Source organism: Limnohabitans sp. JirII-29 (genome assembly GCF_003063395.1).
Lineage (GTDB): Bacteria > Pseudomonadota > Gammaproteobacteria > Burkholderiales > Burkholderiaceae_C > Limnohabitans.
On the sequence record NZ_NESB01000003.1, the window covers coordinates 112,945 to 228,287 of the forward strand.

Below are 115,343 nucleotides of genomic sequence, written 5' to 3' on the forward strand. Positions count from 1 at the left end.
GGGTACTGCGCCATGCTGACTTCTGGACCGTTGAGAATTTGTTGGCAAGCGTTGGCATCGGTGCCTTGATCGTTGCCATGTGGTGGGTGAGTGGGCATTTCGGCTTTTTACCTGAACACCCTGAAACGCTGGAACCTGTTTATTTGGGCACCAACTCGGGCCGCATTGAAGCCATGAGCTTTGTTGCTCCCTTGGCACACAGCCTCGACTGGTTGATGTTCTTCAGCGACAAGTCCAAAGTGTTGACAGTGGGTGTGATGTCGGTGGTGGGCGTCGTCGTCGGCTCTGCTGCGTCAGCATTGCAGCAAAAAACATTCCGTTGGGAAGGCTTCGCCAACGTGGAGGACTTGTCACAACACCTTTTGGGTGGTGTCTTGATGGGTGTGGGGGGTGTCACCGCAATGGGATGCACCTTCGGTCAAGGGCTTAGCGGCATATCGACCCTGAGCCTCAACTCTTTCGTGGCTGTAGCCGCCATCGTGACCGGTGCGGTTTTGTCCATTCGTCACCAAGTGGCGCGCTTGGAGCGCAGCCTCGCGTGACTGAGGGCGCTGACCTACAGCGCCGCTTTGGCGGCCTTGAGCGTCTCTATGGCGTTGCAGGGGCCCAACGCATTCGTGATGCGCACGTTGCCATCATCGGCATCGGAGGTGTCGGGTCCTGGGCTGCTGAGGCCTTGGCTCGCAGTGGAGTAGGGCGCTTGACCCTGGTCGATCTGGACCACGTCGCCGAGTCCAACATCAACCGTCAAATTCAGGCGCTTGATACCACGGTGGGACAAGCCAAAGTGTTGGCCATGCGCGACCGAATTGCGCATATCAATCCGAGTTGCCAAGTTCAATGTGTGGAAGAGTTTGTCGATCCTCACAACTGGCCCGCGATCTTGGGTGGACCCATCGACGCGGTGATTGATGCATGCGACCAGGTCAAAGCCAAAACAAGCATGGCAGCCTGGGCACTCAAACACAAAGCCTTGTTCATCAGTGTGGGCGCCGCAGGTGGCAAACGCTTGGCGCACAAAGTCGATATCGACGACTTGTCACTCACCACCCATGACCCCTTATTGGCACAACTGAGATATCGTTTGCGTCGTGAGCATGGCGCCGCGCGAGACGGAAAAAAGATAGGCGTGCCGTGCGTCTTTAGCCGCGAATCTGTTGCACCTCCAGATGCCAGTTGCGCACTAGAGGGGGATGGCAGCTTGAACTGTCACGGTTACGGATCTGTGGTCAGTGTGACGGCGACATTTGGTCAATGTGCTGCGGGTTGGGTGATTGATCAAATTTCTTTGGGCGCTCTGGAAAAGTCAAAAAAATAGCGCTATAATTTGAGTCTTCGCGATGCAGTGAACATCACCTGCAAAGCGTGATGGGACCATAGCTCAGTTGGTAGAGCAGCGGACTTTTAATCCGTTTGTCGTGGGTTCGACCCCCGCTGGTCCCACCAAGTTTTAAAGCACTTTGTACGCAAGTACAAAGTGCTTTTTTACTTTAGGCATGCCGCTTGAAATTCAAAGAACCTCTCAATAACGCGCAGGTCAAGCTACCCATGCATGCCAATCATTTCTTCAGTCATTAGAGACGCGTTGAAAGTAGCCATGCCTTCGTCGGTACTTGTCATCATTGACAGAATAAAAAATTAGAGCCTGAGGCACAATAGCTTCAAGCCCATCTTCTGAATCACATCTGTTCAAAGCCACCTTGTTTTCACGCGCAACGTGGCTTTGTGCTTTTGAATTCATACCTCATCCAGGACGCTGCACCATGCTTACAACAAGCCCCGTATCCCTTGTCTCTCATACCTTGGCTCGCAGCTCTCAGTTTGTTGCCTTAGCTGCTGTCATGGCCTTGGTCGCCTGTGGTGCAAAAGAAGGTGCGCCTGCTGGCGCCAACGCAGGGCCACCGCCTGCTGCGGTCGGCGTGGTCACCGTGAATCAACAAGTGGTGGCGCTGCAAACCGAATTGCCAGGGCGTGTCAGCCCCATCCGCGTGGCGCAGGTGCGTGCACGCGTCAATGGTGTGGTGTTGCAACGTTTATTCAAAGAAGGCAGTCAAGTCAAGGCAGGCCAAGTGCTGTTTCAAATCGATCCAGCGCCTTATCGAGCCGCACACGACAGCGCGCAAGCCAGCCTGGTCAAGGCACAAGCCAATTTATTGCAATCCAACGCACAGGTGGTGCGCTACAAACCATTGGTCGAAGCCAATGCGGTGAGCCAACAAGAGTTCACCTCTGTGGTGACGGCACAAAAGCAGGCAGAGGCAGATGTGGCAGCCGCCACAGCAGCACTCCAAAGTGCGCGCATCAACCTCGATTACGCCAGCGTGACCGCCCCCATCTCGGGTCGCATTGGTCAAGCCTTGGTCACTGAGGGCGCATTGGTGAGTCAAACCGAAGCCACCCAACTGGCCTTGATTCAACAAACCGACACGGTCTATGTGAACTTCACCCAATCGACCACCGACGTGTTGAACTTGCGCAAAGCAATTGCAGCCAAGCAGGTGCGCAGCGCCGCCGATGGCTCCGTGGCTGTGCGTGTGGTGTTGGAAGATGGCAGCGAATTACCGCGCAAAGGCAAGCTGTTGTTCACTGACTTGACCGTGGACCCGACCTCTGGCCAAGTCACTTTGCGGGCTGAAGTGCCCAATGGCGATGGGCTGTTACTGCCTGGCCAATATGTGCGGGTGCGTTTGTCACAAGCCGAGTTGCCATCAGGCATTTTGTTGCCTCAACAAGCCGTGACGCGCACGGGGCAAGGCGACACCGTGTTGGTGGTGGGGCCAGATAGCAAGCCTGTGCCGCGCTCGGTCAAAGTGGGTGCTGCACAAAACAACCAATGGCTGATCCTGGAGGGATTGCAAGCAGGTGAACAAGTCATCGTTGACGGCTTTCAGAAAATGATGGTACCCGGTGCACCTGTCAAACCTGTGCCTTGGGATGCAAAGGTTATGTCGCCTGCGACAGCGCCAGTCTCGGCCACCGCATCGGCCGCAGCTTCTGCGGCTAGCAAGTAAAGGGCCGCAGCCATGGCGCAGTTCTTCATCAACCGTCCCATCTTTGCATGGGTAATTTCGCTCTTCATCCTCGGCCTCGGTGGCTTGGCCATCACCCAGTTGCCTGTTTCACAGTACCCACCTGTGGCACCTCCATCGATCTTGATCACCGCAGGCTACCCAGGCGCATCGGCACAAACACTGGAAGACAGCGTGTTCAGCGTGATCGAGCGCGAGATGAACGGCTCACCCGGCATGATTTACATGGAATCGGTCGCACAAGCCAACGGCACCGGCACCATCACCATCAGCTTTGAGCCTGGCACCAACCCAGACTTGGCACAGGTTGATGTGCAAAACCGCCTGTCGCGTGCCGCACCCCGCTTGCCTGCGGCGGTCACACAGCAAGGCGTTCGGGTTGAAAAATCACGCACCAACTTTTTGGTCTTCATCATGCTGTCGTCGGACTCACCCGACTTCGACATCGTGGCGTTGGGCGACTTTGGCTCACGCAATGTCTTGCCCGAAATTCAGCGCTTACCTGGTGTGGGCCAGGCACAGCTGTTTGGCACCGAACGCGCCATGCGCATCTGGATCGACCCAGCCAAGCTGACCGGCTTTAACCTGTCGGCTGCCGATGTCAACAACGCCATCCGTGCACAAAACGCGCAAGTGTCGTCGGGGACCATGGGCGACTTGCCCAACCTCAACACCCAATCCATGTCGGCCACCGTGATCGTGGACGGGCAGCTCAACAGCGTCGAGCAGTTCGCCAACATCATCTTGCGCGCCAACACCGACGGTTCTGCCGTGCGCTTGAAAGATGTGGCCCGCATTGAGCTGGGAGCCCAAACCTATGCCACCTCCGCGCGCTTGAACGGCAAGCCTGCTGCAGGCATTGGCGTGCAACTTTCACCCACCGGCAACGCCATGGCTGCCGCACAAGCGGTGCGCGAGCGCATGGCCGAGCTGGAAGCCTATTTCCCCAAAGGCGTGCACTGGACCATTCCTTATGACAGCTCACGCTTTGTGAAGATCTCCATTGCACAAGTGGCAGAAACCTTGGTCGAGGCCATCGTGCTGGTGTTCTTGGTGATGTACCTGTTCTTGCAGAACTTTCGCTACACCATCATCCCCACCATCGTGGTGCCCGTGGCCTTGATGGGCAGCTTTGCCACCTTGATGGCCTTGGGCTTCTCAATCAACGTGCTGACCATGTTCGGCATGGTGCTGGTCATCGGCATCGTGGTGGACGACGCCATCGTGGTGGTCGAAAACGTTGAACGCATCATGAGCGAGGAGGGGCTGTCACCGCTGGTGGCGACCCGCAAAGCCATGGGGCAAATCTCGGGCGCCATCATCGGCGTGACCGTGGTGTTGATTGCGGTGTTTGTGCCCTTGGCTTTTTTCAAAGGTTCGGTCGGCAATATTTACCGCCAGTTTTCGGCTGTGATGGTCAGCGCCATCGCTTTCTCGGCGTTCATGGCTTTGTCACTCACGCCAGCCTTGTGTGCCACCTTGCTCAAGCCGGTCCAAGCAGGGCACCACCACGCCAAGACAGGCTTCTTTGGCTGGTTCAACCGAGGCTTCACGCGCACTGCCAAAAATTACGAAAGCTGGGTCGGGCGCATGCTGCAACGTGCTGCGCGTTATTTGTGGATTTATCTGGCCATCATCGTCGCTGTGGGCGTGATGTACCTGCGTTTGCCCACCTCGTTCTTGCCCGGTGAAGACCAGGGCAACATCTTGGTCAACGTGCAGTTGCCACCCGGTGCCACCCAACAACGCACCCAGGCGGTGATGGAGCAGGTTGAAGGCTTTGTCTTGAAGCAACCCGAAGTGCAAAGCATGGTCGGCATTTTGGGGTTCAGCTTTTCTGGCCAAGGCCAAAACGCAGGTCTGGCCTTTGTCACACTCAAAGACTGGGCCGAACGCTCAGGCCCTATGCAGTCGGCACAAGCACTCGCAGGGCGTGCGTTTGGTGCGCTCATGGGCGTGCGTGATGCCTTCATCTTCCCCTTGAGTCCGCCGCCCATTCCCGAGTTGGGCACGGCCTCGGGTTTTACCTTCCGCTTGCAAGATCGCGCTGGCAAAGGCCACGAGGCTTTGGTGGCGGCGCGCAACCAACTGCTGGGCTTGGCCGCCAAGAGCCCAGTGTTGACACAAATCCGCCCCGATGGTTTGGAAGATGCCCCTCAGCTGCAAATCGACATTGACCGTGACAAAGCCAACGCCTTGGGCGTGAGTTTTGACGCCATCAACACCACCATCTCCACGGCCTTGGGTTCGGCCTACATCAACGACTTTCCCAATCAGGGCCGCTTGCAGCGTGTGGTGGTTCAGGCCGATACCTCGGCGCGCATGCAGCCGCATGAGTTGCTGCGTCTGAGTGCCCCTAATGCGCAAGGCAAACCGGTACCCCTGTCGGCCTTTGCCAGCACGCGCTGGGTGAAAGGGGCCATGCAAACCGTGCGCTACAACGGCTACCCCGCCATGCGCATTGGCGGTGCCGCAGCGCCAGGTTACAGCTCGGGCGCTGCCATGGAAGAAATGGAACGCCTCATGACCGAACTGCCCGAAGGCTTTGCTTTTGAATGGACCGGGCAATCACGCGAAGAAAAATTGGCTGGCTCGCAAGCCGTCATCTTGTATGGGTTTGCTGTGCTGGCTGTGTTTTTGTGTCTGGCCGCTTTGTATGAAAGTTGGTCCATCCCGCTGTCTGTGATTTTGGTGGTGCCGTTGGGCGTACTCGGCGTGGTGCTGGCCACGTGGATGCGCGGCTATGCCAACGATGTGTACTTCCAAGTGGGCTTGATCACCATCATCGGTTTGTCGGCTAAGAACGCGATTTTGATCATCGAATTCGCCAAAGACTTGCATGCTCAAGGCCACAGCTTGGTGGAGTCAGCATTGGCGGCCGCGCACATGCGTTTTCGCCCCATCTTGATGACCTCCATGGCCTTCATGCTGGGCGTGCTGCCCTTGGCCATTGCCAATGGCGCAGGCTCTGCCAGCCAACGTGCCATTGGTACCGGCGTGATCGGTGGCAGTTTGCTCGGCACAGTATTGGCTGTGTTTTTCGTGCCGGTCTTTTTTGTGGTGGTGCGCAGCGTCTTCAAAGGCAGCGAACGCCAGCATCGGTTCGATGTGGAACATGGTCACCAACTGGGAGTCGACACGCATGAGTAAGGCCAAACCGTTGAGCGGGCACAAACCCGTGCGTTGGATCGCGACACTGGCGGTGATGGGCTTGGCGGGCTGCAGCCTGATTCCCACTTACGAGCGCCCTGTGGCTCCGGTACCCGCCCATTTTTCGTCTGCCAACGACACCGCCCAAGCGGGGTCACAACAGCCTGCCGCCGCTGACATCGCCTGGCAAGACTTTTTCAAAGACACACGCCTGCAACGCTTGATTGAACTGGCGTTACAAAACAACCGCGACCTGCGTGTGGCAGTGCTCAACATCGAGCAAACGCGTGCCTTGCTCCAAGTCAAACGTGCCGATGAGCTGCCTACCGTCAATGCTGGTGTCACCGGTTCACGCGTCCCAAATTCATCGGCCAGCATCACCAGCACGTTCACGGCTGGCTTGAGTGTGACCTCTTACGAGGTGGACTTGTTTGGTCGCGTGCGCGCCTTGAGTCAGGCTGCACAAGCACAGTTGTTGGCCAGCGAAGAAGCGCGCAAAACCGTGCACATCGCCCTGGTCGCCTCAGTGGCCAATGCCTACTTGAATGTGCGTGCCGATGAGGCCTTGCTGCAGATTGCCCGTGACACCGTGGCGTCACGCGAAGCGTCGCTGCGACTCACGCAGCTCAAGTTCAACAACGAAGCTGCGTCGCAGCTTGAGCTGAGCTTGGCCCAATCCTTGTTGGAAGGTGCCAAAGCCAGCTTGGCGCAATTCACCCGTCAGCGCGCGCAAGACGACAACGCACTGGTCTTGTTGCTCGGCCAAAGCCTGCCCGCCGATTTGCCTGAGGGCTTGCCACTGACACAACAAGCTTTGCTGCCCGACTTGCCCGCAGGCACACCCGCAGAGTTGCTGTTGCGCCGCCCCGATGTGCGTCAAGCCGAACAACTGCTTCTGGCCAACAACGCCAACATAGGTGCTGCACGCGCCGCGTTTTTTCCGCGCATCAGCTTGACGGGCAGCGCTGGTTTGGTCAGCGGCGAAATGAACAGCTTGTTCAACAATGGCAGCGCTGCGTGGTCGTTCACGCCACAGGTATTGGTGCCCATCTTTGATGCCGGTCGTAACCAAGCAAACCTGGACACTGCCAAATTGGGCCGAGACATCGCCGTGGCGCAGTATGAAAAAGCCATTCAGGTGGGGTTCCGCGAGGTCTCAGACGCCTTGGTTGCACGTGACACCTACAACGAACAAGTGCGTGCCCAAAGCGCACAACTTGCAGCTGAAGAAACACGCTTGCAACTCACCGACCTGCGCTACACCCATGGTGCCTCCAACGCCCTGGAGTTGCTAGATGCCAAACGTTCGCTGTTTGCCACGCAACAAGCCACTGTGCTGGCGCAAGTCCAACAGGTACAAAGTTTGGTGAACCTTTACAAGGTTCTGGGAGGTGGTTGGACGGCAAAATAGGCCCATGACCGAAGTCTTGTTTGTCGCTTATTTCGTCGTCTTGCTGGCGACGCTGGTATTTAAAACCCCGATCGTCAAAGGCCCGTGGCTGTTTTTGCTACGGGCGTTCTTTCCGAACTGGAAGTTCTTTCACGCTGTCGGGCATGTGCCCCAGCTGTTTGCGCGCGCGGCGGTGCGCACCCAGACAGGCGATACCGTGTGGTCAGAGTGGGGGTTGATTTATCCGCGCCGTACCCGGCGCTGGCACCACCTGCTGCACAACCCCGACACCAACCTGGGGCTCGCACAACAAAATCTGGTCGATCACTTTTGGGCCGATTTGTATGACTTGCCTGAAGGGGCTGACCCACGAGGCTTGGTGACTTACGCCATGGTGTCGCGCCTGGCGCAGCAGGTCCTGCGTGCGCAGCACCCCGACATGCGCCAATACCAGTTCGAGTTGCGCATGGTGTTGTCTGACCGCACCCACGTGGTCGACACCCAAGTGATGATGACCGCACCGGTGGCCACATGCTGATCGACACGCCCATGGCGCTGGCCATTCGGGCCCTGGAAATCTTGTTTGCCTGGAGCCTGGCCATTCAGACACTGGAGTTTTTGCGCATGGGTACAGCCACTGCCAGCGACGGCCTGTGGTCATGGACGCTGCAACGTGCCGACATTCCACAGGGGTGGATGCGGCGGGTACTTGACGGTGTGTTTGCACCTGCGGTGCATCGCGTGCATCTGTGTTTGCGCTTGGCTGCTGCGCTGTGGCTGGCGCTGTCTGGCAGCTCGCTGGGCTTGGTGGCGGGCCTGTTTGCCAGCAACGTCTTGGTGTTGATCCGCTGGCGAGGGGCCTTCAACGGCGGCAGCGACTTTTTGACGGTGGTGGTGTTGACGGGTTTGCTGATCGCGCAGGTGGTCGGTGCTTGGGGCGATGTGGTGTTGGGATGGCAAGCCGGGCTGTGGTACATCACCATCCAAGCCATCACGTCGTACTTCATGTCGGGATGGGTCAAGATGCTGCGGCGCGAATGGCGCAGTGGGGCAGCCATGACCATTTTTTTGAACGCCGCCATTTACGGACCTTTGTCACCTCGCCATCCGCTGCGCAACCGTGGCATGGCCCTGTTGGGGTCGTGGGCCTTCATCGTCTGGGAGTGTTGCGCGCCCTTGGCCTTGCTCAACCTCAAGCTCGCCACGCTGTTTTGTGGCGTGGCTGCGGTGTTTCACTTCTTGGTGTTTTGGTTCTTTGGCTTGAACCGCTTTTTCTGGGCCTGGTTGGCGTCATTTCCCGCCATCCTCTGGTGTGCCACCCAGTTTCAGTGAACCGCGCTCTCGAGTTGCTCCATCGCCTCGGTCAGCTCTAGCCAACGCAATTCCAGTGCGGCCAATTCGTCTTCGACGGTCTTGAGGCGTTTGCCTGCTTCGGCAATCTCAGCGGGTGCCAGCGTACTGGCCAGCTTGTCGTGCAGGCTTTGCTTTTCAGCTTCCAGAGTGGCCATGGTTTTTTCAATGCCGTCCTGCTCTTTTTTCAGCGGACGTTTTTTCTCATTGATCTCTTTGCGCTGTTGGGCATCGTCTTTGCGTTGGTCGCGCGAAACGATCGGTGCTTTGGCCTGCGGCGGGGCCACTGCTGCCACCACAGGGGCAGACACGGCCACAGAGACAGGCGCTTTTGCTGCCAAGTTGGCAGCGGCCGTGGCCTCGGCGCGCAAGCGCTTGGCTTCGTCCAACAAATAGCGCTGGTAGTCGTCCAAGTCGCCATCAAAGGGGGCTACGCCACCGCGTGACACCATCCAGAACTCGTCGCACACAGCACGCAGCAAAGCGCGGTCGTGGCTGACCAACATCACCGTGCCTTCAAACTCGTTGAGCGCCATGCTCAAGGCTTCGCGGGTGGCCAAGTCCAAGTGGTTGGTTGGCTCGTCCATCAACAGCAGGTTGGGGCGTTGCCACACCAGCATGCACAACACCAAGCGGGCTTTCTCGCCACCGCTCATGCTGCCCACGGCTTGTTTGACCATGTCGCCGCTGAAATTGAATTGACCTAAAAAGCTGCGCAGGTCTTGCTCGCGGGTGGCTTGGCCCGCAATCTTGCCTTCGCTGGTGAGCTTCTTGACCAAGTCGATCATGTGTTGCAGCGGCGTGTCCGCCGGGCGCAGCACATCGAGTTCCTGTTGCGCGAAGTAACCAATGTTGAGGCCCTTGCCCTCGGTGACTTCACCGCCTAGGGCCGCCAAGTCACGCGCAATGGTTTTCACCAAGGTCGATTTGCCCTGACCGTTGGCGCCCAAGATGCCAATGCGTTGACCTGCCAGCACCGAGCGGCTGACGTTTTGCACAATCACCGTCGGCGGTGTGCCCGCTGGCGCATCGTCGGGCGCTGGGTAGCCAAAGCTCACGCCCTGCATGGACAGCATGGGGTTGGGCAGGTTGGCTGGCTCTTTGAATTCGAAGTTGAAGTCGGCATCGGCCAACAGCGGCGCAATTTTCTCCATGCGGTCAAGTGCTTTGACCCGGCTTTGCGCCTGCTTGGCTTTGCTGGCCTTGGCTTTGAAGCGCGCGATGAACTTTTGCAAATGGGCAATCTTGTCTTGCTGTTTGGCAAATGCGTTTTGTTGCAGCTCCATTTGCTCGGCGCGCATGTCTTCGAACTTGCTGTAGTTGCCACCGTAGCGCACCAGCTTGGCCGCGTCGATGTGCAAGGTCACATTGGTCACCGCATCCAAGAACTCACGGTCGTGGCTGATCACCACCATCGTGCCTTCGTAGCGCTTGAGCCAAGCCTCCAGCCACACCAAAGCATCCAAGTCCAAGTGGTTGGTGGGTTCGTCCAGCAACAGCAAATCGCTGGGGCACATCAACGCGCGCGCCAGTTGCAAGCGCATGCGCCAACCACCCGAAAAGCTGTTGACGGGGTTGTTCAACTCAGTGGTTTTGAAACCCAACCCCAAGATCAAGGCTTGCGCGCGCGAGGCGGCGTCGTGTTCGCCCGCGTCGTACAGCGCCATGTAGGCGTGCCCCATGCGGTCACCGTCGCCGGAGGCTTCGGCAGCGGCCACTTCGATGCGCGCGTCGGTGAGCACGGTGTCGCCTTCAATCACAAACTCGGTGGCGCTTTGGTCGGTCTCAGGCATGTCTTGGGCCACTTGGCCCATACGCCATTGGGCGGGGATGTAGTATTCGCCCGCATCTTCGTGCAAGCCGCCATTGAGCAAAGCAAACAGCGACGACTTGCCCGCACCGTTGCGGCCGACCAAGCCTACTTTTTCTCCGGGATTGAGGGTGACCGAGGCACTGTCGAGCAACACCTTGGCGCTGCGGCGCAAGGTGACATTTTTCAAAGTAATCATTGGGGAAGGGCGCCTTGCGTTAACGCGGTGTGTGTGAGGAGTAAGACCTGGTCGTCACCAGCACTGGTCGATAGCCACACGACATCTAAATGGGGAAAGGCTGCTTCAAAGTAATCGCGTTCGTGGCCAATTTCAAGCACCAAGACCGCGTGTTCACTCATGTGTGCGGGCGCGTCGCGCAGCAATTGTCGGATGAAATCCATGCCGTCGTCGCCACCGGCCAGCGCGAGGGCGGGCTCAGCCTTGAACTCAGCGGGCAGGGTGGCCATGCTTTGGCTGTTCACATAGGGTGGGTTGCACAAAATCAAATCAAACAGTCCCTCGGCCTGACGCAGTCCATCGGACTGGGCCAGTGTCATGCGCGCTTGCAAGCCATGGCGTTCGATGTTGATGCGTGCCACCTCCAGCGCGTCTTGTGACAAGTCCAAACCCATCACGGTGATGTCCGGAAACGCCAAGGCGGCCAAAATGCCCAGGCTGCCATTGCCCGTGCACAGGTCAAGCACGCGCGTTGTGTGCGGATCAAGCCAGGGGTCGATGCTGCCCTCAGCCAGGACCTCGGCAATGAGTGAGCGCGGCACGATGGCGCGCTCGTCAATGTAGAACGACACGCCCTGCAACCATGCTTCTTGTGTGAGGTAAGCCGCAGGTTGGCGCGAATCAATGCGTTGTTGAATCAAGGCTTGCACATCGGCGACTTGCTGAGGCGACAGCGCCACGTCGTAAGCTGGGTCCGCCCAATCGATGTCCAGTGGCAACCCGAGTCGCCACAACACCAGCCATGCGGCCTCATCGTCGGCGTTGGTGGTGCCCTGACCGAACGCGACATGGGCGTCAGCAAGCCGCTGCGCGATAGCTTGTATGAGTTCAGACAGTGTGATGAGGGTCATGGTCACGAGGGTTCAAGGGCAAATCAATTTGATCTTGGGAAAGTAAGTTTTGTAGCGCCCCGCGTCGCGCGTGAGCAGCTTGAAACCTTCTGCTTGTGCATGGGCACCGATGAAAAAATCAGGCAGCACCCCGGTTTTGTTGCCGCCTCGCTGGCGATAGGTACGAAATGCAGAGGCAGCCAGTTGTGCAGCGGGCCGCGTCAAGTCTTGTAGGTCAATCTCCAGCTTGTTCAAAAAAGCGTCAATGTGAGGACCTGCGGTGTTGTGTGTGTGCAGCTCGGCATAGACCACGAAGTTGGTGACCAGTTGATTTTTTTGTTTGGCTTTGCTGAGCTCCCGCAAGGACCAATTGAGCCAGATGGGATCGTGATGGATCACATCTACAAAGACGTTGGTGTCCACCAAGATCATGGTTTGTTCCAGTCTTCACCACGCGTCATTCGCATCAACTCGTCAGTGCTCATGCCGTCTTTGGCAATGCCAATGAATGCACGAATCGGGTCATCCGGTGACAAAAATGACAAGTCATCAGCAGCGGGGGGAACTTGGGTTTTGGCCGTGTTGAGCCATTTCTCAACAGCTTCTTGCACCACCTGCGATTTGGTCATGTGCATGTGTTTGCAATAAGCGTTGAGGTTTTTTTCAATGTTGGGGGAAAGGCGAACCGAGAGCATGGCGACTCCTTGTCATACAAAACATCTTGATTGTATGACAAGGTTGAATTTCCCAGCGTCAAGGTTTATAGCTGGTGCAGCTGCTCCAGCACGCGGCGGTAAATGTTTTTCAGGGGCTCGATGTCGGCCACGGCCACGCATTCGTCGATTTTGTGGATGGTGGCGTTGCAAGGGCCCAACTCAATCACCTGCGGGCACACCTGAGCGATGAAGCGACCGTCGCTGGTGCCGCCGGTGGTGGAGAGTTCGGTCTCAATGCCGGTTTCATCTCGGATGGCGGTTTGCACCGCGCCCACCAAGTCGCCACGCGGGGTGAGAAAGGGCAGGCCACTGATTGTCCAGCTCAGGTCGTACTGCAAGCCATGCTGATCCAGCACGGCTTTGAAGCGTTGCTGCAAGTGCTCGGGGGTGGACTCGGTGCAAAAGCGAAAGTTGAAGTCAACCACGCAAGTGCCTGGAATCACGTTGCTCGCGCCCGTGCCTGCGTGGATGTTGCTGACCTGCCAACTGGTGGGCGGGAAAAATTCGTTGCCCCGGTCCCATTCGATCGCCACCAACTCAGCCAAAGCCGGTGCCAACACATGGATCGGATTTTTGGCCAGTTGCGGGTAGGCGATGTGACCTTGCACACCTTGCACCGTGAGCTTGCCGCTCATGCTGCCACGGCGCCCGTTTTTGATCATGTCGCCCGTGCGTTGCACCGAGGTGGGTTCGCCCACAATGCACCAGTCCAAACGTTCACCCCGGGCTTTCAACGCCTCGCACACCTTGACCGTGCCGTCCAACGCAGGGCCTTCTTCATCGCTGGTGAGCAAGAAGGCGATGTTGATCAAAGGCGCTGGCTGCGCGGCCACAAACTCTTCAGACGCCACCACCATGGCGGCCAGCGACGCTTTCATGTCGCTGCTGCCACGGCCATACAACATGCCATTGCGGTGGGTGGGCGTGAACGGGTCGTGGGTCCACTTTTCAATTGGCCCGGTGGGCACCACATCGGTGTGACCGGCAAACACCAGGGTTTTGGCGTTCGGCTGTGTGCTGCGTCGAATCGCCCACAGGTTGCTCACCCGAAAGCTCTCGGGCCCGCTGTCGATGCGCTCAAGGGCAAAGCCCAACGGACTCAGCCGTGCTGCGATCAGCTCCAAACACCCGGCATCCTCGGGGGTGACCGAGGGACGGGAGATCAGGTGTTCGGTGAGTTGCAGCGTGCGGGACATGGGAGCGCTTTGTCAGAACAGTCGATCAGTCGCGCAACAAGTCGTTGATGCTGGTCTTGGAACGGGTTTGTGCATCCACGCGCTTGACCACGATGGCGGCATACATGCTGTAAGGCGCACCGTTGGCCGCTGTTTTAGGCAGGTTGCCGCTGACCACCACGGAACCGCTGGCGACACGCCCATAGCTGATCTCGCCGGTGGCGCGGTCAAAGATAGGCGTGCTTTGGCCGATGAACACGCCCATGCCCAGCACAGAGTTTTCTTCGATGATGACGCCTTCCACCACTTCAGAGCGCGCGCCGATGAAGCAGTTGTCTTCGATGATGGTGGGGTTGGCTTGCAGGGGTTCGAGCACGCCGCCAATGCCCACGCCGCCCGACAGGTGCACGTTCTTGCCAATTTGTGCGCAAGAACCCACGGTGGCCCAGGTGTCAACCATGGTGCCGGAGTCCACATAAGCGCCGATGTTCACGTAAGAGGGCATCAAAATCGCGCCTGAGGCAATGAAGCTGCCACGACGCGCCACAGCAGGTGGCACCACGCGCACGCCAGCGGCTTTCATGTCGTCGTCGCTGAGGTGAGAAAACTTGGTTTTCACTTTGTCGTAAAAGCCCAGCTCGCCCGCCTTGATGATTTCGTTGTCGTTCAAACGAAAGCTCAACAACACAGCCTTCTTGAGCCATTGGTGTGTGGTCCATTGGCCCACGCCATCACGGGTGGCCACGCGCAGGCGACCGGCATTGAGTTCGGCAATCACATGCTCCACGGCGTCGCGCACTTCGGCGGTGGCGTTGGCACCGTTGATGTTGGCACGGTTGTCCCAGGCGTTGTCGATGATGTGTTGGAGTTGGTGTTGAGCCATGGTTGTCTTCTCTTGGATGGATTAAGGATTGGAATTTCGGATGAACGCCACAATGCGTTGCGCAGCTTCCAGGCATTCGGCGGTTTCGGCCACCAGGGCCATGCGAATTCGGCCTGCACCAGGGTTGAAGCCCTTGGCATCGCCAATGAAGTGACCTTCGCGCGCCAAGTAGCTGCCCGGCAAAACGGTCACATTGTATTGAGCCAGCAAATCCCGTGCGAACGCCACGTCATCGCCACCCGGCACTGCGGCCCACAGATAAAAGCCTGCATCGGGCAAACGCACGTCCATCACCTGCGCCAACAAGGGCGTGACGGCGGCAAATTTGTCACGGTACATGGCCCGGTTGGCCACCACATGGGCCTCGTCGTTCCAGGCGGCCACGCTGGCGGCTTGCACCATGCCGCTCATGGCGCTGCCGTGGTAGGTCCGGTAGAGCAAGAACTGTTTCAGGATGTTGGCGTCACCCGCCACAAAACCGCTGCGCATGCCCGGCACATTGCTGCGCTTGGACAAGCTGGTGAAAGCCACCAGGTTCTTGAAGTCAGAGCGCCCCAACTTGACGGCTGCTTCCAAACCGCCCAAAGGTGGCTCGTCGCGGAAATAAATTTCGCTGTAGCACTCGTCACTGGCAATGACAAAACCGTAGCGGTCGCTCAGCGCAAAGAGTTTTTCCCAGTCGGCCATGGGCACGACTGAGCCAGTGGGGTTGCCCGGTGAGCAGACAAACAGCAACTGGGTATTGGCCCAGACCGCTTCTGGCACGCTGTCCCAGTTGACGTTGAAGTTCAGGGCCGGGTCGCTCGGTGCGTAATAAGGTGTCGCTCCGGCTAACAAGGCAGCACCTTCGTAGATTTGATAGAACGGGTTCGGGCACACCACGGTGGCCTGCGCACGGGTCGGGTCAATCACGGTCTGAGCAAAGGCAAACAGGGCTTCACGCGAGCCATTCACCGGCAACACTTGGGTGGCGGCGTTCAAGACCACACCGTAGCGGCGTTGCATCCAGCCGGCACAGGCATCACGCAAGGCCGGCAAGCCAGCCGTGGCGGGGTAAGCGGCCAAGGCTTGGGTGGCATGGGCCAGCGCATCCAGCACCAACGCAGGCGTGGCATGGCGCGGCTCACCGATTCCCAAGCTGATGGGAGGGTAAGTCGGGTTCGGTGTGACAGGGGCAAACAGCTGTTTCAGCCGCTCAAAAGGATAGGGCTGGAGACGAGAAAGCAAGGGATTCATGGCTGCTATTATCTCTGGGCCAGCCTATGAATACCCACATCACACCTCCTTCTTCCTTCCTTGACTTGAGCGGGGCCAAAGAGTTCGCGATGGACGATGTCCAAATGCGCGAACTCATGGCCACTTTCCTAGAAAGTTTGACCCAAGAAATCGCCACGATTCAAACCGGCTTGGGACAGAACGAAGCGGTGAAGGTGGAGCATTCTCTGCACGCGCTCAAAGGTTTCATGCCTTTGTTCGCACATCCCATGTTGGCTCAGGCAGTCACCGAGCTGTACCAAAACAGCCGCCACCAGCCTTTGGACACCACGCGTGGCATTTTTGAGTCGATCTTGCCCCATCTAGAGGCCTTGCTGGCCGAGGTCCGCGCCTGGTCCAGCCGTTTATGATCCCCCCTCTGTTTCAAGAGGCTTTTCGGTGCGTCTGAATTCCATCAAGTTATCGGGTTTCAAGTCCTTCGCGGAACCCACCAATTTCCTGTTGCCTGGCCAGTTGGTCGGTGTGGTGGGCCCCAACGGTTGCGGCAAATCCAACATCATGGACGCCGTGCGCTGGGTGCTGGGCGAAAGCCGAGCCAGCGAGCTGCGCGGCGAGTCCATGCAAGACGTCATCTTCAACGGCACCACCACCCGCAAAGCGGCCAGCCGCTCCAGTGTGGAACTGGTGTTTGACAACGCCGACCACCGCGCCGGCGGCCAGTGGAGCCAGTTTGCAGAGATCGCGGTCAAGCGCGTGCTGACCCGCGACGGCACCAGCAGCTACTACATCAACAACCAGCCAGTGCGTCGTCGCGACGTGCAAGACGTGTTCTTGGGCACCGGTTTGGGCCCACGCGCCTACGCCATCATTGGCCAAGGCACCATCAGCCGCATCATTGAATCCAAGCCAGAAGAACTGCGCTTGTTTTTGGAAGAAGCCGCTGGCGTGTCCAAATACAAAGAGCGCCGCCGCGAGACCGAAAACCGCCTGAGCGACACGCGGGAAAACCTGACCCGGGTGGAAGACATCCTGCGCGAACTCAACGCCAATTTAGAGAAGCTGGAAAAGCAAGCCGAGGTGGCCAACCGTTACCACGCGCTGCAAGCCGATGTGACCTTGAAGCAGCAACAGCTGTGGTTCTTGCGCCGTGCCGAGGCCGAGGCTGACCAAGTGGGCCTGAAAACCCAAGCCGACAAAGCCGTCAACGACTTGGAGTCGCGCATTGCCGATTTGCGCCACATCGAGGCTGACTTGGAAACCGTGCGCCAAGCGCACTACGCCGCTGGCGACCAAGTCAACCAAGCCCAAGGTGCGTTGTACGAAGCCAGTGCCGAAGTCGGGCGCTTGGAGGCTGAGATCCGCTTTGTGGTGGAAGGACGCCAGCGCGCCGAAGCGCGTTTGGTGCAAATCAAAGAACAAACTGCCCACTGGGCCCAGCAAAGCGAGCAGGCACAGCAAGAAATCGAAACCTTGGCCGAGCACGCCTTGAACGGTGAAGAGCAAGCCATGCTGCTGGCCGCGCAGGTGGAAGAGCAGGCCATGCAACTGCCCGAGCTGGAAGAGGCCCTGCGCACCGCCCAACAACGCAGCAACGAGCAGCGTGGCAGTGTGGTGCAAGTCCAGCAGCAAATCCAGGTGCTGGCCGCTGACCAGCGCAACATCGAAGAGCAATCGCGCGCACTCAACGCCCGTCATGAGCGTCTCAGCGCCGACCGCAACGCCTTGGCGGCTCCCGACGACGCCCGTCTGAGCAACTTGCAAGCGCAGCTGCAAGAAGCACAAACCCAAGCCGATGTGACCGCCGCACAACTCGAAGAGTTGCAGTTGAGCGTGCCTCTGTTGGACGACGCACGTCGCCAAGCACAGCAAGCCGTCAACGCCGAGCAAGCCAAGCAAGCCGATATTTCGGCCCGCCTGGAAGCTCTCAAGGCGCTGCAAGAAAAAGTACAAACCGACGACAAGCTCAAACCCTGGTTGGCCAAACATGGCCTGGACGGCTTGCAAGCCTTGTGGAGCCGCATCCACATCGACACCGGTTGGGAAAACGCCCTAGAGGCCGCTTTGCGCGAACGCATGGCCTCGCTGGAAGTCAGCCGTCTGGACATGGTGCGGTCTTTCAGCAACGACGCGCCACCCGCCAAACTGGCGTTCTACACGCCCCCGCTGGCCGCAGTGCCCGAAGCCGCCTCGTCTTTGCCGCGTTTGTCTGACCTGCTGCGCCTCAACGACGCCGGTCAAAAAGCGCTGTTGACCGATTGGCTCAGTGGTTGCTTCACCGCCCCCACTCTGGACGAAGCACTGGCCAAGCGCAGCAGCTTGCAACCTGGCCAAGTGATTTATGTGCCCACGGGCCACGCCATCAGCGCCCATAGCGTGAGCTTTTACGCGCAAGACAGCGAGCAATCGGGCTTGTTGGCACGTGCGCAAGAAATTGAAAACCTCGACAAGAGCACCAAGGCCCAGGCCTTGATCAGCGATGAAGCCCGCCACGCCTTGGTGCGTGCCGAAGCCGCTTACAGCGACGCCTCGCAACGGCTGGTAAGCATCCGCAACGAAGCCTCGGCCGCACAAACCAACGCCCATGCCTTGCAGGTCGAGACCTTGCGTTTGTCGCAACTGGCCGAACAAACCCGCGCCCGCAGCGAACAAATCAGCGGGGACTTGGGCGAAGTCGAAGCGCAACTGGCCGACCTGCAAGAGCGCCGCGTGGATGCCGAAGCGCGCTTTGAAGAACTCGACATGCAGTTGGCCGACAGCCAAGAGCGGCATGCCCAGTTGGACGAAGCCGTCATCAATGCCGAGCGCCGTTTGAACGACAGCCGCGAACAACAACGCAGCTTAGAACGCCAGGCCCAAGAAGCCCAGTTCACACAACGCAGTTTGGCCACGCGTGAGGCCGAACTCAAACGCATCATCGACACCGCCACCCAACAAGCTGCCAATGTGGCGGTGGAAGAGCAGCGCGTGCAAGAAGACTTGACGCGCTTGACCGACGCTGCGGCACAAGCGGGCTTGCAAAACGCCTTGAACATCAAACTCGAACGCGAAGCCAACCTGGGCGCCAAACGCAGCGAGTACGACGACTTGACCACCAAGCTGCGTGCCAGCGATGAACGCCGCTTGCAGCTGGAGCGTGAGCTTGAGCCTTTGCGCCAACGCATCACCGACTTCCAGCTCAAAGAGCAAGCGGCGCGTTTGGGGCTGGAGCAATACACCCAGCTGCTGGCCGACGCGCAAGCCGACCTCGAGGCCGTGGCCGCGTCGATCCAACTCCACAACGTGCGCCTGGGCGGCTTGCAAGGCGAGATTGACCGCCTGCACCGCGAAGTGGCCGCCTTGGGCGCAGTCAACCTGGCTGCGCTGGACGAATTGGCCTCGGCCACCGAGCGCAAGACGTTCTTGGACTCCCAATCTGCGGACTTGAACGAGGCCATGAACACGCTGGAAGACGCGATCCGCAAGATCGACGGCGAAACCCGCGAACTGCTGGGCGGCACCTTCAAAATCGTCAACGAACACTTTGGCAAGATGTTCCCCGAGCTGTTTGGCGGGGGCAATGCGCGTTTGGTGATGACCGGCGAAGAAATTTTGGATTCCGGCGTGCAAGTCATGGCCCAGCCACCGGGCAAAAAGAACCAAACCATCCATTTGCTGTCGGGTGGTGAAAAAGCACTCACCGCCATCGCGCTGGTGTTTGCGATTTTTCAACTCAACCCGGCCCCGTTTTGCTTGCTCGACGAGGTGGACGCGCCGCTGGACGACGCCAACACCGAACGCTATGCCAAGCTGGTGTCGAGCATGTCCAAAGAGACCCAGTTCCTGTTTATTTCACACAACAAGATCGCCATGGAAATGGCAGAACAACTCATCGGCGTGACCATGCAAGAACAAGGTGTTTCTCGCATCGTGGCCGTCGATATGGAGTCGGCCGTGTCCATGGTCGAAGCCGCTTGACATCAAAGTAAGCCATGAGCAGTCTTCAAATAGGTTTAGCCATCGCCGGGGGCGTGGTGTTGGCAGGTGTGGTGGCCCACAGCACCTGGACCTCGCGCAAAAACAAACCACGTCAAGCCGAGCCGCTGGTCGATGCGAGCCCCTCGCTGAGCGACCATGCCGGCCCCGCCGAACGTGGCCATCCCCAAGAGCCCACGTTTGACGACCATCACCACGCAGGCCACGACGAGCCCGTAGCCCAGCCACACAGCGACGATCCCGTGTCTGACATGGCCCGCGTGATGATGCAGCAAGCCACCCAGCACGCCCAGCGTGTGCCGGATGAAGCTGAGTTGCAACGCCTGGCCGCAGAAAAAGCCGCTGACCGCGCGGCCGACGCACGCGTGAATGCGCAGCGTGCCATGCAGCACACCGCCGACACCCACGACCAAGGCCTAGCCCCCATGATTGCCAAAGTCATGGATGACGCCTCGTCCATGGCATTGCCCACTGACAAGCGCCTCAGTCTGGACGCGCTGATCGACGTGCTGGCACCGGTTGAAATTGACAGCCCTGTGTCGGGTGAGGCCACACTGGCTGCATTGCCTCCCAGCCGTCGCGTGGGCAACAAGCTGTTCACCGTGGAAGGTTTGAATGCCGAGACAGGTTTGTGGGAGCACCCCCGCAATGGTCAACGCTACAGCGCTTTCCAGGCCGGTGTGCAATTGGCCAACCGCATGGGCCCGCTCAATGAAATTGAGTTCTCAGAGTTCGTGGTCAAAACCCAAAGTTTTGCCGACGCCATCAACGGCGCACCTGAGTTTCCCGACATGCTCGAAGAGGTGGCGCGTGCACGCGAACTCGACAGCTTTGCCAGCGCCCATGATGCGCAACTGAGCTTCACCCTCAAGGCCACCAAGGCGGCGTGGAGTCCGGGCTATGTGCAACAAAACGCCGCGCGCTTGGGCTTTGTGGCGGGCGTCATTCCTGGCCGCATGGTGGTACCCGCACCTGCGGTGGGATTGCCCCCTGTGCTGGGCTTGATGTTTGACACCCAAGCAGCGATGGCCGAAGACCCAGCGCAGTCGGCCATTCGTGAGCTCACCTTGTCTTTGGATGTGCCTCAGGTCGACCGGCAAGAAGAGCCGTTTGCCCGCATGGTGCAAACCGCCCACGAGTTGGCCCGCGTGATGGATGGCACGGTGACCGACGACAACGGCCAGCGTTTGTCAGAAGCCGCCATTGGGGGCATTGCCCGCGATTTGCAGGCCTTGTACGACACGCTGGATGCGCGCGACTTGTCGGCGGGATCGCCGCAGGCGCGACGCTTGTTCAGTTAAGCCCGCTGCGGGCCTATGACAACCACTCCCCCCGCTGCCCGAGCTGCGCAACTGCGAGCGCAGTTGCACCACCACGGCCATCTGTACTACGTGCTGGATGCACCTACGATTCCTGACGCTGAATACGACCGCCTCTTCAAAGAGTTGCAAGCCCTTGAAGCGGCTCACCCAGAGCTAATCACCCCCGACTCCCCCACACAACGCGTGGGCGGCAAGCCTTTGGATGCGTTTGTCAGCGTGCGTCATGCCATGCCCATGCTGAGCATTCGCACCGAGACCGACACCGAAGCCTCTGGGGCCGAAGCATTTGATGCCCGCATTCGCAAAGAGCTGTCCCTCACCGAGTCAGACCCCTTGGTGGACTATGTGGCGGAACTGAAGTTTGACGGCCTGGCCATGAGCCTGCGTTACGAACAGGGCGTGCTGGTGCAGGCGGCCACGCGCGGCGACGGCGAGATGGGCGAGGACGTGACGCAAAACATCCGCACCATTGGGCAAATTCCGCTCAAGTTGCACACCCCGCCGCCCAGTGATTCGTTGTTTGACGATGTGGATTTGCGAGTCCCTGATGTGCTGGAAGTACGCGGTGAGGTCTACATGGCCCGGGCCGACTTTGAGGCCCTGAACGAGCGCCAACGCGCACGCATTGCCCAAGGCATGAAAGGTGAAAAAACCTTTGTCAACCCACGCAATGCGGCGGCAGGTGCGGTACGTCAGTTGGACCCGGCCATTGCCGCTGAGCGTCCTTTGAGCTTTTTCGCCTATGGGCTGGGCGAAGTGACACCCGAATCCCAAGGCGGCCCAGACTTTGACACCCACTACGAGTTGCTGATGGCCTTGCGTCAATGGGGCTTTCCGGTGGCCGAACAAACCAGCACGGTACAAGGTGCGGCAGGCTTGGTGGCATTTCACCAGCGCATGGGGCAAGCACGCGATGCGCTGCCGTTCGACATCGATGGGGTGGTCTACAAAGTCAACCGCCTCGACTGGCAGCGTCAACTGGGCTTTGTCACGCGCGAACCGCGTTGGGCTGTGGCGCACAAATACCCGGCGCAAGAACAACTCACCACCGTGCAAGCCATTGAGGTACAGGTAGGGCGTACCGGCAAACTCACCCCCGTGGCCAAGTTGGCGCCCGTGTTTGTAGGCGGGGTCACCGTGACCAATGCCACCTTGCACAACGAGACCGAAGCCCGCCGCAAAGACGTGCGGGTGGGCGACACCGTGGTGGTGCGCCGTGCCGGCGACGTGATTCCAGAGGTGGTGTCCGTCATTGCCGAAAAGCGCTTGCACGAAGCCCAGATCTTCACCATGCCCCACACCTGCCCAGTGTGTGGCAGTGCCGCCGTGCGTGAAGAGGGCGAAGCCGATCACCGCTGCACGGGAGGTTTGTTTTGCAGCGCACAGCGCAAGCAAGCCATCCTGCATTTCGCCCACCGGCGCGCGGTAGAAATTGAAGATCTGGGTGACAAGCTGGTGGAGCAACTGGTGGATGCCGGTGTGGTCAACACCTTGCCCGACCTCTACCGTTTGGGGTTCACCGCGTTGGCAAGCTTGGACCGCATGGCCGAAAAATCGGCCAACAACGTGCTGGCCAGCATCGAGAAATCCAAGCAGACCACATTGCCGCGCTTTCTGTTTGGCTTGGGCATTCGCCACGTGGGTGAAGCCACAGCCAAAGAATTGGCCCGTCACTTTGGCAAGCTCGATGCCATCATGGACGCCACCTTGGAGCAACTGCTGCAAGTCGCTGATGTGGGCCCGGTGGTGGCGCAAAGCTTGCGCACCTTCTTTGACCAAGCGCACAACCGTGAAGTGGTGGAACAACTGCGCGCCTGTGGCGTGCACTGGGAGGAGGGTGAGGCCACGGCGGGTGCCAGTTTGCCGCTGGCAGGCCAGACCTTTGTGCTGACCGGTACCTTGCCCACACTGAGCCGCGATCAGGCCAAGGACATGCTGGAAGCCGCAGGCGCCAAAGTGGCTGGCAGCGTGAGCAAAAAAACCCATGGCGTGGTGGCCGGTGCAGAAGCCGGCAGCAAACTCGACAAAGCGCAAGCACTGGGCATTCCTGTGCTCGATGAAGCAGGCTTGCTGGCGTTGCTGGCATCGCATGCCCCCGCTGCCAGCGACCACGACACACCGAATTGAAAGACACCGCCATGGCCGTGCAAGAGATCTTGAAAATGGGCGACCCGCGCTTGCTGCGCGTGGCCCAGCCCGTGACGCACTTCAACACGCCTGAACTGCAAGGCTTGCTACAAGACTTGAGCGACACCATGCTCGCGGCCAACGGTGCCGGCCTGGCCGCCCCGCAAATTGGGGTGGACTTACAGGTGGTGATCTTTGGCTCGGGCGAATTCAACCCGCGCTACCCTGAGGCCCCCGTGGTGCCGCGCACGGTGTTGATCAACCCCGTACTCACCCCGTTGGGGGACGAGCAAGAAGACGGTTGGGAGGGCTGTTTGTCTGTGCCCGGTCTGCGCGGTGTGGTGCCCCGCTTCAAACGTTTGCGCTACCAAGGCTTTGACCCGCAAGGCCAGCCGATTGACCGCACCGTAGAGGGCTTTCACGCCCGTGTGGTGCAACATGAGTGCGACCACCTGATGGGCGTGCTCTATCCCATGCGCGTGCGCGATTTTTCGCGCTTTGGCTTCACTGAGGTGCTGTTTCCAGGCCTAGACGCAACCGACGATTGAGCCCCAACGCAGCGAGACGATTGCTTCGCTGCGTCGTCGCACTCAAGCCTGTTGCAAGGCGTTCAACAACTCGGTTTCAATTTCCAGTTGCGCCCTGTTTTGTTGCAAGGCGGCACCGTCAATCAGGAAGGTGTCTTCCACCCGCTCGCCCAAGGTGCTGATCTTGGCCAGAAACAAGTTGACCTTGTGGTTGGCCAGCACCCGCGCCACGCTGTAGAGCAAGCCGACGCGGTCGCTGGCCGAGATGCTGAGCAGCCATTTTTGCGCCCGCTCGTCAGGTTGCAACGAAACACGCGGGGCAATCGGAAAGCTTTTCACACGACGTGACACACGGCCACGCCCTGGTGCTGGCAAGGGGCCCGCAGCTTCGATGGTTTGCGACAAACCCGACTCCACCATGTTGATGAGTTCGCGGTAATGGTCTTGCAGGCGTGAGGCCACCACTTGGAAAGTGTCAATCGCATAGCCGTTGCTGGCCGTGTGGATCTTGGCATCCAAGATGTTGAAACCGGCTTGGTCAAAGTAGCCACAAATGCGGGCAAACAAATCGGCTTGGTCAGGTGCGTAGACCATCACCTGCAAGCCTTCGCCCACGGGTGACATGCGCGCACGCACCATCACCCCCACAGATTTTTCTTGGGCTTTTGCCTGCGACAGACTGCGCGACAGCTGGCGTGTGTGCCAAGCGATGTCGGACGCGTCATGGCGCATGAAATAGCCCACATCCAAGGTGTCCCACAGGTCTTTGTGCGCGCCAAACGGCAGGGCATACAAGGCCAGCATGGTCAAAGCTTCGCGCTTGCGGGCTTCCACTTCGGCATCCGGGTCGGGCGCGCGGCCACCCAAGGCACGCAAGGTGTAGCGGTACAGGTCTTCCAGCAGCTTGCCTTTCCAGGCATTCCAGACTTTGGGACTGGTGCCACGGATGTCAGCCACTGTGAGCAAGTACAGGGCGGTCAGATTGCGCTCGTTACCCACTCGCTTGGCAAAGCCTTGAATCACATCGGGGTCGCTCAGGTCTTGCTTTTGTGCAATGTGGCTCATGGTCAGGTGTTCGGCCACCAAGAACTCGATCAAGTCGGCATCGTCTTTGCCGATGCTGTGGTCTTTGCAAAAGCGCCGCACTTCAGCGCGCCCGAGTTGCGAATGGTCTCCGCCTCGGCCTTTGGCGATGTCGTGAAACAGCGCACCCGCGTACAAAATCCACGGCTTGTCCCAGCCTGCGGCGAGTTGGGAGCAAAACGGGTACTCGTGGGCATGCTCGGCCATGAAAAAGCGCCGCGCATTGCGCAGCACCATCAGGATGTGTTGGTCTACGGTGTAGACGTGAAACAAGTCATGCTGCATCTGACCCACGATGCGACGAAACACCCACAAATAGCGCCCCAGCACCGACGTTTGGTTCATCAAACGAATGGCATGGGTGATGCCCTCTGGCGCTTGCAAAATCCGCAAAAAGGTGGCGCGGTTGACCGGGTCAGCGCGAAACGCGCCGTTCATCACCTTGCGTGCGTTGTACAACGCGCGCAAGGTGCGTGCTGACAGGCCATTGATGCCCACGGTGGACTCGTACAGCCAGAAGGTCTCCAAAATGGCGTGCGGCTCGCGCAGGTACAAGTCATCGCTGGTGACCTCCAACATGCCCGCTTTGTCGGCAAAGCGTTCGTTGATGGGACGCAAAGTCTGGGTGTCGCCATTGAGCCGCTCTTCGATGTTGAGCAACAAAATTTGGTTCAACTGGGTCACGGCCTTGGCGGCCCAGTAGTAGCGCTTCATGAGCGCTTCGCTGGCAGCACGCGCGTCCAGCGTGCCATCTTCTTGAAATCCCAGGCCAATGCTTTGTGCCACCGCGTGTTGCAGGTCAAACACCAGCCGGTCTTCTCGCCGTTTGGCAGCAATGTGCAGGCGCGTGCGAATGAGCGCCAGAGTGTCTTCGTTGCGCTGAATTTGGCGCGCCTCAAACGAGGTGGCCAAACCTTTGCGCGCCAGCTCATGCCAGCTGTTGCCAAAACCAGCCGCTTTGGCCACCCACAAGATCACTTGCAGATCGCGCAAGCCACCGGGCGACTCTTTGCAGTTGGGCTCCAGCGAATAAGGTGTGTTTTCAAACTTGGTGTGGCGCTGACGCAGCTCCAATGTCTTGGCAACAAAGAAGGCCTTGGGGTCTATCGCCGCATCGAAGCGGTGCTGAAAATGGTGAAACAACGCGGCACTGCCAACCACCAGACGGGCTTCCAGCAAAGAGGTTTGCACGGTGATATCGGCACTCGACTCTTGGATGCACTCGTCCACACTGCGCACGCTGGAGCCAATTTCTAGGCCGGTGTCCCAGCAACTGCCGATGAAGGTTTCAATTTGACTCTTGAGTTGGGCATCGCTGTCCGCCGATCGCCCCTCAGGCAGCAACAGCAACACATCCACATCAGAGTAGGGGTAGAGCTCGCCACGTCCGAACCCACCCACGGCAACCAGGGCCAAGTCGTCGTCAAAGCCAGCGTTGCGCCATAACTCGACCAACATGTGGTCGGTCAAATGGCTCAGATTTTTCAACACGCCGCGCACACCCCGGGTGGCAGCTGGACGGTCAGACATGGCCTGCAGCAGGGCGGCCTTGTCCGAGCGATAGCGTTGGGCCAAGGCATTCATGGCAGAGCCTTCAGCAACAGGTGGTGGTCACAAACTCGGGCAGGGCGGGGCTGCCTGCTGACAGGGTCAACACTTCGTAACCGGTTTCAGTGACCAAAATGGTGTGCTCCCATTGCGCCGACAGCGAGTGGTCGCGCGTGACGATGGTCCAGCCGTCGCCCAGTTCTTTGATGTCTTTGCGGCCTGCGTTGATCATGGGCTCAATGGTGAAGGTCATGCCCGTTTTGAGCTCTTCCCCCGTGCCGGGTTTGCCGTAGTGCAGCACTTGCGGCTCTTCGTGGAACACCTGGCCAATGCCGTGACCACAAAACTCACGCACCACCGAAAAGCCATGACCCTCGGCAAAACGCTGAATGGCAAAGCCAATGTCGCCCAAACGTGCGCCAGGCTTGACTTTGACAATGCCGTGCCACATGGCTTCATACGTCAATTTGCACAAACGTTTGGCGGCAATGGACGACTCGCCCACCAAGAACATGCGGCTGGTGTCACCGTGCCAGCCGTCTTTGATGACCGTGATGTCGATGTTGACGATGTCGGCTTTTTTCAGCGCTTTGTCGTTGGGGATACCGTGGCAAACCTGGTGGTTGATCGAGGTGCAGATCGACTTGGGGTAAGGATTGTCGCCGCTGGGGTTGTAGTTCAGCGGGGCAGGAATGGCACCTTGCACCTGGGTGATGTAGTCGTAGGCCAGCTTGTCCAACTGGTTGGTGGTGACCCCGGCCACCACGTGCGGGGTGAGGAAATCCAGAACTTCGGAGGCCAGCTTGCCTGCGACACGCATGCCCTCAATACCTTGGGTGTCTTTGTAAGTGATCGTCATCTTGCGATTATCCCATTGGGGCTCATGCCCTCGTCGATCGCAGTTTTTCTTTGTAATGCTCACATGCGGTTTGGCTCAAACACCTAAGCTCAAAGTTTCGACAAAACTCATACTTTTCGTATGTACAATAAGTTAAGAATTGTTTTTGATCCAGAAAAAGACAAACAGAATCAAATCAAACATCAAGGCGTGTCGTTGATTGAAGCCGTTGACTTTGATTGGGGTGAAGCGGTTTACATCAAAGATGAACGTCGTGACTATGGTGAGCATCGAGTCATTGCTTTTGGCATTTTGAACAACCGTTTGTTTGTTGTCGTTTTTGTAGACCGTGAAAATGAGCGAAGGGTCATCAGCCTACGCAAAGCTAACTTCAGAGAGGTAAAACGTTATGCCCAAACTTAAACTTGGCCATATCAGCCCCACACCCAAAGAAGATGCCCAGATTCAAGAAGGGATCGATGTAGACCCTGACACGTGGTTTTTAACGGATGAAGAGTGGGAGAAAGTCAAACCCACTGCGCGCATAGGGCGTCCGCCAGCTGAAGTCACCAAAGAGCGCATCACGATTCGCTTGTCGCGAGACGTTGTCACTCAATTTCGTGCCACTGGAGAAGGTTGGCAAACACGCATAGATGCAGCGCTGAAGCAATACATTCTTGAACATCCGATTGGATCCCCTGGTCAGTGAAAACGGACGCTCATCACGTGGGGCGATTGTGTACAACCTGTGGCCAGTGCCCACGTAAAATCCAACCAGTGCCGACCAGCCCCAGTCAGCGGCCCGGCGTAACGATTTCCCCGTCTTTTTCTCAAGGCCATCCGTGTCCCTGCACCTCTGCATTTTCGAAGGCGGCAACGCCCTCAGCGATTTCCGTGTTCAACAACTCTTGCCCCGACTCGCCGCCATCGCGCCACAGATCAAAGGCTTGAACGCACGCTTTGTACATTTGGCCGCCAGCGAAGAAGCATGGGATGCCACCCAGCAGCGCACCCTGGCCGCACTGCTGACTTACGGTGAGCCGGCACACCCTGGGACAGATGGTGTCGCGCTGGTGGTCACCCCACGTTTTGGCACAGTATCGCCCTGGGCTTCCAAAGCCACAGACATTGCGCACAACTGTGGCTTGGGGCTGAAGCGCATCGAGCGCATCACCGAATTTCGCATCTTGCTCAAAGACGGCTTGCTGAGCAAAGGCAGCCTGAGCCCTGAGCAATTGGCGGCGGTGGCCGATGTGCTGCATGACCGCATGACCGAGTCGGTGATGCGTACCCGCGATGAAGCGCTCAACCTGTTCACCGAGTTGCACCCAGCCCCCATGGAGCATGTCGATGTGCTGACCGGAGGACGCGCCGCGCTGGAAGACGCCAACACGCGTTGGGGCCTGGCTTTGGCCGATGACGAGATGGACTATCTGGTGACCGCGTTTGCCCAGTTGCAACGCAACCCCACCGATGTGGAGTTGATGATGTTTGCGCAGGCCAACAGCGAGCACTGCCGCCACAAAATCTTCAACGCCGAATTCACCATCGACGGCGTAGCGCAGCCGCACAGCTTGTTCGGCATGATTCGCCACACCCACAAGACCTACCCGCAGTACACCGTGGTCGCGTACTCGGACAACGCCTCCATCATGGAAGGCCATGCGGTGGAACGCTTTGTTGCCACGAACAACGGCACCAACTTGCCCCACTACGACAAAGTGGCCGCAACCCACCATGTGTTGATGAAGGTCGAAACCCACAACCACCCCACCGCCATTTCGCCGTATCCCGGCGCGTCCACCGGCAATGGTGGCGAAATTCGCGACGAAGGCGCCACCGGACGTGGCTCCAAGCCCAAAGCGGGCATGTCGGGCTTCACCGTGTCTAAGTTGTGGGACAGCAGCTTGGGTCGTCCCTCGCACATGGCCAGCCCGCTGCAAATCATGACCGAGGGCCCACTGGGTGGCGCGGCCTTCAACAACGAGTTTGGCCGTCCCAACCTGTTGGGCTATTTCCGCGAGTACGAACAAGAGGTGGCGGGCGTGACCCGTGGCTACCACAAGCCCATCATGATCGCCGGTGGTTTGGGCGTGATTGACAGCACGCAAACCCACAAGATCGAATTTCCTGCGGGCACCTTGCTGATTCAACTGGGTGGCCCTGGCATGCGCATTGGCATGGGCGGCGGTGCCGCCAGCTCCATGGCCAGTGGCACCAACGCGGCGGAGCTGGACTTTGACTCGGTGCAACGCGGCAACCCCGAGATCGAGCGCCGGGCGCAAGAGGTGATCAACCATTGCTGGACCCAAGGAGCGAACAACCCCATCTTGGCCATCCACGACGTGGGGGCAGGCGGCTTGTCCAACGCGTTTCCAGAGTTGACCAACGACGCCGGACGCGGTGCCCGCTTTGATTTGCGTGCCGTGCCCCTAGAAGAATCAGGCCTGGCCCCAAAAGAGATTTGGTCCAACGAAAGCCAGGAACGCTATGTGCTGGCCATTGCGCCCGAGTCGCTGGCGCAATTCAAAGCCTTTTGTGAGCGTGAGCGCTGTCCGTTTGCCGTGGTCGGGGTGGCCACCGAAGAACGCCATCTCATCGTGGCCAACGAAGACGCTGCGGTCACCGCACAGACCCCTCCCGCCAGCGCCGATCGCGCTGTGGACATGCCCATGAACGTGCTGTTGGGCAAGCCGCCCAAGATGCACCGCGACGTGCAACGCGTGCAACGCGTCAGCCCCGCAATGGACTTGACCGGTGTGCGCCTGCAAGACGCAGTGATTCAGGTGCTCAGCCACCCGACTGTGGCGAGCAAACGCTTTTTGGTCACCATCGGAGACCGCGCTGTGGGTGGCCTGACCCACCGTGACCAAATGGTCGGTCCTTGGCAAGTGCCGGTGGCCGACTGCGCGGTGACTCTGGCCGATTACCAAGGCTTCAAAGGCGAAGCCATGAGCATGGGTGAACGCACGCCACTGGCTGCCTTGCAGGGCCCGGCGTCGGGCCGCATGGCCGTGGCGGAGGCCATCACCAACTTGCTGGCCGCCCCCATCGAGTTGCCCCGTGTCAAGCTCAGTGCCAACTGGATGGCGGCCTGTGGCGAGCCCGGCGAAGATGCTGCGCTTTACGACACGGTGCAAGCTGTGGGGCTGGAACTGTGCCCCGCTTTGGGCATCTCTATCCCGGTGGGCAAAGACAGTTTGTCCATGCGCACCCAGTGGCGCGAGGGTGACGCCACGAAAAAGGTCACCTCACCGGTGAGCTTGATCGTCAGTGCGTTTGCCTCCATCGCCGACGTGCGTGGCACGCTCACCCCCCAACTCAACGCCACCGAAGAAGACACCACCTTGGTGTTGGTCGACCTGGGCCGCGGCCAGCACCGTATGGCCGGCAGCATCTTGGGCCAAGTGCTGGGCCAAGCAGGCGACACCGTGCCTGACCTGGACCACGCCCAAGATTTGGTGCAACTGGTCCACGCGGTCAACGACTTGCGTGCGCAAGGAAAAATCTTGGCCTACCACGACCGCAGCGATGGCGGCTTGATGGCCACCGCCTGTGAAATGGCCTTTGCGGGCCAAGTGGGCGTGGCGCTGAATGTGGACATGTTGATCACCGAGGGCGACGGCATCAGCGACAGCCGCGCTGAATACGGGGACACCAAGAACTGGACCGCTCAGGTGAGCGCACGGCGCGAAGAGTTGACGCTCAAGGCACTGTTCAACGAAGAGTTGGGTGTGCTGTTGCAAGTGCGCACGTCCGAGCGCAACGAGGTCATGCAAACGCTGCGTGCGCATGGGCTTTCCAAGCACAGCCACTTTGTGGGCAAGACGCGTCCTGCGTCGTCTGCCATCGCCAAGGGCCAAGGCGAGGTCAGTGTCTGGCGCGATGCCAAAGAGGTGTTCAGCGCCAAGCTGGCCGACCTGCACCAGGTGTGGGACAGCGTGAGTTGGAAGATTTGCCAGCAACGCGACAACCCCGTCTGTGCCGATGCCGAGCACGCGAGTGCGGGCGACCCGCTCAACCCCGGCCTGCATGTGCATCTGCCTGCGGGCGTGTGCGACAACGTGGCAGCCCCGTTCATCCACAGCGCCAAACCCAAAGTGGCCGTGCTGCGTGAGCAGGGCGTCAACTCGCACGTGGAGATGGCCTATGCCTTCACCGAAGCGGGCTTTGAGGCCTACGACGTGCACATGACCGACCTGCAAACCGGGCGTGCCAAGCTGCAAGATTTCCAAGGCTTGGTGGCCTGCGGCGGCTTCAGCTACGGGGACACCTTGGGCGCTGGCATCGGCTGGGCACGCTCCATCACCTTCAACCCCGTGTTGTCTGAACAGTTCCAGCAGTTCTTTGGCCACCCAGACACCTTTGGTTTGGGCGTGTGCAATGGTTGCCAAATGTTTGCCGAGTTGGCCGACATCATTCCGGGCACTGCGGCTTGGCCGCGCTTCACCACCAACCAGAGTGAGCGCTTTGAAGCACGCTTGTCGATGGTGGAGGTGTTGCCGTCACCCAGCTTGTTCTTGCAAGGCATGGCAGGCAGCCGTTTGCCCATTGCCGTGGCACACGGCGAGGGCTATGCCAACTTCAGCCAACGCGGTGACGCCGCCCAGGTGGTGGCCGCGATGCGCTTTGTCGACAACTTCGGCGTGGCGACACAAACCTACCCTTTCAACCCCAACGGCAGCGCGGGCGGTCTGACCGCCGTGACCACCGCCGATGGCCGCTTCACGGCCATGATGCCGCATCCTGAACGCGTGTTCCGCAACATTCAAATGAGCTGGACTGACTTGGGTGCCACAGGCGGCATTGACGCGTTCAGCCCCTGGATGCGCATGTGGCGCAATGCGCGCAAGTGGGTGGGTTGATAGCCAGCAAGTGAGTTGCTAAGCTTGACGTCCATCAACAAGTCTTCGGACTGAGGAGATCACCATGCGATCAGTTCTTCAATTGCTGTGCGTGCTGACATTGCTTTTGGTGGGATGCACAAGCTTTGCGCCGGACCGCAGTTTGCTCGGGCGAGATCGAGCCGCCGTGATTGCAGACATGGGCCCGCCTTCGCGTGAAAGACAATTACCCGGCGGGTCACGCCTGGAGTACCCTCGTGGCCCATTTGGCAAGAGCACCTATTTCGTCTTCTTGGACGCGAGTGGCAAAGTCACAGCTTGGGAGAATGTGCTCAAGACCGAGAATTTCGACAAAATCAAGCCCGGCATGCCCGCCAGCGAGGTTGAGTTTTTGATTGGCGAATCCAAATCCGCTTTTGGTGTCGGCTCTCAAAACCACCGGGTATGGAACTACCCATTCAACAACTCAATTTGCCGCGTCTTCCAGGTAGAGGTCACCCCCGATGGCAAAGTGGACTCCACAGGCTACGGGTACGCGCCGGAGTGCGGTAACACGTGGTAACTCATCAATCTCATGCTTAACAAAAACTCTCTCAAACTCTTTTCTTTTCTGGTGCTTTTTTTCTGTGTGCTTGGGGTGTCACAAGCCCAAGCACCGGCTAACGCTTACCCCACCAAACCGATTCGTCTGATCGTGCCTTTCCCGCCGGGTGGGGGCACCGACATCTTGTCGCGCTTGATCGCGACCAAGTTGAACGAACAGCTCAAGTGGACCGTCATTGCGGACAACCGTGCGGGCGCTGGCGGCACCATTGGCATTACAGAAGCGGTCAAGGCTGCCCCAACGGGCTATGACCTGGTCATGGGCCAAAAGGACAACTTGGTGATTGGCCCTTGGCTGTATAAAAATTTGCCCTGGGACCCCACCCGTGACTTGGTGGCGGTGGCGCATGTCGCGTACACCCCTGTGGTGATTGCCACCAGCGCCAACTCCAAGTTCAAAACGCTGGCGGACGTGATCCAGGCCGCACGCAACGCACCAGGCAAAGTGAGCTATGGTTCGCCGGGCAATGGCACCTCGATTCATTTGGCGGGCGAATTGTTTGAAAAAGCCGCCAACATTCAACTCAGCCACATCCCATACAAAGGGTCTAACCCCGCGATGATGGATGCACTGGCAGGCAACGTGGATTTGCTGGTGTCATCGGTGCCCTCAGCCATGAGTCAAATCAAGTCGGGCAAGTTGCGTCCACTGGCTGTGACCTCGGCCAAACGCAGCTCCTCCATGCCAGATGTGCCAACGGTGGCAGAGTCAGGATTCAAGGGCTTTGATGTCAGCACCTGGTACGGGGTGTTGGCCCCAGCAGGCACCCCAGCCCATGTGGTGGCGACACTGAATGCCGAGGTGAACAAACTGTTGGGCAGCCACGAGGTGCGTGATGCCATCCATGCCCAAGGTGCGGAACCTGAAGCCATGACGCAAGCCAAGTTTGCCAACTTGCTCAAGGTCGACTACGCCAAGTGGAAGGGCATCGTCGAATCTTCAGGGGCGAAGATCGACTGAGGATTGACGGGTCAACGCGCCCCAGCAGTGGGGCGTGTTTTGTAGAACGTCATCGGTGTTTCAGCCATGTCGCGCACGCGCTGGTTGAGCACCGATTTTTTCATGTGGCCCACCACATGCATTTCGCAGGGCTTGCAGTCAAACCGCAACGTGAGCTTTTCGCTGCCGTTGATCAGGGTGAGAGGTTCGGCCTTGACCGTGCCTTGCACGCCTGTCACGCCCTTGGCTTGTTTGGGGCACAAGCTCATGCTGAAACGCACGCAGTGTTTGGTGATCATCAAGCTGACTTCGCCCAACTCTTCGTGGCTCTCATACGCCGCCGCCACCATCTGCACGCCATGCTTGGCATAAAAACTTCGGGCTTTGTCGTTGTAGACATTGGCCAGGTAGGTCAAGGTGTCTTCGGGGTAGCTGGCGGGCGGCTCCACAGCGTGGGCGCGGGAAGGGCGCTGGTAGGCTTGTTCGCGTACCCGTTCTAAGTTTTGCACCGCTTCGCGACGCAAGGCATTGAGCGATGAAGCGGGCACAAACCAGGGCTGACTGAGCGAGACCTGCTGATTCAGCACCTCAAAAGCGGTGGCGCCAAACTTACCCAGGTGTTCACGCAAGCTCGCATCGTTGCGCACAGCGTCTTTGGCAAGCGCTTTGTCGCAACGCAGGGATGCGCTGGCGCTGTGGCCGTCTTCATCGGTCAAGGTGAGCGAGAAGCCTTGGGGTGTGTCGGCAAACGCCAGCCAGACGCCAATGCGCCGCTCGCTCGAGGTTTTCTCCAGACCTCGCACCCAGTCCATGTCGCGGTTGCGGTTGAGCACGGTGCCCGCACGCAGGTCTTTGAAACTCGCCATCGGGTCTTTGGGAAACACGCGCCACACACCTTTTTTGGCCGTGGCTTCGGCGCGGTTGATGGCGACGCCCACCAATTCTTTGTGCAGGTCGTAGTAGCACAGACCATCGCCGTTGTGCAGCACCGCAGCTTTGTCAAAGGGTTGCAACTCAATCCAGTTGGGGCCGGTGGCAAGCACCTCGCCTAAGGCGATGCCAGGGTTCTTGGGCGAGTCAAAGGCACCAATGTCCTCTTTGCGCCCTTGCACAAAGTAGTCGGTGAATTCGCGGTTGAAGTTCTGGTTGGGGTCGGGTGTGAAAAACAGTGTGGTCTGACCGCTGGACGCACGGCTCAGCGGAGGACGCATCGGGTCGGTCGAGTGCTCACGCGCTTCGAGCAACTCATCAATCAACACCCGGTAGTGCGCGGTGATGTTTTTGACATAGGCCATGTCTTTGTAGCGGCCTTCGATTTTGAAGCTGCGCACACCGGCATCAATCAGGGCTTCCAGGTTGTCGCTCTGGTTGTTGTCTTTCATCGACAGCACATGTTTGTCGTGCGCAATGAACCGACCTTGGCTGTCGGTCACGTGATAAGGCAGGCGGCACGCTTGACTGCAATCCCCTCGGTTGGCACTGCGCCCCGTGTGGGCATGGCTGATGTAGCACTGGCCGCTGTAGGCCACGCACAAGGCTCCGTGCACAAAGAACTCCAGCTTGCAACGCTCGGCATCCAAGGCTTGGTGGATGTCACGAATTTGCGGCAAAGTCAGCTCACGGGCCAACACGATTTGCGAGAAACCCACATCTTGAAGAAAGCGGGCTTTCTCGGGCGTGCGAATGTCGGTCTGGGTGCTGGCGTGCAACTGAATGGGCGGTAAGTCAATTTCCAACAAACCCATGTCTTGCACGATCAACACATCGGCGCCAGCGTTGTAGACGTCCCAGGCCATTTGGCGGGCACCTTCCAACTCGTCATCGCGCAAGATGGTGTTGAGGGTGATGAAGATACGGCTGTTGAAACGGTGGGCTTCGCGGCACAAGCGTTCAATGTCGCGTACGGTGTTGGTGGCGCTGGCACGGGCACCAAAGGCAGGCGCGCCGATGTAGACCGCATCTGCCCCATGGTGGATGGCGGCGATGCCTATGTCGGCGTCGCGGGCCGGGGCGAGAAGTTCAATTTGATGAGACAGCAGTGACATGGCCGTATCCATTAAAAAAAGCGGCCCGCAGGCCGCTTTGTGGTGAGCTGATGGGTGCTTTATTCAACTTTCGCTTTGGCGCGCATTTCTTGCTGGAACGTGGCCATGCGTTGTTGCTGAAGTTGCTGGGTAATTTGAGGCTTGACCTCTTCTAGCTTGGGCAACTGGGCATCACGCACATCATCCAGACGGATGATGTGAAAACCAAATTGGCTCTTGACCGGCTTGGCCGTGGTTTCGCCTTTTTTCAGAGCGGCCATGGCATCCGAGAATTCTTTGACGAAGTTGCCAGGCGCGGCCCAATCGAGGTCGCCACCTTTGGCGCCCGAACCTGGGTCTTTGGATTGTTTCTTGGCCAAATCTTCAAACTTGGCACCTTTTTTCAAGCTGGCCAGAATGGCGTTGGCTTGGGCTTCGGTTTCCACCAAGATGTGACGTGAGCGGTACTCTTTGCCGCCGTTGGCTGCTACAAATTTGTCGTATTCGGCCTGCACATCGGCATCGGTCACTTCGGCGGTCTTTTGGAAGTCGCTGAAGAGTTCACGAATCAAAATGGTTTGGCGGGCCAATTCCAACTGGTTTTTGTAGTTGTCCGTAGCGTCCAAGCCCCGTTTCTGAGCTTCTTGCATGAAGATTTCGCGAGCGATGACTTCTTCTTTGATTTGTGCTTCTACATCCGGTGTGATGGGGCGACCCGAGCGAGCCACTTGCTCAGCCAGCGCTTCGGCACGTGCTTTGGGCACCGCTTTGCCGTTGACGATGGCAATGTTTTGTGCCGACACCTGAATGCTCAACGAGGCCAACACCGCAGCTGCCACCACGCTCCAAACCATTTGCTTCTTCATGAAATCTCTCTCGATGGGGTTTCTAAAACTTCAATGACCAAGGCATGTAAACCTTGGTCTATGTATTCTTGCAGCGCATCATACACAAGCCGATGGCGCGCCACGCGTGGCTTGCCCGTGAATTGGACGCTTTGAATACGCACTCGAAAGTGGGTACCTTGGCCTGTGCCGTTGGCCCCGGCATGCCCCGCATGACCGGCACTCTCGTCCAGCACTTCCACGAAAGTGGGCGACAGTTGTTCTTGAAGACGTGCTGTGAGTAAGGCGGCTGTGATCTGCATCACGCTTGTTCCTTGTCTTCTTGCATGAATCGACTCAAATAAAAGCCCTGTACCAGCACAAACACCAGCATCAGGCCCAAACCACCAAACAGCTTGAAGCTAACCCAGGTGTCAGTGTCAAAGTGATTGGCAACCCACAGATTCAAAAAACCCATGCCTGTGAAAAACACTGCCCAGCTGTGCAGCAGTACGCGCCATGCATGGTCGGGCAGGGTGAGTTGGGCACTCATGAGTTGACGCAACAAATTGCGCTTGAACACCAGGTGCCCCACCCACAACGCCCCGCCCATCAGCCAATACAACACGGTGGGCTTCCATTTGATGAAGGTTTCGTCTTGGGTGATCAAGGTAGCGCCACCAAACACCACGATCACACCCAGGCTCACCCATTGCATGGGCTCGACAAATCCGTTTTTGCGCCACAGCCAGGCAATTTGTCCAATGGTGGCGACGATGGCCACTGAGGTCGCGGCATAGATACCCCATGTTTTGAACACGGCAAAAAACAAAATGATGGGGAAGAAGTCAAAAAATATTTTCATGATGTGGCGTTCAATCTTTAGGCACAAAGTCCAATGACGCCGAGTTCATGCAATAGCGCAAGCCTGTAGGGGCTGGGCCATCGGGAAACACATGACCCAAGTGCGCGCCGCATTGGGCACACACAGTCTCTACCCGCACCATGCCGTGGCTGATGTCGCGGTGTTCAGCAATCGCCGATTCATCAGCCGCTTGACTAAAACTGGGCCAACCGCAACCCGCGTCAAACTTGGTCACAGAGTCGAACAATTTGGCGTTGCAACAGATGCAGTGGTACGAGCCGTCAGCCCAATGGCTTTCATACTTGCCCGTGAAAGGGCGCTCGGTGGCCGCACGGCGGGTCACATCAAACGCCACAGATTCCGCCTGTTTGGCGGCCAAAATTTCACGCCATTCGGCGTCGGTTTTTTTCAAGGTCATGAGGAACAACTGATTTCAATGGATGACGCCCATTCTGGCGCAAGACCGGCCCACCCCTCGTGGGCTGGGTGTTCGTCGTAGGGGCTGTGCAGCACATTCAACAAAGCTTGCACCATGCCAAAGTCGCCTGCTTTGGCTTGGCGAATGGCCATTTCGCCCAAGTGGTTGCGCAAAATGAATTTGGGATTGGTGCGCAGCATCTGTTGACCCACGCTGCGGCGATCTGCGCTGCCGAGTCGTGCTTCGTATTGGATGCGCCAAGCATCAAACACCTCACGGTGCATGAACAAATCACGCACCGGTTCAAACGCCTGGTTCAGGTGGGCCGACTCGTACACGGCGTGGCTCAAGCGACGCCACAGTACGGTGAAGTCCACGCGGTCTTGCTGCATGGCTTGCAACAGCGCTTCCACCAAAGCGCGGTCGCCGTCGTGTGTATCCGTCAATCCGAGCTTGGCACGCATGCGTTGGTCCAAAGCCTCTGGAAACAAAGTTTTGTAGGTTTCGAGCGCGGCCAGTACAGGCTCTTGTCCGTCAATCAAAGGCATCAAGGCCTGACCCAAACAAAACAAGTTCCAGTAAGCCACTTGAGGTTGGCGCGCATAGGCGTAACGGCCCGACGTGTCAGAGTGGTTGCAGATATGCCCCGGATCAAACCCATCCATGAACTGAAAGGGGCCGTAGTCGAGCGTCAAACCAAGCACGCTCATGTTGTCGGTGTTCATCACGCCATGACAAAAGCCCACGGCTTGCCATTGCGCCATCAGACCTGCCGTGCGTCGCGTGACCTCTTGCAACATGGCACAGTAACGCGCAGTGTCTTGCAAAGGCAACAACTCAGGGAAGTGGCTTTGCACCACATGGTCTGCCAGCGCCCTCAGTTCTTGTGTTTGCCCGTTGGCAGCAAAGTGCTCGAAATGGCCAAAGCGCACAAAGCTGGGGGCCACACGCGTGACCACGGCGGCAGTCTCGCGCTCTTCGCGGTAGACCGGTGTAGGCGAGCCAGTGACACACAGGGCGCGGGTGGTAGGAATGCCCAAACCATACATGGCCTCGCTGGCCAAGAACTCGCGAATGCTGGAGCGCAGCACGGCGCGACCATCGCCACGGCGTGAGTACGGCGTAGGCCCGGCGCCCTTGAGCTGAATGTCTTGCACCCCCAGCAGCGTGTCGATTTCGCCCAAACTGATGGCCCTGCCGTCTCCCAACTGTCCTGCCCAGACGCCGAACTGGTGGCCGCTGTACACACTGGCACGCGGCGTGCTGCCCGGCAACAAAGCATTGCCACTGAGTGCATCCAACGCGTCTTGTGACAACCAGAGTTCGGCGGGCAAGCCCAGTTGCGTCAACAAGTGGTGGTTACACGCCACCCAATGAGAAGGCGCCAAAGGCGTGGGTGGACACAGGCGCTGAAAAGCGTCGCCCAATCGACCAAAGCTCGGATGCCAAGGCCAGTGATAGGCGGCGTTGGTCGGCAAAGGGAGGGCACTGGTGTTCATAAGTCAAGATTGTCTGGGGAAATCCATAGGCCTGTTTTTCATAAGTCTTCGCAATTCGTCAGCAAGTTGTTGGCACAATGCTTTGAGACAAATAGCACGACCGTGCCAAAACGATAAACACACAGGAGCTTGCCATGCTGGGCTTGATGCAAAACCAACCCTTGTTGATCTCAAACCTGATCGACTTTGCCGAACACCACCACGGGGACGGCGAGATCGTGTCACGCCGCGTGGAAGGCGATATCCACCGCTACACCTGGGGCGATGTGGCGCGACGCGCACGGCAAGTGGCCAATGCACTGGACGGTTTCAAGCTCGACATGAGCGACCGTGTGGCCACGTTGGCCTGGAACGGCTACCGCCATTTGGAGCTGTACTTTGGTGTCAGCGGCAGCGGTCGGGTGTTGCACACCATCAACCCGCGCTTGCACCCCGATCAAATCGCCTGGATTGCCAATCACGCCGAAGACCAGGTGCTGTGCTTTGACATGACGTTCTTGCCCATCATCCAAGCGGTGCACGCCAAGTGCACCACCATCCGCCATTGGGTGGTAATGTGTGACGCGGACAAACTGCCAACCGACAGCGGCATCCCCAACCTCATCAGCTACGAAGCGTGGATGGGCCAACAGTCCAGCACCTACACCTGGCCCTCGATGGACGAAAACTCGGCTTCCAGCATGTGCTACACCAGCGGCACCACGGGCCACCCCAAAGCGGCGCTGTACAGCCATCGCTCCACCATCTTGCACGCCTACGCAGCAGCCTTGCCCGATGTGATGTGCATCTCGGCACGAGACGCCATCTTGCCGGTGGTACCGATGTTCCACGTCAACGCCTGGGGCATTCCGTACAGCGCTGCCATGACCGGTGCCAAGCTGGTGTTCCCTGGCCCGGGCATGGATGGCAAATCCATTTACGAATTGATCGAAGGTGAAGGCGTGACCTTTGCGGCCGGGGTACCCACCGTGTGGCAAATGTTGCTGGGTCACATGAAGCCCGCTGGATTGCGCTTTTCCAATCTGACGCGCACCGTCATTGGCGGCTCGGCTTGTCCGCCCGCGATGATTGATGCCTTCCGCGATGAATACAACGTCGACGTGTTGCATGCCTGGGGCATGACCGAGCTCAGCCCCTTGGGCACGCTGTGTACCTTGAAGAACAAGCACCTCAAGCTGCCAGCCGAGGAGCAAATGAAGATTCGCCTCAAACAAGGCCGAGCCATTTTTGGCATTGACATGAAGATCGTCGACGACGCGGGCCATGAACAACCACATGACGGCAAAGCCTATGGCGATCTGTTGGTCAAAGGGCCTTGGGTGGTGGCCGATTACTTCAAAGGCGAGGGCGGCAGCCCCTTGGTGAAAGACGCTGATGGTGTGGGTTGGTTCCCCACGGGTGACGTGGCCACCATCGACCAGGACGGCTACATGCAAATCACCGACCGCAGCAAAGACGTCATCAAATCAGGCGGAGAGTGGATCAGCTCCATTGATATTGAAAACATTGCAGTGGCGCATCCGGCAGTTGCCATGGCGGCGTGCATTGGCGTCAAACACCCCAAGTGGGACGAACGTCCGATCGTGGCCGTGGTCAAAAAGCCCGGGACCGAAGTCAGCCGCGAAGACTTGCTCAAGTTCTACGAAGGCAAAACAGCCAAGTGGCAAATTCCAGACGACGTGGTGTTTGTCGACAGCATCCCCCTGGGGGCCACCGGCAAGATGCTGAAAACCAAATTGCGCGAACAGCTCAAAGACTATGTGCTGCCCGGTGTCTGAGGGCAGGCTGCCTGTGCCACCACGTTAAGGGCAATCCCTGAACGTGGGTGTCACCAAAGTCGTTACGCTTGAATGTCAATAGAAATCCAAAGGAGACAGACATGAAGTTCAAACAACAACTGCTGAGCCTGGCTATCCTGGCCGCAGTCGGGAGTGCGGCATTTGCGCAAAGCGGCGAAACGGTGAAGATTGCGCTGATTGACCCGCAAAGCGGGTTGATGGGACCGTTGGGTTTGAACCAACTCCGAAGCTTTCAATTCTTTGCCGACACCTTCACCAAGAGCAATGCCGCGGGCGTGAAGTACGAGGTGGTCGGCTTTGACAACAAGCTCAGCCCCGCCGAGAGTTTGAATGCGCTGAAAGCAGCGATGGACCAAGGCATTCGCTACATCGCGCAAGGCAACGGATCTTCTGTGGCGGGTGCGTTGATCGATGCCGTCAATAAACACAACGAGCGCAACCCTGGCAAAGAGGTGCTGTTTTTGAACTACGCCGCGGTGGACCCCGACTTCACCAACAGCAAGTGCAGCTATTGGCACTTCCGCTTTGATGCGGATACCTCGATGAAGATGGAGGCCATGACCACCTTCATGAAAGACCAGCCCGACATCAAGAAGGTCTACCTGCTGAACCAAAATTACTCGCACGGCCAACAAGTGGCCAAGTTTGCGAAAGAAAACCTCAGCCGCAAGCGTCCTGACATTCAAGTGGTGGGCGAAGACCTGCACCCGCTGGCCCAGGTGCGTGACTTCTCGCCCTACATTGCCAAGATCAAAGCCTCTGGGGCCGACACCGTGATCACGGGCAACTGGGGGTCTGATTTGGCCTTGCTGGTCAAAGCTGCCAACGAAGGCGGTTACAACGGCAAGTTCTACACCTACTACACCGGCGTCACTGGCACGCCCACAGCCTTGAGCACGGGTGGTGCGGGGCGCGTCTACCAAATTGCTTACCAACACTACAACATGGGTGGCCCCATGGAGAAGTGGATGGCCGACTTCAAGAAACGCTACAACGACGACATGTTCACCGGCTCGGTGCCGCACATCTTCACCGCGTTGTCCATCGCCATGAAAAATGCCAAATCAACCGATCCGGTCAAAGTGGCTGCTGCTTTGGAAGGCTTGAAAACCAACAGCTTCAACGGCGAGATCGAGTTGCGTAAAACCGACCACCAAATTCAACAGACTTTGTTCTTGACGGTCTGGCAAAAAGCCGACAAAAAATACCCCTATAGCCCAGAGAACACGGGCATGACCTTGGCGCCCGTCAAAACCTTTGAGCCCTATGTGGCCAGCACACCCACCAGCTGCCAAATGAAACGCCCAAGCTAAGCGTGGGGATAAGGTGCAAGGCGGTGTGCCTCCAACACACCGCCTTGATTTTTAAGATGCGGCAAAGACAAGGTAATTGATGGAGTTTTTCTTGATCTCCATGCTCAATGGTTTGAGCTATGGTCTGTTGTTGTTCATGCTCAGCTCTGGGTTGACCTTGATTTTCAGCATGATGGGCGTGCTCAATTTCGCCCATGCCAGCTTTTACATGGTGGGGGCTTATCTGGGCTATTCGCTCAATGGTGTGTTGGGGTTTTGGGCGGCCTTGTTCATCGCGCCCATACTCACGGGCGCATTGGGTGCTGCCTTTGAGAGACTGAGTTTGCGTCGGGTTCACAAGTTCGGCCATGTGCCTGAGTTGTTGGTCACGTTTGGGCTGTCTTACATGTTGTTGGAGTTGGTGCAACTGGTCTGGGGCCGCACGGCCTTGGAGTTTGTGCCTCCACCCCAATTACAGGGGCCCGCTTTTACATTGATTCAAAACTCCTTGCACGGCTTGTCGCTGGTCTGGGGGGCCGCCGCCCCCGAGCTGTGCAACGCCAGCGATGCCGCGGTGCGCGTGGTCTGTTCGCCGTTTCCGGCCACGCGTGGCTTCATGATGCTGGTGGCCTTGTTGATGATGGTCGGCTTGTGGGCCTTGCTCACCCGTACCCGTGTCGGACTGGTGATTCAAGCGGCGCTCACGCACCCAGAGGCTGTGGAGTCACTGGGTCACAACGTGCCACGGGTCTTCATGATGGTGTTTGGTGTAGGCACGGGCCTGGCAGGCCTGGCCGGGGTGATTGGCGGCAGCACGTTTGTCACCGAACCGGCCATGGCGGCCACGGTGGGATCGGTGATTTTTGTGGTGGTGGTGGTCGGTGGCATGGGCTCGTTGGCCGGGGCTTTTTTGGCCTCGCTGTTGATTGGCGTGGTGCAAACCTTTGCGGTGGCGTTTGACTATTCGGTCTTGCTGCTGCTACAAAACCTGGGGCTGCAGGTGAGCAGCGCCATGCGCGACAACTCGGTGCTCAAACTCACCTTGTCTCAGGTCGCGCCCATCTTGCCGTATTTGTTTTTGGTACTGATCTTGATCTTCCGCCCCAAAGGGCTCTTGGGCACACGGGAGAGCTGAGCCATGCGTGCATCCAACACCCATTACGTATTCAAGCCCTACAACGTGGCGCGCTGGCTGATTTGGGGCGCCTTCATCTTGGTGCTGCTGTTAGCGCCACGCGTGTTTTCGAGCAACTTGTCGGTCACCATGTTGTCGCAAATGGGTATCGCCATGGTGGCATGTCTGTCCTACAACATGCTGCTGGGACAAGGTGGCATGTTGAGCTTTGGCCATGCGGTGTACACAGGCCTGGGTGCCTACACCGCCATGCACGCGCTCAATGCCGCGAGCAGCGGGGCATTGGCCATTCCCGTCAGTTTGGTGCCTTTGGTTGGGGGTTTAGGCGGCATGTGTTTCGCCGTGCTGTTTGGTTTTGTGACCACGCGCAAGTCAGGCACCACCTTTGCCATGATCACCTTGGGATTGGCCGAATTGGTGTTTGCCATGTCGCTGATGTTTTCTGAATTTTTCGGTGGCGAAGCTGGCGTGGCGGGCAACCGCGTGGTGGGGCAGGCGGTATGGGGCATCACCTACGGGCCCGCCATTCAGGTGTATTACCTCACGGCGGCCTACACGCTGGTGTGCGTGGCCCTGATGTATGCCTTCACCCGTACGCCGCTGGGGCGCATCTTGAACGCGGTGCGCGACAACCCAGAGCGGGTTGAGTTCATTGGCTACAACACCCAGTATGTGCGTTATTTCTCTTTCATCATCGCGGGTTTTTTTGCCGGCATCGCAGGCGGTTTGGCGTCGGTCAACTTTGAAATTGTCACGGCCGAAGTGGTGGGCTCTGGCCGCTCAGGCGCCTATTTGCTGTTCACCTTTTTAGGTGGCGCCACCTTTTTCTTTGGTCCCATCATCGGTGCCATCCTGATGGTGTTGGCTTTTGTGCTGCTGTCGGAGTTCACCAAAGCTTGGTTGCTCTACCTCGGTCTGACTTTTTTGTTCATGGTGATGTACGCCCCTGGCGGCATCGCCAGCTTGGTCATGATGAACCTGCGCTTGGCCGCCTTTGGCCGTTTGCGTCAACTGTGGGTGGCTTATGTGGGCTTGGGCATCACGGCATTGCTAGGCCTGGCTGGCGCGGCGGCCATGATCGAGATGATCTACCACCTGCAACTCAACACCTCCCAAGGACCCGAACTGCACTTTGCGGGCGTGGTGCTCGATGCCCAATCCCTGGGTAGCTGGTTTGGCGCGGCCTTTGTCATGCTCACCGGTTTGGGCCTATTTGAACTGGCGCGTCGCCAGTACGTGAACGATTGGGACGAGACACAGGCCTTCATTGAGAAAGAAATCAAACGTCGGGAGGCCCTGTGATTGCCTTGCAACTCAAAGACGTGCGCAAAAACTTTGGCAAAACCGAAATCATCCGCGGCGTTGATCTGGAAGTCCAAGCGGGCGAGCGTGTGGCCATCATTGGCCCCAATGGCGCTGGCAAATCCACCTTGTTCAACCTCATCAGTGGACGGCTTGAGCCGACCAGCGGTGAAATTTGGTTAGGCGCCCACCGCATCGATGGCAAGAAACCGTTCGAGATCAACCGACTGGGTTTGTCACGCAGCTTTCAAATCACCAACATCTTTCCCAAGCTCAGCGTGTTTGAAAACTTGCGTTGCGCCGTGTTGTGGACCTTGGGCTACAAGTACACCTTCTTGAAGTTCCTCGCCAATCTGGATGACGCCAACGAGCGCGCTGAACAGCTGATGGCGCGCATCCGGTTGGACAAAAAACGCGACGTGTTGGCCATCAACCTCACCTATGCCGAACAACGCGCGCTGGAGATCGGCATCACCATCGCAGGCGGCTCGGACGTGATCTTGCTGGACGAACCCACGGCAGGCATGAGCAAGAGCGAGACCAAGCGCTTCATTCAGCTGATTCGCGAAGTGACAGAGGGCAAAACACTGCTCACCGTCGAACACGACATGGGCGTGGTGTTTGGACTGGCCGACAAAATTGCGGTGGTGGTCTACGGCGAAGTGATTGCTTTTGACACCCCCGAGGCCGTGCGTGCCAACGCACGGGTGCAAGAGGCTTATCTGGGCTCGGCCGTGGCCGAGCACCAAGCGGCGACCTGACACACGCGAGACCCTGTGATGCTCAAGATCGATAACCTTCACGCGTTTTACGGCAAAAGCCATGTGTTGCATGGTGTTTCTTTTGAGGTGCAAGCTGGAGAAATTGTGGCCTTGCTCGGACGCAACGGCTCTGGCCGCTCCACCACAGCACGCGCCATCATGGGCCTGGTCGATTGCCAAGGCACGATGCTGTGGAACGACCAACACATTGCGCAGAAAAAGCCTTACCAAATTGCCCATCTGGGCATTGGCTATGTGCCAGAGAACCGCGACATTTTTCCCAAGCTCACGGTGCAGCAAAACCTGTTGTTGGGACAAAAGGGCAAAGGCGAGGGCAGCCGCTGGTCGTTTGACGACATGTACGCCATGTTCCCGCGCTTGAAAGAACGAGAGCACACCGAAGCGGGCGTGCTCTCGGGCGGTGAACAGCAAATGCTCACCTTGTGCCGCACCCTGATGGGTGACCCCGACCTGATCATCATTGACGAGCCCACCGAGGGCCTGGCACCCAAAATCGTTGAGTTGGTGGGGCAGTATTTGCAAACCCTCAAAGCACGCGGCATCTCGGTGTTGCTGATTGAACAAAAGCTCACCATCGCCATGGACATCTCGGATCGGGTGCTCGTCATGGGTCATGGGCGCATTGTGTTTTCAGGCACGCCCCAGGCGCTGCGCGATGACGTTTACACCCGCAAGGAATGGTTAGAAGTTTGATCTAGAATCAAAAAAGAACGATCGTTCTTTTTATTGTCCTTTCATTGTTCCAACAAGGAAATCGCATGAGTGCAGACTACAAAGTTCATGGCGACGTGGCCGTGATCACGCTCAACAACCCACCGGTCAACGGTTTGGGCTTGTCCACCCGCCAAGCCATCGTGGCGGGCGTTGAACAGGCACTGGCGGATCCTGCGGTGAAGGCTTTGGTGGTCACCGGCCACGGCAAGGCGTTTTCTGGCGGTGCCGACATCCGTGAATTCGGCACGCCCAAGGCGATTCAAGAGCCCAATTTGTTGAGCGTTATCTCTGTTTTAGAAAACAGCAGCAAGCCTGTGGTCGCTGCGGTGCACAGCGTGGCCATGGGTGGTGGTTTGGAGCTGGCCTTGGGTTGCCACTACCGCATCGCGGCACCAGGTGCCAACATCGCCTTGCCTGAGGTCAAGATTGGTTTGATTCCAGGCGCTGGTGGCACCCAACGCCTGCCCCGTGCCTTGGGCGTAGAGCCCGCGTTGAACATGATCGTCAGCGGCGAAGCCATCAAGAGCGAGATGCTGGCCATGCTGCCCGGTCAAAAACTGTTCGATCAAATGGCGGCTTCTCCTGAGTCACTGATGGACGAAGCCTTGACCTTGGCCCGTCAAATGGCCGATGTGCGCCCCTTGCCCAAAGTGCGCGATTTGCCCTGCAAGCACCCGCAAGGCGATGCCTACTTTCAGTTCGCCCGCAACATGGTCAAAGGCATGGCCAAAAACTACCCCGCACCACCCAAGTGTGTGGACGCCGTAGAAGCCGCCACCAAGAAAAAATTTGCCGATGGCATGACCTACGAGCGCGAGCTTTTCATCAACCTGATGTGGACGCCCGAGTGCCGTGCCTTGCGTCACTTGTTCACCGCCCAACGCGCGGCTTCCAAAATTGCCGATGTGCCCGACACCACCCCGGTGCGCAACATCCAGTCGGTGGCCATCATTGGGGCCGGCACCATGGGCGGCGGCATTGCGATGAACTTTCTCAATGCGGGCTTGCCCGTCAAGCTGCTGGAAACCAAGCAAGAGGCCCTGGACCGTGGCATTGCCACGATCCAGAAAAATTACGAAGCGCAAGTCAAAAAAGGCAAGCTCAAAGAAGACAAATACGCCCAGCGCATGGCCTTGCTCAGCACCACGCTGAGCTACAACGATTTGAAAGATGCCGACTTGGTGATTGAGGCCGTGTTTGAAGAGATGGGCGTCAAAGAAGCCGTGTTCAAACAGCTCGATGCCGTGATGAAGCCTGGCGCTGTTCTGGCCTCCAACACCTCGACCTTGGACGTCAACGCCATTGCCAACTTCACCCAGCGCCCCCAAGACGTGGTGGGCATGCACTTTTTCAGCCCCGCCAATGTGATGAAGTTGCTCGAAGTCGTGCGCGGTGAAAAAACCGCCAAAGACGTGCTGGCCACAGTCATGGCTGTGGCCAAGAAGATCAAAAAGACCGCCGTGGTGTCGGGCGTGTGCGACGGCTTCATTGGCAACCGCATGATCGAGCAATATGGCCGTCAAGCCGGTTTCTTGCTGGAAGAGGGCTGTACCCCACAGCAGGTGGACAAAGCAATTGAGAAGTTTGGCTTTGCCATGGGGCCCTTCCGTATGGGTGACTTGGCGGGCAACGACATCGGCTGGGCCATCCGCAAACGCCGCTATGTTGAAAAGCCCCAGATGAAGTACAGCAAAACCGCCGACTTGTTGTGCGAGATGGGGCGCTTTGGCCAAAAAGTGGGCAAGGGCTGGTACGACTACCAAGCGGGCAAGCGTGACGCCATACCGAACAAAGAGGTGGAAGACATGGTGGTCAAGCACCGTGCCGCTCTAGGCATCACAGCACGCAAAATCAGCGACGAAGAAATTGTGCAACGCTTGGTGTTCTCACTGGTCAACGAAGCCGCACACATTTTGGAAGAAGGCATCGCCGCCAAAGCCAGCGACATCGACATGGTCTACATCACCGGTTACGGCTTCCCGATCTACCGTGGTGGCCCCATGCTCTACGCTGACCAAATTGGTTTGTTCAATGTGGTGCAAGCCATGCATCGCTTTGCGGCCAACCCCCTCGATGACGCCGAGTTCTGGAAACCAGCACCTTTGTTGGCCCGCCTCGCCGCCGAAGGCAAGACCTTCAACTGAACCCCATTTAAGGAATTCCTATGACCAACGCTGTCATCGTTTCAACCGCCCGCACCCCGCTGACCAAAAGCTGGAAAGGCTCCTTCAACATGACCCACGGCGCCACGCTCGGTGGACACGCCATTCAGCACGCCGTCGCGCGTGCTGGCATTGATGCCGCTGAAGTGGAAGACGTGATCATGGGCTGCGCCAACCCCGAAGGCGCTACAGGCTGGAACATTGCCCGCCAATGCGGTTTGGCGGGTGGCTTGCCCGTGAGCGTGAGCGGCATCACGGTGAATCGCTTTTGCTCGTCGGGTTTGCAAACCATCGCCTTGGCGGCACAACGCATCATCACCGGTGAAGGCGATGTGTATGTGGCAGGCGGCGTGGAAAGCATTTCGTGCGTGCAGCAAGAAATGAACATGCACATGTTCATCGACCCCAACCTCAACAAGATCAAGCCTGAGATTTACTGGAACATGTTGCAAACCGCTGAAAACGTAGCCAAGCGTTACAACATCAGCCGTGAAGCCATGGATGAGTACGGCGCAGCCAGCCAGCAAAAAGCCTGCGCTGCAGCGGCAGCAGGCAAGTTCGACGAAGAGATTGCAGCCATCACCGTGAAAGCGGGCGTGGTCGACAAAGTGATGGGCTTGATGACCCAACAAGTCACGGTCAGCCGTGATGAAGGCATGCGTGAAGGCACCACGGTTGAAGCCATCAGCGGCTTGAAATCGGCCATGCCAGGCGGTTTGATCACGGCAGGCAATGCCAGTCAGTTCTCTGACGGGGCAGGAGCCTGTGTGGTGATGAGCGAAGAGCTGGCCAGCAAGCGTGGTTTGAAACCCCTGGGTCGGTTCCTCGGCTTTGCAGTGGCAGGCTGCGAGCCCGATGAGATGGGCATTGGCCCTGTCTTTGCCGTACCCAAAGTGCTCAAGCGTTTAGGGCTGACTGTGAATGACATTGACCTGTGGGAACTCAACGAAGCCTTTGCGGTGCAAGTGCTGTACTGCCGCGACAAACTGGGCATTCCCAACGATCGCCTCAATGTCAACGGTGGTGCGATTGCCGTGGGGCATCCCTACGGCATGAGCGGTCAACGCCTGACAGGACATGCCTTGATCGAAGGCAAACGCCGTGGTGCCAAGCGCGTGGCAGTGACCATGTGCATTGGCGGCGGCATGGGCGCTGCGGGTATTTTTGAAGTGCTGTAAATGGCGCTGCGAGACACCGTTGATTTTTTGCTGTACGACTGGCTCCAAGTCGAGGCACTGAATCAACGTTCACGTTTCGCAGACCATTCAAGAGAAACTTTTGATGCGGTGCTCGACACCTGCGAGCGCATCGCACGCGACAAATTTGCGCCGTACAACCGCACCATCGACACGCAAGAACCGCAGTTCGATGGCGAACGCGTGATCCTGCCGCAAGCCACCCACGATGCCCATGCAGCCTATGCGGCTTCGGGCATGCTGAGCGCCGCGCAAGACTATGACATTGGCGGCATGCAACTGCCCTATGTGGTCGAGTCTGCAGCCAATGCATTTTTTGCGTGTGCGTCGGTGAGCATTGGCGGTGGCATGTTGACCGTAGGCAACGCCAACTTGCTGATGGCTTATGGCAGCGAGACACAAAAGCAGGTGTTTGCGCACCATGAATTCTCAGGCCGCTGGAGCGGCACCATGTGTTTGTCTGAACCGCAAGCGGGCTCGTCATTGAGCGATATCACCACCCGCGCCATACCCGATGGCGAAGACTTTGCCAGCGATCCACTGGGCTCGCGCTATCGGCTCAAGGGTCACAAGATGTGGATCTCAACCGGCGACCACGAACTGACCGAGAACATCGTCCACCTGGTCTTGGCCAAGATTCCCGGGCCTGACGGCATGCCGATTCCCGGGGTCAAAGGCATTTCCTTGTTTGTGGTGCCTAAGCACCGGGTGGATGCACAAGGCAAGCTCACGGGCCAACGCAATGACGTGGCCTTGGCTGGCTTGAACCACAAATGCGGCTGGCGTGGCACTGTCAACACCTTGCTCAATTTTGGCGAAGGCAAATACCCAGATGCGCAAGGACAAGCGGGTGCCATCGGCTATTTGGTGGGCCAACCCGGCGAGGGCCTGCGCTGCATGTTCCACATGATGAACGAGGCCCGCATTGGGGTCGGCATGGCGGCCACCATGCTGGGGTTGGCGGGCTATTACGCCTCACTCGACTATGCCAAAGCACGCCCGCAAGGACGCGCCATGACCGCTGCGGGCAAAGACCCAGCATCGGCACAAATTCGCATCATTGAACACGCTGATGTCAAGCGCATGCTGCTGGCCCAAAAGGCCTATGGCGAGGGTGCCTTGGCCCTGGCCCTGTATTGCGCGCGCTTGGTGGACGAGCAACGCACGGGCGAGGCCACAGCCGCCAACGAAGCGCGTTTGTTGCTCGAAGTGCTCACGCCCATCGCCAAGAGCTGGCCCAGCGAGTGGTGCTTGGAGGCCAACTCACTGGCCATTCAGGTGCATGGCGGCTATGGCTACACCCGTGACTACCCGGTGGAGCAGTACTGGCGCGACAACCGTTTGAACATGATCCATGAAGGCACACACGGCATCCAGGGGATGGACTTGCTGGGACGCAAAGTGCGCATGGAAGACGGGCAGGGCATGACCTTGCTGACACAGCGCATTCATGCCACGGTGGCGCAGGCCCTGCAACAAACCGATCAAGCCGGTCACATCGCAGACCATGCCCACGCATTGAACGATGCGCTGCAACACGTGCAACGTGCCACAGACATGGCTTGGCAAGAGGGTGCGCCAACTCAGGCCCTGGCAAACGCCGTGCCTTATCTGCAAGCGTTTGGACACATGGTGCTGTCATGGATGTGGCTTGAGGTCGAACGGGTCAGCCAAGGTGCCGGGTCCGAAAATTTGGGCCGTCGCACAGCGGCTCAATTTTTCTTTCGCTACGAACTACCGAAAATCAGTGCCTGGCTACAAGTTGTCGCACAACGTGACATGACCTGTGCCAACATGCCTGAAGACGCTTTTTAATCAAGGAACAAGCCATGCAAGAAAGTTTTGGTGCCTACATTCCGTTTGTCGACCACTTGGGTTTCGAGATGGTCTTCTTCGACGACGGACAATCCGAGCTGCGCTTTGAGCCCGAGCCCGAACACATGAATTCATTCAATGTCACCCATGGAGGCGCGTTGATGACACTGCTGGATGTGACCCTGGCAACAGCCGCACGCAGTGTGGAGAGGACATCTGGCGTGGTCACGGTTGAGATGAAAACCACCTTCATGCAGCCTGCGCGTGGCGTGTTGACCAGCAAGGGGCGTCTGATCCACCGGTCGCGCAGCATGGCGTTCACCGAAGGCACGGTGTATGACGCGCAAGGTCAAGTTTGTGCGCACGCCACAGGCACTTTCAAATACGTGCCCAAAGCGCCAGACCCCAGCCATCCGGTCTCCGATATCTCCACCGATTGAACCCACAAGCCAGGATGTGCCATGCCGCTGAACCAATCTTTTTTGCTTGACAACCGGCCACAAGGCCAAGCCACGGTTGACAACTTCAGACTCGTCAGTTGTGAAACGCCAGCGCTTGAAGAAGGCCAGGTCTTGGTGCGCCACCACTACCTCAGCTTGGACCCTTACATGCGAGGGCGCATGAACGACAGCAAGAGCTACGCTGCACCGCAGCCGTTGGGTGAGGTGATGATTGGTGGCACCGCCGGTGAGGTGGTGGAGAGCCGCCACCCCAAGTTCAAGCCTGGTGATCAGGTGGTGGGCATGGGAGGGTGGCAACTCTACAGCGTGGTCGATGGCCATGCCCCTGGCATGCTGCGCCGAGTCGACACCACCCATGTGCCGCTGAGCCACTACCTGGGGGCCGTCGGCATGCCTGGGGTCACCGCTTGGTATGGCTTGGTCAAGGTCATTGAGCCTCAAGCAGGCGAAACCGTTACCGTGAGTGCGGCCAGCGGTGCCGTCGGCAGCGCTTATGGGGCGCTCGCCAAAGCGCGCGGTTGCCGTGTGGTGGGCATTGCAGGCGGTCAAGAGAAATGCGACTACGTGGTCAACAGCTTGGGCTTTGATGCCTGTGTGGACTACAAGCAGCACAGTGACTATCTGTCTTTGTCCAAAGCCTTGCGGCAAGCCTGCCCCAACGGCATTGACGGTCACTTCGAAAACGTGGGTGGCATGGTGCTCGATGCCGTGATGCTGCGCACCAACGCTTTCGCGCGCATCGCCGTTTGCGGCATGATCGCGGGCTACGACGGCGCCCCCTTGCCCATGACCCATCCTGCGCTGATTTTGGTCAACCGCTTGAAGATCCAAGGCTTCATCGTCAGCGAACACATGGAGGTGTGGCCCGAAGCGCTCAAGGAGTTGGGCCACTTGGTCGGCAGTGGTCAGTTACGCCCTCGTGAATCCGTGGCGCAAGGCTTGGCAGCTGCGCCACAAGCCTTTCTGGGTTTGCTCAAGGGCAAGAATTTTGGCAAACAACTGGTCCAGCTGGTTTAAAGGCTGCACCGCATGATTTCAAACTTTGCAGGCAAAACAGCCGTTTTGACCGGCGCAGGATCTGGCTTTGGCTTGGCGTGCGCCCGACTCGGGGCCAAATTGGGCATGAATCTGGTGTTGGTCGATGTGCAACGTGACGCGCTCGATGCGGCCGTTGCAGAACTCACGGCCACCGGGGTGACGGTGATTGCACGTTGTGTTGATGTCTCCAACGCCGACCAAATGCAAACTTTGGCGCACGACGTGTACACCCAATTGGGCGCACCGCATTTGGTCTTCAACAACGCAGGGGTTGGCTCTGGCGGTTTGGTGTGGGAGAACTCACTGGCCGATTGGCAATGGGTGCTTGGCGTCAACCTGTGGGGCGTGATCCACGGTGTGCGTTTGTTCACCCCCATGATGTTGCAAGCCGCCAAGCAAGATCCGCTTTACCAAGGTCACATCGTCAACACGGCCAGCATGGCTGGCTTGCTCACACCACCCAACATGGGGGTTTACAACGTGAGCAAACACGCGGTGGTGGCCTTGACCGAAACCTTGTACCAAGACCTTCAGTTGGTGTCTGAGCAGGTCAGTGCCAGTGTTTTGTGCCCGTACTTTGTGCCCACAGGCATCAGTCAAAGTCAACGCAATCGACCCGATGCATTGCAGACAGCACCAATCACGTCCAGCCAGCGCATCAGCCAAGCCATGCTGGATAAGGCGGTAGACAGCGGCAAAGTCAGTGCGGCAGAGGTGGCACAAAAGGTCTTTGACGCCGTGGCGACCGAGCAGTTCTACATCTACAGCCATCCCCACGCGTTGGGCAATGTGCAATTGCGCATGCAAGCCATCGTGTCACAAGGCCCGCCCCCAGACCCGTTTGCCGCACGGCCTGATGTGGGCCAACAACTGCGAACGCAGTTACGCGCTTGAGCGCTGGCAATCTGTCCACAAAACTCAGTGGAAGTGACCTTCAAAGCAATGGCGCACTTCATGGCCAATCACCACGTGGTTGGGGTTGGGCGTGGTGATGATGGTGCAGCGCTTGGACTCTGCGGACCAAGTGGCACACGCCACAGCAGGTGTGGCCATGCCAGCCCCCCGTTTGCCGGATATCTGCGCGCAATACTCGGCCGCATCGGGCCGAATCTCCCAACTCAGATTGACGCTGTTCATCACACGCTTGTCCGGGGATTGCGCGGCAAAGTCTGCATACTCGGTCGAGGCAATGGTGTAACAGCCCGACAACGACATGACGGTCAACAAAACCAAAGCTCGGCCAAAGAGTGCTTGGGTGGTGGTAGACATTTTGTTAAATATATCGATTTATCTTTTGATATTGTTGATATCGACAGATTTATCAAATACTAAACCGAATTTCACTTAAAAAGAAGTTAAGTCTTAAGCAAAATTTAACCGCTGTCTGTGCGTTGCCGCATGTGGCAAACTCGCCCGCTTTGAAGAATTGATCTCCTAAAAATGCAAAAAATAACCCGGCAGATTGCTGCCGAAATCAAAGTCTCGGAATCGCAAGTCAAGGCCGCTGTTGAACTGCTGGATGGTGGCGCCACCGTGCCCTTCATTGCCCGTTACCGCAAAGAGGTGACAGGGGGCTTGGACGACATCCAACTGCGTGAACTCGACGCACGTTTGAGCTATTTGCGTGAACTTGAAGACCGCCGAGCCACTGTGCTCAAAAGCATTGAGGACCAAGGCAAGCTCACCCCTGAACTTCGCGCAGCCATTGAAGGGGCGCCCACCAAGCAAGAACTGGAAGACCTGTACTTGCCGTTCAAGCCCAAACGCCGCACCAAAGGCATGATCGCCAAAGAGGCAGGGCTCGAACCTTTGGCTGACAAGCTGTTTGCCAACCCTGAGTTGACCCCCAGCACCGAAGCCGAGGCTTTTGTGTTGCCGGCAGGCAAGATCGAAGGGGCCGACTTTTCTACCGTGGCTGCGGTTTTGGACGGCGTGCGTGACATTCTGAGTGAGCGCTGGGCAGAAGACGCCGGCTTGGTGCAAGCCTTGCGCGAGTGGTTGTGGAGCGAGGGTCTGTTTCGCAGCAAATTGGCCACGGGCAAAGACGAAAACAACCCCGATGTGGCCAAGTTCCGCGACTACTTTGACTACGACGAGCCCATTGGCCGCGTGCCCTCGCACCGGGCCCTGGCCGTCTTTCGTGGCCGCGCTCTGGAAATGCTGGATGCCAAACTGGTCCTGCCCGTGGAGCCCGAGCCTGGCAAACCGAGTTTGGCCGAGGGCAAGATCGCCATCCACCTGGGCTGGAGCCACCAAGCCCGCCCATCCGATGACTTGATTCGTAAATGCGTGGCTTGGACTTGGCGCGTCAAGCTCAGCCTGTCCACCGAGCGTGACTTGTTCACCCGCCTGCGTGAAGACGCAGAACAGGTGGCCATCAAGGTGTTTGCCGACAACCTGCGCGACCTGTTGCTGGCCGCGCCCGCTGGCCCGCGCGTGGTGATGGGTTTGGATCCCGGCATCCGCACCGGCGTGAAAGTGGCCGTGGTCGATGCCACCGGCAAGCTGGTGGAAACCGCCACCGTGTACCCCCACGAACCGCGCAAAGACTGGGACGGGTCGCTCTACACCCTGGCCAAGTTGTGCGAGAAACACGGCGTCAACCTGATCGCCATTGGCAACGGCACGGCCAGCCGCGAGACCGACAAACTAGCAGGCGAGTTGATCAAACTCATGGCCCGGCACGATGCCGCCAAAACCATCGACAAAGTGGTGGTCAGCGAAGCCGGGGCCTCGGTCTACAGCGCCAGTGAATTTGCCAGCCAAGAAATGCCCGATGTGGACGTGAGCCTGCGGGGTGCCGCCAGCATTGCGCGGCGCTTACAAGACCCATTGGCCGAGCTGGTCAAGATCGACCCCAAGTCGATTGGTGTAGGCCAGTACCAGCACGATGTGAACCAAAGCGAGCTGGCGCGCACCTTGGAGGCGGTGGTGGAAGACTGCGTGAACGCGGTGGGCGTGGACCTCAACACCGCCAGCGTGCCGCTGCTGACCCGCGTGTCGGGCCTGTCCACCACCACCGCCAAAGCCGTGGTGCGCTGGCGCGAAGCCAACGGTGCGTTTGCCAACCGCCAACAACTGCTCAAAGTCACTGGCTTGGGTGCCAAAACCTTTGAACAAAGTGCAGGCTTTTTGCGCATCCGTGGCGGCGACAACCCCTTGGACATGACCGCTGTGCACCCCGAAACTTATCCGGTGGTCGAGCGCATCATGGCGCAAACTGGCAAGCCTGTGAGCGAATTGATGGGCCGCGCCGACATGCTCAAAACCTTGAAGCCAGAGCTGTTTGCCAACGACACGGTGGGCGTGATCACCGTCAAGGACATTTTGAGCGAGCTGGAAAAACCAGGTCGTGACCCACGCCCCGACTTCAAAGTGGCCAAGCTCCAAGACGGGGTGGAAGACATCAAAGACCTCAAGGTCGACATGGTGCTCGAAGGCACAGTCAGCAACGTGGCGGCGTTTGGCGCCTTCGTGGACTTGGGTGTTCACCAAGACGGTTTGATTCACGTGAGCCAACTCAGCAACAAGTTCATCAGCGATGCGCGTGAAGTGGTCAAAACGGGTGACATCATCAAAGTCAAGGTGCTGGAAGTGGATGTGGCCCGCAAACGCATCAGCCTGACCATGAAGCTGGATGCCGCACCTGCACGACGCGATGGGCCACGCGACAACCGCTTTGAACATGCAGGCAGAGACAACCGGGCGCGTGGCGGCGGTGGCTACACCGCACCGCCACAAGCGGCACAAGGCTCGGCCATGGCCAGTGCCTTCGCTAAATTGCAAAGTCTCAAGAAGTAAGCTCAGTTCATGTCCATCACCCGCAACATCCGCATGCTCACCCGCTACAACGCCTGGGCCAATCAGGTGTTGTTTGCTGCTCTGGCCGAGTTGCCCGAAGACGCGGTGATGGCGCCCCGTCCAACGGTGTTTGGCAACATGGCCAACACATTGCAACATGCGCAAGTGGTGGATGTGATCTGGAAGGCCCACCTTGAAGGTGTGCCACATGGCATGCGTTCCCGAGTGCCACAACAAGACATGTTGCTGACAGCCTTGGCCGCAGCTCAAACGGCCCTAGACCAGTGGTACATCGCCTACGCCGATCAATTGACGCCCATGGCGCATGACGAAGGGCTGAACTTTGAGTTTGTCGATGGCGGTCCAGGACACATGACCCGAGGCGACATATTGCTGCATGTGGTGAACCACAAAACCTATCACCGAGGCGTTGTGGCCGACATGATCTGCCAATGCGGCGTCCGACCGCCGGTCATGGACTTGCCGGTGTTTTTGCGCGACATACCCAGTCAGCTTTGAGCGCAGTTGTCGTCTATGAAGGCCCTTCATCTTTACGCAGGCCCCAAAGCACGTGCGCACATCGCGCAACACGGCTTGCTTCCAGAACATGTGGGTGTGATTCCAGGGGCAGCAGGTGGACCCAAGGGTTTGATTCTGGGCCCCTTAGACCGGTTCATCTTTGGCGAATGGTTACCCCAGAGCACGCAACCCATTGACCTGGTCGGCGCCTCCATTGGCGCCTGGCGCATGGCCACCGCATGCTTGAACCAAGCGGTGGCAGGCTTTGAGCGTTTGGAGCACGACTACATCCAGCAACGCTATGAACCACCCCCGGGCCAAAAGCGCCTCAGCCCGCAACAAGTGAGTGAGGCTTTTAGGCGGAGCTTGCAGGCCTTTTATGAAGGTCACATGACGGAGGTATTGAATCACCCACGCTATCGCTTGCATGTGATGACCGCGCACGGACGCCACCTTCTGCACCGCGAACACGCATGGCTCACGCCGATGGGCTATGCGGGAGCGTATGTGTGCAATGCCGTGCGACGCAAAGCCATGGGCTGGTGGCTGGAGCGGGTGGTATTTTCAAGCCCCCACAAAAGTGCACAGGGCACAAGGCATGGGCTGGATTTGCCGTTTGGTACGAACGACTTTGCAACGCAACAGGTGGCACTGACGGAGGTCAACTTCATGCCCGCCTTGCAGGCCAGTTGCTCGATCCCGTTTGTATTGCAAGCTGTGCATGACATTCCTGGCGCACCCCGAGGCGCGTATTGGGATGGCGGCATCACCGACTACCACTTGCACCTGAACTACACACCGCCGTCCACCAGCCCCATCGTGCTGTATCCACACTTTCAGCAGGCTGTGGTGCCTGGCTGGTTGGACAAGGCGCTGAAGTGGCGCCATCGGTCCAGCGCTTTTTTAGACCATGCTGTGGTGTTGGCGCCCAACCCCGAGTGGGTGCGCACGCTACCCAACAGCAAGCTACCAGACCGGTCCGACTTTGTGACCTACGCCCATGACTTCGATGCACGCGTGAAGGTTTGGCAACAGGCTGCATCGGCGAGTCAGCAATTGGCCGATGAGTTGGCCGACTGGCTAGACCGGCCGCATACCCAAACCCTGCATAGACTGTGAAGCGGCGGGTGGATTGCTTACGCTGGGCATATTGCGTAAGCTCAGACACTTCGTCATTGATAGGAGAACGTGATAGGTCAATATCAGATCACCGTCTTAATTGGCAGCCTGCGTCAAGATTCTTTCAACCGAAGATTGGCCACTGCCATGGCTAAGCTGGCACCACCGGACTTTTCGTTCAAGCAGGCGCAAATCAACGATCTGCCGCTTTACAACCAAGACGATGATGCCCAACAGGCCGCATCTGTTTTGCGCCTGAAAGCGGACATCAAGATGGCGCATGGACTGCTCTTTGTCACACCTGAATACAACCGATCCATCCCTGGTGTGCTCAAAAATGCCATCGATCATGCGTCGCGCCCTTACGGTCAAAGTGCGTGGGCAGGCAAACCTGCTGGCGTGTTGGGTGTTTCGGTAGGAGCGATTGGCACCGCATTGGCACAACAACACTTGCGCAATGTTCTGGCTTATTTAGATGTCCCAACACTGGGTCAACCTGAAGCATTCATTCAAGCCAAAGAGGAGCTGTTTGGCCCCGATGGTGGAATTGGCGAGGGCAGTCAAAAGTTTCTTCAAGGCTGGATGAACCAATACGTGGCCTGGGTGAAACATCACAGCGCAGCTTCCAGCATGTCTCGGTAGTCCTGAGCGCTCGCTAGGCGAGGGTTGGTTTTGTGGCAATGGTCTGCCAGCGCACCTTCAATCACGGCGTCAAAACAAGCGCGCGCCACGCCCATCTGCGCCAAACCTGAGGGCAAGCCCAGCCGTGCATTCATGGCCGTGATGGCTTGGGCTACGGCCTCGGCAGCCTGAGTGGCCGAGGCGGCGGATGTCGAGGCATCCCCGATGCTGCCCAGCCCCATGGCATAGGCCATGCGCTGCAGGCGCCGCTCGCGCTGCACCGACTCGGCGGCCGCATTGAAGCGCACCACCGCAGGCAAGAACATGGCATTCAAGGTGCCGTGGTGCAGGCGTGGGTTGACGCCGCCCAGACTGTGACTCAGCGAGTGCACGCAGCCCAAACCCTTTTGAAACGCCATGGCACCTTGCATGGAGGCACTCATCATGTTCAGGCGTGCCTCGCGGTCTTGGCCGTTGGCCGTGGCGCGTTCGATGTGGGCCCAGCCTCGGGTCAAGCCGTCCAGCGCAATGCCGTCTGCGGGCGGGTTGAAGGGCACCGCCATGAAGGTCTCCATGCAGTGGGCGATGGCATCCATGCCGGTGGCTGCGGTGAGCAGGGGCGGCAAGCCCAGGGTGAGTTCGGGGTCGAGCAGCGCCGCCTTGGGCATCAGGTCCCATGAATGAAAGCCGAGCTTGCGGCCATCGTCCACGATCACAATGGCGCCGCGCGCCACCTCGCTGCCGGTGCCGGCAGTGGTGGGCACCGCAATCAACGGGGCCACGGCTGACGTGATTTTGGGTGACCCGCCTTCGATGGTGGCGTAGGTTTTGAGCGGGCCCGGATGGGTGGCCGCAATGGCCACGCCTTTGGCGCAGTCGATGGACGAGCCGCCACCCAGGGCAATCAGACCATCGCATTGGTGGGCGTGGTACACCGCCACAGCAGCACGCACGGCGGCCTCGGTTGGGTTGGAAGGGGTTTGGTCAAACACCGCCACCGCGACACCCGGCAAGGCGTCGAGCGCTTTTTGCAAAATGCCCACCGCTTTGACACCGGCATCGGTGACGATGAGGGGGCGCAGGATGTGTGCTTTTTGACATTCAGCCGCCAAGGTGCTGAGCACGCCAAAGTCGATCTGAATGTTCGTGAGGTAGAGAATTTGAGCCATGGCAAACTATAAAAGCCTCTTTCACGAAATGCACGCCCCATGAGTCACCCTCGCAACCCTCAAAGTCTGCTCACACCCGCCATGCGCCAGGTGCTGCACGCCATCGCCAAAGCGGGGCGTCCGCCCCTCGCCATGTTGAGCGCCCAACAAGCCAAAGAGGCCTATGCCGCTGGCGCGGGTGTGTTGGAGCCTGACCCGCAAAAAATGGCGCGTGACGACACCTTGCACATCCCCACACGCGACGGCGCATTGCTGCCTGCCAAGTTGTGGGCGCAACACCCCAAGCCTCAGATGCCCGTGTTGCTCTACTTTCATGGCGGTGGGTTCACGGTGGGCAGCCCGCAAACCCATGAAGCCTTATGCAAACACCTGGCCCATTTGGCCCAGTGCGCGGTGTTGTCGCTGGACTATCGGCTGGCACCCGAACACACCTTTCCCACCGCGCACCACGACGCCTTCGACGCCTTACAGTGGTTGGTGCAGCACGCGCCAGAGCTGGGGCTTGACCCGACGCGCATGGCCATTGGGGGTGACAGTGCAGGGGGCACATTGACGGCTGCCACCGCCATCGCAGCGCGCGATGCAGGCATTGATCTGAAGCTGCAACTGATGTTTTACCCCGGCTGCTCGCCCGAGCACATGGCTTCGGCGGATACGTTTGAGAAGGGATTTTTGCTGGAGAAGTCGAGCATCGATTACTTCTACAAGCACTACTTGCCCAACGCTGCGGATCGACGTGACCCACGGTTTTCACCGCTGTTGGTCGGCGACGTTTCAGGTGTGGCACCTGCATGGCTGGGATTGGCCGAGTGCGACCCGCTGGTCGACGAGGGCGTGGCCTATGCCGACCATTTGCGGGCGCAAGGCGTGTCGGTGGACTTGGAAATTTACAAGGGCGTGGTCCACAGCTTCATCCAGATGGGCCGCGTCATCCCTGAGGCGTTGAGCGCCCATGCCGATGCGGCACGCGCGCTGCGCCATGCCTTTGGAGAACACGCATGACACGCAACGACTTTCGCTTGCTGCATCGCCTGCGCGTGCGTTGGGCCGAGGTGGACATGCAAAAAATTGTCTTCAACGGCCACTACCTGATGTACTTTGACACCGCCATGGCCGACTACTGGCGCGCGCTGGCCTTGCCGTATGAGCAAACCATGCACGCCTTGGGCGGCGACTTGTATGTGAAGAAAGCCAGCGTGGAATACCACGCCTCAGCCCGTTACGACGACCAACTGGACGTGGGCCTGAAATGCCAACGCATTGGCAATTCATCGATGCAATTTGTAGGCGGTATTTTTTGTGGTGACCAACTGCTGATCACAGGCGAGCTAATTTATGTGTATGCCAACCCAGCCACGCAAACTTCGCTGCCTGTGCCCGAGAGCTTGCGTGCCATTTTTCAGGGCTTCGAAGGCGGTGAAGCCATGACCACCTGCCAAGTGGGCGCCTGGGATGTGCTGCAAGCCTCTGCCCAAGCCGTGCGCACCGATGTGTTTGTGGGCGAACAAGGCATTGCCCCCGAAGACGAATGGGATGCGGCCGACGCCACCGCCGTGCACGCCGTGCTGAGCAACCGCTACGGTGTGCCGTTGGGCACGGCGCGCTTGCTACAACCCGAAGCGGGTGTGGCGCAGATGGGTCGCATGGCCGTGACGCGGCTGATGCGCGGCTCGGGCTTTGGCCACCAGTTGTTAGAGGCGTTGGTGCAAGCCGCGCTGGCACGCGGAGACACCGAAGTGCGTTTGCATGCGCAACGCAGCGCCGAAGGTTTTTACAAACGCCAAGGCTTTGAGCCGTATGGCGAGCCGTTTGACGAGGTGGGCATCCCCCACATTGAGATGCGCCGCAGCTTGGTGTGAACGCGCTGCACGAACGCAGCGTCTGGATGTCACACATGCGCTTGTTGAGGTCGGCGTCGCGACGCACAGTTAACCTGCATCAACAGGAGACCATCATGCATCGGACACAGGAAAACAACGTAAGCGCTTTGACACCACTGGCGCGCGCTGACCTTGAAGCCGTGATCAAAATAACGCCGTTCGCGCAGATGCTAGGCGCTGAGTTGGGAGAGTACGGTGATGGCATAGCCCACCTTTCGGTGACGCTTCGGCCTGATCTGACCATGCACATGGGTTTCGCGCATGGTGCGGTGATCGGTTTCTTGGCAGACAGTGCCTGTGCTTGGGCAGCCGCGTCTGTGGTGGGTAATGTGGTGACCTCGGAATACAAACTCAATCTGATAGCCCCCGGAATCGGAGAACAGTTGCGAGCCGAAGGTCGGGTGCTGAAATCAGCGAGCCGCAACTTGGTGTGCATGGCCAACGTCTATGCTGTGACTCAGGGCAAATCCAATCTGGTTGCCATCGCACTGGCCACGATCACACGATTCAGCAGATAGAACACTGACGCGTAGCGAGCAAGTGTCGTTTGCTCAAATGTCGTCGCGCAGCGGATAGGGCAGGGGCAACAAGTGCAGCAGGGAACCTTGCGCAGCGCCCAAATGCAGGCTGTGCCCTTGGGTGGCTGAGAGCTGCAACTCGGCGATGGCCACATGACAGTCGCCATCGGTCGCAGCTTGAGCCACCAAGCCACAAGGCTGGTTCGCGTCTGCGCTGGAAAAAACTTCTTGGCCCGCACGCATGGGCACATCGGCTTGCACAATGAAGGCACGGCGCTTCAAGGTGCCACGGAACTGGCTGCGCGCCACCACCTCTTGGCCGGGGTAGCAGCCTTTTTTAAAGTTCACTCCATCCACCGACTCATAGTTGAGCATCTGCGGCACAAAGGCTTCAAAGGTCGCTTGCTCAACCCAAGCCACGCCACTCATGACCTCGCCCACATGCCATGACTCTGACGTCAACGTGGCGAAACCTGTCAACGCAGAGGACGCGGCGCTGTTGACCGGGGCCAGCCACAAGGCACGTGTCACACCCTGTGAGGGGTAAATGGTCAGCACATCGGCGCTGTCGGGCCCCTCGTTCACCACATGGCGCAACCAGGGAGCCGTGGATGCATGAGGACCGCACACGTGTTGCACCACATCGCCCGATAGGCCCAGCAACGTGAACTCGGCGGTGGCATCGCTCAGTTTGGCTTTGGCGCGCAGCACAAACATCGACAACCGTTTGAGGGTTTGAGCCAGTAAGTCGCGGCGGCACACCAGCAACACCTCGTCGGCAGCACGCTTGTACAGCACAAAGCTGGCTTGCATGCGGCCTTTGGCATTGCAGTACGCCGCCAAGCGGCCATGCTGCGCATCCAGCAGCAGCACGTCTTGCGTGAGTTGGTTGTGCAAAAAGTTGGCGGCGTCGGCACCGCTGACACGGATCACGCCGAGGTCAGGCAGCGGGCTCACGCCGTGGGGCAGGGGGGAAGGGGTCAAAGGCATGGCTGAATTATCATGCCCGCTTCAACATCGAGACGGGAACAGGGTTGTGACAAGGCATGTCAAACGGATCTTCTGGACATTGGCGTGCGCGCTGGTCCTGGCTGCAAGTGCCGCCGCTTGGTGGGTGTTGCGACCTTTGCCGTTGACTGCGGCGACGGTGGATGTGTCCATCGAGCCCCAAACGCCGGTGCGAGGCATTGCACAAGTGGTGGTGGCGTCGGGCGTCAACATCGACCCCGATGTGTTGTATGTGTTTTTCAGAGCCAGTGGCCAGTCGCGCAAGCTGCGCGCTGGCAGCTACGAAATCACCCAAGGCAACACCGCCTTGGATGTGTTGCGCAAACTCAGCCGGGGCGAAGAAAGCCTCAAGGCCGTGACCCTGGTGGAGGGCTGGACGTGGCGGCAGTTCAGGGCAGCCTTGGCCAAGGCTGAAGGCCTCAAGCACGACAGCGCAGGGTTGGCAGACGAAGCGGTGATGACGGCCCTAGGCCTGCCTGGCACTGCACCTGAAGGACGCTTCTACCCCGACACCTACACCTACGGCAAAGGCAGTTCCGAGTTGCACTTGATGCAACGTGCCGCCAAGGCCATGACAAAGCATTTGGCCGCCGTGTGGGCCCAGCGAGCCCCCAATGTGGCACTACAAAACGCCGAGGAGGCCTTGGTTCTGGCCAGCATTGTGGAAAAAGAAACCGGCCGAGAGAGCGACCGCACCATGATCAGCAGCGTGTTTCACAACCGTCTGCGCCTTGGCATGCCGCTGCAAACCGATCCCACCGTGATCTATGGGTTAGGCGAGTCGTTTGACGGCAATTTGCGCCGATCAGACTTGCGTACCGACCATCCCTGGAACACCTACACCCGCAAAGGCCTGCCCCCCACCCCCATTGCCATGCCAGGACGCAACGCCCTGAAAGCGGCGGTGCAACCTGCCAGCAGCCAAGCGCTGTACTTTGTAGCGCGGGGCGACGGCAGCAGTCAGTTCAGCGATTCGCTGGACGCCCACAACGCCGCAGTCAACCGCTACCAACGTCTGGGTGCCGCAGCGACGCAGGCAAAATAGCGGCTCTGAAGGTTTTATGACACACACCGGTTTGTTCATCAGTTTTGAAGGCATCGACGGCGCTGGCAAGTCCACCCACATTGACGGACTGGCCAAGGCGTTCAAAGCGCAGGGCCGTCACGTCACGCTCACCCGCGAGCCTGGCGGCACGCCATTGGCCGAAAAGTTGCGCGACATGGTGTTGCACGACGCCATGGACCCACTGACCGAAGCCTTGTTGATTTTTGCCGCACGTCGTGACCATTTGCAGCAAGTCATCGAGCCCGCTCTGGCGCGTGGTGAGGTGGTGTTGTGCGACCGTTTCACCGATGCCACCTTTGCCTACCAAGGCAGCGGCCGAGGCTTTGACCTCGCCGTGTTGCAACAGCTGGAAGCGTGGGTGCAACACACGCCCGACGGTTTGCGCCAACCCGATGTGACGGTGTGGTTTGAACTCGACCCCGAGGTGGCTGCGGTTCGCTTAGCGGGTGCGCGGGTTCCCGACCGCTTTGAAGCGCAGCCCCTGGCTTTCTTCCAAAAGGTTTCCGACGGCTATTCACAGCGCGCACAAGGCGATCCGCAACGCTTTGTACGCTTGGACGCCGCGCAATCACGTGAGGCCGTGTGGCAACAGCTGCACCAGCAGTTTGTGCAACACGGAAGGTTGACGCTGTGAGCGAATCACCTGCCAACACGCGCAGCGTGCTCAGCCCCTGGTTGCAAGGCCAGCTCACCACCTTGTTGGCGCGCCAAGGCCATGCGTGGTTGTTGCAAGGCCCTTCTGGTTTGGGTCAATACACCTTGGCCTTGGAGTTGGCACGCGCCTGGTTGTGCGACGCACCCACAGCGCATGGCGCTTGCTACCAGTGCCGCAGTTGCCACGCCGTGGATGTGCGCACCCATGCCGACTTGTGCACCTTGATGCCTGAAACCCTGGCACTGGAACTGCGTTGGCCGCTGGACGAAAAAACCCAGAAAGACCTGGACGATAAAAAGCGCAAGCCCAGCAAAGAAATTCGGGTAGAAGCCGCGCGCGACATGGTGGGGTTCAGTCAGCAAACGCGCTCGGGGGGCAAAACCAAGGTGGTGCTGGTGTATCCGGCAGAGCGCATGAACCACATCACGGCCAACACCATTTTGAAAACTCTGGAAGAGCCACCGGGCGAAACCCGCTTTGTGCTGGCCAGTGAAGCCGCCCACATGTTGCTGCCCACCATTCGCAGCCGTTGCCAAACCCACACCATGGTGTGGCCCAATGTGGACGAATCCCTGGCCTGGTTGCAAGGGCAGGGCGTGTCGGATGCCGATGCCCCTGTGCTGCTGCGTGCCGCTGGCGGACGTACTGAAGACGCGTTGGCATTGGCAGGCAGCGGTTTGAAAGCGGCCCATTGGGCCGCCTTGCCCAAAGCGATTGCGCGTGGCGATGTGTCGGCCGTGTCTGACGGCACCCCGGCGCAAGCCATTGCCATGTTGCAAAAACTCTGTCACGACTTGTTGGCCATGCGTACCGGCGCAGCGCCTCGTTTTTTCATGCCCGCCGATTTGCCTGCTGCAGGCAGCGTGGCATCGCTCAGCCAGTGGTCGCGTGATCTGATGCAAGCGGCACGCACCGCCGAGCATCCGTTCAACGCGGGGCTGATGTTTGAAGCCTTGGTGGCGCGCGCACAACTGGCTTTGCGCGCCAAATCTTGAGTACCTATGTTCACCGACTCCCATTGCCACATCAATTTCCCTGAACTCGCTGAGAACATGGGCGCTATTCGCGCTGACATGGCCACGGCCCAGGTGACGCGCGCCTTGGTGATCAGCACCACGCTGGAAAAGTTCCCCCAAGTCCACGACCTGGCCATGCAGTACGACAACTTCTGGGCCACGGTGGGCGTGCACCCTGACAACGAGGGCGTGCAAGAACCCACCGTCGAAGACTTGGTCACCCGTGCGCAATTGCCACGTGTGGTGGGCATTGGCGAAACTGGGCTGGATTACTACCGATTGGGTGAGCGCAGCGTGGCCGACATGGCATGGCAGCGTGAGCGCTTCAGAGTTCACATTCGAGCAGCACAGCAGACCCGATTGCCTCTGGTGATTCACACCCGCAGCTCCTCAGAAGACACCTTGCGCATGTTGAAAGAAGAAGGCGAAGACGGATCGGCGGGCAGTGCAGGTGGGGTCTTCCATTGCTTCACCGAAACGGCTGAAGTGGCGCGCGCCGGGTTGGACTTGGGTTTTTACATTTCGTTTTCGGGCATCTTGACGTTCAAGAACGCCCAAGACTTGCGCGACGTGGCAGCGTTTGTGCCGATGGAGCGTATCCTGATTGAAACCGACAGCCCTTACTTGGCACCCGTGCCACACCGTGGCAAAACCAACAACCCGTCGTATGTGCCTTTTGTGGCGCAACAAATTGCGCAAATCCGTGGCCTCGCGGTAGAAGAGGTGGCGCGCATCACCAGCGAAAACTTTGACCGTCTTTTTTCAGCCGTTGCCAAATGAAAAGTTTTTCTCGCCTACTCTGCGGCATTGCTTTGTGGCTGCTCGTGTCATGGGCCCATGCCGGGGCCTACGAAGATTTTTTCAAGGCCTTTGAGTTCGACAACGCACAAGAAATTCAACGGCTCTTGTCTCGTGGCATGGACCCGAACACGCCCAACGAAAACGGCGTGCCTGCGCTCGCAGTTGCCACTCGTTTGGGGGCGGCCAAATCGGCCATGTTGTTGGCGCAACACCCCAAGACTCAGGTCAATGTGGTGAATTCTGTGGACGAAACCCCCTTGATGCTGGCTGCGTTGAACAACCAACTCGACGTGGCACAGGTACTGATCGATCGGGGGGCAGAAGTCAACCGCAAAGGCTGGACACCACTGCATTACGCAGCGACCAAAGGTCATACCGCCATGATGCGTTTATTGCTAGACAACAATGCCTACATCGATGCGGAATCTCCCAATGGCACGACACCCTTGATGATGGCAGCGTATTACGGCACACCACTGTCGGTGAAACTTTTGCTAGAGGAAGGCGCCGATCCCACACCGCGCAATCAATTGCACGTGAACGCGCTGGACCTGGCGCTCAAAGCGGAGCGCGCGCAAAGCGCGTTTTACATTCGCGCATTCACCGTTGCCTGGGAAATCAGAGAGTTGGGGCAATAAAGCTCATTCAGCGACGACTTGATTGCGCAAGATACCCAAGGGGGTAACTTCAACCTCCAGCACGTCGCCAGCTTTCATGAAAATTTGAGGGTCACGTCGATGCCCCACACCGCCTGGCGTACCCGTGGCAATCACGTCACCGGGCTCCAAGCGACAAATGCCCGAGATGTAGTGGACCAACTCGGCCAAGTCCCAAGCCATCAAATCAAAGCCGCTGTGTTGCATGACCTCGCCATTCAGGCGCGTCGTCAACACCATGCTTTTCGGATCGGCAATTTCATCACGCGTCACCAGCCAAGGGCCGAAGGAGCTGCTGGCATCGAAGTTTTTGCCTGCCGTGACGCTGTGTTTTTGGTAGTCGCGCAACGAACCATCCATCACGATGCTGTAGCCCGCAATGTGCGACATGGCGTCTTTGACAGCAATGTGCCGACCTGCTTTGCCAATCATGAGGGCAACTTCACCTTCAAAGTCGAATCGATCTGAGACACGCGGCAACACAATCGGTTGGTCATGCCCGACCAAGGATTGCGGGTGTTTGCTGAACATATTGGGATGCAGCAGATCTTCTTTTCCAGCCTCCAGTTGGTGCGCTTTGTAGGCCCAACCCAGCGCGAACATGCGCATGTCTAGGCGTGGGTTGACCGGTAAAAATTTCAAGTTGGCCAATGGGTGGTCGGCCTGGGTTGTGTTGGCCACGATCTGAGAGGCTTCTTGCAACAGATCACGACTCAACAATTCGACCAAGTCCTTGCAACGCGCCCCTAAACGCTCACCCAGGTCAATGAACCCTTGTGCAGTGATGGCACCAAAGTGTGCCTGGCCGTTGATCTCGACAGTTGCAAGTTTCATCCCTGACTCCGGTGTTAATTTAAAAATAGTTTTGGATATTCTGTGGTTCAGCACAGATATTGCTGTGACGCTTGAGTGACAAACTGCACTGGGGAAGATGCCCGGTGTATTAAAAATTTCCAGTGTTAGGATTTTTTTAAACACAAGGAGACTGGGATGCGCGTGCTAAAAAATATCTTTCACCGTTGTCAGTTCGCATGCATTGCGATGGCGATGTTGTTCAGTGCGCATGCGCAAGCACAAGACTATCCCAATCGGCCGATTCGCATGGTGGTGCCGCAACCTCCAGGCGGAGGCACCGACATTTTGGGGCGCAGCGTGGCACAAAAGCTCTCTGACATCTTGCGTCAACCCGTGGTGGTCGAAAACAAAACAGGGGCAGGCTCACTGATTGGCACCGAATTTGTGGCGCGAGCCCCTGCCGATGGCTACACCTTGATGGTGGGTGGCATCTTCAACATGGTGATGAACAAAGCGCTCATCAAGAATTTGTCCTATGCGCCCGAGAAAGACTTCGTCAGTCTTGGCTATGTCTCGGCTTATCCGTTTGTGTTGTTGACACGTGCAGATTTGCCCGTCAACAACTTGGCCGAGTTCGTGACTTATGCCAAAGAACGTCCCGGTAAATTGACTTACGGTTCAGGAGGCATTGGTACGCTGCAACATGTGTGGGGTGCTATTTTGACCAGCAGCTTGGGACTAGACATGTTGCACATTCCTTTCAAAGGCGCATCTCCTGCACACCAAGAAATGATGGGTGGGCGCTTGGATGTGATGTTTGACAACATGTCTGCCTCCAAGCAATACGTGCAGTCGGGTCGCCTCAAAGGCTTGGTGGTGTCGTCAGCCGCACGCAGCCCTCAGTTGCCTAACGTCCCGACCGTCAACGAAACTGGCTTGGTGAAGTTTGAAGGGGAGAGCTGGTTTGGCATTTTTGCCCCTGCGGGCACACCAGCACCTGTGGTGGCCAAACTGCGTGAAGCTTTGGCCAACATCAACGCACAGCCTGACTTTTCAGCCAAGGTTGAGCGCGATGGAGGCCGCATGCTGAACATACCAGCCGCGCAGCAACAGAACTATTTGCGCGATGAAATTGAACGCTGGGTGAGCGCCGTGAACCGCTACAACGTCACAGCAGAGTGATGCGTTCAGCCATTTCGTGTTGCCACTGCTGCATGGGCTTACGCGATGGGTTATCACGCAAACGCTGTTCAGTGACTTGGTGAATGGCTTCATCGCTCAAAGTCAGATCGAGCATGTCGAGATAAGGCTGTTCAACATGCCATGGCGTGTCGAGGTAAATCTCGACACGGTTGACCTCGGGATCACGGAAATACAAAGACCATGAATTGCCATGATCGACGGTTTGAATGAGGGTTACATCGTCTCGCGTGCTGACCAAGTCATGCATTAGCCGCAGGTCTTTCAGATCATTCACTTGAAACGAGATTTGTTGCAAACCATAACCCGGTCCCGAGCCGGGCGGACGCCCAGTCTCCATGACCAACTGATGGTGCGACTTGGGATCACGGCTGAAAAAGACCACATGGTGGTCACGCACAAAGCCTTTGTCGGTGACCAAGAAACCCAATACCTCTTGGTAAAACTGGGCCATTTTGTCAATGTCCCACACAAACATGCCCATGTGGCGAAGTTTCAAATCTGGCAGCATGGTGTGTGTCCCTTAAACCAGTTTGAAATCGAGTTGAACTGATTTATGGGCAATCAGCCAGCGCCCATTTACGTTGCGCATGACATCTTCGTAGCGGCCCATCAACACGGGTCCAGCCATGCTCGCGGGAGTTTTGTCGCCAGGCTGCATGTCTTTTCGAAAGACCATGGCGTAAGAGTCAACATGCACCTCGGTATCTGAGATGGCTCGGCAGCGAAAGTTGGAAAGCACATGACGCACCAAAATGCCGGGTTGTCGCTTGGCCGCCCATGCACGCAAGTCTTGCGGGCCATGCAAAACACCATCCGCACGGACCCACACAGCATCTGGGGCCAAATAAGCCTCCATGGCTTGAAATTCGTCCATGTCAAAGTGGCCCATGAACGTGATCAAATTTTGTTGACATTCAAACTGAACGTCCATTGGGACAGGCTTGGATGTTGTGTCTGTTGAACTCATGGTTGGGTAAGCTTATTTGTTGATTTTGAAGGGCTGCTCAATATAGGGCCGAAGGCGTTTCCAACTGAGGGGCAAATACCCGCATTTCATTTGGATTATTTAACTTTACATAATATACATCGTATGAAGTACACTAAAAGAATCAAGCCACGTTGTCATGATGCGCAAACCCGCATCATGCTTAGTAAACGATTCAAAGCCATGATCACTCAGCTCGGCCTCACGCCTTGTACTGCTGCGCAGTTCTTGCAGGTCTCGCCACGAACTTTGCATAACTGGCTGTCATGCCACCACGATATCCCGTACACGGCTTATCGCTTGTTGCGTCTATCCCTTCATCAAGAGTTGCCGCCACCCTGGACGGGTTGGAGTTTTTCCGCTGGCCAGCTCTGGTCACCAGAAGGCTACGGTTTCAAGCCCACAGACTCCTCCTGGTGGTCATTGCTGGTTCGTCGGGCCACCTGCGCTAGCCACGTCTATCAAGAGAACTTGCAACTCAGGCGCGCGCTCGCTGCCGCTTCGCTGGTGGACACCAGCGAGCGGCGCGAAGCGCCGCTAGATTTATCACTAGGACACTTTGGAACACGTGCCACGCAGCGCATGGATTGGCCCGCGTCTTATCTTGATCCCCGTGACTGTCCTGCGCCCGGTCGCCATCCTCAGCCCAAGCGTCTGTCCCGTTTTCTGGATGGGGGTAAAGCATGAGTGCCGTCAAGAAACCCAAGAATCAGTTGCCCCCCGTTCGCACGCGTGAGGATTGCTTTACCTGGATCACAGAGGACGAATTGCAGTCCGAGCTATGGGCGGCGTTCAATTCGGCTGTGCGCCATTACCGTGAGTTCGATTTTGAGGCCGAATGCATTGCAGATTCGGCTGGTGAGCCGGTGTTGAACTCGTTCGTCAAAGGCACGCTGATCACCACCTTAGATGGCACGCCTTGGGCGGATCGTCGCTCTTTCTTTGCAATCTTTCTGAACTTGGTCGTGTGGCGCTTTCAAGCTTTGGCTGAACGCAAAGGCGTTTTTCCTGACTTTTTCATGTTTCCACCGGGTGACTTACCCGATGGCTGCCTGACGGCTTCTGACGTGTTTAAACACGATTTCTTTGGCCCTATCTTGGGTGGCCTTGTCCAAACCCTCACGTTTGACTCTGAGGAGGCTGAGCAGGCCTTCATGCGAGCCAATTTCATAAAAAAGAAGGCCCCAGCTGGTGTAGCGAGCACCACTGAGGCCATGACCACCGTTAAAAGGACTAACGATGATGGAACGAATTGTAGGCGGTGAACTCCAACGTGGACACATTGGTGGTGGACACGAACTTGTACGTCGTGATCTGGGCAATGGTCATTATGAGTACCGGTCTCGTCCACTGGTAACTTGGGAATCCGTTGCGGTTCTCTCTGACGGAGCCCACGCCGACTATCTAGACCAACGTGAGTCTTTGGCTGACGATATGCGTCAGGCGAACTTAGAACGTGCTGCGCAAAGAGCTAAAACCCGCGTTCGCCATCTCTGCAAGGTGGCTGGTGTTGACACTCTTTTGACGTTGACCTATCAGGCCAATATGCAGGATTGGGCGTTGCTCAAGGCGCACGTCAAAGAATTCAATCGGCGCATGAAGCGCTTGATTCCTGGGTGGTTCTACATTGCGGCTTTTGAGCGTCAGCACCGTGGTGCTTGGCATGTGCATATGGCTGTGCATCGTCTTCCTGCGCAGTTAGCTGCGAGCACTGGCGTTAAGGTGAAGTCCTTCAATGTTGTGCGCGCGGTTTGGCGTTCCGTCACGTGCGATCTAGGCGGTAACGTTGACGTTCAATCCAGGAAACGTAACAGTCAACGTGCGCCGTCTAAGGTTGCTGCATACCTCTCCAAGTACATGCTCAAGGCCTTCAGTGATGGTGATGCATGGAGTAATCGCTTCAGTTCTAGCAAAGGTGTGACGGTCCCTAAGCCTGAGCGTATTCGTCTGGTCGGCTACTCGTTGCTTGAAGTTGTTCAGCTCGTATTCGACGATTTGAAGACTTGTTGCAGCTCTCAGTTTGACTGCGGTATGACGCGCTTTAACGATGGCTTTTGGTTGATCCTGGACCTCAATATCAAACCAAGTGGGGTGCCCTCATGATGGCGTATCGCGTCGTAAGGGCCGCTACGTCAACGCCCACCCTTCTCTCTTGTGTGCACGTGCCCTGTGCATCGATAAAGCCCATGCGCGGGCATGGCCCTGCGGGGGGTGGAGCGCACGAGCATCTAACCGCGTCACACATGCCAGCACGCCTGCCCCTCACTTCGCGTCCTGAAAAACAAAACAAGGGCGGCGCTGCGCTAGGGTCGCGGTTTGCTGCTCACGCTTTTGGGTTGGTGTGGCGGCGAACCTGCGAAGCTCGCATGGGCGGCGTAGACCGCCCATGCGAGCCAGCAGGCAGCCGCTGTCCATCTATTTTTTGTCCACGGTTGCAAAGTCTGACTCAGCTCTTCAAAACCACCCAACGTGCCATGGTTTGATACAACACGTGTCGATCAATCGGCTTGACCAAGTAATCCTGCATCCCAGCATCCAAACAGTCGCCACGCTCGTCTGACATGGCGTTAGCAGTCACGGCAATGATGGGTAAATTTGAAAAACGAGAATCTGCGCGTAATTGTCGCGTGGCCGTGATGCCATCCATCACAGGCATTTGGACATCCATCAGCACCAAATCAAAGCCGTCAGGACTGGCGTTCAATTTATCAATCGCTTCTTGACCATTCACAGCAAACTCGGTGTGAACGTGCACACGATTGAGCAATGCAAGTAACAGCTGACGATTGAGTGCATGGTCTTCAACCAGCAACACACGGACCCCTGCCAAGTGCGAAGGACTGTCTGAATCTGCTGTTTGAGACCCCGAAACAGCTGGAACTTTTTCTGCAACTTTGAAAGGCAACTCAAGTGTGAATTGGCTGCCTTGTCCTAGCGTGCTTTTGACATCAATGTGTCCACCCATGTGTTCGGACAAATGCTGACTGATCGCCAGTCCCAAGCCCGTGCCACCGTACAAACGTGTGGTGGATGTGTCAGCTTGGCTGAACGGTTGAAACAGATGCAGCAACTGTTCCTCGCTCATTCCGACGCCATCGTCTTGAACCTCGACGCACAGTCGATAGTGATCAGCCAGAGAAACCAAAACACGCACGGCGCCACGCGGCGTGAATTTGACCGCGTTGCCAATGAGATTGTTGAGTACTTGAGACAAACGCAGTGGATCGGCCTTGATCCAGCGCGGAACATTCAAGTCGATCCGACAAGAAACCTCCAGCCCTTTGGCCTGCGCCGCGATGCGTTGAATCGATAACACTTCATCGATCAACTGTTTCAGATTGAAATCAACCGATTCAATTTGCAACTTTCCCGCTTCGATCTTTGAAAAATCAAGGATGTCGTTCAAGATACCCAACAGCGACACAGCGGCTGTATGAGCACTTCGAACATAGGTATCGGCTTGCGGTGCCAAATGCTGTTCCAGAGCCAGTTGGGTCATGCCGATGATGCCATTCATGGGAGTGCGAATTTCATGACTCATATTGGCCAAGAAATCGCTTTTGGCGCGTGTGGCAGCTTCAGCTTTGTCTCTTGATCGTGCCAAGTCGAAACGTTGCTGCCTTTCTGCACGTTCACTCACTTTGAGTCTGTGGGTCAGGTACATCGTGATGCCTAAAACAGCAATCAAGGCAGCCAGCGTCCATCCCATCAACTCCCACGTTCGGTGGACCCATTGCGATAAAACCAAATCACGACGGACATGAGACAGAACAAAGAATGGGTAGCGTGATGAAGCCCTAAAAGCAGTCAACAACTCTCCCATGTAAGTACCAATTTCTTGACGCTGGATCTCTGGCAATAAAGCAGGAAGGCTAAACACCGAACCCAAAGGCAGCTCGGCAGAGGTAAGTAAGGTGTTGCCGTCAAAACGCACCAACTCGTAACCATCTGTCTCAGATTGGCTGTAGCGTGAAAACCGGTTCAACAAATAGTCAGGATTGAGCGTCGCAACGACCCATACTTGCTCGCGACCTGCGCCAAGTCGAAGAACCAAAGGAATGAAATATGGCGAATTTGCTGCACCAGGCTGCTTGGCACTGGTGATACGACCGTTGTACAGGTCCCGCCCCTCCCACACAGGCCCCAATCGCAACACCGATGAAGCCCCTGCTCCTGAGTCGTTGGGAGTGAAGGTATACAAAGGCGGCTTGAGGCCCAAATTGGCCATATGGGTACTCGCACGAATGCCCTCTTGCTCCGTCATGATTGACAGCGACCGCAACGCGGGCTGGCTGAATTGCATCCTCAACAACAGGCTGTTGAGCTCTTGCGGAGAAGCCTTGTTCAAAGGTGTCCCCGACAACTCAGGCAAGGCTCGAATCATATTTTCGATCAGTTGCAAGGTTTGTGTTGCCTGATCCTCCATCACCAACGCATTGCTCTGAGCACGTTGAAGCTCAAAGGCCAACTGCGACTCACGGTCCTTGTGGCTGAGGTAACTTACGCCCGTCAGCACCACCACCATGAACAAGGCTAAAAACCCATATGCCAGACGCGAATAAGCACTGGCAGTGAGGCTGGCATAAGCTTTGTCGGGCATCTGATCAGCGCTTCACAACAATCGGATCGAGTCGATAACGTGCTGCAATTTTGAGCAAGCGACCATCTTGTTTGATGTCCCGCACAAACTGCTCCAGCCGGTTGGCCCATCGCTCATCTCCTGGAGCGACGGCATAGGCATAGCGCGTTTCTTGGTAACGCGTGGCAGGCGCCACCAAACGGGCCCAATCGGTCGTTTCTAACATGCGCCGACTATAAGGAAAGTCGGTGATAAACACATCTGCCCTGCCCGACATCACCTCCTGTTCACGCTCGATCGATGAGTTCACAACTTGCAATGTCGCGGCCTTGAGTCGTTCTCGCATCAAAGGCTCATGCAATGTTCCCTTGATCACGGTCACCACAACGCCTGGTTTGTCAATGTCATCCCATGACTTGATGCGTCGGTTATTGCGCGTGGTGATGCCATATACATCGCTCACCAACGTGGGCTGCGTGAAACGTAACTTTTGAGCGCGTTGCGGCGTGATGCCCACGGCAAACATCGCCACATCGCACTTGTCCGAAGTCACATCAGTGATCAAGGTGGCAAATGAACTGTCTACGAACTCAACATTCACCCCCAGGTCTTTGCCCAGCTCTAACGCTAGATCGGCATCCACCCCTTCCAGCTCTTGAGTCTTGGGATTGCGCAGTGTGATGCCGTAGTAGTCAGGCCAAATACAGACATGTACTTTTTTTTCTAACAACACACGCTCTAGATGCTGGGCCGTATTTTGCGCATGCGACACACCCAAAAACACCAAAAATATGAAAAACAAAGAACCTTGGATGTATTTGCGATAACTGTTATGCATTAGCAAATCTTACATCCTAGTGCCCCAAATTACTTGGGCTCTGGCTTAAATTGCAATGCTTTGTACTCCAAAAACTCTTCAAAGCCGTATTTTCCGTTTTCACGGCCATTGCCTGACTGCTTGTAACCACCAAAAGGCGCATTGCCATTGAACGGTGCGCCATTGATATCGACCTGCCCTGTTCGTATGCGTCTGGCAACAGCCGTGGCATGGGCTTCGTCGGCACTCCATACGCCACCACCTAAACCGTAAACACTGTCATTGGCAATGCGTATCGCTTCCGCTTCGTCTTTGTAGGTGATGATCACCAACACGGGGCCAAAAATCTCTTCCTTGGCCAAGGTATCCGTAGGTTTGACGCGCAGCACCGTGGGTTGCACAAAGTAGCCGCTGGCAAATTTGGGTTTTTCCGAGCCACCGGCCACCAATTCAGCGCCCTCTTTCAGACCCAGCTGAATGAAGTCAATCACGCGGTCACGCTGCGCTGCGCTCACCAACGGACCAAGTCGGGTGGATTCGTCCAGGCTTGGGCCTAGGGTGTACTTCGCCACCACGGCTTGGGCCATCTTCTTGACCTCTTCATACTTCGACTCTGGCACCAACATACGGGTATGAGCTGAGCAGGTTTGACCACTGTTGAGCAAACACGCGCCAATGCTGCCTTTCACCGCAGCTTCCAAATCAGCATCAGCCAATATCACACTGGCAGATTTGCCCCCCAGCTCCAACGCCACGCGTTTGACGGTTTGTGCTGCCAATTCGCCCACACGCTTGCCAGCGCGGGTGGACCCTGTGAAGCTCACCATGTCCACTTCAGGGTGGCTGGCCAGCACCTCACCCACTTCAGGTCCTGTGCCATTGACCAAATTGAACACACCGGGGGGCAAACCTGCCTCGTGAATGATCTCGGCCAAAAGCATCGCGTTGACGGGTGCTATCTCACTGGGTTTGAGCACCACCGTGCAACCTGCAGCCAGGGCTGGCGCAACTTTCAAAGTGATTTGATTGAGCGGAAAATTCCATGGCGTGATGCAGCCCACCACACCTATCGGCTCGCGCACCACCAGCGAATTACCCACGCGCTCTTCCCAAACAAAGCGACGTGCCACCTTGGCCGCATTCCCCCAATTGAAGACTGGACCACCCACTTGAATCATCTTGGCCAGTTTGATCGGCATCCCAACCTCACGGGCAATCACCGTCCCCATTTCATCTGTCCGCGCCTTCAATCCCTCAACGATCTTGTCGATGTAGCCACAGCGTGTTTCCACCGCAAGCTGCGACCAACTGTCAAACGCTTTACGCGCAGCCATCACGGCCTGCTCTGCCTCCGTCCGGCTGCCTTGTGGCACGGTAGCGAACACTTCTTCTGTGCTCGAGTCATGCACTTCAAAAACTTTTGACGATTGGGCCTTGACCCATTGACCGTTGATGTAGTGGCTGTCGTAGTGCTTCAAGGCGATCTCCCAGATTCATGTTACAAAGATGCAATATAGTACATTTTTCGACCAATAGGTCTGGAAATGGAGTGCATCTAATTGGTCATGAAAACTCAGTGATCGTTGTGCGCCCAAAGCAACAGCGCATCGCGGTCTTCCACCACCAAACTGACTTTGGCTCCAACAGGAAGACAAACCTTGGTGGCAACGTGACCAAATGGCAAATCAGTTAACACAGGCACCTTCAGCTGACTGCGCAGCCAATCCACCACACTGGCCAACTTAAAGCCCTTGTCATGTGGGGTGAGTTTGTAGCTGGTGAACTGCCCCAAGACCACCGCTTTTTGCTGGGCCAACACACCCGCGTGCAGCAGTTGCGTCAACATGCGCTCTATGCGGTAAGGATGTTCACCGACATCCTCCAAAAACAACACCCCACCTTGCACCTGCGGAAAGTACGGCGTGCCCAACAAGCTTGTCAAAACGGCCAAATTACCGCCCCACAACACAGCATCTTTGGCCCATACGCCCGAACGACGCGTCTGAAGGGCATGGCAAGTCGCAGTAGACAAACGCCAGCCTGCGCCCTCCCCCTGCCCACTCACCAGATCGTCAAAGCAAGCTTCCATGATGTCGTCAGGTAGCGGGGCGCCAAAGTCTTCGCCTAACGCGGGCCCAGCCCACGACACTTCGCCCGTTTTAGCGAGAAGCGCATTTTGAAACGCCGTAAAGTCGCTTACGCCCACAAACTGCGTGCCTTTTGCAATGGCTTTCGCCACTGCTTTGTACGCAATGTTCGGCAGAATGCGCGTCAGACCATAGCCACCGCGCGAGATCAACGCCACATCGGCACCGCTGGCTGCCGCGCGTTCAATGGCGGCCAAACGGGTGGCATCGTCGCCGGCAAACCGGGTTTGGCGTGTGAGGGCATCAGCATCTAGCTCGACCTCATGGCCAAGTTGTTTAAGACGAGAAACACCTCGTTTGAATGCTGCTTTGTCGCGCACCGCGCCACTGGGGGAATAGATATAGATGTGAGCCATGGACACATTGTCGGTCACAGCGCCCCAGCGCGAGATTGCGACGGCCGCAGCTGCATGCTCAGCGTCTCAACGGTGGCGGGGTTGCCAATAAAGCACGCAGCGCGCGTGGACCCGCTTCATGGCCTCGATCAGGGTATGGCGCGATGTGCAGCGCAGAAGGCATGTGCACCTCTTGTGCATCAAGATGCACTTCCAGAGGCAAGGTCAACACATGTTGTAGCTGCGTCAACACAGGCCGCATGCTGGCAGGCGCATGCACGCTCAGAGCGGTGGCATGCAACGACACCATGAACTCAGCCAAGACCTGAGCATGCCAAACCACGCTGTGCACGCTTTGCTTTTTAGGTTTGTCAGACAAGCCGAACCCGGGTAAATCGATGGCCACACTGGGCGTGTTGGAGGTCAGGGCATCAAGATAAGCCGCGCTCCAACTCTGCGGCCCATGCAAAAAAACGTGAACATCCTGCGATGAAGGCCTGGCTTCATCGCGGTTGTCTAACCAATGCAGTCGCAAGCCATTCAAAACAGGCAGTTCTTGCGTGTAACGGGACCATTGAGGTGGCAGCCCCAGGCTCTGCATCGCAACCATGGCAGACTCACTCAAACGCAGCGCATCTTCACGTAATGGCACACGTTGCGCATTCGCTTCATGGCGTCGTTGCTCAAAAAATATTTGCAACAAGGCTGCGCACTCTGCGGCCAAAACACCCCGTGTGATCTGGGTATGGTGGTTCAGCTGAGGATGCTCAAACACATTCAGCACCGACCCGGCCGCTCCGGTTTTTGGTTCGTTTGCGCCATACACCACACGCTTCAAACGGGCATGCAAGGCCGCACCACTGCACATGACACAAGGCTCCAAGGTCACGTACAACGTGCATTCGTCCAAGCGGTAATTCCCGAGGGCAAGCGCTGCTGCGCGCAAGACATTCATTTCTGCATGGGCACTGGGGTCACAACTCGACACCGGGCTGTTGTGGCCACTGGCAATCACTTGTCCTTGGTGCACCACCACGGCGCCTACAGGCACCTCCCCCGCTTGAGCCGCAGCTTGCGCTTGCACCAAAGCCAACTGCATGAAGCCATGGTCAACAGACGTATCTTGTGCGCTCATGTGGGCTCCACCAAGCCGAGGCGAACCATCCAGCGGGCCAACACCTGTTCGGTAGGCGTACCTTGCCGATACATGGCGTACAAAGCAACGTGCGACTCAGGGCGATGTTGGTTGAGTTTGAGCTTGCACTGCAACTCAGTGATGCGCAACTCAAACGCCACGATGCCATGAAGCATTTTTTCTTGAAATGCACCATCCAAACCGCGCCACTGTGCGGCATAAGCAGGCTCGTGATCAGCAATCAATTGCTTGAGCAAGCGATCTTTGGCTTGTGGGTCATCCACCAAAGTAGCTTCTACACGGGCATGTACCGCCAAATAATTCCAGGTGGGCACGCGTGCCAGGTCTGGGTAGACCTGAGGTGACAAATAAGCTTGCGGCCCCATGAAGGTGACCAGAGTCTGAGGCCTGGCCTGCAAATAGCGCCAATGCGGATTGGCTTTGGCACAGTGACCCAACAAGATGCATTGACCGTCGCGCTGGGTCAAATGTAAAGGGATATGGGAAACAAAAGGAAAGCCCTCATCGTCTTGGCTGATCAAGCTCGCCAGCGGATGCTCACGCATCACAGCCAGCGCATGGGCTTCATCTTTGGCTTTGAAGTGAGGGGGCAGGTACATGTTGGTCAATGCACCACGCAAAGCGCAAGTGCGTTAGAAACGACGCTTGACAGGGCCGCCTGGGCCTTTGCCTTCAATGTGGCGGAACGTCACACGGGCTTTGTTCATGTCGTAAGGAGAGAGCTCAACCGTCACCTTGTCGCCTTCAATGATGCGGATGCGGTGCAGGCGCATTTTGCCGGCGGTGTAAGCGATCAGGGAGTGACCGTTTTCCAGGGTGACACGGTAACGCGAGTCGGGCAAGACCTCGGTCACCACACCCTTCATTTCGATCATTTCTTCTTTTGCCATGTACTCAGTATTCTCTAATTTAAAAATCAAGCCCAAGACGGGCAACCACTCAAACAACCCTCAATTGTAGGCCGTTTGGTTTTGGTGCTTATTCCCACTCAATCGTGGCAGGCGGCTTGCTTGACACGTCATAGGTCACACGGTTGATACCGCGCACTTCGTTGATGATTCGGCCAGATACTTTTTTCAGCAACGCATAAGGCAACTCGGCCCAATCTGCGGTCATGAAGTCGCTGGTTTGCACCGCACGCAAGGCCACCACATAGTCATAAGTGCGGCCGTCGCCCATCACACCCACGCTCTTGACGGGCAAGAACACAGTGAACGCTTGGCTGGTCAGGTCGTACCAGGTTTTGCCAGTGGCCTCATCCTTGAAGTTGTGTAGCTCTTCAATGAAGATCGCGTCAGCTCGACGCAGCAAATCGGCATATTCCTTTTTCACCTCGCCCAAGATACGCACACCCAAGCCTGGGCCTGGGAACGGGTGGCGATACACCATCTCGCGAGGCAGCCCAAGCGCCACGCCCAACTCACGCACCTCGTCTTTGAACAAGTCGCGCAAAGGCTCCAGCAGCTTGAGGCCCAATTGCTCTGGCAAGCCGCCCACGTTGTGGTGGCTCTTGATCGTCACTGCCTTCTTGCTCTTGGCACCGCCCGACTCAATCACATCAGGGTAAATCGTGCCTTGCGCCAAGAAGGTCGCTCCTTTGTGGCCTCCGTCACCCGCCTTGAGCTTGGCGGCTTGTTCTTTGAATACATCCACAAACAAACCACCGATGATCTTGCGTTTGGCTTCTGGCTCGCTCACGCCCGCCAGTTTGCCCAAGAACAAGTCACTGGCGTCTACACGAATCACATGGGCGTGCAACTTGCCCACGAACATGTCCATCACCATATCGCCTTCGTTGAGACGAAGCAGGCCATGGTCCACAAACACACAGGTCAGCTTGTCGCCAATGGCACGGTGAATCAGGGCTGCGGCCACGGACGAGTCCACACCGCCCGACAAACCCAGAATCACTTCTTCGTCGCCCACTTGCTGGCGAATCGATGCCACTGCCTCAGCGATGTAGTCACCCATGATCCAGTCTGGGCGTGTCCCGCAAATGTCCAGCACAAAACGGTTCAACAAGGCTTGACCTTGCACGGTATGCGTCACTTCGGGGTGGAACTGCACCGCATAAAACTTACGTGCTTCGTCGGCCATGCCCGCAATTGGGCAAGACGGCGTGGAGGCCATGACCTTGAAACCCTCGGGCAGTTGCGTGACCTTGTCACCATGGCTCATCCACACCTTGAGCATGCCGTGGCCTTCTGGTGTGTTGAAGTCTTCAATACCTTTGAGCAATTCGGTGTGCCCATGGGCCCGCACCTCGGCATAGCCAAATTCGCGGGTATGACCCGCTTCTACCTTGCCGCCCAACTGGGTGGCCATGGTTTGCATGCCGTAGCAAATACCCAGCACGGGAATACCCAGTTCGAACACCGCATCAGGGGCGCGGTCATCGACCTCGTACACGCTGGCATGGCTGCCCGACAAGATGACGCCTTTCAAGTTGCCATCTTTGGCGTACTCGTGCACCCAGTCGCTGCTCACGTCACAAGGATGAACTTCGCAAAACACATGCGCCTCACGCACGCGGCGGGCAATGAGCTGGGTGACTTGGGAGCCGAAATCGAGAATGAGGATTTTTTGGTGCGACATAAATAAAAAAGGCCATTCAGTGGCCTGACGCTATTGTCTCAAAAAACAAAACCACCCCGGAGGGTGGCTTGGGGAATGAGCGCTTTCTTACTCAGCGCGGTAATTGGGCGCTTCTTTGGTGATCTGCACATCGTGCACGTGGCTCTCACGAATACCAGCCGACGTGATTTCAACAAACTGAGCCTCGTTGTGCATGGCTTCGATGGTGGCACAGCCGCAATACCCCATGCTGGCACGCAAGCCGCCGGCCATTTGGTAAATGATGGCCACCACAGAGCCTTTGTAGGGCACCCGACCTTCAATGCCTTCGGGCACCAATTTGTCCGCATTGGGGTTGCCGGTGCTCGACTCTTGGAAATAGCGGTCCGCACTGCCCTGCTGCATCGCGCCAATGGAGCCCATGCCGCGATAGCTCTTGTAGCTGCGGCCCTGAAACAGAATCACTTCACCCGGTGCCTCTTCGGTGCCAGCGAACATGCCGCCCATCATCACCGTGCCGGCACCTGCGGCGATGGCTTTGGCAATGTCGCCGCTGTAGCGAATGCCGCCGTCTGCAATCAAGGGCACCCCAGTGCCTTGCAGGGCAGTCGCCACGTTGTCGACCGCCATGATCTGCGGCACGCCCACACCCGCCACGATGCGCGTGGTGCAAATCGAGCCAGGGCCGATGCCGACCTTGACACCATCTGCACCAGCATCCACCAACGCCAGCGCGGCAGCACCGGTGGCGATGTTGCCGCCAATGACTTCGATGTGTGGGTAGTTTTGCTTGACCCAGCGCACGCGGTCGATCACACCTTTGCTGTGACCATGGGCCGTGTCCACCACGATGGCGTCAACGCCCGCACGGGCCAGCGCCTCAACACGTTCTTCGGTGCCCTCACCCACGCCCACTGCAGCACCGACACGCAACTTGCCTGCGGCGTCACGTGCTGCATTAGGAAAGTTGAGTTGCTTGGTGATGTCCTTGACCGTGATCAGGCCCTTGAGTTCAAAGGCATCGTTGACCACCAACAGGCGTTCGAGCTTGTGCTTGTTGAGCAGTGCCTTGGCTTGTTCGGGCGTGGTGCCTTCGGGCACCGTGATCAGACGCTCCCGTGGTGTCATGATCTCGCTGACCTTTTGGTCGTAACGGGTCTCAAAGCGCAAATCACGTCCGGTGACGATGCCCACCACTTGGCCCCCATTGCACACAGGGAATCCTGAAACACCCAGTTCTTCAGACAAGGCCATGACTTGGCGCACCGTGGTTTCAGGCGTGATGACCACAGGGTCGCGCAGCACACCCGACTCATAGCGCTTGACCTTGGCCACTTGCGCCGCTTGCTCTTGCGCGGTCAGGTTTTTATGGACGATGCCAATGCCACCTTCTTGCGCAATGGCAATCGCCAAGCGTGCTTCTGTCACCGTGTCCATGGCGGCAGACACCAAGGGCAGGTTCAAGCGGATATTGCGGGTGAATTGGGTCGCGAGAGAGGTGTCCTTGGGTAGGACTTGAGAGTAGGCTGGCACCAACAACACGTCGTCGAAGGTGAGTGCTTTGCCGAGAAGGCGCATGGTCATGGCTCCAAAAAAACTATTGTACGTAGGGGGTCATAAGGCCTTGTATACAGGGCACCACCGAGCTATTCCTTAGAAAAAGGAGGACATCTCTTCGTGTAGCAAAATGAAATTCAGATTGATTAATATCTTATAAGGGTGATTCATTTGCCAGGTCGTCATCAAAAACAATTAGGCACCCTTCTCTTGTGTATTCATGTGGTGTTAGGACCCTTGGCCTATGCCGAACCCACCAAACTCAGCCTTCCTGATCTAGAAGGCATGATGTTTGGCCAAAGTCCAGCTTTGCGCAGTGCAGCCAGTGCAGTCGATGCGGCACGAGCTGGCGTAGAGACAGCACGCACCATCGCGAATCCCCACATCGAAGTCATGAACGGCATGCGCAAACCGCGCCCTGGCATACAAGAGGCAAATGGAAACCTGAAATCCATCAGCCTGACCCAAGACCTCGACATGCCCTGGCATCGCTTGCCACGCGTGGAAGGTGCCGTTGCAGGACTCCAAGCTGCCCAGGCCAACGAGCAATCCTTCAAATCAGACATGCGTGCGCAACTGCGAGTGCGCTATTACGACTTGGTACGCCGCACAGCCGAAAACCGTGCCGCACGTGAAGACGTCAAGTTGATGGAAGGCATTCACAAAAGCATCGCACTGCAAGTTGAAACTGGAGAAAAAGCGCGCTTCGAACTGGTCAAAGCCAATGCGGAGTTACTGAATGCACAAAAAATGCAAGAGTCTGCCAGCCTGCGTGTTCGCCAATCTCGCGGGGCTTTGCGTGCCTTGGTGGGCGTTGAATTGTCAGAAGCTTTTGAAATTCAAGAGCAAACACACATGTTTGCACCCCCACCTCCCCTGAGTGACATCCGCGACGAAGTGCTCAAAAGCAATCCAGAACTGCAACGCACACGCGCACAGCGACAACAACTTGATCGCAAACTGAGCGAAGAAAAAGCCTTGCGATTTCCCAAATTTGCACTGCGCGCAGATCAAGACACGGACCCAGATTGGCGCAGCAGGCGCATTGGCGTAGCCATGAACCTGCCTTTGTGGGACTGGCGTGGCGGACCAGTGGGTGAAGCCGCAGCCAAGCTCTCACAATCAGACAACCTGTTGGCTTACCAAGAGTTTTCACTTCTTCAATCCCTTGAAGCGGCTTACCAGCAATATGACATCGTCAACGCCCAAGTGGTGGCCCTTGAGGGGGGCATCGTGCGCCAAGCTGCCAATGCCCTGCGCATTGCCGAGTTGGCCTACAAGGCTGGTGAAAAGAGCTTTTTAGATGTGATCGACGCACAGCGCGTCTACCGTGCATCCCGTAACGAACTCATCACGGCACAGTTTGACTTGGCCAGTGCATGGGCCGAGATTGAACGTTTACGGGCACACAGCCAATGATTAAAAACTCTATGAAACTCAACACTCTCAAAGTCCCCAAACTGATCACTGCTGTGTTGTGCTGTGCCTTGGCTTTGTCTGCCTGTAAAAAAGCAAGCATCGAAGAAGCCACACGCACAGACAACGACACCATGCGCGTGTTCGCGCCAGACAGTTTGAAAGCACAAATTGAAGTGGCGCAAGTGCTGAGCCTTGAATCCTCAGACATCCTGCGTGTCGCAGGTCAAATTGACTTTGACGAGCAAGCTCTCACCCGTATTGGCGCCAGTGTCACGGGTCGCGTCACGCAAATCCATGCATCACTGGGCCAAGTCGTCGACAAAGGTGACACGCTAGCCTTGATCAACAGCAGCGAACTGTCAGGCTCGCAACTGTCTTACCTTAAAGCACGTTCCGAACGAGAACTTCACCGCCGCAATGTCGAGCGCGCCAAAACACTGTTTGATGCAGATGTGATCAGTGCGGCAGAACTTCAACGACGTGAAAACGAATACGAAATTGCCTCCGCAGAAACGCGTGCGGCACAAGACCAGCTGCGTGTCTTGGGCGTGAGTGCCAAAGCGATGGATCGCCTGGCAGCGACGGGAGCGATTGATTCTGTGGCCAGTGTGGTCGCCACCATCAAAGGGGTCGTGGTAGAACGAAAAATTGCAGCAGGTCAGGTGGTTCAGCCCTCGGATGTGCTCTTTACCGTTGCAGACCTGAGCCGTGTCTGGGCTGTCGCTCAAGTCCCCGAACAACAAATCAGTCAAGTCAAAGTTGGGCAATCGGTCAGCATCGAAGTGCCTGCACTTGAGAACGACAAGTTGGTTGGCAAGCTCATCTACGTTGGCCAAACTGTCAACTCAGAAACACGCACGGTTCTGGTCCGCACCGAACTCGACAACAAGCACGGGCGCCTGAAACCCTCCATGTTGGCCTCTATGCTGATCGAATCAGCACCCGTGCAACGACTGGCTGTACCCATCACAGCCGTGGTACGCCAAGATGATGCGGACTATGTGTTTGTAGAAGAGCAAAACGGCTATTTCCGCCTCACGCCTGTCAAGCTGGCGGCGGAGCAAAACGGCCAGCGCGTCGTTCTTGAGGGGCTCAAGCCTGGTGTGCGCATCGTCTCAGATGGTGCCTTTCACCTGAACAACCACCGCAATCTCGCCGACATGAAAAACGGAAGTTAACCCATGCTGGAGTCACTTGTTCGCGCAGCACTCAAGCAGCGCTTGGTGGTGTCTGTCATTGCCATCATCTTGCTGTGCTTTGGCATGCATGCCGCCACCAAACTCTCAGTCGATGCTTTTCCCGACGTGACCAATGTGCAGGTGCAAATTGCCACCGAAGCTCCTGGCCGTTCGCCGGAAGAAGTGGAACGATTTGCCACGGTACCGATTGAGGTGGCCATGACTGGCTTGCCTGGTTTGACGGAGCTGCGCTCACTCAACAAGCCGGGCTTGTCCCTGATCACCTTGGTGTTCACCGACAACACCAATGTTTACTTTGCCCGCCAACTGGTGATGGAACGGTTGATGGAAGCGAGCCACCGTTTGCCCACGGGCATGACGCCAGTGCTAGGCCCCGTATCGTCAGGTTTGGGCGAGGTGTATCAATACACCCTGGAGCATCCCAGCGATGGCAACCGCGAACTGAGTCAAGAAGAACTCATGCAGCGCCGTGTGGTGCAAGACTGGGTGCTGCGCCCCTTGTTGCGTTCAATTCCAGGCGTTGCAGAAATCAACTCACAAGGTGGCTACGTCAAGCAGTACCACGTTTTGGTCAATCCTGAGCGTTTGCGTCACTACAAGATCAGCCTGTCAGAGGTCTACACAGCCGTCTCGCGCAACAACGCCAATTCTGGCGGCGGCGTGCTGCCCCAAGCAGCAGAGCAATACCTGATTCGAGGCTTAGGACTCATCCAAGGCGTTGGAGACTTGGGTCAAATCGTGCTCAAAGAAATCAACGGCACGCCTGTTTACATGCGTGATGTGGCAGAAATCAAACTCGGCCATGACGTGCGACAAGGTGCCGTGATCAAAAACGGCACCACCGAAGCAGTCGGTGGCATTGTGATGATGATGACGGGCGGCAACGCCAAAGAGGTGGTCAGCCGTATCAAGGCACGTGTCAAACAAATCAACGACCGGGGCATGCTGCCAGGTGACTTGAAAGTGGTGCCCTATTACGACCGTTCAGAATTGGTCGATGCGGCCTTGTGGACCGTCACCAAAGTGCTGATTGAAGGCGTGGTGTTGGTCGTCGTTGTGTTGTTTTTGTTCTTGGGCGATGTACGCTCCTCGCTCATCGTGGTGGCCACCTTGGTGCTCACCCCCCTGCTCACTTTCATGGCCATGAACAAACTGGGCATCTCAGCCAACCTCATGTCCTTAGGAGGCTTGGCGATTGCCATTGGTTTGATGGTGGATGGATCTGTGGTGGTGGTCGAAAACGCCTATGCACGTTTGGGCCGTGCCGCCGAGCTTGGCGAGAGCAAAGTACGCGGCATATTGAATGCCGTGCTTGAAGTGGCCACACCTGTCATTTTTGGGGTGGGCATCATCATCTTGGTGTTTTTGCCCTTGATGACGCTGCAAGGCATGGAAGGCAAGATGTTTGCGCCTTTGGCTTACACCATTGCGATTGCGCTGGCCGTGTCGCTGGTCTTGTCCATGACCTTGTCACCGGTGTTGTCGTCGTACTTGCTCAAGCCACCTGTCGGTGATGGCGACCATGACACGCCACTCATCAAAGCGCTCAAGTCACGCTATTTGAAATTACTGAACGTGGCCATGTTGAATCAAAAGCGTACCGTGCAAATGTCTCTGGCTTCCTTTGCACTGGCGGTGTTGGTTCTGCCGTTTTTAGGCACGGCCTTCATTCCAGAAATGAAAGAGGGATCCGTGGTCCCTGGCATCAACCGGGTCCCCAATATTTCTCTGAATGAGTCGATCAAGATGGAAATGCAGGCCATGCGCTTGATCATGACCGTGCCGGGGGTGAAGTCCGCCATCTCGGGCTTGGGCCGTGGTGAATCGCCCGCCGATCCGCAAAGCGTCAATGAGTCCACGCCCATCGTGAGCTTGAAACCTCGCAGCGAGTGGCCATCGGGCTGGGACCAAACCGACATCACGAACGCCATGAGTGAAAAACTCAAAGTCTTGCCTGGCGTACAAATTGTGATGGCTCAACCCATCTCGGACCGGGTTGACGAAATGGTCACCGGTGTGCGTTCGGACATTGCCGTGAAGGTGTTTGGCGATGACTTGGATGAGCTGAAAGTTGTGGCTCATCAAATTGCCAAAGTGGCACAAAACATACAAGGCGCGCAAGACTTGCGTGTGGAGCGTATTTCGGGTCAGCAATACCTGCAAATCGACATCGACCGCCAAGCCATTGCACGCATGGGCCTCAACGTCTCTGATGTCAACGACCTGATCGAAACCGCCATTGGTGGCAAAGTGGCATCTGACGTGTTTGAAGGCGAGCGTCGCTTCTCTGCCGTGGTGCGTTTACCCGAACGATTTCGCGACAACATTGAAGCTATTTCCAACATTATTTTGAACTCAGCCAATGGCGCGCAAGCCCGCTTGGCGGATATGGCAAAAATTCATGTGGTGGATGGTCCGGCGCAAATTTCTCGCGAAATGGCCAAACGTCGCATCGTGGTGGGCATCAACGTGAAAGACCGAGATCTGGGTAGCTTTGTGACCGAACTACAAGCCAAAGTGGCTGACAGAGTCAAACTACCCGAAGGCTATTACCTTGAGTGGGGTGGCCAGTTCCAGAACATGGAGCGTGCACTGGGACATTTGAAGGTCATCGTCCCCATCACGGTAGGTGCCATTTTTTTCTTGTTGTTTTTGCTCTTCAACTCGGTCAAATTCGCCACACTCATCATCACCGTGCTGCCCTTTGCCTCCATTGGTGGTGTGATTGGTTTGTTCATCTCAGGCGAGTATTTGTCTGTGCCTGCCTCGGTTGGATTCATTGCACTGTGGGGCATTGCTGTGCTCAACGGCGTGGTGTTGGTGTCGTACATACGCAGCTTGCGTGAGGGCGGTATGTCGGTCAAAGATGCCGTGATGGAAGGCGCTCGCCAGCGCTTTCGCCCAGTGATGATGACCGCAACGGTAGCCATGCTGGGTCTGATTCCGTTTTTGATCTCAGACGGCCCGGGCTCTGAAGTTCAACGCCCCTTGGCGATTGTGGTGATTGGGGGCTTGATCACGTGTACCTTGTTGACCCTGGTCGTTGTGCCAACGATTTACCACTGGTTTGATGATGCAGAACCAGAAGCTTGAGTGAAGGACCCGTATGAAAGAAATCAAAGCCATCATTCGTCCCTCCAAGCTGCCGACAGTGCGCGAAAAGCTTCGCACCCTGCCCGGCTTTCCTGGCATGACGGTAAGCAAAGCCGAAGGCTGTTCCGCCAACAGTGTGCACAACCCGGCCAATGTGAAAGAGGAGCTGACCGACTACACCCCGAAGGTGCGCATTGAAATTGTGGCGCCTGATGAGATCTGCGACAGCATCGTTGACTTGATCGTTCAGACCGCACAAATCGGCCAAATCGGCGATGGCCTGGTGTGGGTCACCGACATCACACGTGCCGTGTTTTTGTACAAATCGGTTGCGGGTCCTACTGAACCGACAGCGGCAAATTCAGCAGCAAATTTTGCGGCTTGAGCTTGAGTCGCTGCTCGCCGTCCACCGCCATCGCCAAGTAAACCGGCTTGCCGCGCACTTCGGCACGCATGGCGCTGGGGTCGACAAACTCCAGTTTGAACAGACACAATAGACGCTCCATGCGCTCAGGCGCCACGTCGAGGCCTTGGTACAGGTCGTTGAGCACGCCACTGGCTTGCGCATCCAAGCCCACATGCCACACCCATTGGTCATCGTCGATCTCGCGCTCTGTCTGAATGCGCACCTCAACCCCCAAAAAGTGTTGCACCCAGCGGGCCATCACCTCGCACAAAGCGTCCAAGCCTGGCTGCCCCCGGTTGAGACTCAACACCCAGTCGAAACTCTCGCTGCGTGGCCAATAGGCCTCTTGGTTGTCGGCATTGAGCACATCCAGATCCACGCTGCGCAGTTTGATACCCCCTTGTGTCAACAACTCACCCAACGAGCCAAAGCTGCTTTGGGTGGCATGGCGCTCCACGGTGTCATCGTCAGCCGCCATCACCGCGCCATCTTCGAGCACCGTGATCTTTTGGGGCCGCATCAACATTTCTGCCGCACGCGCTTGCAAGGCAGTCGGCGTCTCACCCAGCACGTGGCGCAGCAAGATGTGGGTGATCTGCTGCACCAGCAAAGGCGGTACATCCACGCCATCGCCTTGAAACAGCGCCAAGTAGCTAGCCTCTAGCGTCGGCTTGGCCACGATGCGCTGCCTGAACCGCAACCACACCGCGTAGTTCTCAGCCGCATCGGTATCTTGCAATTGCGCCAACTCATCAGACGTCACCTCACGCTTGGGGTTGTCCATCAAGCTGTGGTGCAAGGTCAGCTCTGCCGAGCATGACGTGGCGATGGGGGCCAACTCTGGCCGCTCCAACAAAAAACGCAAAAAGTCGTCTGTCACCTGCAGATGCCCTTGCGCATTGGTGCTCAACAAATCGTAGCCACTCGTCGGCCAAAGGGTATGTGTCATGAATCAATAACCTGCTTTGGCACCTGCTCGGCGCTTGGCAAACAAGCCCGCGCGTTGAGTGCCTTGTTTTTGAAAACGCTCACGTCGCGCCACCTTGGGGTCCACCGTCAAGGGACGATACAACTCCACCCGGTCCAAGTCACGCAACACATGACCAAGGGTGGTCTTGCGCCCCCACACACCCAACAGCCACAGACTGTGGTTGTTCAGGTCAAGTGCGGGGAAGTCGATCAATAAACCACTGGCCTGCAGCGCCTGTTGCACCGTGCTACCAGTAGGCAAGGTCAGCTGGCGTTCATGCACCACACGTGGCGCGGGCGACACCATCACACCAATGTGCAAGACGGCAGTGGGTGGGGTGCGGGACGTCAAGATGTGTACACCTGCTCTGCCCGCTTGACAAACGCATCCACCAAGGTGGATGCAATCTTGTCAAACACAGGCCCCACCAAGGCGCCGAACATGCTGTCAAAGCTGTAGTTCAGCGTTAACTCAATGCGGCACGCGCGTTGTGGGCTTTGGGTGTTGGGATCAGTGAGCGGGTGGAAGTCCCACGTGCCATCCAAATGCTTGAAGGGGCCGTCGATGAGCTGTAACTTCACCTGACGTCCAGGCACATGCTGGTTGCGGGTTGAGAAGCTTTTGTGAAAACCACCCAAAGCCATGCCAATCTCTGCCGTCATGTCATCGCCGTGTTGCGACAGCACAGACGCACGGTCGCACCAAGGCAAGAACTCGGGGTAACGGGCCACATCGGTGACCAAGGCGAACATTTCCTCAGCGCTGAACCAAATAAGAACGGACTTGTGAACGGTTTTCATAGAATAGCCACTATTGTAAGAAGCACCATGGCCACCAAAAAACCTGTTACCTCAACCCGCATTGCCGACAACAAAAAGGCCGCCTACAACTATTTCTTTGAAGAAAAGTTTGAAGCCGGCATGGTGCTCCAGGGCTGGGAAGTTAAAGCCGCACGTGAAGGCAAGGTGCAACTCACCGACGGCTATGTGGTCATTCGCGATGGCGAGCTGTATGTCATTGGCTGTCAAATCAACCCTTTGCATACGGCATCCACACACATCAGCCCCGACGCTGTGCGGACCAAGAAACTGCTGATGAAGAAAGACGAAATCAAACGTCTGATTGGCAAGGTCGAGCAAAAGGGCTACACCCTAGTGCCCATCAACCTGCACTGGAAGAACGGCAAGATCAAATGCGAAATTGCCCTCGCCAAGGGCAAAGCCGAGCACGACAAACGCGACACCATCAAAGACCGCGAAGGCAAGCGCGAGGTCGAGCGTGCCATGAAAAGTCGGCACAAATAAAGCGGCGCTCAACGCGCTGTTTTGCGCTTGGCCGCAGCAGGCTTGGGCGAACCGTTCACCCGTGGCGGCAACCCTGTGTGTTGCGTCAGCACCCGCCCTTTGGTGGGTTCGTTGCGCATGGTCGTCTTCGCCACACCTGCTTTGGCCGCACCAGGTTTAGCTGTGACAGTGCTGTTTTTGCGCCGCGCACTGGTATATCCACCGTCGGTCAGCGGCTGAAACGTCGGGATCAGATGGTGCTTGCCATTGCCAATCAAATCGGCACGGCCCATGGCTTTCAAGGCTTCTCGCAACAGCGGCCAATTGTTGGCATCGTGGTAGCGCAAAAAGGCTTTGTGCAAGCGCCTACGGCGTTCACCGCGCACGATGTCCACTGCCTCGCTGGTGCGTGTCACACGCGACAGAGGGTCTTTGCCCGAGTGGTACATCGCCGTGGCCGTGGCCATGGGGCTGGGGTAAAAGGTTTGCACCTGGTCGGCACGAAAGCCGTTTTTCTTCAGCCACAAGGCCAGGTTCATCATGTCTTCGTCACGCGTGCCCGGGTGGGCCGCAATGAAGTACGGCACCAAGAACTGCTTTTTGCCAGCTTCGGCGGAGAAGCGGTCAAACATCTGCTTGAACTTGTCGTAGCTGCCGATGCCGGGCTTCATCATCTTCGAGAGTGGCCCGCCCTCGGTGTGCTCGGGCGCGATCTTGAGGTAGCCGCCCACATGGTGGGTCACCAGCTCTTTGACGTATTCGGGCGACTTGACCGCCAAGTCGTAGCGCAGCCCGGAACCAATCAAAATTTTCTTCACGCCCTTCAGGGCCCGCGCACGGCGGTACATGTGAATGAGTGAGCTGTGGTCGGTGTTGAGGTTTTGGCAAATGTCTGGGTAGACACAGCTTGGCTTGCGGCATGCAGCCTCGATCTCGGGGCTTTTGCAACCAATGCGGTACATGTTGGCGGTGGGCCCCCCCAAGTCGCTGATGACGCCCGTGAAGCCCGACACCTTGTCGCGAATATCTTCGATCTCACGAATCACCGAGTCTTCGCTGCGGCTTTGGATGATGCGCCCTTCGTGCTCGGTGATCGAGCAGAACGTGCAACCGCCAAAACAACCGCGCATGATGTTGACCGAGAAGCGAATCATCTCCCAAGCTGGAATTTTGGTGGCGCCATCGTGGCTGCCGTGTTCGTCTGCATACACCGGATGGGGGCTGCGGGCATAGGGCAAGTCAAACACCAAGTCCATCTCGGCGGTGGTCAGGGGAATCGGCGGTGGGTTGATCCACACATCGCGTGCGGTCACACCTTCGCCATGCGACTGCACCAAGCAGCGGGCGTTGCCAGGGTTAGTTTCCAAATGCAACACACGGTTGGCGTGGGCGTACAACACGGGGTCCGACTTGACGTGGTCGTAGCTGGGCAAGCGAATCACGCTGCGGTCACGCGGCGGCACTTTGAGTTTGCCCTTGCCCTGCAAGGCTGGCATGTTGGGGTTGGGCACAAAATTCAGGGGCGCGACCGTAGCCTGCGCCCCGGGCCCGTTGGCGGCATCGGCCACCGCTTGGGCTTCGTCTTCACGGGCACAGCTTTGGCCTTGGGCCTTGGCCTGCTCGCTGACCATCAAATACGGGTTGACGTGGGCTTCAACGCGGCCAGGAATGTCGATGCTCGACGAGTCAATTTCGTACCAACCCTCAGGCGTTTCACGGCGTACAAAGGCGGTGCCACGCACATCGGTGATCTGTTGCACCGGTTCTTTAGCGGCCAAACGGTGCGCAATTTCAACAATCGCGCGCTCGGCATTGCCGTACAGCAACAGGTCGCATTTGCTGTCCACCACGATGGAGCGACGCACCTTGTCCGACCAGTAGTCGTAGTGGGCAATGCGGCGCAGCGAACCTTCGATGCCGCCCAACACAATCGGCACATCGCTGTAGGCCTCTTTGCAGCGCTGGCTGTACACCAAGGCCGCGCGGTCGGGACGCTTGCCGCCTACATCGCCCGGCGTGTAGGCGTCATCACTGCGAATTTTGCGGTCCGCGGTGTAGCGGTTGATCATCGAATCCATGTTCCCAGCGGTCACGCCGAAAAACAAATTCGGTTTTCCCAGCGCCTTGAACGGGTCGGCGCTTTGCCAGTCGGGCTGTGCAATGATGCCCACACGAAAGCCCTGGTTCTCCAGCATGCGCCCGATCACGGCCATACCAAAACTGGGGTGGTCCACATAAGCGTCACCCGTGACGATGATCACATCGCAACTGTCCCAACCCAACTGGGTCATTTCCTCGCGGCTCATCGGCAAAAACGGGGCCGTGCCGAAGCGGGCCGCCCAGTACTTGCGGTAACTGGTCAGCGGCTTGGCGTTGCGGGGGAAAAAAGAGACGTCGGCGTAGGCATTCATGAGCCCCCGAGTTTACGGGTTTGCCCGAATTCGGGCTGACGCAAGGTCTTTCAGGGCCCCAAGTCCCTGGATCAGGATGGCAGCGCGTGCACCGTGGCGCTGTCACCCCACAAATGAGCCACCACGCGCTGCACCTGGACCACGTCCCCGGTGGTGAAAAACCGTGTCGACCCATGGCCCTGCGTGTGCAAGTTATTGCCCAAACGGCGCACCAGCTCGCGTGCCACGGCCTCTGCGGGGTCTATCAGGGTCACCCCCTCACCCGCCAAACGCTGGATGGTGTCGCGCAAAAACGGGTAATGCGTGCAGCCCAACACCAAGGTGTCGGCCCCCTGCGCCACCAAAGGCGCGATGAACTGGCGCAGCAGCGCCTCGGTGTGAGGACCGTGCAAATTGGCTTGCTCCACCAACTCCACCCAACCAGGGCAGGCTTGCAACAAGATACGTTTGCCTTCGCCGTACTGCGCGCACAACCTGGCCACGCTCTCACTTTGCACCGTTTGACGCGTCGCCAAGACGCCCACCACACCTGTACGCGTCAAGGCCACAGCGGGTTTGATGGCCGGCTCAATCGCCACCACCGGTAAATGGGTGTGTTCGCGCAAGCTGCGTGCAGCCACCACCGTGGCGGTGTTGCAGGCAATGGTGATGGCTTTGACACCCTGCTGGGCCAACCACTGACCGACCGTCAACGTGCGTTGTGTGATGTGTGCTTCGCTTTGATCACCATAGGGCGCGTGCCCGGAGTCGGCCACGTACACCAAGTCTTCCCCCGGCAAAGCCTCGCGAATGGCGCGCAACACCGACAGCCCGCCCACACCAGAGTCAAAGACGCCAATGGCATGGTCAAAAACAGGCAGCGGCTCAGGCGTGGGGTGGTGCGTCGACATGGGTTGAAAAAGCAAGAGCGCTGATTCTCGCCCAGGCGCATCGGTAGGCGCTTGCCACAAAGTAACAAAGTTACATAAAAGTCATTTAATCCATTAAAATTACGTAACCAAGTTACAAATCCAACCCCGCACACATGCTGGAACGCGTCGAAAGTCAACTCAACTCCTTGCCCCCTGCCGAGCAACGCGTGGGCCAATTGCTGCTGCGTGACCCACGGGCTTTTGCCAAATTGCCAGTGGTCGAATTGGCCGAACGCTCGCAGGTGAGCAAACCGACCGTGGTGCGGTTTTGTCGCAGTCTGGGCTACGACGGGCTGAGCGACTTCAAACTCAAGTTGGCGGGTAGCTTGAGCGAAGGCGTGCCCTTCATCCACCGCAACGTGGGCGCGCAAGACAGCACCTCGGAGGTGTTGGTCAAAGTGATTGATAACACCGTGGCTGCATTTTTGAAATACCGCAACGACGCTTCCACATCTGCCATCGAGCAAGCGGCGCAAGCCATTGTGCTGACCCACAAAAAAAACAAACGCCTGGAGTTTTTTGGCGCGGGCAACTCAGGCATCGTGGCGCAAGACGCGCAACACAAGTTTTTTCGTTTGGGCTTTCACACCATCGCCCACAGCGACGGTCACCTGCAAATCATGAGTGCATCGCTGCTCAAACCGGGCGACTGCCTGGTCTTGGTGTCCAACTCAGGGCGCACCCGCGACTTGCTGGATGCCTGTGACATTGCGCGTAAAAACGGTGCCACCACGGTGGTCATCACCGCTTCTGGGTCGCCACTGTCTAAAGCAGGGCAGATTCACCTGGCGGCCGATCACCCCGAGAGCTACGAGCGCTTCAGCCCCATGGTGTCGCGCTTGCTGCACCTGATGATCATCGACGTCTTGGCCACCACCGTGGCTTTGCGCTTGGGCAGTACACAACTGCAACCCATGCTACGCACTATGAAAAACAACCTTCTTCAAAAGCGGTACACATGAACTCCAAACCCACTCAAGTCGGCGCACAAGACATCGTGATTTTTGGCGGTGCGGGCGACTTGTCGTTTCGCAAACTCTTGCCTGCGCTCTACATGGCCAACTTGCATGACAAACTGCATGCCCGCACCCGCATCATTGGCGTGGGCCGCCAAAACTGGCGGCGTGACGAGTACCTGAACTTCGTCGACAGCCACTCCCCCGCCTTCATTGAAAAAGAAGCCCTCACCCCCAGCGACTGGCAAAACTTTTTGGCACGCCTGGACTATGTCAGCCTGGACGTGACACACGCGGAGGACTACGCCAAGCTCAAAGCGGCTTGCACTGCGCAGGCACTGCGTGTGTTTTATCTGGCCACAGCGCCCAACCTGTTCACACAAATTTGCGCCCACCTGTCAGAGGCTGGCTTGGTGGATGCGCAAGCACGTGTGGTGCTTGAAAAACCACTCGGCACCGACCTCGCCTCGGCACGCGCCATCAACGCGGATGTGGCGCGCTACTTTGACGAACAGCAGATTTACCGCATCGACCACTACTTGGGCAAAGAAACAGTACAAAACCTGATGGTGCTGCGCTTTGGCAATGCGATTTTCGAGCCCTTGTGGCGCGCGCCGTACATCAAGAGCGTGCAAATCACCGTGGCCGAAACCGTGGGCGTGGGCAGCCGAGCCGGTTTTTACGACGGTGCAGGTGCCATGCGTGACATGGTGCAAAACCATTTGCTGCAACTGTTGTGCATCGTGGCCATGGAGCCGCCCATCTCGCTCGATGCAGACGATGTGCGCGATGAAAAACTCAAGGTGCTGCGCTCCTTGCGCAAGATGGACTTGGCCGACATCAAACGTGACACCGTGCGCGGCCAGTACACCGCTGGGGCCTCTGAAGGTGTGGCCGTCGTGGGCTACCAAGAAGAACACAACGTGCCGCCCAACAGCAAAACCGAAACCTTTGTGGCTTTGCGCGCGCACATCAACAACGCACGCTGGGCCAACGTGCCGTTCTTTTTGCGTACCGGCAAGCGGATGCAAAAGCGCCAATCCGAAATCATCATCGAGTTCGCCGATCAACCCTTCTCCATTTTTGGCACCACGGCCCAACACGAACCCAACCGTTTGATCATCAGTTTGCAGCCCGAAGAATCCATTCAGTTGGGCATGATGGTCAAAGAACCCGGCTCTGGCATGACCTTGCACCCGGTCAAACTCGGGCTAGACCTGCAACAGTCCTCCGACAAGCGCCGCGCCGAAGCGTATGAACGTTTGCTCATGGACGTCATCAAGGGCCGTTTGACCCACTTCATGCGCCGCGACGAATTGGAGGCCGCGTGGATGTGGGTCGAACCCATCTTGGAGGGCTGGAAAGCCCTGGACGACAAACCCCGTGCTTACTCGGCCGGCAGTTGGGGGCCCGCCGCATCGTCGGCGCTGATGGCACGCGAAAACCTGTCGTGGTTCGAGGAAATCTGATGTCCAGCGATGTGACATCCACCGCCCCTTGGCTCAGCGCACCTCGTGCCAACATCACGGCGCACACCGGTGCAACGACTGAATTGACACAAGCCCTGGCGTTAGACATCGCCCAGCGTTTGACCGCTGCCATCGACGCGCGTGGCGTGGCGGTGTTGGGCGTGTCGGGTGGCAAGTCGCCGGTGGCTTTGTTTCATGCGTTGCGCGTTCTGCCCATTGCATGGGCCCAGGTACGCATCACGCTGGCCGATGAACGTTGCGTGCCCTGCACCCATGGCGACAGCAACGCCCACTTGGTGACCACGCATTTGCTGCAAGACCAGGCGCATGCCGCGCGCTGGGTGCCCATGGTGAGCCAAGCCGCTGAACCGCTGCCCCCCTTGTCGCAGTTGGTTCTAACCGCCGGTGCTGCACTGCAAGCGGCTGGTACCCCCGACGTGATGGTGCTGGGCATGGGCGCGGACGGGCACATCGCGTCGTTGTTTGCCGACGCACCCAATTTGCCCGACATGCTGGACCTGCACAACACACAGGTGTGTGCAGGCGTCACACTCGCACAGCCCCCTGCGAATGCGCCCTACCCGCGCATCACACAAACACTGGCGCAACTGCTGCGCGCACGCCACATCGTGCTGCCGATCAGCGGCGCGGACAAGCTCAACACTTTGCGCAAGGCTTGGCAGCAACGCAGCAACGCATATCCGGTGTCGCACCTGCTGCACCAAACCCACACCCCTGTTTCTCTTTGGATCTCGTCATGACCACACCCTTGAACCCCACCCTGAGCGCGGTGACCCAGCGCATTGAGCAACGCAGCGTGGCGTCCCGCGCGGCCTACCTCCAAGTGCTGACACAAGCCAAAAAACCCGGCCCGTACCGCGGTGGCATGGGCTGCGCCAATGCCGCCCATGCTTACGCCGCCATGCCCGCCAACGACAAACTGGTGCTGCGCCAAGAACGTCAGCCCAACGTGGGGGTGATCACGGCCTACAACGACATGCTCTCAGCCCATCAGCCCTATGAGCATTACCCAGAAAAAATTCGCGCCGCAGCACGGGCCGTGGGCGCGACCGCGCAAGTGGCCGGTGGCGTGCCCGCCATGTGCGATGGTGTGACCCAAGGCGAAGACGGCATGGAGCTGTCGCTGTTCTCGCGCGATGTGATTGCCTTGGCCACAGCCGTGGGTCTGTCGCACAACGTGTTTGACGCCGCTTTGTTTTTGGGCGTGTGCGACAAAATCGTGCCGGGCTTGTTCATGGGCGCTTTGCAGTTTGGCCATTTGCCCGCCGTGTTTGTGCCTGCAGGGCCCATGACGTCGGGTCTGTCCAACGACGACAAGTCCAAGGTACGGCAGCAATACGCCCAAGGCTTGGTTGACCGTGACACCTTGCTCGCCGCCGAGCAAGCGGCTTACCACAGCGCTGGCACCTGCACCTTCTACGGCACCGCCAACTCCAACCAAATGTTGATGGAAATCATGGGCTTGCACTTGCCAGGCGCATCGTTTGTCAACCCAGGCACACCGCTGCGTGAAGCCCTCACCACGGCTGCGGTCCAGCGTGCGGTGGAACTCAGCCAAACCCCCAACGCGGGCATGGGCCACCAGATCGATGCCAAGGTCATCGTCAACGGCATCGTCGGTTTGCTGGCCACCGGAGGATCGACCAACCACACCATGCACCTGATCGCGATGGCGCGTGCAGCGGGACTCATCGTCAACTGGGACGACTTCTCCGATCTGTCGGCCTGCGTGCCTTTGCTGGCCCGCGTCTACCCCAACGGCAGCGCCGATGTGAACCACTTTCAGGCCGCAGGCGGCATGGGATTTTTGATCGCGCAGTTGCTTGGCGTGGGTTTGTTGCACGCCGATGTCCACACCCTCATGGGCCACGGTTTACAGCGCTACACCGTGGAGCCCTGGCTCGACCAGGGACAACTGGCCTGGCGCGAAGTGCCCACCCAATCGGGCGACGAAGCCGTGTTACGCCCTGCCTCGCGCCCCTTCAGTGCAGACGGCGGTTTGCGCCTGATGAAGGGCAACTTGGGGCGCGCCGTGGTCAAAGTCTCGGCGGTCAAGCCCGAACACCGCCTGGTGCGTGCGCCGGCGCTGGTGATGACCGATCAAAAACAACTCGCTGAATTGTTCAAAGCGGGGCAACTGGAACGTGACTTTGTGGCGGTGCTGCGCAACCAAGGCCCACAAGCCAACGGCATGCCCGAGTTACACAAGCTCACCCCCGTGTTGGGTGTGCTGCAAGACAAGGGCTACAAAGTGGCGCTGGTCACCGATGGGCGCATGTCGGGGGCGTCGGGCAAAGTCCCTGCCGCGATCCATGTGAGCCCCGAAGCCGTGGACGGTGGCGCGATTGCCAAGGTGCGAGACGGTGACATGATTACCCTGGATTGCGATGCGCAGATCTTGCAACTGGAAGTCAGCGATGCCGAACTGGCCGCGCGTGTGGCGCCCACACCTGACCTGTCGGCCAACCAACGCGGCACTGGACGTGACTTGTTTGCCCTGTTCCGTGACCACGCCGCCCATGCCGAAGACGGTGCCTCACCGCTGCTTTCACATGTTCACCACGCCTGATACCAAGACACATCATGACCCAGCCGACACACCCCACCTTTCAGAGCCCCGCCTTCACCTCACGCGTGGTGCCCGTCATCGTCATCACCCACCCCGACCAAGCCGTGCCCATGGCGCATGCCTTGCTCGAAGGCGGCGTGGATGTGATGGAAATCACCCTGCGCCACAGCGCAGGCCTGCCTGCCATTGAGCAAGTCGCCAAGCATGTGCCGCACATGCACGTGGGCGCCGGCACGGTCACCCGCGCAGACGAGATGGCGCGCGTGCAAGCAGCGGGCGCGAGGTTTGCCCTCTCGCCCGGCATGACCGACGCCTTGGTGCAAGCCGCCATGGCGTGCCGCTTGCCGTTCATGCCAGGCGTGATGACGCCCGGTGAGGTGATGGCCGCGCGCGACCATGGCTTCTCACTGGTCAAGCTGTTTCCCGCCGCTCAAGCCGGTGGGTTGGCCATGCTCAAAGCTTTGGCAGGCCCCTTGGGCGACATGCAGTTTTGCCCGACAGGTGGCGTGTCGCTGATGAATATGGGTGAGTTTTTGAAGCTGCCCAACGTGGCCATGGTGGGCGGCTCTTGGTTGACGCCACTGGATGTGGTGCAACGCGGGGACTGGGCCGAAATCACCCGCTTGGCACGTGAAGCCAGCAGCATCGCCAACGGCCTTTAAAGAACCCCTCTAAATTTGACGAAAATCTCTGCATGACCACCTTCGTCCCGCCACAACACCGCCACGCTTGGAAAGCGCTTCAAGCTCTGTCAGACAGCCCGCAACCGCACCTGCGCGATTTGCTCAAAGACCCCCGCCGTGTGGACCAATTCCACGCCAGTGGCGCTGGCATCACCCTCGATTACGCACGCCAACGCATCAACCCCGAGGTGCTGCAACAGCTCTTGGCGCTGGCCGATGAATCTGCCGTGATGGCCCAGGCCCAGGCCATGTTTCGCGGCGAGCCGATCAACACCACCGAACAACGCGCCGTGCTGCACGTGGCCCTGCGTGGCAGCCATGTGCCCAACCCGCCCTGGGGACCGGAGATTTCAAAACAAGTGGGGCAGGAACTGCTGCGCGTGTGCATGTTTGCCGAGAAGGTGCGCGAAGGTCAACTCAAAGGCCATGAAGGCGAGGCCATCACCGATGTGGTGAATCTGGGCATTGGTGGCTCAGACCTGGGGCCACGCATGACCACCGAAGCCTTGAGCCACCTCACGCGCGAGAGCTTCAAAAACAAGGTGCGGGTGCACTACGTGTCCAACGTGGACGCCTGGAGCCTGTACACCACACTGGCCACGCTCAACCCTGCACGCACCGCCTTTGTGGTGCAAAGCAAAACCTTCACCACCCAAGAAACCATGACCTTGGCCGCATCGGCCAAGCGCTGGTTGCTGGATGCGGGCTGCCCGCCAGACCAGTTGCACCAGCATTTGATTGCGGTCACGGCCAACCCCCACATCTCGCAAGCCCAAGGCTTCAGCGCTGAGCACACCTTTGGGTTTTGGGACTGGGTGGGCGGACGCTATTCGGTGTGGTCAGCCATTGGCCTGCCTTTGGCCATCTCAATTGGTGCCTTTGCCTTCCAAGACATGCTGCTGGGCGCGCGCGCCATGGACGAACATTTCATGTCTGCACCGGCACACCAAAACTTGCCCTTGCTGATGGCCTTGTTTGGCGTGTGGAACCGCAACTTCTTGGGCGCCAGTAGCCACAACATTGCGCCGTATGCGTCACCGCTGGGCAAGTTCGCCTCGTTCTTGCAGCAGATGGAGATGGAGTCCAACGGCAAGCGCACGCATGTCGACGGCAGCCCTGTCGAGGTGGCCACTGCCCCGGTGATTTGGGGCGGCCTGGGCATTGACGGTCAGCATGCCTACTTTCAGTTGATCCACCAGGGCAAGCACTTGGTGCCCATGGACTTCATTGGTCTGCGCACCGAACGCAGCCCGCTGCCTTTTGCTGCCGAACACCACCGTGTGGTGCTGCTGAACATGCAAGCCCAAGCCCAAGCTTTGGCCTTGGGCCGCACCCCCGAAGAAACCGTGCAAGCCTTGCGTGACAGCGGCATGGACGAAGCCGACGTGCAGCGCCTAGCCCCACACCGCAGCTACCCCGGCAATGTGCCCAGCACCACCATTTGGGTGGACGCCCTCACCCCCCGCAGCATGGGCGCTTTGATGGCCCTGTACGAACACAAGGTGTTTTGCCAAGCCGCCATTTGGGGCATTCATGCCTACGACCAATGGGGGGTTGAGTTGGGCAAAAAAATGGCCCAAGACATAGAAGCATCTCAGAACAAAGCCCCCGTCCACTGACTCAGTCCAGCCAAGAAAGCGCACATGCCACAACCCCCGGCCTCTGCCAAAACATCGACCAAAGCCCAGGCGCAAACCAAACGCAACGAGCAGCCCTTGGTCGAGGACATTCGGCTACTGGGACGCATCTTGGGTGATGTGATCCGCGAGCAAGAAGGGCGCGAAGCCTACGAGTTGGTCGAGCAGGTGCGCAAGTTGTCGGTGGCATTTCGAAGAGATGCCGACGCCGATGCCGACAAAGCGCTGAAAAAACTGCTGGCCTCACTCAGCGGTGAAGCCACGGTACGGGTGATTCGTGCATTCACGTATTTCAGCCACTTGGCTAATTTGGCCGAAGACCGACACCACATTCGCCGTCGTGCTGTGCACGAACGTGCGGGCCATACCCAAGATGGCAGTTTGTCGCTGGCGCTCAGCCGCTTGCGCGCTGCGGGCATTGCCCCCAAAAGCATTGTGCAAACCTTGGCGCACAGCCATGTATCGCCCGTACTCACGGCACACCCCACCGAAGTCCAACGCAAAAGCATCTTGGACGCAGAACGCGACATTGCCCAGTTGCTGGCCCAGCGCGATGACATCCAGTCAAGGGCTGGATGGCCACTGCACCGCCAGGCCAAACCCGACGCCTTGGCGGCACGCGAGCTGGCAGCCAATGAACAGCAATTGCGTGCCCGCGTGTTGCAGCTGTGGCAAACCCGTTTGCTGCGCTTCACCAAGCTCACCGTCGCGGATGAGATTGAAAATGCACTGAGCTACTACGAAGCCACGTTTTTGAGCGAAATTCCCAAGCTCTACGCAGACTTGGAAGCCGCGTTAGGCCATAGCCATGTGCACAGCTTTTTGCGCATGGGCCAGTGGATTGGTGGTGACCGCGATGGCAACCCCAACGTCAACGCCGACACACTGCGCTTTGCTTTGCGGCGCCAATGCGAGGTGGCACTGCGTCACTACCTGAGAGAACTGCATTTTCTTGGCAGCGAGTTGTCGATGTCGGCCATGCTGGTGAACATCACCCCTGAGATGCAAGCATTGGCTGAGCGCTCACCTGACACCAATGCGCACCGCCAGGACGAACCCTACCGCCGCGCCTTGACGGGCATGTATGCCCGCTTGGCTGCCAGCCTGAAAGACCTGACAGGGGGCGATGCGGCCCGCCACGCCGTAGCACCCCAAAACGCTTACGCATCGGCGCAAGAACTCCTGGCCGATCTGCACACCATCGCCCATTCATTGCAAGCGCAGCACGGCAGCGCGTTGATGGCCCAACGTCTGACCCCGTTGATGCGTGCTGTTGAGGTGTTTGGCTTTCACCTCGCCACGGTGGACCTGCGCCAAAGCTCGGACCAGCACGAACAAGTAGTGGCAGAACTGCTAGCCACCGCAGGTGTGCAGGCCTATTACCGCCAACTCGACGAAGACGCCCGTGTGGCTGTGCTGACACAGTTGCTGCACGACGCACGCCCCTTGCGCGTGATGGGCGCAAGTTACAGCGCCTTGACCATGAAAGAACTAGCGATTTTTGAGACCGCGCGTGAGATGCGCAAAACCTTTGGTGCAGACGCCATTCGCCACTACATCATCAGCCACACCGAAACCGTGAGCGACTTGCTGGAAGTGCTGTTGCTGCAAAAAGAAACAGGCTTGATGCGCGGCACCCTGGGCAGCCCAACATCCACCTGCGACTTGGTGGTGGTGCCGTTGTTTGAAACCATCGACGACTTGCGTCGCGCTGCCGACATCATGGGCGGCTTGTATGGCGTGGCCGGTGTGGCTGGATTGGTGCAACGCAGCGGGGCTGAGCAAGACATCATGCTGGGCTACTCGGACAGCAACAAAGATGGCGGCATCTTCACCAGCAACTGGGAGCTGTACCGCGCGGAAATGGCCTTGGTCGAATTGTTTGACCAACTGTTCAAGCAGCACGACATCACCTTGCGCATGTTCCATGGTCGAGGCGGCACGGTGGGACGCGGCGGTGGGCCGAGCTACCAAGCCATTTTGGCCCAGCCACCGGGCACGGTGCGTGGGCAAATTCGCTTGACCGAACAAGGCGAGGTGATTGGCTCGAAATACGCCAACCCTGAAATTGGCCGACGCAACTTGGAGACTCTGGTTGCCGCCACACTGGAAGCCACCCTGCTGCAAGCCACGAAGTCAGCACCCCAAGTTTTTCTGGACGCAGCACAACACTTGTCCGAAGCCAGCATGGCGGCTTACCGTGGCTTGGTATACGAAACACCGGGCTTCACTGAGTACTTTTTTGCGGCTACGCCGATCCGTGAAATTGCCGAACTCAACATAGGCTCACGTCCGGCAACGCGCCCCAAAGACGGTCAAAGCGCACCGCGTATCGAAGACCTGCGTGCCATTCCATGGGGATTCAGCTGGGGCCAGTGCCGTTTAACCCTGCCTGGTTGGTTGGGCTTTGGTTCCAGCGTGGACCAGTTCATTCACCACCACCCACGACTCAAACCCAAAGAGGCTTTGGCCTTGCTGCAAAAAATGCAGCGGCAGTGGCCGTTCTTTCGCTCGCTGTTGTCCAACCTGGACATGGTGCTGGCCAAAAGCGACTTGGGGCTGGCTTCGCGTTATGCCGATCTGGTGCCTGATACACGTTTGCGCAAAAAGATTTTTGCGCTGATCGAAGCCGAATGGCACCGCACCTCGCATGCCTTGAGGTTGATCACCGGTGAAAAACAACGCTTGGTCAACAACGCGGCGCTTGAGCGCTCGATGCGTCACCGGTTCCCCTACATCGACCCGCTGCACCATTTGCAGGTGGAGCTGATTCGCCGCTACCGTGAAGGCAAACGCCCGCAAGACCGCGACGAGCGGGCCCAGCGGGGTATTCACATTTCGATCAACGGCATTGCAGCAGGTTTACGCAATACCGGTTGAGGCTGGGCTCACTTCTTAGCGCGCAAGCGTGCCAACTCAGCTTGTGTGTCGCGCCACAGGTCCATGCCAACACTGGTGGCGATGCTGGCATTGACGTGGGTCAGCTTGTCGCGCATACGAGCTGCTTCTGACGCGGGCAGTTCGTTGATTTGCATGCCTTTGGCTTTCAAGTCAGACAAGGCCTTGGCCGCTTCTTCACGGGTGTCTTTGCGTTCAAAGTCGCGGCTGACAAGGGCGGCATCGGCCAAGATTTTTTGTTCGGCCTTGCTCAAGCCGTCCCACCATTTTTTGCTCACCGTCACCACCCAGGGGCTGTAGACGTGGTTGGTGATGCTGAGGTACTTTTGCACCTCGTAGAACTTGCTCGACAAGATGGTGTTGTAGGGGTTTTCTTGGCCATCTACCGTGGCGGTTTCGAGCGCACTGAACAACTCAGAGAAAGGCAGCGGCACAGCATTGGCGCCCAACAACTTGAAGCTGTCGAGGTACACGTTGTTTTGCATCACGCGCAGCTTGATGCCGTTCATGTCTTCTAGCTTGTTGACAGGACGTTTGCTGTTGGTCAGGTTGCGAAAGCCGTTTTCCCAATAGGCCAAGCCCACCAAACCTTTGTCTTGGAGCTTGTCCATGACTTTGCTGCCAATCGGGCCATCGAGCACCGCATCGGCTTCTTTGGCATTGTTGAACAAGAACGGGGTGTCCCACAAAGCCATTTCTTTGGTAATGCCAACCAAGGTGGCGGTAGAGCCCACCATCATTTCTTGCGCGCCGCCAATCAAGGCTTGTTGCATTTGGGTGTCGGGGCCCAATGCCGCAGCGCCAATGGCGCGAATTTTCATTTTGCCGCCGGAGGCTTTTTCGACCTGCTCGGCAAACACCTTGACCGCACGGCCTTGGTTGCTTTGCTCGTTCAAGCCGTAGCCAAAACGAATCAAACGTGGCTTGATGTCTTGAGCCATCAAGGCGCCAGACGCGGCCAGCGTGGTGATGACCATGGCGGCCACGAAGGTACGACGAAGGGTGTTCATGCGAGTCTCCTGGAAGGGGTAGGTTTTGAAAAATCTCATCCGTTACGGTCAGCGCATCCACTGCACGGGCAACGTCACGATCTGCGGGAAAAGAACAAAGGTGGTGAGGATGATCAAGTAGGTCACCAAGAAAGGATTCACCCCCTTGATGACTTGATGCATGGACAAACGCCCCACCCCCGCCACCACGTTGAGCACCGTGCCCACGGGAGGGGTGATCAAGCCGATCGCGCCGTTGAGCACGAACATCAGGCCAAAGTACACCGGGTCAATGCCCGCCTTCACAGCAATGGGCAGCATGACGGGCGCAAAAATCAAAATGGTGGGCGTCAAGTCCAGAGCAGTGCCGATGATCACCAAAGCCACCATCATCACGGCCATCAGCAGACGCGGGCTTTCCACCAGCGGACCCAACCAGCCGGTCAACACGGTCGGCAGATCGGCCAAGGTGATCATGTAACTGGCCACTTGGGCACCCGCGCACAGGAACATCACCACAGAGGTGGTTTTGGCCGCTCGCACCAGCACTTCGTGCACTTCGGCCAGCTTCATTTCCCGGTGTACCAACAGCGCCACGATCAGCGCATAAAACGCGGCCACCACAGCAGCTTCCGTGGGGGTGAAGATGCCCGACTTCATGCCGCCGATGATGATGAGAGGCATGAGCATGGCCCAGAAGGCTTTGCGGGTGGCGTTCAAGCGCTCTTTGAGTGACAGCGGCTCGCCCTGGGGCAAGTCGATGCGACGCAGCTCTAGCTTCCACGCGAAGATCAGCCCCACGCCCATGATCAAACCTGGCACGATGCCTGACAAAAACAGCGACGAGATGGAGGTGTTGGTGGTGACGCCATAAATCACAAATGGCATCGACGGTGGAATGATGGGGGCGATGATGCCGCCCGAGGCAATCAAGCCTGCCGAGGTGTGCATGGGATAACCCTGGCGCTTCATCATGGGCAACAAGATAGTGGCCAAGGCGGCTGTGTCGGCCAGGGCCGAGCCACTCATGCTGGCCATCAACACCGCTGCACCAATGGCCACAAAACCCAGACCACCTCGGATGTGCCCCACCCAGGCCTGTGCCATGTCGATGATGCGACGGCTGATGCCCCCGCTGTTCATCAACTCACCAGCCAAGATGAAAAAGGGCACCGCCAACAACGGAAAACTGTCCACCCCTGCCACCAGGTTTTGGGCCAGCAACTGGGTGTCCCAAAAGTCGAGCGTCCAGGCCATGCCTGCGCCTGTGAGAACCAAGGCAAAGGCCATGTTCAGGCCCATGCCCATGAGCAGCAACATGCCACCCGAGAAAACAACGAAAGCTTGTGCTTCTGCGGTCATGCTGCTTACTCCACATCCACGCCGTGGTCAAAGTCCATCGGCTTGTTTTGAATCAATTCTTTGCCTGCCATCAGGCCAATGGCCAGTGACGACAGCAAGACGGGCAATGGCAGCAAGGCACTGGAGTAGCCCAGCACCACCGATTGGCTGTCCATGCCCACCACCACTTGTTGCCATGCACCATGGCCCAGCAACACGCACGTCAGGATGACCAAGATACGGATGAGAACCGTCAAACACGCCATCACGCGTGGGCGGTTGCGAAAACTCGCCACCACACTGGTAAAGGCCATGTGTTCACCTGCCGGGTAAGCCGAAGTGGCACCGATGAACACCATCCAGACAAACAACAAACGCGACAGCTCTTCACTCGCTGCGATGCCGCTGCCAAACCCATAGCGCAACACCACGTTGAAAAAGACAGCGACGCTCATCACGCCCAAGCAGGCCGCCATCAAACCTTGCACTAGTTTTTTCATACCAACTCCTTGCTCTACAGCCAGCTGCACACGTGTTCTCGCAATTGCGCCAGAGACTCGCAGGCATCCAATGTCAAAACCCCTGTCTCTGCGACGGGTGACTCAAGATCAGCAAACTGACTGTCCACCAGATTGGCGTTGAAGTAGTGGCTGGCTCGTTGTGTCACGCGCGCACGTGCTTGCTCTTTGGTCAAAGTCAGGTGTGCAAACAACAGCGCAGGTACGGCTTGGCGCAAGCGGTCACGGTAGGCTTTCTTCAACGCGGAGCAAGTCAACACGGTGTTGCTGCCACGTTGTTCCAACGCTGCGGCCAACGCATCGAGCCAACCTGTGCGGTCGGCATCGGTTAAAGCCACACCTTGACGCATTTTGTCGACATTGCTGGGAGGATGAAACTCATCGCCTTCCACCAATTGCCAGCCCAGTTGTGCAGCCACAGCGGCACCTAAGCTGGATTTGCCGCAACCGGCCACGCCCATGATCACCAAGGGTCCGTTCATGTCATCTCGCATTTGGATAGCGCTATCCCATTTTGTTAAAAAGAAAGAGTCATGCATGGGAAGAACTGTTTGCATCACTCTTGGATAGCGCTATCATAAAGAGGCTAATCCATCGTCATACCCGTAAAAACCCTTATCTCTTATGGTCAGCAAAACTCCGCGATCAAGAGCCACAGGCCGCATCACCCTGGCAGATGTTGCACATCTTGCAGGGGTGAGCCCCATCACGGTGTCACGCGCTCTACGGGGAGAACGTGCGGTGGGAGATGACTTGACGCAACGGGTGAAAAAGGCAGCGCAGCAACTGGGCTACAGCCCCGACCCAGCTGCACGCGCCCTCGCCTCACGCCACAGTGACCACGTGGCGATGCTGATCCCGATGCTGTCGAACAACTTGTTTGTGGACGTGCTGGAAGCCGCCCAAGGGGCTTTGCGCGCAGCAGGCTACCAAACCTTGATGGGCGTGACGCATTACGACACCCGCGAAGAAGAGCAACTTTTGCGCGAGCAGTTGCAGCACCGTCCAGCAGGGGTGTTGCTCACAGGACTGGACCACAGCGACATGGCGCGCGAGCTGATTGCGAAAAGCGGAGTGCCCTGCGTACACATGATGGAGTTGGCTCAAAGTCCGGAGGTCTACAGCGTGGGGTTTTCACAAACCGACGCGGCCAGGACCATGACCCAACACCTGCTGTCACGGGGTAAGAAGCGCATTGCATTTGCAGCGGCACAACTTGACCCACGCACATTGCAACGCTTGGACGGATGGCGCGCTTGTCTCTCAGCCGCAGGCCTGCATGACCCCTGTTTAGAGTGGCTCAACCCGGCCCCTTCATCCATGGCATTGGGCAGCCAGATGTTTGAGCAGATGTTGCAAGCCGATGTCGGCATTGACGCGGTGTTTTTCTGTAACGATGACTTGGCACAAGGCGCCTTGTTGGCCGCGCCTCGTCTGTCGGTGGCAGTCCCTGACCGTGTGGCCATTGCCGGATTCAACGACCTCACCGGCAGTGCCTTGATGTGGCCTGCTCTGACCACCATCCGCACCCCACGCCGAGACATTGGCCAAGCTGCCGCGCAGATGCTGCTGTCTTTGATGAAGGGGGAAGAAGTGCCAACCCCGCACATCAACGTTGGTTATGAATTGATCGTGCGTGACAGCACCTGAGAAACCGGGTGTTTACACTCAGGGCCCATGACGACATCCAGCGCGACCCCCTCTCAACGACTGGCCAACAAGGTCAGCATCATCACCGGCGCAGCCCAAGGCATTGGGTTGGCCACCGCCCTCAAATTTGCCCGTGAAGGTGCCATCGTGGTGGTCTGCGATGTCAAGCAAGCCGCTGTGGATGCGGCGGTGGACGAGTGCCGGGCCTTGGGCGCGCAAGCGAGTGGGTATGTGGTGGATGTGACCCAACGTGACATGGTGGATGGCATGGTCCAAGCTGTGCTAAGCCAATATGGCCGCATCGATGTGTTGGTCAACAACGCAGGTATCACCCAAGATGCACGCTTACAAAAGATGACGCTGGAACAGTTTGACCGGGTGATCGATGTCAACTTGCGTGGCGTCTTCCACTGCGCTCAAGCGGTCACCGACGCCATGGTGGCCCAAGGCAGTGGCGTGATTTTGAATGCCTCTTCGGTGGTGGGTATTTACGGCAACTTTGGGCAAACCAATTACGCAGCCACCAAGTTTGGCGTGATCGGGTTCACCAAAACCTGGAGTCGTGAATTGGGGCCCAAAGGCATTCGCGTCAATGCCGTAGCGCCTGGCTTTGTGGCCACGCCCATTTTGTCGACCATGCCCGAGAAAGTGATTGAAGACATGGTGCACCGCGTGCCACTCAAACGTTTGGGACAGCCCGAAGACATCGCCAATGTCTACGCTTTCTTGGCCAGCGATGAGGCGGCCTACGTGAACGGTGCGGTGCTTGAAGTGTCAGGCGGTATGACGGTATGAGTGAGACACCTGAACTGCGCCCTGGCCCTCGCTCTAAAACCGACCTGTTCATCTCGTTCACCTTGCTGGCATTGCAAGGCTTTGGCGGCGTGTTGTCGGTGGTGCAACGCGAACTGGTGGAAAAAAAGAAATGGTTGACCACCGAAGAGTTTGTGGAGGACTGGGCCGTCGCACAAATTTTGCCTGGCCCCAATGTGCTCAATTTGTCACTGATGATTGGCGGTCGCCACTTTGGCTTGCAAGGCGCGTTGGTCGCCTTGGCGGGCATCTTGTGCGTGCCCAGTTTGCTGATCTTGGTGATTGCCGTGTTGTATGCCGGCATTGAACACAACGTGGCTGCACAAGGTGCTTTGCGAGGCATGGGCGCGGTGTGCGTGGGCCTGATTCTGGCGACTGGCCTGAAGATGACGCCAGCCCTCAAAAGCAACCCAATGGGGCGCACCACATGTGCCATCCTGGGGGTCATCACCTTCATCGCTGTGGCTTTGCTGCGCGTGCCACTGGCCTGGGTGTTGCTCACCCTGGGCCCCTTGGCCAGCGTGTGGGCTTGGCGACAACTGAAACAACGAGGTGCAGCATGAGTTCAACCTTGTCGATGCTGGACTGGTGGGCCTTCTTCTCGCACTTTGCGTCTTTGTCGCTACTGGCTATCGGTGGCGCGATCAGCACCGCACCCGATATTCACCGCTATGTGGTGGACGAACAGCATTGGCTCAACGACATCCAGTTCACCTCCTCCATCGCTTTGGCACAAGGTGCGCCGGGGCCCAATGTGCTGTTCATTGGTTTGATTGGCTGGAACGTGGGCCTGAATGCGGGCGGTGGCTTTGCCTCTGGCTGGACGGGAATCTCGTTAGGACTGTGGGGCATGCTGCTGGCCATGCTCGGAATGCTGCTGCCCTCGACCACGCTGGCCTACTTTGCGTCACGCTGGGGGCACCGCAACCGTGACCTGCCTGCGGTGCGATCGTTCAAGGCTGGCATGGCACCGATCGTGATTGCCCTGTTGCTGTCGACAGGATGGCTGCTGACCGGTAGCCACGACAATCCGGCCCAAAATTGGCCGATGTGGCTGCTCAGCGCTGTGACGGCCTTGGTGGTGTGGAAAACCAAAACCCATTTATTGGTGTTGCTGGCCATCGGCGCTGTGTTGGGCGCCCTGGGTTTTGTTTAAAGCGCGTTAACCGCGTTGGCGGCGTGCTTCGTACAAGCAAACACCGCTGGCGACCGACACGTTCAAACTCTCCACAGCGCCCTTCATAGGAATGCTGATGAGTTCGTCGCAGGTCTTGCGTGTGAGCTGACGCATGCCATCCCCCTCTGCACCCAGCACCAAAGCGGTGGGGCCTTTGAGATCCACTTGGTACAAGGTTTTGGGCGCGTCATCGCTGGTGCCAATGATCCAAATATTGCGCTCCTTGAGTTCGTTCAAGGTACGTGCCAAATTGGTCACCATGAAATACGGCACCGTCTCTGCCGCGCCGCTGGCCACTTTCGCCACCGTGGCGTTGATGCCCACTGCGTGGTCTTTGGGGGCGATCACGGCATGCGCACCGGCACCATCGGCCACACGCAAACAAGCACCCAGGTTGTGAGGGTCGGTCACGCCGTCGAGCACCAAAATCAACGGAGCCTCAACTGGCTCTATTTTTTCCAGCAATTCGTCCAGCGAATGCACCACAGCCAATGGGCTCACACGTGCAGCGACTCCCTGGTGGCCATGGCTACCAGCCAGTTTGGCCAAACGCAGGCCATCGGCTTCGATCAAGCGCGCACCGGCCTCGTTGGCACGCTCCAAAAACTGCCGCATGCGCGCATCGCGCCGTGTCGGCTCGTAGTAAATCTCGATGATGGATTGCGGTGCGGTTTTGAGGCGCACACCCACGGCATGAAAGCCGAACAGAACTTTGGGGGAAGAAGACATGTGGGGATTATCCCTTGCGGCGTTGACACGCCAGCATGGATCAACTCAAGCGGAGCAAATCGGTCGCGACGCGCTTCAGCACAGTAGACCAAGTTCGATCGGTTTCTTGTCTGTACAACTTGACCGAGCCATACCAAGGACTGCCCTCTCTGTCCAACAACCAGCGCCAATCGGGGACGTAGGGCAGCAACACCCAGGTCGGTCGCCCCAAGGCTCCAGACAAATGTGCCACGCTGGTATCCACGCTGATCACCACATCCATCAGCTCACACAATGCAGCCGTGTCTGCAAAGTCTTTGAGTTCATCACCGAAGTATTTGATTCTTGATTGCTTGAGCGTCTCTTGATCAACCGCTCGGATCTCCTTTTGCAGACACACATAGTCAAAGCTATTTGGCAAATAATGAATTAACTCATCGAGCCTCAGGCTGCGGTTGTGATCTTTTTTATGCTGTGTACTTCCGCTCCACACCAAACCAACGCGTGGCTTGGATTTGGGGCCAAGCTTGATGCGCCATTGGTTGACCTTGGCCTTGTCGCTACGCAGGTAAGGCTCTGGTGAGGGGATCGTGCTGATCTCTGTTTTGAAGGCCAAGGGCAAAGACAGCAGTGGACAGTGGTAGTCAAACGCAGGCAGGGCTTGCCTGCTCTGCACCAATTCATCAACACCTTCTAGGCTGTGTAGCAATGGCACCAAAGCAGCGGGAACCCCCATCACCACATGAGCCCCCAGTGCTTTGACCAATTTGGCATAGCGGCAAAACTGGATGGTGTCACCCAAGCCTTGCTCGCTATGCAGCAGGATAGTTTGCCCCTGCAATGACTCCACACCCAGCCACTGGGGTTGAGAGAAATTGGGAAGCTTTGACCCAAGATCTTCGTGCTTCCAACGCCACTCATAGCTTTTCCAACCTTCTTTAAATTGCCCCAGAGCCAAAAGTTCCAGTGATTTGTTCCAATGCGCACCCGCATAGTCTGGCTTTAGGCTGATTGCTTTGTCATAGCTGTCTACCGCAGCCTCAGACTGCATGAGCGCCATTTGTGCATTACCTCGGTTGTAGTAAGCCTTGGCATAGTCGGGTTGAAGACTGATCGCTCGGTCATAACTTGCAACAGCCACCTCAAATTGTTTGAGGGCTTGTAGCGTATTGCCTTTATTGATGTATGCATCCACATAATCTGGCTTGATGCTGATTGCCTTGTCATAACTGCTCAACGCAGTTTCAAACTGTTTGAGATACGCCTGTGCATCACCTAGGTTGTAGTAGGCCTCTGCACAATCACTCTTCAACTCAATTGTTTTTTCAAAACTCTTTAATGCCTCGTCAAAGTTTTTCAGTGTTCGAAGGATGACACCTTTGTTCAAATAATTTTCATGATTGTTCGAGTTAAGTGCAATGGCGTTGTCGTAACTGATCAAAGCTTCGTCTAGTCTCTCCAATTGCTGCAACGCAATCGCTCGATTGGTATAGGCGGCGAAATGTTTTGCATTTAAGCCAATAGCTATGTCGCAATGTGCGACCGCCTGTTCATACTGGCGATCGTCTTTGTACGCATTACCCAAATTACTGTGTATGTCAGCGTTATTGGCTTTTATTCTTATCGCTCTTTTAAAAATCTCAATCGATTTTTTAGTTTCTTGAAGTTGTCCTAAAACAATGCCATACAAATGCAAGCCATCAAAATGATTCGGCGTATCGTTGAGCAGATCTTCGAGAATTGATTTGGCTTGAACTGCTTGACCGTTTTGAAAAGAATTTAATCCAGCCATTAACTTTGTCATATTCTGCGATGATGCCGCGTTGGAGGCCACCGGTAGTTTGTCGCAATCCAACAACGCACCGGCTACCCGCTCCAATACCGAAGACCAACTTCGGTCAGCATCCTGCCTGTACAACTTTACCGATCCATACCAAGGACTGTCCTCTCTGTCCAACAACCAGCGCCAATCGGGGACGTAGGGCAGCAACACCCAGGTCGATTTGCCCAACGCACCTGACAAATGTGCCACGCTGCTACACGTGCTGATCACCACATCCATCAGCTCGCATAACGCCGCCGTATCTGCAAAGTTTTCGAGTTCATGACCAAAGTATCGGACGCTTGATTGCTTGAGTGTCTCTTGGTCTACCTCTCGGATCTCCTTTTGCAGGCAAACATACTCAAAGCCTTCTGGCAGGTAAGGCATCAACTCTTGCAGTTTGAGGCTGCGGTTTTGGTCGCCCTTAAAAGCGGGATTCCCACTCCACACCAAGCCAATCCGTGGCTTGGTTTTGCGCCCCAGTTTGGTACGCCATTGCGCTACTTT

102 protein-coding genes and 1 tRNA gene (2 of these 103 only partly in view) are annotated in these 115,343 nt (G+C 57.6%); 62 read left to right on the forward strand and 41 right to left on the reverse strand.

Features of this window, described 5'->3' with window-relative positions:
* The 8 genes from B9Z39_RS05675 to B9Z39_RS05710 form a co-directional block, all read left to right on the forward strand.
* Positions 1-542, forward strand: the final stretch of a protein-coding gene (locus B9Z39_RS05675) for a YeeE/YedE family protein (RefSeq protein WP_100144832.1). It extends 571 nt beyond the left edge of the window; 542 of the gene's 1,113 nt are visible here — the last part of the coding sequence; the start codon falls outside the window, past its left edge; it ends in the stop codon at positions 540-542.
* Positions 539-1,318: a ThiF family adenylyltransferase gene (locus B9Z39_RS05680; RefSeq protein WP_100144834.1), complete on the forward strand. Its 780-nt coding sequence runs from the start codon at positions 539-541 to the stop codon at positions 1,316-1,318. Before B9Z39_RS05675 ends, B9Z39_RS05680 begins: the two co-directional genes overlap by 4 nt.
* A 52-nt stretch (positions 1,319-1,370) precedes the next feature.
* A tRNA-Lys gene (locus B9Z39_RS05685) sits at positions 1,371-1,446 on the forward strand.
* A 395-nt stretch (positions 1,447-1,841) separates the two neighbouring features.
* Positions 1,842-3,011 (forward strand): efflux RND transporter periplasmic adaptor subunit, encoded by a 1,170-nt coding sequence (locus B9Z39_RS05690; protein ID WP_304441789.1) that lies wholly within the window; start codon positions 1,842-1,844, stop codon positions 3,009-3,011.
* Between the two features lie 12 nt (positions 3,012-3,023).
* The gene (locus B9Z39_RS05695) at positions 3,024-6,179 is read left to right on the forward strand and encodes an efflux RND transporter permease subunit (protein ID WP_108301010.1); all 3,156 of its coding nucleotides are present in this window, start codon (positions 3,024-3,026) and stop codon (positions 6,177-6,179) included.
* Positions 6,172-7,590 carry an efflux transporter outer membrane subunit gene (locus B9Z39_RS05700; RefSeq protein WP_100145131.1) on the forward strand — a complete coding sequence of 473 codons (1,419 nt, stop codon included), beginning with the start codon at positions 6,172-6,174 and terminating at the stop codon, positions 7,588-7,590. The genes B9Z39_RS05695 and B9Z39_RS05700 overlap by 8 nt, the downstream gene beginning before the upstream one ends.
* A 4-nt stretch (positions 7,591-7,594) precedes the next feature.
* The gene (locus tag B9Z39_RS05705; RefSeq protein WP_100144840.1) at positions 7,595-8,107 is read left to right on the forward strand and encodes a hypothetical protein; all 513 of its coding nucleotides are present in this window, start codon (positions 7,595-7,597) and stop codon (positions 8,105-8,107) included.
* Entirely contained in the window at positions 8,101-8,901 is an 801-nt protein-coding gene (locus tag B9Z39_RS05710; protein ID WP_108301011.1) for a hypothetical protein, read from the forward strand. Before B9Z39_RS05705 ends, B9Z39_RS05710 begins: the two co-directional genes overlap by 7 nt.
* On the opposite strand, the gene B9Z39_RS05715 is transcribed toward B9Z39_RS05710, so the two are convergent.
* The 7 genes from B9Z39_RS05715 to dapC form a co-directional block, all read right to left on the reverse strand.
* Positions 8,895-10,928, reverse strand: a complete 2,034-nt coding sequence (locus B9Z39_RS05715; RefSeq protein ID WP_100144845.1) for an ABC-F family ATP-binding cassette domain-containing protein — start codon at positions 10,926-10,928, stop codon at positions 8,895-8,897. The two genes, B9Z39_RS05710 and B9Z39_RS05715, sit on opposite strands and share 7 nt — an antisense overlap.
* On the reverse strand, positions 10,925-11,818 hold the full coding sequence (prmB, locus tag B9Z39_RS05720) for a 50S ribosomal protein L3 N(5)-glutamine methyltransferase (protein ID WP_100144847.1): 894 nt from the start codon (positions 11,816-11,818) through the stop codon (positions 10,925-10,927). The genes B9Z39_RS05715 and prmB overlap by 4 nt, the downstream gene beginning before the upstream one ends.
* Positions 11,819-11,830: 12 nt before the next feature.
* Complete coding sequence (locus B9Z39_RS05725; protein WP_100144849.1) at positions 11,831-12,229, reverse strand: type II toxin-antitoxin system VapC family toxin; 399 nt, start codon at positions 12,227-12,229, stop codon at positions 11,831-11,833.
* Positions 12,226-12,492 carry a hypothetical protein gene (locus B9Z39_RS05730; RefSeq protein ID WP_100144852.1) on the reverse strand — a complete coding sequence of 89 codons (267 nt, stop codon included), beginning with the start codon at positions 12,490-12,492 and terminating at the stop codon, positions 12,226-12,228. Before B9Z39_RS05730 ends, B9Z39_RS05725 begins: the two co-directional genes overlap by 4 nt.
* Before the next feature lie 65 nt (positions 12,493-12,557).
* Positions 12,558-13,709: a succinyl-diaminopimelate desuccinylase gene (gene dapE, locus B9Z39_RS05735; RefSeq protein WP_100144854.1), complete on the reverse strand. Its 1,152-nt coding sequence runs from the start codon at positions 13,707-13,709 to the stop codon at positions 12,558-12,560.
* Positions 13,710-13,734: 25 nt separating this feature from the next.
* Positions 13,735-14,571 (reverse strand): 2,3,4,5-tetrahydropyridine-2,6-dicarboxylate N-succinyltransferase, encoded by an 837-nt coding sequence (dapD, locus tag B9Z39_RS05740; RefSeq protein WP_100144856.1) that lies wholly within the window; start codon positions 14,569-14,571, stop codon positions 13,735-13,737.
* A 21-nt stretch (positions 14,572-14,592) separates the two neighbouring features.
* Positions 14,593-15,807, reverse strand: a complete 1,215-nt coding sequence (gene dapC, locus B9Z39_RS05745; RefSeq protein ID WP_108301012.1) for a succinyldiaminopimelate transaminase — start codon at positions 15,805-15,807, stop codon at positions 14,593-14,595.
* 26 nt (positions 15,808-15,833) lie between these two features.
* Here dapC and B9Z39_RS05750 point away from each other — a divergent pair, with 26 nt between their 5' ends.
* From B9Z39_RS05750 to def, 5 genes are read left to right on the forward strand one after another with little or no spacing between them, the layout of a single operon-like run.
* The gene (locus B9Z39_RS05750; protein WP_108301013.1) at positions 15,834-16,196 is read left to right on the forward strand and encodes an Hpt domain-containing protein; all 363 of its coding nucleotides are present in this window, start codon (positions 15,834-15,836) and stop codon (positions 16,194-16,196) included.
* A 28-nt stretch (positions 16,197-16,224) separates the two neighbouring features.
* Positions 16,225-19,740, forward strand: a complete 3,516-nt coding sequence (smc, locus tag B9Z39_RS05755; protein ID WP_108301014.1) for a chromosome segregation protein SMC — start codon at positions 16,225-16,227, stop codon at positions 19,738-19,740.
* A gap of 14 nt (positions 19,741-19,754) precedes the next feature.
* A complete protein-coding gene (locus B9Z39_RS05760) occupies positions 19,755-21,059 on the forward strand; it encodes a cell division protein ZipA C-terminal FtsZ-binding domain-containing protein (protein ID WP_233248926.1) in 1,305 nt (434 codons plus the stop codon).
* A gap of 15 nt (positions 21,060-21,074) precedes the next feature.
* Positions 21,075-23,207 (forward strand): NAD-dependent DNA ligase LigA, encoded by a 2,133-nt coding sequence (gene ligA, locus B9Z39_RS05765; RefSeq protein WP_108301015.1) that lies wholly within the window; start codon positions 21,075-21,077, stop codon positions 23,205-23,207.
* An 11-nt stretch (positions 23,208-23,218) separates the two neighbouring features.
* Positions 23,219-23,755 (forward strand): peptide deformylase, encoded by a 537-nt coding sequence (gene def / locus B9Z39_RS05770; RefSeq protein WP_108301016.1) that lies wholly within the window; start codon positions 23,219-23,221, stop codon positions 23,753-23,755.
* Between the two features lie 42 nt (positions 23,756-23,797).
* Here the strand turns inward: def and B9Z39_RS05775 are convergent, their stop codons facing one another.
* Together B9Z39_RS05775 and map are read right to left on the reverse strand one after the other, a co-directional pair.
* Positions 23,798-26,401: a [protein-PII] uridylyltransferase gene (locus tag B9Z39_RS05775; RefSeq protein WP_108301017.1), complete on the reverse strand. Its 2,604-nt coding sequence runs from the start codon at positions 26,399-26,401 to the stop codon at positions 23,798-23,800.
* Positions 26,402-26,411: 10 nt separating this feature from the next.
* Positions 26,412-27,224: a type I methionyl aminopeptidase gene (gene map / locus B9Z39_RS05780; protein WP_108301018.1), complete on the reverse strand. Its 813-nt coding sequence runs from the start codon at positions 27,222-27,224 to the stop codon at positions 26,412-26,414.
* A 120-nt stretch (positions 27,225-27,344) separates the two neighbouring features.
* Here map and B9Z39_RS05785 point away from each other — a divergent pair, with 120 nt between their 5' ends.
* The 5 genes from B9Z39_RS05785 (at position 27,345) to B9Z39_RS05805 (ending at position 33,611) form a co-directional block, all read left to right on the forward strand.
* Positions 27,345-27,626 (forward strand): BrnT family toxin, encoded by a 282-nt coding sequence (locus B9Z39_RS05785; RefSeq protein ID WP_108301019.1) that lies wholly within the window; start codon positions 27,345-27,347, stop codon positions 27,624-27,626.
* The gene (locus tag B9Z39_RS05790) at positions 27,613-27,912 is read left to right on the forward strand and encodes a BrnA antitoxin family protein (protein WP_108301020.1); all 300 of its coding nucleotides are present in this window, start codon (positions 27,613-27,615) and stop codon (positions 27,910-27,912) included. The genes B9Z39_RS05785 and B9Z39_RS05790 overlap by 14 nt, the downstream gene beginning before the upstream one ends.
* Before the next feature lie 133 nt (positions 27,913-28,045).
* Entirely contained in the window at positions 28,046-32,068 is a 4,023-nt protein-coding gene (purL, locus tag B9Z39_RS05795) for a phosphoribosylformylglycinamidine synthase (protein WP_108301021.1), read from the forward strand.
* A gap of 64 nt (positions 32,069-32,132) precedes the next feature.
* On the forward strand, positions 32,133-32,609 hold the full coding sequence (locus tag B9Z39_RS05800) for an outer membrane protein assembly factor BamE (RefSeq protein ID WP_146183286.1): 477 nt from the start codon (positions 32,133-32,135) through the stop codon (positions 32,607-32,609).
* Between the two features lie 12 nt (positions 32,610-32,621).
* Complete coding sequence (locus tag B9Z39_RS05805; protein WP_108301023.1) at positions 32,622-33,611, forward strand: tripartite tricarboxylate transporter substrate binding protein; 990 nt, start codon at positions 32,622-32,624, stop codon at positions 33,609-33,611.
* 11 nt (positions 33,612-33,622) lie between these two features.
* On the opposite strand, the gene B9Z39_RS05810 is transcribed toward B9Z39_RS05805, so the two are convergent.
* The 6 genes from B9Z39_RS05810 to B9Z39_RS05835 are packed head-to-tail and all read right to left on the reverse strand — an operon-like array spanning position 33,623 to position 39,220.
* On the reverse strand, positions 33,623-35,635 hold the full coding sequence (locus B9Z39_RS05810; protein ID WP_108301217.1) for a U32 family peptidase: 2,013 nt from the start codon (positions 35,633-35,635) through the stop codon (positions 33,623-33,625).
* 59 nt (positions 35,636-35,694) lie between these two features.
* Positions 35,695-36,480, reverse strand: a complete 786-nt coding sequence (locus B9Z39_RS05815) for a peptidylprolyl isomerase (RefSeq protein ID WP_108301024.1) — start codon at positions 36,478-36,480, stop codon at positions 35,695-35,697.
* A complete protein-coding gene (locus B9Z39_RS05820; RefSeq protein WP_108301025.1) occupies positions 36,477-36,761 on the reverse strand; it encodes a BolA family transcriptional regulator in 285 nt (94 codons plus the stop codon). Before B9Z39_RS05820 ends, B9Z39_RS05815 begins: the two co-directional genes overlap by 4 nt.
* Positions 36,761-37,303, reverse strand: a complete 543-nt coding sequence (locus B9Z39_RS05825; RefSeq protein WP_100144887.1) for a septation protein A — start codon at positions 37,301-37,303, stop codon at positions 36,761-36,763. Before B9Z39_RS05825 ends, B9Z39_RS05820 begins: the two co-directional genes overlap by 1 nt.
* A gap of 10 nt (positions 37,304-37,313) precedes the next feature.
* Positions 37,314-37,721 (reverse strand): peptide-methionine (R)-S-oxide reductase MsrB, encoded by a 408-nt coding sequence (gene msrB / locus B9Z39_RS05830; RefSeq protein WP_100144889.1) that lies wholly within the window; start codon positions 37,719-37,721, stop codon positions 37,314-37,316.
* A complete protein-coding gene (locus B9Z39_RS05835; protein ID WP_108301026.1) occupies positions 37,718-39,220 on the reverse strand; it encodes a YdiU family protein in 1,503 nt (500 codons plus the stop codon). Before B9Z39_RS05835 ends, msrB begins: the two co-directional genes overlap by 4 nt.
* Positions 39,221-39,354: 134 nt before the next feature.
* Between B9Z39_RS05835 and B9Z39_RS05840 the strand changes: the two genes are divergently transcribed.
* The 12 genes from B9Z39_RS05840 (at position 39,355) to B9Z39_RS05895 (ending at position 53,810) form a co-directional block, all read left to right on the forward strand.
* On the forward strand, positions 39,355-40,998 hold the full coding sequence (locus B9Z39_RS05840; RefSeq protein ID WP_108301027.1) for a 3-(methylthio)propionyl-CoA ligase: 1,644 nt from the start codon (positions 39,355-39,357) through the stop codon (positions 40,996-40,998).
* 101 nt (positions 40,999-41,099) lie between these two features.
* Complete coding sequence (locus B9Z39_RS05845; RefSeq protein WP_108301028.1) at positions 41,100-42,332, forward strand: branched-chain amino acid ABC transporter substrate-binding protein; 1,233 nt, start codon at positions 41,100-41,102, stop codon at positions 42,330-42,332.
* A 79-nt stretch (positions 42,333-42,411) separates the two neighbouring features.
* Positions 42,412-43,446 carry a branched-chain amino acid ABC transporter permease gene (locus B9Z39_RS05850; protein WP_108301029.1) on the forward strand — a complete coding sequence of 345 codons (1,035 nt, stop codon included), beginning with the start codon at positions 42,412-42,414 and terminating at the stop codon, positions 43,444-43,446.
* Positions 43,447-43,449: 3 nt separating this feature from the next.
* Positions 43,450-44,748 carry a branched-chain amino acid ABC transporter permease gene (locus tag B9Z39_RS05855; protein ID WP_100144899.1) on the forward strand — a complete coding sequence of 433 codons (1,299 nt, stop codon included), beginning with the start codon at positions 43,450-43,452 and terminating at the stop codon, positions 44,746-44,748.
* The gene (locus tag B9Z39_RS05860) at positions 44,745-45,509 is read left to right on the forward strand and encodes an ABC transporter ATP-binding protein (RefSeq protein WP_108301030.1); all 765 of its coding nucleotides are present in this window, start codon (positions 44,745-44,747) and stop codon (positions 45,507-45,509) included. The genes B9Z39_RS05855 and B9Z39_RS05860 overlap by 4 nt, the downstream gene beginning before the upstream one ends.
* An 18-nt stretch (positions 45,510-45,527) precedes the next feature.
* Positions 45,528-46,223, forward strand: a complete 696-nt coding sequence (locus B9Z39_RS05865) for an ABC transporter ATP-binding protein (RefSeq protein WP_108301031.1) — start codon at positions 45,528-45,530, stop codon at positions 46,221-46,223.
* A 65-nt stretch (positions 46,224-46,288) separates the two neighbouring features.
* Complete coding sequence (locus B9Z39_RS05870) at positions 46,289-48,388, forward strand: 3-hydroxyacyl-CoA dehydrogenase NAD-binding domain-containing protein (RefSeq protein WP_108301032.1); 2,100 nt, start codon at positions 46,289-46,291, stop codon at positions 48,386-48,388.
* 20 nt (positions 48,389-48,408) lie between these two features.
* Positions 48,409-49,584 carry an acetyl-CoA C-acyltransferase gene (locus tag B9Z39_RS05875; protein ID WP_108301033.1) on the forward strand — a complete coding sequence of 392 codons (1,176 nt, stop codon included), beginning with the start codon at positions 48,409-48,411 and terminating at the stop codon, positions 49,582-49,584.
* Positions 49,585-51,417 (forward strand): acyl-CoA dehydrogenase, encoded by a 1,833-nt coding sequence (locus tag B9Z39_RS05880; protein WP_108301034.1) that lies wholly within the window; start codon positions 49,585-49,587, stop codon positions 51,415-51,417.
* A 14-nt stretch (positions 51,418-51,431) separates the two neighbouring features.
* The gene (locus B9Z39_RS05885) at positions 51,432-51,857 is read left to right on the forward strand and encodes a PaaI family thioesterase (RefSeq protein WP_100144911.1); all 426 of its coding nucleotides are present in this window, start codon (positions 51,432-51,434) and stop codon (positions 51,855-51,857) included.
* A gap of 21 nt (positions 51,858-51,878) precedes the next feature.
* The gene (locus B9Z39_RS05890) at positions 51,879-52,895 is read left to right on the forward strand and encodes an NADP-dependent oxidoreductase (RefSeq protein WP_108301035.1); all 1,017 of its coding nucleotides are present in this window, start codon (positions 51,879-51,881) and stop codon (positions 52,893-52,895) included.
* A gap of 12 nt (positions 52,896-52,907) precedes the next feature.
* Complete coding sequence (locus B9Z39_RS05895; protein ID WP_108301036.1) at positions 52,908-53,810, forward strand: SDR family oxidoreductase; 903 nt, start codon at positions 52,908-52,910, stop codon at positions 53,808-53,810.
* A 24-nt stretch (positions 53,811-53,834) separates the two neighbouring features.
* Here B9Z39_RS05895 and B9Z39_RS05900 read toward each other — a convergent pair whose 3' ends face one another.
* The gene (locus tag B9Z39_RS05900; RefSeq protein WP_108301037.1) at positions 53,835-54,185 is read right to left on the reverse strand and encodes a hypothetical protein; all 351 of its coding nucleotides are present in this window, start codon (positions 54,183-54,185) and stop codon (positions 53,835-53,837) included.
* 171 nt (positions 54,186-54,356) lie between these two features.
* Here B9Z39_RS05900 and B9Z39_RS05905 point away from each other — a divergent pair, with 171 nt between their 5' ends.
* From B9Z39_RS05905 to B9Z39_RS05920, 4 genes are all read left to right on the forward strand, one after another.
* On the forward strand, positions 54,357-56,717 hold the full coding sequence (locus tag B9Z39_RS05905) for a Tex family protein (protein ID WP_108301038.1): 2,361 nt from the start codon (positions 54,357-54,359) through the stop codon (positions 56,715-56,717).
* 9 nt (positions 56,718-56,726) lie between these two features.
* A complete protein-coding gene (locus B9Z39_RS05910) occupies positions 56,727-57,236 on the forward strand; it encodes a DinB family protein (RefSeq protein WP_108301039.1) in 510 nt (169 codons plus the stop codon).
* A 15-nt stretch (positions 57,237-57,251) separates the two neighbouring features.
* On the forward strand, positions 57,252-58,355 hold the full coding sequence (locus B9Z39_RS05915; protein WP_108301040.1) for a phospholipase: 1,104 nt from the start codon (positions 57,252-57,254) through the stop codon (positions 58,353-58,355).
* Between the two features lie 72 nt (positions 58,356-58,427).
* The gene (locus B9Z39_RS05920) at positions 58,428-58,997 is read left to right on the forward strand and encodes an NADPH-dependent FMN reductase (protein ID WP_100144926.1); all 570 of its coding nucleotides are present in this window, start codon (positions 58,428-58,430) and stop codon (positions 58,995-58,997) included.
* On the opposite strand, the gene B9Z39_RS05925 is transcribed toward B9Z39_RS05920, so the two are convergent.
* The gene (locus B9Z39_RS05925) at positions 58,967-60,145 is read right to left on the reverse strand and encodes an iron-containing alcohol dehydrogenase (protein ID WP_108301041.1); all 1,179 of its coding nucleotides are present in this window, start codon (positions 60,143-60,145) and stop codon (positions 58,967-58,969) included. The genes B9Z39_RS05920 and B9Z39_RS05925 overlap by 31 nt on opposite strands.
* A 39-nt stretch (positions 60,146-60,184) precedes the next feature.
* Between B9Z39_RS05925 and B9Z39_RS05930 the strand changes: the two genes are divergently transcribed.
* The 3 genes from B9Z39_RS05930 (at position 60,185) to B9Z39_RS05940 (ending at position 62,543) form a co-directional block, all read left to right on the forward strand.
* Positions 60,185-61,147 (forward strand): alpha/beta hydrolase, encoded by a 963-nt coding sequence (locus B9Z39_RS05930; protein WP_108301042.1) that lies wholly within the window; start codon positions 60,185-60,187, stop codon positions 61,145-61,147.
* On the forward strand, positions 61,144-62,004 hold the full coding sequence (locus B9Z39_RS05935; RefSeq protein WP_108301043.1) for a YbgC/FadM family acyl-CoA thioesterase: 861 nt from the start codon (positions 61,144-61,146) through the stop codon (positions 62,002-62,004). Before B9Z39_RS05930 ends, B9Z39_RS05935 begins: the two co-directional genes overlap by 4 nt.
* Positions 62,005-62,099: 95 nt before the next feature.
* Positions 62,100-62,543: a PaaI family thioesterase gene (locus tag B9Z39_RS05940; RefSeq protein ID WP_100145137.1), complete on the forward strand. Its 444-nt coding sequence runs from the start codon at positions 62,100-62,102 to the stop codon at positions 62,541-62,543.
* Positions 62,544-62,576: 33 nt separating this feature from the next.
* On the opposite strand, the gene B9Z39_RS05945 is transcribed toward B9Z39_RS05940, so the two are convergent.
* The gene (locus tag B9Z39_RS05945) at positions 62,577-63,533 is read right to left on the reverse strand and encodes a folate-binding protein YgfZ (protein ID WP_108301044.1); all 957 of its coding nucleotides are present in this window, start codon (positions 63,531-63,533) and stop codon (positions 62,577-62,579) included.
* A gap of 46 nt (positions 63,534-63,579) precedes the next feature.
* Between B9Z39_RS05945 and mltG the strand changes: the two genes are divergently transcribed.
* The 5 genes from mltG to B9Z39_RS05970 are packed head-to-tail and all read left to right on the forward strand — an operon-like array spanning position 63,580 to position 67,727.
* Positions 63,580-64,596: an endolytic transglycosylase MltG gene (mltG, locus tag B9Z39_RS05950; protein ID WP_233248927.1), complete on the forward strand. Its 1,017-nt coding sequence runs from the start codon at positions 63,580-63,582 to the stop codon at positions 64,594-64,596.
* Between the two features lie 16 nt (positions 64,597-64,612).
* Positions 64,613-65,251 (forward strand): dTMP kinase, encoded by a 639-nt coding sequence (gene tmk / locus B9Z39_RS05955; protein ID WP_108301046.1) that lies wholly within the window; start codon positions 64,613-64,615, stop codon positions 65,249-65,251.
* Positions 65,248-66,267 (forward strand): DNA polymerase III subunit delta', encoded by a 1,020-nt coding sequence (locus tag B9Z39_RS05960; protein ID WP_233248928.1) that lies wholly within the window; start codon positions 65,248-65,250, stop codon positions 66,265-66,267. The genes tmk and B9Z39_RS05960 overlap by 4 nt, the downstream gene beginning before the upstream one ends.
* A 6-nt stretch (positions 66,268-66,273) precedes the next feature.
* Positions 66,274-67,068, forward strand: coding sequence for a TatD family hydrolase (locus tag B9Z39_RS05965; protein ID WP_108301047.1), 795 nt, complete (start codon positions 66,274-66,276; stop codon positions 67,066-67,068).
* Positions 67,065-67,727 (forward strand): ankyrin repeat domain-containing protein, encoded by a 663-nt coding sequence (locus B9Z39_RS05970; RefSeq protein WP_108301048.1) that lies wholly within the window; start codon positions 67,065-67,067, stop codon positions 67,725-67,727. Before B9Z39_RS05965 ends, B9Z39_RS05970 begins: the two co-directional genes overlap by 4 nt.
* Before the next feature lie 3 nt (positions 67,728-67,730).
* Here B9Z39_RS05970 and B9Z39_RS05975 read toward each other — a convergent pair whose 3' ends face one another.
* Entirely contained in the window at positions 67,731-68,579 is an 849-nt protein-coding gene (locus B9Z39_RS05975; RefSeq protein ID WP_108301049.1) for a fumarylacetoacetate hydrolase family protein, read from the reverse strand.
* Positions 68,580-68,735: 156 nt separating this feature from the next.
* Here B9Z39_RS05975 and B9Z39_RS05980 point away from each other — a divergent pair, with 156 nt between their 5' ends.
* Positions 68,736-69,722, forward strand: a complete 987-nt coding sequence (locus tag B9Z39_RS05980; protein WP_100144948.1) for a tripartite tricarboxylate transporter substrate binding protein — start codon at positions 68,736-68,738, stop codon at positions 69,720-69,722.
* On the opposite strand, the gene B9Z39_RS05985 is transcribed toward B9Z39_RS05980, so the two are convergent.
* Positions 69,709-70,251 (reverse strand): VOC family protein, encoded by a 543-nt coding sequence (locus B9Z39_RS05985; protein ID WP_100144950.1) that lies wholly within the window; start codon positions 70,249-70,251, stop codon positions 69,709-69,711. The two genes, B9Z39_RS05980 and B9Z39_RS05985, sit on opposite strands and share 14 nt — an antisense overlap.
* A 12-nt stretch (positions 70,252-70,263) precedes the next feature.
* The gene (locus B9Z39_RS05990; RefSeq protein ID WP_108301050.1) at positions 70,264-70,710 is read right to left on the reverse strand and encodes a nuclear transport factor 2 family protein; all 447 of its coding nucleotides are present in this window, start codon (positions 70,708-70,710) and stop codon (positions 70,264-70,266) included.
* 201 nt (positions 70,711-70,911) lie between these two features.
* Between B9Z39_RS05990 and B9Z39_RS16875 the strand changes: the two genes are divergently transcribed.
* Genes B9Z39_RS16875 through B9Z39_RS06000 form a run of 3 tightly spaced genes read left to right on the forward strand, consistent with a single transcriptional unit; the run spans position 70,912 to position 72,831 of the window.
* On the forward strand, positions 70,912-71,415 hold the full coding sequence (locus B9Z39_RS16875; RefSeq protein WP_146183287.1) for a VC1465 family Xer recombination activation factor: 504 nt from the start codon (positions 70,912-70,914) through the stop codon (positions 71,413-71,415).
* Positions 71,412-71,993 (forward strand): hypothetical protein, encoded by a 582-nt coding sequence (locus B9Z39_RS05995; RefSeq protein ID WP_108301051.1) that lies wholly within the window; start codon positions 71,412-71,414, stop codon positions 71,991-71,993. Before B9Z39_RS16875 ends, B9Z39_RS05995 begins: the two co-directional genes overlap by 4 nt.
* Complete coding sequence (locus tag B9Z39_RS06000) at positions 71,968-72,831, forward strand: hypothetical protein (RefSeq protein ID WP_146183288.1); 864 nt, start codon at positions 71,968-71,970, stop codon at positions 72,829-72,831. The genes B9Z39_RS05995 and B9Z39_RS06000 overlap by 26 nt, the downstream gene beginning before the upstream one ends.
* A 343-nt stretch (positions 72,832-73,174) precedes the next feature.
* On the opposite strand, the gene B9Z39_RS06005 is transcribed toward B9Z39_RS06000, so the two are convergent.
* The 9 genes from B9Z39_RS06005 to guaB all read right to left on the reverse strand — a co-directional run bounded on the left by B9Z39_RS06005 (position 73,175) and on the right by guaB (position 83,914).
* Positions 73,175-74,662: an ATP-binding protein gene (locus B9Z39_RS06005; protein WP_158269462.1), complete on the reverse strand. Its 1,488-nt coding sequence runs from the start codon at positions 74,660-74,662 to the stop codon at positions 73,175-73,177.
* A gap of 670 nt (positions 74,663-75,332) precedes the next feature.
* Positions 75,333-76,145, reverse strand: coding sequence for an ABC transporter substrate-binding protein (locus B9Z39_RS06010; RefSeq protein WP_100144956.1), 813 nt, complete (start codon positions 76,143-76,145; stop codon positions 75,333-75,335).
* Positions 76,146-76,174: 29 nt separating this feature from the next.
* Entirely contained in the window at positions 76,175-77,602 is a 1,428-nt protein-coding gene (locus B9Z39_RS06015; protein ID WP_100144958.1) for an aldehyde dehydrogenase family protein, read from the reverse strand.
* A gap of 95 nt (positions 77,603-77,697) precedes the next feature.
* Complete coding sequence (locus B9Z39_RS06020) at positions 77,698-78,627, reverse strand: LD-carboxypeptidase (protein ID WP_108301219.1); 930 nt, start codon at positions 78,625-78,627, stop codon at positions 77,698-77,700.
* A gap of 58 nt (positions 78,628-78,685) precedes the next feature.
* A complete protein-coding gene (tadA, locus tag B9Z39_RS06025) occupies positions 78,686-79,741 on the reverse strand; it encodes a tRNA adenosine(34) deaminase TadA (RefSeq protein ID WP_108301054.1) in 1,056 nt (351 codons plus the stop codon).
* Positions 79,738-80,361 carry an FMN-binding negative transcriptional regulator gene (locus B9Z39_RS06030; RefSeq protein WP_100145139.1) on the reverse strand — a complete coding sequence of 208 codons (624 nt, stop codon included), beginning with the start codon at positions 80,359-80,361 and terminating at the stop codon, positions 79,738-79,740. Before B9Z39_RS06030 ends, tadA begins: the two co-directional genes overlap by 4 nt.
* A gap of 33 nt (positions 80,362-80,394) precedes the next feature.
* A complete protein-coding gene (gene infA / locus B9Z39_RS06035; RefSeq protein WP_100145141.1) occupies positions 80,395-80,652 on the reverse strand; it encodes a translation initiation factor IF-1 in 258 nt (85 codons plus the stop codon).
* 88 nt (positions 80,653-80,740) lie between these two features.
* Positions 80,741-82,357, reverse strand: coding sequence for a glutamine-hydrolyzing GMP synthase (gene guaA / locus B9Z39_RS06040; protein WP_108301055.1), 1,617 nt, complete (start codon positions 82,355-82,357; stop codon positions 80,741-80,743).
* A gap of 87 nt (positions 82,358-82,444) precedes the next feature.
* On the reverse strand, positions 82,445-83,914 hold the full coding sequence (gene guaB / locus B9Z39_RS06045; protein ID WP_100144966.1) for an IMP dehydrogenase: 1,470 nt from the start codon (positions 83,912-83,914) through the stop codon (positions 82,445-82,447).
* A 189-nt stretch (positions 83,915-84,103) separates the two neighbouring features.
* On the opposite strand from guaB, the gene B9Z39_RS06050 reads away from it, so the two are divergent.
* From B9Z39_RS06050 to B9Z39_RS06065, 4 genes are read left to right on the forward strand one after another with little or no spacing between them, the layout of a single operon-like run.
* On the forward strand, positions 84,104-85,312 hold the full coding sequence (locus tag B9Z39_RS06050; protein WP_143474141.1) for a TolC family protein: 1,209 nt from the start codon (positions 84,104-84,106) through the stop codon (positions 85,310-85,312).
* Positions 85,313-85,323: 11 nt separating this feature from the next.
* On the forward strand, positions 85,324-86,490 hold the full coding sequence (locus B9Z39_RS06055; RefSeq protein WP_108301220.1) for an efflux RND transporter periplasmic adaptor subunit: 1,167 nt from the start codon (positions 85,324-85,326) through the stop codon (positions 86,488-86,490).
* Positions 86,491-86,493: 3 nt separating this feature from the next.
* A complete protein-coding gene (locus tag B9Z39_RS06060) occupies positions 86,494-89,604 on the forward strand; it encodes an efflux RND transporter permease subunit (RefSeq protein ID WP_108301056.1) in 3,111 nt (1,036 codons plus the stop codon).
* A 13-nt stretch (positions 89,605-89,617) separates the two neighbouring features.
* The gene (locus tag B9Z39_RS06065; protein ID WP_100144971.1) at positions 89,618-89,989 is read left to right on the forward strand and encodes a P-II family nitrogen regulator; all 372 of its coding nucleotides are present in this window, start codon (positions 89,618-89,620) and stop codon (positions 89,987-89,989) included.
* Here the strand turns inward: B9Z39_RS06065 and B9Z39_RS06070 are convergent.
* The 3 genes from B9Z39_RS06070 to B9Z39_RS06080 are packed head-to-tail and all read right to left on the reverse strand — an operon-like array spanning position 89,943 to position 91,780.
* Positions 89,943-90,959 (reverse strand): DUF6352 family protein, encoded by a 1,017-nt coding sequence (locus tag B9Z39_RS06070; RefSeq protein WP_108301057.1) that lies wholly within the window; start codon positions 90,957-90,959, stop codon positions 89,943-89,945. The genes B9Z39_RS06065 and B9Z39_RS06070 overlap by 47 nt on opposite strands.
* A 3-nt stretch (positions 90,960-90,962) precedes the next feature.
* Positions 90,963-91,286: an RnfH family protein gene (locus B9Z39_RS06075; protein WP_100145145.1), complete on the reverse strand. Its 324-nt coding sequence runs from the start codon at positions 91,284-91,286 to the stop codon at positions 90,963-90,965.
* Between the two features lie 41 nt (positions 91,287-91,327).
* The gene (locus B9Z39_RS06080; RefSeq protein WP_108301058.1) at positions 91,328-91,780 is read right to left on the reverse strand and encodes a type II toxin-antitoxin system RatA family toxin; all 453 of its coding nucleotides are present in this window, start codon (positions 91,778-91,780) and stop codon (positions 91,328-91,330) included.
* 27 nt (positions 91,781-91,807) lie between these two features.
* Here B9Z39_RS06080 and smpB point away from each other — a divergent pair, with 27 nt between their 5' ends.
* Positions 91,808-92,284: an SsrA-binding protein SmpB gene (gene smpB / locus B9Z39_RS06085; protein ID WP_108301059.1), complete on the forward strand. Its 477-nt coding sequence runs from the start codon at positions 91,808-91,810 to the stop codon at positions 92,282-92,284.
* Positions 92,285-92,292: 8 nt separating this feature from the next.
* Here smpB and B9Z39_RS06090 read toward each other — a convergent pair whose 3' ends face one another.
* Positions 92,293-94,674, reverse strand: a complete 2,382-nt coding sequence (locus tag B9Z39_RS06090; RefSeq protein WP_108301060.1) for a YgiQ family radical SAM protein — start codon at positions 94,672-94,674, stop codon at positions 92,293-92,295.
* 71 nt (positions 94,675-94,745) lie between these two features.
* A complete protein-coding gene (gene murI / locus B9Z39_RS06095) occupies positions 94,746-95,564 on the reverse strand; it encodes a glutamate racemase (RefSeq protein ID WP_108301221.1) in 819 nt (272 codons plus the stop codon).
* A 134-nt stretch (positions 95,565-95,698) separates the two neighbouring features.
* Here murI and B9Z39_RS06100 point away from each other — a divergent pair, with 134 nt between their 5' ends.
* From B9Z39_RS06100 to ppc, 7 genes are read left to right on the forward strand one after another with little or no spacing between them, the layout of a single operon-like run.
* Positions 95,699-96,547: a MurR/RpiR family transcriptional regulator gene (locus B9Z39_RS06100; RefSeq protein WP_108301061.1), complete on the forward strand. Its 849-nt coding sequence runs from the start codon at positions 95,699-95,701 to the stop codon at positions 96,545-96,547.
* The gene (gene zwf / locus B9Z39_RS06105; protein WP_108301062.1) at positions 96,544-98,010 is read left to right on the forward strand and encodes a glucose-6-phosphate dehydrogenase; all 1,467 of its coding nucleotides are present in this window, start codon (positions 96,544-96,546) and stop codon (positions 98,008-98,010) included. The genes B9Z39_RS06100 and zwf overlap by 4 nt, the downstream gene beginning before the upstream one ends.
* The gene (gene pgl / locus B9Z39_RS06110; RefSeq protein WP_100144985.1) at positions 98,010-98,771 is read left to right on the forward strand and encodes a 6-phosphogluconolactonase; all 762 of its coding nucleotides are present in this window, start codon (positions 98,010-98,012) and stop codon (positions 98,769-98,771) included. Before zwf ends, pgl begins: the two co-directional genes overlap by 1 nt.
* Positions 98,768-100,600: a phosphogluconate dehydratase gene (edd, locus tag B9Z39_RS06115; protein ID WP_108301063.1), complete on the forward strand. Its 1,833-nt coding sequence runs from the start codon at positions 98,768-98,770 to the stop codon at positions 100,598-100,600. Before pgl ends, edd begins: the two co-directional genes overlap by 4 nt.
* A 14-nt stretch (positions 100,601-100,614) precedes the next feature.
* Positions 100,615-101,262: a bifunctional 4-hydroxy-2-oxoglutarate aldolase/2-dehydro-3-deoxy-phosphogluconate aldolase gene (gene eda / locus B9Z39_RS06120; RefSeq protein ID WP_108301064.1), complete on the forward strand. Its 648-nt coding sequence runs from the start codon at positions 100,615-100,617 to the stop codon at positions 101,260-101,262.
* Positions 101,263-101,294: 32 nt separating this feature from the next.
* Positions 101,295-102,902: a glucose-6-phosphate isomerase gene (pgi, locus tag B9Z39_RS06125; RefSeq protein WP_108301065.1), complete on the forward strand. Its 1,608-nt coding sequence runs from the start codon at positions 101,295-101,297 to the stop codon at positions 102,900-102,902.
* A gap of 24 nt (positions 102,903-102,926) precedes the next feature.
* Positions 102,927-105,800, forward strand: a complete 2,874-nt coding sequence (gene ppc, locus B9Z39_RS06130) for a phosphoenolpyruvate carboxylase (protein WP_100144994.1) — start codon at positions 102,927-102,929, stop codon at positions 105,798-105,800.
* Positions 105,801-105,808: 8 nt separating this feature from the next.
* On the opposite strand, the gene B9Z39_RS06135 is transcribed toward ppc, so the two are convergent.
* From B9Z39_RS06135 to B9Z39_RS06150, 4 genes are read right to left on the reverse strand one after another with little or no spacing between them, the layout of a single operon-like run.
* On the reverse strand, positions 105,809-106,828 hold the full coding sequence (locus tag B9Z39_RS06135; RefSeq protein WP_108301066.1) for a TRAP transporter substrate-binding protein: 1,020 nt from the start codon (positions 106,826-106,828) through the stop codon (positions 105,809-105,811).
* A gap of 48 nt (positions 106,829-106,876) precedes the next feature.
* On the reverse strand, positions 106,877-108,169 hold the full coding sequence (locus B9Z39_RS06140) for a TRAP transporter large permease (protein ID WP_100144998.1): 1,293 nt from the start codon (positions 108,167-108,169) through the stop codon (positions 106,877-106,879).
* 5 nt (positions 108,170-108,174) lie between these two features.
* Positions 108,175-108,648 (reverse strand): TRAP transporter small permease subunit, encoded by a 474-nt coding sequence (locus tag B9Z39_RS06145; protein WP_100145000.1) that lies wholly within the window; start codon positions 108,646-108,648, stop codon positions 108,175-108,177.
* Between the two features lie 14 nt (positions 108,649-108,662).
* Positions 108,663-109,148, reverse strand: a complete 486-nt coding sequence (locus B9Z39_RS06150; protein ID WP_233248929.1) for a gluconokinase — start codon at positions 109,146-109,148, stop codon at positions 108,663-108,665.
* A 142-nt stretch (positions 109,149-109,290) separates the two neighbouring features.
* Here B9Z39_RS06150 and B9Z39_RS06155 point away from each other — a divergent pair, with 142 nt between their 5' ends.
* The 4 genes from B9Z39_RS06155 to B9Z39_RS06170 are packed head-to-tail and all read left to right on the forward strand — an operon-like array spanning position 109,291 to position 112,285.
* Positions 109,291-110,316, forward strand: a complete 1,026-nt coding sequence (locus tag B9Z39_RS06155) for a LacI family DNA-binding transcriptional regulator (RefSeq protein WP_108301067.1) — start codon at positions 109,291-109,293, stop codon at positions 110,314-110,316.
* 27 nt (positions 110,317-110,343) lie between these two features.
* Complete coding sequence (gene fabG / locus B9Z39_RS06160) at positions 110,344-111,111, forward strand: 3-oxoacyl-ACP reductase FabG (RefSeq protein WP_100145004.1); 768 nt, start codon at positions 110,344-110,346, stop codon at positions 111,109-111,111.
* On the forward strand, positions 111,108-111,692 hold the full coding sequence (locus B9Z39_RS06165; protein ID WP_100145006.1) for a chromate transporter: 585 nt from the start codon (positions 111,108-111,110) through the stop codon (positions 111,690-111,692). The genes fabG and B9Z39_RS06165 overlap by 4 nt, the downstream gene beginning before the upstream one ends.
* On the forward strand, positions 111,689-112,285 hold the full coding sequence (locus B9Z39_RS06170; RefSeq protein ID WP_100145008.1) for a chromate transporter: 597 nt from the start codon (positions 111,689-111,691) through the stop codon (positions 112,283-112,285). The genes B9Z39_RS06165 and B9Z39_RS06170 overlap by 4 nt, the downstream gene beginning before the upstream one ends.
* A gap of 6 nt (positions 112,286-112,291) precedes the next feature.
* Here B9Z39_RS06170 and rlmB read toward each other — a convergent pair whose 3' ends face one another.
* A complete protein-coding gene (gene rlmB / locus B9Z39_RS06175; protein WP_100145010.1) occupies positions 112,292-113,035 on the reverse strand; it encodes a 23S rRNA (guanosine(2251)-2'-O)-methyltransferase RlmB in 744 nt (247 codons plus the stop codon).
* Between the two features lie 40 nt (positions 113,036-113,075).
* Positions 113,076-115,343: the 3' end of a tetratricopeptide repeat protein gene (locus tag B9Z39_RS06180; RefSeq protein ID WP_108301068.1), read on the reverse strand. It continues 3,414 nt past the right edge of the window; the window shows 2,268 of its 5,682 coding nt (coding positions 3,415-5,682); the start codon falls outside the window, past its right edge — the gene reads right to left on this strand; its stop codon occupies positions 113,076-113,078.

What these genes read in the sequence shown, in the direction of transcription:
- B9Z39_RS05690 (WP_304441789.1), top strand. Translation starts at nt 1,842, where the DNA reads ATGGCCTTGGTCGCCTGTGGTGCAAAAGAAGGTGCGCCTGCTGGCGCC.
- B9Z39_RS05695 (WP_108301010.1), top strand. Translation starts at nt 3,024, where the DNA reads ATGGCGCAGTTCTTCATCAACCGTCCCATCTTTGCATGGGTAATTTCG.
- B9Z39_RS05700 (WP_100145131.1), top strand. Translation starts at nt 6,172, where the DNA reads ATGAGTAAGGCCAAACCGTTGAGCGGGCACAAACCCGTGCGTTGGATC.
- B9Z39_RS05705 (WP_100144840.1), top strand. Translation starts at nt 7,595, where the DNA reads ATGACCGAAGTCTTGTTTGTCGCTTATTTCGTCGTCTTGCTGGCGACG.
- B9Z39_RS05710 (WP_108301011.1), top strand. Translation starts at nt 8,101, where the DNA reads ATGCTGATCGACACGCCCATGGCGCTGGCCATTCGGGCCCTGGAAATC.
- B9Z39_RS05715 (WP_100144845.1), bottom strand. Translation starts at nt 10,928, where the DNA reads ATGATTACTTTGAAAAATGTCACCTTGCGCCGCAGCGCCAAGGTGTTG.
- prmB (WP_100144847.1), bottom strand. Translation starts at nt 11,818, where the DNA reads ATGACCCTCATCACACTGTCTGAACTCATACAAGCTATCGCGCAGCGG.
- B9Z39_RS05725 (WP_100144849.1), bottom strand. Translation starts at nt 12,229, where the DNA reads ATGATCTTGGTGGACACCAACGTCTTTGTAGATGTGATCCATCACGAT.
- B9Z39_RS05730 (WP_100144852.1), bottom strand. Translation starts at nt 12,492, where the DNA reads ATGCTCTCGGTTCGCCTTTCCCCCAACATTGAAAAAAACCTCAACGCT.
- dapE (WP_100144854.1), bottom strand. Translation starts at nt 13,709, where the DNA reads ATGTCCCGCACGCTGCAACTCACCGAACACCTGATCTCCCGTCCCTCG.
- dapD (WP_100144856.1), bottom strand. Translation starts at nt 14,571, where the DNA reads ATGGCTCAACACCAACTCCAACACATCATCGACAACGCCTGGGACAAC.
- dapC (WP_108301012.1), bottom strand. Translation starts at nt 15,807, where the DNA reads ATGAATCCCTTGCTTTCTCGTCTCCAGCCCTATCCTTTTGAGCGGCTG.
- B9Z39_RS05750 (WP_108301013.1), top strand. Translation starts at nt 15,834, where the DNA reads ATGAATACCCACATCACACCTCCTTCTTCCTTCCTTGACTTGAGCGGG.
- B9Z39_RS05760 (WP_233248926.1), top strand. Translation starts at nt 19,755, where the DNA reads ATGAGCAGTCTTCAAATAGGTTTAGCCATCGCCGGGGGCGTGGTGTTG.
- ligA (WP_108301015.1), top strand. Translation starts at nt 21,075, where the DNA reads ATGACAACCACTCCCCCCGCTGCCCGAGCTGCGCAACTGCGAGCGCAG.
- def (WP_108301016.1), top strand. Translation starts at nt 23,219, where the DNA reads ATGGCCGTGCAAGAGATCTTGAAAATGGGCGACCCGCGCTTGCTGCGC.
- B9Z39_RS05775 (WP_108301017.1), bottom strand. Translation starts at nt 26,401, where the DNA reads ATGAATGCCTTGGCCCAACGCTATCGCTCGGACAAGGCCGCCCTGCTG.
- map (WP_108301018.1), bottom strand. Translation starts at nt 27,224, where the DNA reads ATGACGATCACTTACAAAGACACCCAAGGTATTGAGGGCATGCGTGTC.
- B9Z39_RS05785 (WP_108301019.1), top strand. Translation starts at nt 27,345, where the DNA reads ATGTACAATAAGTTAAGAATTGTTTTTGATCCAGAAAAAGACAAACAG.
- B9Z39_RS05790 (WP_108301020.1), top strand. Translation starts at nt 27,613, where the DNA reads ATGCCCAAACTTAAACTTGGCCATATCAGCCCCACACCCAAAGAAGAT.
- B9Z39_RS05800 (WP_146183286.1), top strand. Translation starts at nt 32,133, where the DNA reads ATGCGATCAGTTCTTCAATTGCTGTGCGTGCTGACATTGCTTTTGGTG.
- B9Z39_RS05805 (WP_108301023.1), top strand. Translation starts at nt 32,622, where the DNA reads ATGCTTAACAAAAACTCTCTCAAACTCTTTTCTTTTCTGGTGCTTTTT.
- B9Z39_RS05810 (WP_108301217.1), bottom strand. Translation starts at nt 35,635, where the DNA reads ATGTCACTGCTGTCTCATCAAATTGAACTTCTCGCCCCGGCCCGCGAC.
- B9Z39_RS05815 (WP_108301024.1), bottom strand. Translation starts at nt 36,480, where the DNA reads ATGAAGAAGCAAATGGTTTGGAGCGTGGTGGCAGCTGCGGTGTTGGCC.
- B9Z39_RS05820 (WP_108301025.1), bottom strand. Translation starts at nt 36,761, where the DNA reads ATGCAGATCACAGCCGCCTTACTCACAGCACGTCTTCAAGAACAACTG.
- B9Z39_RS05825 (WP_100144887.1), bottom strand. Translation starts at nt 37,303, where the DNA reads ATGAAAATATTTTTTGACTTCTTCCCCATCATTTTGTTTTTTGCCGTG.
- msrB (WP_100144889.1), bottom strand. Translation starts at nt 37,721, where the DNA reads ATGACCTTGAAAAAAACCGACGCCGAATGGCGTGAAATTTTGGCCGCC.
- B9Z39_RS05835 (WP_108301026.1), bottom strand. Translation starts at nt 39,220, where the DNA reads ATGAACACCAGTGCCCTCCCTTTGCCGACCAACGCCGCCTATCACTGG.
- B9Z39_RS05840 (WP_108301027.1), top strand. Translation starts at nt 39,355, where the DNA reads ATGCTGGGCTTGATGCAAAACCAACCCTTGTTGATCTCAAACCTGATC.
- B9Z39_RS05845 (WP_108301028.1), top strand. Translation starts at nt 41,100, where the DNA reads ATGAAGTTCAAACAACAACTGCTGAGCCTGGCTATCCTGGCCGCAGTC.
- B9Z39_RS05850 (WP_108301029.1), top strand. Translation starts at nt 42,412, where the DNA reads ATGGAGTTTTTCTTGATCTCCATGCTCAATGGTTTGAGCTATGGTCTG.
- B9Z39_RS05855 (WP_100144899.1), top strand. Translation starts at nt 43,450, where the DNA reads ATGCGTGCATCCAACACCCATTACGTATTCAAGCCCTACAACGTGGCG.
- B9Z39_RS05865 (WP_108301031.1), top strand. Translation starts at nt 45,528, where the DNA reads ATGCTCAAGATCGATAACCTTCACGCGTTTTACGGCAAAAGCCATGTG.
- B9Z39_RS05870 (WP_108301032.1), top strand. Translation starts at nt 46,289, where the DNA reads ATGAGTGCAGACTACAAAGTTCATGGCGACGTGGCCGTGATCACGCTC.
- B9Z39_RS05875 (WP_108301033.1), top strand. Translation starts at nt 48,409, where the DNA reads ATGACCAACGCTGTCATCGTTTCAACCGCCCGCACCCCGCTGACCAAA.
- B9Z39_RS05880 (WP_108301034.1), top strand. Translation starts at nt 49,585, where the DNA reads ATGGCGCTGCGAGACACCGTTGATTTTTTGCTGTACGACTGGCTCCAA.
- B9Z39_RS05885 (WP_100144911.1), top strand. Translation starts at nt 51,432, where the DNA reads ATGCAAGAAAGTTTTGGTGCCTACATTCCGTTTGTCGACCACTTGGGT.
- B9Z39_RS05890 (WP_108301035.1), top strand. Translation starts at nt 51,879, where the DNA reads ATGCCGCTGAACCAATCTTTTTTGCTTGACAACCGGCCACAAGGCCAA.
- B9Z39_RS05895 (WP_108301036.1), top strand. Translation starts at nt 52,908, where the DNA reads ATGATTTCAAACTTTGCAGGCAAAACAGCCGTTTTGACCGGCGCAGGA.
- B9Z39_RS05900 (WP_108301037.1), bottom strand. Translation starts at nt 54,185, where the DNA reads ATGTCTACCACCACCCAAGCACTCTTTGGCCGAGCTTTGGTTTTGTTG.
- B9Z39_RS05905 (WP_108301038.1), top strand. Translation starts at nt 54,357, where the DNA reads ATGCAAAAAATAACCCGGCAGATTGCTGCCGAAATCAAAGTCTCGGAA.
- B9Z39_RS05910 (WP_108301039.1), top strand. Translation starts at nt 56,727, where the DNA reads ATGTCCATCACCCGCAACATCCGCATGCTCACCCGCTACAACGCCTGG.
- B9Z39_RS05915 (WP_108301040.1), top strand. Translation starts at nt 57,252, where the DNA reads ATGAAGGCCCTTCATCTTTACGCAGGCCCCAAAGCACGTGCGCACATC.
- B9Z39_RS05925 (WP_108301041.1), bottom strand. Translation starts at nt 60,145, where the DNA reads ATGGCTCAAATTCTCTACCTCACGAACATTCAGATCGACTTTGGCGTG.
- B9Z39_RS05930 (WP_108301042.1), top strand. Translation starts at nt 60,185, where the DNA reads ATGAGTCACCCTCGCAACCCTCAAAGTCTGCTCACACCCGCCATGCGC.
- B9Z39_RS05935 (WP_108301043.1), top strand. Translation starts at nt 61,144, where the DNA reads ATGACACGCAACGACTTTCGCTTGCTGCATCGCCTGCGCGTGCGTTGG.
- B9Z39_RS05940 (WP_100145137.1), top strand. Translation starts at nt 62,100, where the DNA reads ATGCATCGGACACAGGAAAACAACGTAAGCGCTTTGACACCACTGGCG.
- B9Z39_RS05945 (WP_108301044.1), bottom strand. Translation starts at nt 63,533, where the DNA reads ATGCCTTTGACCCCTTCCCCCCTGCCCCACGGCGTGAGCCCGCTGCCT.
- tmk (WP_108301046.1), top strand. Translation starts at nt 64,613, where the DNA reads ATGACACACACCGGTTTGTTCATCAGTTTTGAAGGCATCGACGGCGCT.
- B9Z39_RS05965 (WP_108301047.1), top strand. Translation starts at nt 66,274, where the DNA reads ATGTTCACCGACTCCCATTGCCACATCAATTTCCCTGAACTCGCTGAG.
- B9Z39_RS05970 (WP_108301048.1), top strand. Translation starts at nt 67,065, where the DNA reads ATGAAAAGTTTTTCTCGCCTACTCTGCGGCATTGCTTTGTGGCTGCTC.
- B9Z39_RS05975 (WP_108301049.1), bottom strand. Translation starts at nt 68,579, where the DNA reads ATGAAACTTGCAACTGTCGAGATCAACGGCCAGGCACACTTTGGTGCC.
- B9Z39_RS05980 (WP_100144948.1), top strand. Translation starts at nt 68,736, where the DNA reads ATGCGCGTGCTAAAAAATATCTTTCACCGTTGTCAGTTCGCATGCATT.
- B9Z39_RS05985 (WP_100144950.1), bottom strand. Translation starts at nt 70,251, where the DNA reads ATGCTGCCAGATTTGAAACTTCGCCACATGGGCATGTTTGTGTGGGAC.
- B9Z39_RS05990 (WP_108301050.1), bottom strand. Translation starts at nt 70,710, where the DNA reads ATGAGTTCAACAGACACAACATCCAAGCCTGTCCCAATGGACGTTCAG.
- B9Z39_RS16875 (WP_146183287.1), top strand. Translation starts at nt 70,912, where the DNA reads ATGATCACTCAGCTCGGCCTCACGCCTTGTACTGCTGCGCAGTTCTTG.
- B9Z39_RS05995 (WP_108301051.1), top strand. Translation starts at nt 71,412, where the DNA reads ATGAGTGCCGTCAAGAAACCCAAGAATCAGTTGCCCCCCGTTCGCACG.
- B9Z39_RS06000 (WP_146183288.1), top strand. Translation starts at nt 71,968, where the DNA reads ATGATGGAACGAATTGTAGGCGGTGAACTCCAACGTGGACACATTGGT.
- B9Z39_RS06010 (WP_100144956.1), bottom strand. Translation starts at nt 76,145, where the DNA reads ATGCATAACAGTTATCGCAAATACATCCAAGGTTCTTTGTTTTTCATA.
- B9Z39_RS06020 (WP_108301219.1), bottom strand. Translation starts at nt 78,627, where the DNA reads ATGGCTCACATCTATATCTATTCCCCCAGTGGCGCGGTGCGCGACAAA.
- tadA (WP_108301054.1), bottom strand. Translation starts at nt 79,741, where the DNA reads ATGAGCGCACAAGATACGTCTGTTGACCATGGCTTCATGCAGTTGGCT.
- B9Z39_RS06030 (WP_100145139.1), bottom strand. Translation starts at nt 80,361, where the DNA reads ATGTACCTGCCCCCTCACTTCAAAGCCAAAGATGAAGCCCATGCGCTG.
- infA (WP_100145141.1), bottom strand. Translation starts at nt 80,652, where the DNA reads ATGGCAAAAGAAGAAATGATCGAAATGAAGGGTGTGGTGACCGAGGTC.
- guaA (WP_108301055.1), bottom strand. Translation starts at nt 82,357, where the DNA reads ATGTCGCACCAAAAAATCCTCATTCTCGATTTCGGCTCCCAAGTCACC.
- guaB (WP_100144966.1), bottom strand. Translation starts at nt 83,914, where the DNA reads ATGCGCCTTCTCGGCAAAGCACTCACCTTCGACGACGTGTTGTTGGTG.
- B9Z39_RS06055 (WP_108301220.1), top strand. Translation starts at nt 85,324, where the DNA reads ATGAAACTCAACACTCTCAAAGTCCCCAAACTGATCACTGCTGTGTTG.
- B9Z39_RS06060 (WP_108301056.1), top strand. Translation starts at nt 86,494, where the DNA reads ATGCTGGAGTCACTTGTTCGCGCAGCACTCAAGCAGCGCTTGGTGGTG.
- B9Z39_RS06065 (WP_100144971.1), top strand. Translation starts at nt 89,618, where the DNA reads ATGAAAGAAATCAAAGCCATCATTCGTCCCTCCAAGCTGCCGACAGTG.
- B9Z39_RS06070 (WP_108301057.1), bottom strand. Translation starts at nt 90,959, where the DNA reads ATGACACATACCCTTTGGCCGACGAGTGGCTACGATTTGTTGAGCACC.
- B9Z39_RS06075 (WP_100145145.1), bottom strand. Translation starts at nt 91,286, where the DNA reads ATGGTGTCGCCCGCGCCACGTGTGGTGCATGAACGCCAGCTGACCTTG.
- B9Z39_RS06080 (WP_108301058.1), bottom strand. Translation starts at nt 91,780, where the DNA reads ATGAAAACCGTTCACAAGTCCGTTCTTATTTGGTTCAGCGCTGAGGAA.
- smpB (WP_108301059.1), top strand. Translation starts at nt 91,808, where the DNA reads ATGGCCACCAAAAAACCTGTTACCTCAACCCGCATTGCCGACAACAAA.
- B9Z39_RS06090 (WP_108301060.1), bottom strand. Translation starts at nt 94,674, where the DNA reads ATGAATGCCTACGCCGACGTCTCTTTTTTCCCCCGCAACGCCAAGCCG.
- murI (WP_108301221.1), bottom strand. Translation starts at nt 95,564, where the DNA reads ATGTCGACGCACCACCCCACGCCTGAGCCGCTGCCTGTTTTTGACCAT.
- B9Z39_RS06100 (WP_108301061.1), top strand. Translation starts at nt 95,699, where the DNA reads ATGCTGGAACGCGTCGAAAGTCAACTCAACTCCTTGCCCCCTGCCGAG.
- zwf (WP_108301062.1), top strand. Translation starts at nt 96,544, where the DNA reads ATGAACTCCAAACCCACTCAAGTCGGCGCACAAGACATCGTGATTTTT.
- pgl (WP_100144985.1), top strand. Translation starts at nt 98,010, where the DNA reads ATGTCCAGCGATGTGACATCCACCGCCCCTTGGCTCAGCGCACCTCGT.
- edd (WP_108301063.1), top strand. Translation starts at nt 98,768, where the DNA reads ATGACCACACCCTTGAACCCCACCCTGAGCGCGGTGACCCAGCGCATT.
- eda (WP_108301064.1), top strand. Translation starts at nt 100,615, where the DNA reads ATGACCCAGCCGACACACCCCACCTTTCAGAGCCCCGCCTTCACCTCA.
- pgi (WP_108301065.1), top strand. Translation starts at nt 101,295, where the DNA reads ATGACCACCTTCGTCCCGCCACAACACCGCCACGCTTGGAAAGCGCTT.
- ppc (WP_100144994.1), top strand. Translation starts at nt 102,927, where the DNA reads ATGCCACAACCCCCGGCCTCTGCCAAAACATCGACCAAAGCCCAGGCG.
- B9Z39_RS06135 (WP_108301066.1), bottom strand. Translation starts at nt 106,828, where the DNA reads ATGAACACCCTTCGTCGTACCTTCGTGGCCGCCATGGTCATCACCACG.
- B9Z39_RS06140 (WP_100144998.1), bottom strand. Translation starts at nt 108,169, where the DNA reads ATGACCGCAGAAGCACAAGCTTTCGTTGTTTTCTCGGGTGGCATGTTG.
- B9Z39_RS06145 (WP_100145000.1), bottom strand. Translation starts at nt 108,648, where the DNA reads ATGAAAAAACTAGTGCAAGGTTTGATGGCGGCCTGCTTGGGCGTGATG.
- B9Z39_RS06150 (WP_233248929.1), bottom strand. Translation starts at nt 109,148, where the DNA reads ATGAACGGACCCTTGGTGATCATGGGCGTGGCCGGTTGCGGCAAATCC.
- B9Z39_RS06155 (WP_108301067.1), top strand. Translation starts at nt 109,291, where the DNA reads ATGGTCAGCAAAACTCCGCGATCAAGAGCCACAGGCCGCATCACCCTG.
- fabG (WP_100145004.1), top strand. Translation starts at nt 110,344, where the DNA reads ATGACGACATCCAGCGCGACCCCCTCTCAACGACTGGCCAACAAGGTC.
- B9Z39_RS06165 (WP_100145006.1), top strand. Translation starts at nt 111,108, where the DNA reads ATGAGTGAGACACCTGAACTGCGCCCTGGCCCTCGCTCTAAAACCGAC.
- B9Z39_RS06170 (WP_100145008.1), top strand. Translation starts at nt 111,689, where the DNA reads ATGAGTTCAACCTTGTCGATGCTGGACTGGTGGGCCTTCTTCTCGCAC.
- rlmB (WP_100145010.1), bottom strand. Translation starts at nt 113,035, where the DNA reads ATGTCTTCTTCCCCCAAAGTTCTGTTCGGCTTTCATGCCGTGGGTGTG.